The 115,343-nt window shown below is 31.8% G+C and carries 102 protein-coding genes, 16 tRNA genes, 3 rRNA genes, 1 pseudogene and 3 riboswitches (1 of these 125 only partly in view); of the genes and pseudogenes, 110 read left to right on the top strand and 12 right to left on the bottom strand.

What is annotated here, in order from left to right; genetic code table 11:
• The 48 genes and pseudogenes from O0R46_RS09260 to O0R46_RS09030 form a co-directional block, all read left to right on the top strand.
• Positions 1 to 58, top strand: partial view of a hypothetical protein gene (locus O0R46_RS09260; RefSeq protein ID WP_269311457.1) — the 3' portion only. Its footprint begins 407 nt before the window's first position; 58 of the gene's 465 nt are visible here — the last part of the coding sequence; its start codon lies beyond the left edge, outside the window; the stop codon is at positions 56 to 58.
• 189 nt (positions 59 to 247) lie between these two features.
• On the top strand, positions 248 to 805 hold the full coding sequence (locus tag O0R46_RS09255) for a site-specific integrase (RefSeq protein ID WP_269311456.1): 558 nt from the start codon (positions 248 to 250) through the stop codon (positions 803 to 805).
• A gap of 155 nt (positions 806 to 960) precedes the next feature.
• Positions 961 to 1,179: a hypothetical protein gene (locus O0R46_RS09250; RefSeq protein ID WP_269311455.1), complete on the top strand. Its 219-nt coding sequence runs from the start codon at positions 961 to 963 to the stop codon at positions 1,177 to 1,179.
• Positions 1,169 to 1,387 carry a hypothetical protein gene (locus tag O0R46_RS09245; RefSeq protein ID WP_269311454.1) on the top strand — a complete coding sequence of 73 codons (219 nt, stop codon included), beginning with the start codon at positions 1,169 to 1,171 and terminating at the stop codon, positions 1,385 to 1,387. Before O0R46_RS09250 ends, O0R46_RS09245 begins: the two co-directional genes overlap by 11 nt.
• A complete protein-coding gene (locus O0R46_RS09240; RefSeq protein ID WP_269311453.1) occupies positions 1,377 to 1,691 on the top strand; it encodes a hypothetical protein in 315 nt (104 codons plus the stop codon). Before O0R46_RS09245 ends, O0R46_RS09240 begins: the two co-directional genes overlap by 11 nt.
• Before the next feature lie 98 nt (positions 1,692 to 1,789).
• Positions 1,790 to 2,212, top strand: a complete 423-nt coding sequence (locus tag O0R46_RS09235; RefSeq protein ID WP_269311452.1) for an HNH endonuclease — start codon at positions 1,790 to 1,792, stop codon at positions 2,210 to 2,212.
• 132 nt (positions 2,213 to 2,344) lie between these two features.
• Positions 2,345 to 2,830 (top strand): phage terminase small subunit P27 family, encoded by a 486-nt coding sequence (locus O0R46_RS09230; RefSeq protein ID WP_269311451.1) that lies wholly within the window; start codon positions 2,345 to 2,347, stop codon positions 2,828 to 2,830.
• Positions 2,830 to 4,572, top strand: coding sequence for a terminase large subunit (locus O0R46_RS09225; protein WP_269311450.1), 1,743 nt, complete (start codon positions 2,830 to 2,832; stop codon positions 4,570 to 4,572). The genes O0R46_RS09230 and O0R46_RS09225 overlap by 1 nt, the downstream gene beginning before the upstream one ends.
• 3 nt (positions 4,573 to 4,575) lie before the next feature.
• Positions 4,576 to 5,169, top strand: coding sequence for a phage major capsid protein (locus O0R46_RS09220; RefSeq protein WP_269311449.1), 594 nt, complete (start codon positions 4,576 to 4,578; stop codon positions 5,167 to 5,169).
• 22 nt (positions 5,170 to 5,191) lie between these two features.
• On the top strand, positions 5,192 to 5,503 hold the full coding sequence (locus O0R46_RS09215; protein ID WP_269311448.1) for a head-tail connector protein: 312 nt from the start codon (positions 5,192 to 5,194) through the stop codon (positions 5,501 to 5,503).
• Positions 5,493 to 5,852 carry a phage head closure protein gene (locus O0R46_RS09210; protein ID WP_269311447.1) on the top strand — a complete coding sequence of 120 codons (360 nt, stop codon included), beginning with the start codon at positions 5,493 to 5,495 and terminating at the stop codon, positions 5,850 to 5,852. Before O0R46_RS09215 ends, O0R46_RS09210 begins: the two co-directional genes overlap by 11 nt.
• An 11-nt stretch (positions 5,853 to 5,863) precedes the next feature.
• On the top strand, positions 5,864 to 6,310 hold the full coding sequence (locus O0R46_RS09205) for an HK97 gp10 family phage protein (RefSeq protein ID WP_269311446.1): 447 nt from the start codon (positions 5,864 to 5,866) through the stop codon (positions 6,308 to 6,310).
• Positions 6,311 to 6,319: 9 nt separating this feature from the next.
• Positions 6,320 to 6,751, top strand: a complete 432-nt coding sequence (locus O0R46_RS09200; protein ID WP_269311445.1) for a phage tail terminator family protein — start codon at positions 6,320 to 6,322, stop codon at positions 6,749 to 6,751.
• A 3-nt stretch (positions 6,752 to 6,754) separates the two neighbouring features.
• The gene (locus O0R46_RS09195; RefSeq protein WP_269311444.1) at positions 6,755 to 7,855 is read left to right on the top strand and encodes a phage tail sheath subtilisin-like domain-containing protein; all 1,101 of its coding nucleotides are present in this window, start codon (positions 6,755 to 6,757) and stop codon (positions 7,853 to 7,855) included.
• 14 nt (positions 7,856 to 7,869) lie between these two features.
• The gene (locus O0R46_RS09190; protein WP_269311443.1) at positions 7,870 to 10,191 is read left to right on the top strand and encodes a phage tail tape measure protein; all 2,322 of its coding nucleotides are present in this window, start codon (positions 7,870 to 7,872) and stop codon (positions 10,189 to 10,191) included.
• A 15-nt stretch (positions 10,192 to 10,206) separates the two neighbouring features.
• Positions 10,207 to 10,887: a LysM peptidoglycan-binding domain-containing protein gene (locus tag O0R46_RS09185; protein WP_269311442.1), complete on the top strand. Its 681-nt coding sequence runs from the start codon at positions 10,207 to 10,209 to the stop codon at positions 10,885 to 10,887.
• The gene (locus tag O0R46_RS09180; RefSeq protein WP_269311441.1) at positions 10,887 to 12,839 is read left to right on the top strand and encodes an XkdQ/YqbQ family protein; all 1,953 of its coding nucleotides are present in this window, start codon (positions 10,887 to 10,889) and stop codon (positions 12,837 to 12,839) included. The genes O0R46_RS09185 and O0R46_RS09180 overlap by 1 nt, the downstream gene beginning before the upstream one ends.
• Positions 12,839 to 13,111 carry a hypothetical protein gene (locus O0R46_RS09175; protein ID WP_269311440.1) on the top strand — a complete coding sequence of 91 codons (273 nt, stop codon included), beginning with the start codon at positions 12,839 to 12,841 and terminating at the stop codon, positions 13,109 to 13,111. Before O0R46_RS09180 ends, O0R46_RS09175 begins: the two co-directional genes overlap by 1 nt.
• Positions 13,108 to 13,548 (top strand): DUF2634 domain-containing protein, encoded by a 441-nt coding sequence (locus tag O0R46_RS09170; protein ID WP_269311439.1) that lies wholly within the window; start codon positions 13,108 to 13,110, stop codon positions 13,546 to 13,548. The genes O0R46_RS09175 and O0R46_RS09170 overlap by 4 nt, the downstream gene beginning before the upstream one ends.
• Positions 13,548 to 14,573, top strand: coding sequence for a baseplate J/gp47 family protein (locus O0R46_RS09165; RefSeq protein WP_269311438.1), 1,026 nt, complete (start codon positions 13,548 to 13,550; stop codon positions 14,571 to 14,573). The genes O0R46_RS09170 and O0R46_RS09165 overlap by 1 nt, the downstream gene beginning before the upstream one ends.
• Entirely contained in the window at positions 14,573 to 15,133 is a 561-nt protein-coding gene (locus O0R46_RS09160; protein WP_269311437.1) for a putative phage tail protein, read from the top strand. The genes O0R46_RS09165 and O0R46_RS09160 overlap by 1 nt, the downstream gene beginning before the upstream one ends.
• Position 15,134: 1 nt before the next feature.
• Complete coding sequence (locus O0R46_RS09155) at positions 15,135 to 16,571, top strand: hypothetical protein (protein ID WP_269311436.1); 1,437 nt, start codon at positions 15,135 to 15,137, stop codon at positions 16,569 to 16,571.
• Entirely contained in the window at positions 16,571 to 17,605 is a 1,035-nt protein-coding gene (locus O0R46_RS09150) for a hypothetical protein (RefSeq protein WP_269311435.1), read from the top strand. The genes O0R46_RS09155 and O0R46_RS09150 overlap by 1 nt, the downstream gene beginning before the upstream one ends.
• Positions 17,606 to 17,614: 9 nt before the next feature.
• On the top strand, positions 17,615 to 17,971 hold the full coding sequence (locus tag O0R46_RS09145; protein ID WP_269311434.1) for a hypothetical protein: 357 nt from the start codon (positions 17,615 to 17,617) through the stop codon (positions 17,969 to 17,971).
• 1 nt (position 17,972) lies between these two features.
• Positions 17,973 to 18,221 carry a hypothetical protein gene (locus tag O0R46_RS09140; protein ID WP_269311433.1) on the top strand — a complete coding sequence of 83 codons (249 nt, stop codon included), beginning with the start codon at positions 17,973 to 17,975 and terminating at the stop codon, positions 18,219 to 18,221.
• A 79-nt stretch (positions 18,222 to 18,300) separates the two neighbouring features.
• A complete protein-coding gene (locus O0R46_RS09135) occupies positions 18,301 to 18,693 on the top strand; it encodes a phage holin family protein (RefSeq protein WP_269311432.1) in 393 nt (130 codons plus the stop codon).
• 2 nt (positions 18,694 to 18,695) lie between these two features.
• Positions 18,696 to 19,511, top strand: a complete 816-nt coding sequence (locus O0R46_RS09130) for a peptidoglycan recognition protein family protein (protein WP_269311431.1) — start codon at positions 18,696 to 18,698, stop codon at positions 19,509 to 19,511.
• A 209-nt stretch (positions 19,512 to 19,720) separates the two neighbouring features.
• Positions 19,721 to 20,479 (top strand): DNA-methyltransferase, encoded by a 759-nt coding sequence (locus O0R46_RS09125; protein WP_269311430.1) that lies wholly within the window; start codon positions 19,721 to 19,723, stop codon positions 20,477 to 20,479.
• A gap of 371 nt (positions 20,480 to 20,850) precedes the next feature.
• Positions 20,851 to 21,243, top strand: a complete 393-nt coding sequence (locus O0R46_RS09120) for a CPBP family intramembrane glutamic endopeptidase (RefSeq protein WP_269311429.1) — start codon at positions 20,851 to 20,853, stop codon at positions 21,241 to 21,243.
• Between the two features lie 323 nt (positions 21,244 to 21,566).
• Positions 21,567 to 22,733, top strand: a complete 1,167-nt coding sequence (locus O0R46_RS09115; RefSeq protein ID WP_269311428.1) for a cell wall-binding repeat-containing protein — start codon at positions 21,567 to 21,569, stop codon at positions 22,731 to 22,733.
• Between the two features lie 772 nt (positions 22,734 to 23,505).
• Positions 23,506 to 23,673 (top strand): hypothetical protein, encoded by a 168-nt coding sequence (locus O0R46_RS09110; protein WP_269311427.1) that lies wholly within the window; start codon positions 23,506 to 23,508, stop codon positions 23,671 to 23,673.
• A gap of 62 nt (positions 23,674 to 23,735) precedes the next feature.
• The gene (locus O0R46_RS09105; protein WP_269311426.1) at positions 23,736 to 24,113 is read left to right on the top strand and encodes a hypothetical protein; all 378 of its coding nucleotides are present in this window, start codon (positions 23,736 to 23,738) and stop codon (positions 24,111 to 24,113) included.
• 92 nt (positions 24,114 to 24,205) lie between these two features.
• Entirely contained in the window at positions 24,206 to 24,406 is a 201-nt protein-coding gene (locus O0R46_RS09100) for a CsbD family protein (RefSeq protein WP_269311425.1), read from the top strand.
• 156 nt (positions 24,407 to 24,562) lie between these two features.
• On the top strand, positions 24,563 to 25,642 hold the full coding sequence (locus O0R46_RS09095; protein WP_269311424.1) for an Imm26 family immunity protein: 1,080 nt from the start codon (positions 24,563 to 24,565) through the stop codon (positions 25,640 to 25,642).
• 109 nt (positions 25,643 to 25,751) lie between these two features.
• The gene (locus O0R46_RS09090; protein WP_269311423.1) at positions 25,752 to 25,916 is read left to right on the top strand and encodes a hypothetical protein; all 165 of its coding nucleotides are present in this window, start codon (positions 25,752 to 25,754) and stop codon (positions 25,914 to 25,916) included.
• An 11-nt stretch (positions 25,917 to 25,927) separates the two neighbouring features.
• Complete coding sequence (locus tag O0R46_RS09085) at positions 25,928 to 26,521, top strand: hypothetical protein (RefSeq protein ID WP_269311422.1); 594 nt, start codon at positions 25,928 to 25,930, stop codon at positions 26,519 to 26,521.
• A gap of 246 nt (positions 26,522 to 26,767) precedes the next feature.
• Positions 26,768 to 26,866 (top strand): annotated as a pseudogene (locus tag O0R46_RS10260) (hypothetical protein); the annotation flags it as partial.
• A 51-nt stretch (positions 26,867 to 26,917) separates the two neighbouring features.
• Positions 26,918 to 27,301, top strand: coding sequence for a hypothetical protein (locus O0R46_RS09080; protein WP_269311421.1), 384 nt, complete (start codon positions 26,918 to 26,920; stop codon positions 27,299 to 27,301).
• 339 nt (positions 27,302 to 27,640) lie between these two features.
• The gene (locus tag O0R46_RS09075; protein ID WP_269311420.1) at positions 27,641 to 27,808 is read left to right on the top strand and encodes a hypothetical protein; all 168 of its coding nucleotides are present in this window, start codon (positions 27,641 to 27,643) and stop codon (positions 27,806 to 27,808) included.
• 639 nt (positions 27,809 to 28,447) lie between these two features.
• Entirely contained in the window at positions 28,448 to 29,809 is a 1,362-nt protein-coding gene (locus O0R46_RS09070; protein WP_269311419.1) for an FAD-dependent oxidoreductase, read from the top strand.
• Positions 29,810 to 29,985: 176 nt separating this feature from the next.
• A complete protein-coding gene (locus O0R46_RS09065) occupies positions 29,986 to 31,215 on the top strand; it encodes a serine hydroxymethyltransferase (RefSeq protein WP_269311418.1) in 1,230 nt (409 codons plus the stop codon).
• 298 nt (positions 31,216 to 31,513) lie between these two features.
• Positions 31,514 to 31,696: a DUF1858 domain-containing protein gene (locus tag O0R46_RS09060; RefSeq protein WP_269311417.1), complete on the top strand. Its 183-nt coding sequence runs from the start codon at positions 31,514 to 31,516 to the stop codon at positions 31,694 to 31,696.
• A gap of 24 nt (positions 31,697 to 31,720) precedes the next feature.
• A complete protein-coding gene (locus O0R46_RS09055; RefSeq protein ID WP_269311416.1) occupies positions 31,721 to 32,326 on the top strand; it encodes a hypothetical protein in 606 nt (201 codons plus the stop codon).
• Entirely contained in the window at positions 32,326 to 32,871 is a 546-nt protein-coding gene (locus tag O0R46_RS09050) for a hemerythrin domain-containing protein (protein WP_269311415.1), read from the top strand. Before O0R46_RS09055 ends, O0R46_RS09050 begins: the two co-directional genes overlap by 1 nt.
• Positions 32,872 to 33,636: 765 nt before the next feature.
• Complete coding sequence (locus O0R46_RS09045) at positions 33,637 to 35,181, top strand: acyl CoA:acetate/3-ketoacid CoA transferase (protein ID WP_269311414.1); 1,545 nt, start codon at positions 33,637 to 33,639, stop codon at positions 35,179 to 35,181.
• A 25-nt stretch (positions 35,182 to 35,206) separates the two neighbouring features.
• A complete protein-coding gene (locus O0R46_RS09040) occupies positions 35,207 to 36,181 on the top strand; it encodes an MBL fold metallo-hydrolase (RefSeq protein ID WP_269311413.1) in 975 nt (324 codons plus the stop codon).
• Between the two features lie 171 nt (positions 36,182 to 36,352).
• Positions 36,353 to 38,290, top strand: a complete 1,938-nt coding sequence (locus tag O0R46_RS09035) for an OPT family oligopeptide transporter (protein WP_269311412.1) — start codon at positions 36,353 to 36,355, stop codon at positions 38,288 to 38,290.
• A gap of 160 nt (positions 38,291 to 38,450) precedes the next feature.
• Positions 38,451 to 39,134: a DUF554 domain-containing protein gene (locus tag O0R46_RS09030; RefSeq protein WP_269311411.1), complete on the top strand. Its 684-nt coding sequence runs from the start codon at positions 38,451 to 38,453 to the stop codon at positions 39,132 to 39,134.
• 116 nt (positions 39,135 to 39,250) lie between these two features.
• On the opposite strand, the gene thrB is transcribed toward O0R46_RS09030, so the two are convergent.
• The 3 genes from thrB to O0R46_RS09015 are packed head-to-tail and all read right to left on the bottom strand — an operon-like array spanning position 39,251 to position 42,459.
• The gene (gene thrB / locus O0R46_RS09025) at positions 39,251 to 40,153 is read right to left on the bottom strand and encodes a homoserine kinase (protein ID WP_269311410.1); all 903 of its coding nucleotides are present in this window, start codon (positions 40,151 to 40,153) and stop codon (positions 39,251 to 39,253) included.
• 10 nt (positions 40,154 to 40,163) lie between these two features.
• Positions 40,164 to 41,213: a threonine synthase gene (thrC, locus tag O0R46_RS09020; RefSeq protein ID WP_269311409.1), complete on the bottom strand. Its 1,050-nt coding sequence runs from the start codon at positions 41,211 to 41,213 to the stop codon at positions 40,164 to 40,166.
• Between the two features lies 1 nt (position 41,214).
• Positions 41,215 to 42,459, bottom strand: a complete 1,245-nt coding sequence (locus O0R46_RS09015) for a homoserine dehydrogenase (protein ID WP_269312557.1) — start codon at positions 42,457 to 42,459, stop codon at positions 41,215 to 41,217.
• Positions 42,460 to 42,799: 340 nt separating this feature from the next.
• Here O0R46_RS09015 and O0R46_RS09010 point away from each other — a divergent pair, with 340 nt between their 5' ends.
• The 5 genes from O0R46_RS09010 (at position 42,800) to O0R46_RS08990 (ending at position 47,238) form a co-directional block, all read left to right on the top strand.
• Entirely contained in the window at positions 42,800 to 44,338 is a 1,539-nt protein-coding gene (locus tag O0R46_RS09010; RefSeq protein WP_269311408.1) for an ABC transporter permease/substrate-binding protein, read from the top strand.
• Positions 44,339 to 45,070: an ATP-binding cassette domain-containing protein gene (locus tag O0R46_RS09005; protein WP_269311407.1), complete on the top strand. Its 732-nt coding sequence runs from the start codon at positions 44,339 to 44,341 to the stop codon at positions 45,068 to 45,070. It begins immediately after the preceding gene.
• Between the two features lie 100 nt (positions 45,071 to 45,170).
• Complete coding sequence (gene ygiD, locus O0R46_RS09000; RefSeq protein ID WP_269311406.1) at positions 45,171 to 45,959, top strand: 4,5-DOPA-extradiol-dioxygenase; 789 nt, start codon at positions 45,171 to 45,173, stop codon at positions 45,957 to 45,959.
• A 3-nt stretch (positions 45,960 to 45,962) separates the two neighbouring features.
• On the top strand, positions 45,963 to 46,643 hold the full coding sequence (locus O0R46_RS08995) for a DNA alkylation repair protein (RefSeq protein ID WP_269311405.1): 681 nt from the start codon (positions 45,963 to 45,965) through the stop codon (positions 46,641 to 46,643).
• Positions 46,644 to 46,677: 34 nt separating this feature from the next.
• Positions 46,678 to 47,238 (top strand): SLOG cluster 4 domain-containing protein, encoded by a 561-nt coding sequence (locus O0R46_RS08990; protein ID WP_269311404.1) that lies wholly within the window; start codon positions 46,678 to 46,680, stop codon positions 47,236 to 47,238.
• A 125-nt stretch (positions 47,239 to 47,363) separates the two neighbouring features.
• Here the strand turns inward: O0R46_RS08990 and lysA are convergent, their stop codons facing one another.
• The 8 genes from lysA to O0R46_RS08950 all read right to left on the bottom strand — a co-directional run bounded on the left by lysA (position 47,364) and on the right by O0R46_RS08950 (position 55,938).
• Complete coding sequence (lysA, locus tag O0R46_RS08985) at positions 47,364 to 48,659, bottom strand: diaminopimelate decarboxylase (protein WP_269311403.1); 1,296 nt, start codon at positions 48,657 to 48,659, stop codon at positions 47,364 to 47,366.
• A 124-nt stretch (positions 48,660 to 48,783) separates the two neighbouring features.
• Positions 48,784 to 49,863, bottom strand: coding sequence for an alanine racemase (locus O0R46_RS08980; protein WP_269311402.1), 1,080 nt, complete (start codon positions 49,861 to 49,863; stop codon positions 48,784 to 48,786).
• A gap of 75 nt (positions 49,864 to 49,938) precedes the next feature.
• On the bottom strand, positions 49,939 to 51,090 hold the full coding sequence (locus tag O0R46_RS08975; protein WP_269311401.1) for a M20 metallopeptidase family protein: 1,152 nt from the start codon (positions 51,088 to 51,090) through the stop codon (positions 49,939 to 49,941).
• Positions 51,091 to 51,148: 58 nt separating this feature from the next.
• Positions 51,149 to 51,865, bottom strand: a complete 717-nt coding sequence (dapD, locus tag O0R46_RS08970; protein WP_269311400.1) for a 2,3,4,5-tetrahydropyridine-2,6-dicarboxylate N-acetyltransferase — start codon at positions 51,863 to 51,865, stop codon at positions 51,149 to 51,151.
• A 171-nt stretch (positions 51,866 to 52,036) separates the two neighbouring features.
• On the bottom strand, positions 52,037 to 52,768 hold the full coding sequence (gene dapB, locus O0R46_RS08965; protein ID WP_269311399.1) for a 4-hydroxy-tetrahydrodipicolinate reductase: 732 nt from the start codon (positions 52,766 to 52,768) through the stop codon (positions 52,037 to 52,039).
• 1 nt (position 52,769) lies between these two features.
• The gene (gene dapA / locus O0R46_RS08960) at positions 52,770 to 53,669 is read right to left on the bottom strand and encodes a 4-hydroxy-tetrahydrodipicolinate synthase (protein WP_269311398.1); all 900 of its coding nucleotides are present in this window, start codon (positions 53,667 to 53,669) and stop codon (positions 52,770 to 52,772) included.
• A 60-nt stretch (positions 53,670 to 53,729) separates the two neighbouring features.
• Positions 53,730 to 54,710: an aspartate-semialdehyde dehydrogenase gene (locus O0R46_RS08955; RefSeq protein ID WP_269311397.1), complete on the bottom strand. Its 981-nt coding sequence runs from the start codon at positions 54,708 to 54,710 to the stop codon at positions 53,730 to 53,732.
• Between the two features lie 22 nt (positions 54,711 to 54,732).
• Positions 54,733 to 55,938, bottom strand: a complete 1,206-nt coding sequence (locus O0R46_RS08950) for an aspartate kinase (RefSeq protein WP_269311396.1) — start codon at positions 55,936 to 55,938, stop codon at positions 54,733 to 54,735.
• Positions 55,939 to 56,159: 221 nt separating this feature from the next.
• Positions 56,160 to 56,336, bottom strand: a riboswitch (Lysine riboswitch).
• Between the two features lie 192 nt (positions 56,337 to 56,528).
• Between O0R46_RS08950 and O0R46_RS08945 the strand changes: the two genes are divergently transcribed.
• The 34 genes from O0R46_RS08945 to metK all read left to right on the top strand — a co-directional run bounded on the left by O0R46_RS08945 (position 56,529) and on the right by metK (position 80,123).
• Positions 56,529 to 57,431 (top strand): alpha/beta hydrolase, encoded by a 903-nt coding sequence (locus O0R46_RS08945; RefSeq protein WP_269311395.1) that lies wholly within the window; start codon positions 56,529 to 56,531, stop codon positions 57,429 to 57,431.
• A gap of 159 nt (positions 57,432 to 57,590) precedes the next feature.
• Positions 57,591 to 59,582 (top strand): transketolase, encoded by a 1,992-nt coding sequence (tkt, locus tag O0R46_RS08940; protein ID WP_269311394.1) that lies wholly within the window; start codon positions 57,591 to 57,593, stop codon positions 59,580 to 59,582.
• Between the two features lie 322 nt (positions 59,583 to 59,904).
• Positions 59,905 to 60,021: ribosomal RNA gene (gene rrf / locus O0R46_RS08935) — 5S ribosomal RNA — on the top strand.
• Between the two features lie 3 nt (positions 60,022 to 60,024).
• Positions 60,025 to 60,096 (top strand) — tRNA-Asn (locus O0R46_RS08930).
• Positions 60,097 to 60,107: 11 nt separating this feature from the next.
• A tRNA-Glu gene (locus O0R46_RS08925) sits at positions 60,108 to 60,179 on the top strand.
• 3 nt (positions 60,180 to 60,182) lie between these two features.
• Positions 60,183 to 60,258, top strand: a tRNA-Val gene (locus O0R46_RS08920).
• Positions 60,259 to 60,264: 6 nt separating this feature from the next.
• Positions 60,265 to 60,339 (top strand) — tRNA-Thr (locus O0R46_RS08915).
• 21 nt (positions 60,340 to 60,360) lie between these two features.
• A tRNA-Lys gene (locus O0R46_RS08910) sits at positions 60,361 to 60,433 on the top strand.
• A gap of 7 nt (positions 60,434 to 60,440) precedes the next feature.
• Positions 60,441 to 60,529 (top strand) — tRNA-Ser (locus O0R46_RS08905).
• 11 nt (positions 60,530 to 60,540) lie between these two features.
• A tRNA-Ser gene (locus O0R46_RS08900) sits at positions 60,541 to 60,633 on the top strand.
• A 6-nt stretch (positions 60,634 to 60,639) separates the two neighbouring features.
• Positions 60,640 to 60,716, top strand: a tRNA-Pro gene (locus tag O0R46_RS08895).
• A 16-nt stretch (positions 60,717 to 60,732) separates the two neighbouring features.
• Positions 60,733 to 60,809 (top strand) — tRNA-Ile (locus O0R46_RS08890).
• Between the two features lie 183 nt (positions 60,810 to 60,992).
• Positions 60,993 to 62,507, top strand: a 16S ribosomal RNA gene (locus O0R46_RS08885).
• A 355-nt stretch (positions 62,508 to 62,862) separates the two neighbouring features.
• A 23S ribosomal RNA gene (locus tag O0R46_RS08880) occupies positions 62,863 to 65,761 on the top strand.
• Together the 16S, 23S and 5S rRNA genes with 16 tRNA genes alongside form the textbook arrangement of a ribosomal RNA operon.
• A 51-nt stretch (positions 65,762 to 65,812) precedes the next feature.
• Positions 65,813 to 65,888: transfer RNA gene (locus O0R46_RS08875), tRNA-Met, on the top strand.
• A 10-nt stretch (positions 65,889 to 65,898) separates the two neighbouring features.
• Positions 65,899 to 65,970: transfer RNA gene (locus O0R46_RS08870), tRNA-Glu, on the top strand.
• Between the two features lie 20 nt (positions 65,971 to 65,990).
• Positions 65,991 to 66,064, top strand: a tRNA-Gly gene (locus O0R46_RS08865).
• A 12-nt stretch (positions 66,065 to 66,076) separates the two neighbouring features.
• Positions 66,077 to 66,152: transfer RNA gene (locus O0R46_RS08860), tRNA-Val, on the top strand.
• Between the two features lie 18 nt (positions 66,153 to 66,170).
• Positions 66,171 to 66,247 (top strand) — tRNA-Asp (locus O0R46_RS08855).
• Between the two features lie 9 nt (positions 66,248 to 66,256).
• Positions 66,257 to 66,331: transfer RNA gene (locus tag O0R46_RS08850), tRNA-Gly, on the top strand.
• 16 nt (positions 66,332 to 66,347) lie between these two features.
• Positions 66,348 to 66,421: transfer RNA gene (locus O0R46_RS08845), tRNA-Arg, on the top strand.
• A gap of 210 nt (positions 66,422 to 66,631) precedes the next feature.
• Complete coding sequence (gene cdaA / locus O0R46_RS08840; RefSeq protein ID WP_269311393.1) at positions 66,632 to 67,480, top strand: diadenylate cyclase CdaA; 849 nt, start codon at positions 66,632 to 66,634, stop codon at positions 67,478 to 67,480.
• Between the two features lie 36 nt (positions 67,481 to 67,516).
• Positions 67,517 to 68,425 carry a CdaR family protein gene (locus tag O0R46_RS08835; RefSeq protein WP_269311392.1) on the top strand — a complete coding sequence of 303 codons (909 nt, stop codon included), beginning with the start codon at positions 67,517 to 67,519 and terminating at the stop codon, positions 68,423 to 68,425.
• Positions 68,426 to 68,817: 392 nt separating this feature from the next.
• Positions 68,818 to 69,900, top strand: coding sequence for a butyrate kinase (buk, locus tag O0R46_RS08830; protein ID WP_269311391.1), 1,083 nt, complete (start codon positions 68,818 to 68,820; stop codon positions 69,898 to 69,900).
• 82 nt (positions 69,901 to 69,982) lie between these two features.
• The gene (locus O0R46_RS08825) at positions 69,983 to 70,660 is read left to right on the top strand and encodes an ATP-binding protein (protein ID WP_269311390.1); all 678 of its coding nucleotides are present in this window, start codon (positions 69,983 to 69,985) and stop codon (positions 70,658 to 70,660) included.
• A 58-nt stretch (positions 70,661 to 70,718) separates the two neighbouring features.
• A complete protein-coding gene (locus tag O0R46_RS08820; RefSeq protein WP_269311389.1) occupies positions 70,719 to 70,934 on the top strand; it encodes a 4Fe-4S dicluster domain-containing protein in 216 nt (71 codons plus the stop codon).
• 18 nt (positions 70,935 to 70,952) lie between these two features.
• The gene (locus tag O0R46_RS08815; protein WP_269311388.1) at positions 70,953 to 72,014 is read left to right on the top strand and encodes a 3-methyl-2-oxobutanoate dehydrogenase subunit VorB; all 1,062 of its coding nucleotides are present in this window, start codon (positions 70,953 to 70,955) and stop codon (positions 72,012 to 72,014) included.
• A complete protein-coding gene (locus O0R46_RS08810; RefSeq protein ID WP_269311387.1) occupies positions 72,014 to 72,775 on the top strand; it encodes a thiamine pyrophosphate-dependent enzyme in 762 nt (253 codons plus the stop codon). The genes O0R46_RS08815 and O0R46_RS08810 overlap by 1 nt, the downstream gene beginning before the upstream one ends.
• Before the next feature lie 2 nt (positions 72,776 to 72,777).
• A complete protein-coding gene (locus O0R46_RS08805) occupies positions 72,778 to 73,335 on the top strand; it encodes a 2-oxoacid:acceptor oxidoreductase family protein (protein ID WP_269311386.1) in 558 nt (185 codons plus the stop codon).
• A gap of 174 nt (positions 73,336 to 73,509) precedes the next feature.
• Positions 73,510 to 74,859, top strand: coding sequence for a phosphoglucosamine mutase (glmM, locus tag O0R46_RS08800; RefSeq protein WP_269311385.1), 1,350 nt, complete (start codon positions 73,510 to 73,512; stop codon positions 74,857 to 74,859).
• A 328-nt stretch (positions 74,860 to 75,187) separates the two neighbouring features.
• Positions 75,188 to 76,441 (top strand): UDP-N-acetylglucosamine 1-carboxyvinyltransferase, encoded by a 1,254-nt coding sequence (murA, locus tag O0R46_RS08795; protein ID WP_269311384.1) that lies wholly within the window; start codon positions 75,188 to 75,190, stop codon positions 76,439 to 76,441.
• A gap of 21 nt (positions 76,442 to 76,462) precedes the next feature.
• Positions 76,463 to 77,473, top strand: a complete 1,011-nt coding sequence (gene mreB / locus O0R46_RS08790; protein WP_269311383.1) for a rod shape-determining protein — start codon at positions 76,463 to 76,465, stop codon at positions 77,471 to 77,473.
• A 73-nt stretch (positions 77,474 to 77,546) separates the two neighbouring features.
• The gene (locus O0R46_RS08785) at positions 77,547 to 78,647 is read left to right on the top strand and encodes a glycosyltransferase family 4 protein (RefSeq protein WP_269311382.1); all 1,101 of its coding nucleotides are present in this window, start codon (positions 77,547 to 77,549) and stop codon (positions 78,645 to 78,647) included.
• 75 nt (positions 78,648 to 78,722) lie between these two features.
• Positions 78,723 to 78,821, top strand: a riboswitch (SAM riboswitch).
• Between the two features lie 108 nt (positions 78,822 to 78,929).
• Positions 78,930 to 80,123 carry a methionine adenosyltransferase gene (gene metK / locus O0R46_RS08780; protein WP_269311381.1) on the top strand — a complete coding sequence of 398 codons (1,194 nt, stop codon included), beginning with the start codon at positions 78,930 to 78,932 and terminating at the stop codon, positions 80,121 to 80,123.
• A gap of 101 nt (positions 80,124 to 80,224) precedes the next feature.
• Here the strand turns inward: metK and O0R46_RS08775 are convergent, their stop codons facing one another.
• Positions 80,225 to 81,418, bottom strand: a complete 1,194-nt coding sequence (locus tag O0R46_RS08775) for a hypothetical protein (protein ID WP_269311380.1) — start codon at positions 81,416 to 81,418, stop codon at positions 80,225 to 80,227.
• A gap of 336 nt (positions 81,419 to 81,754) precedes the next feature.
• Here O0R46_RS08775 and recD2 point away from each other — a divergent pair, with 336 nt between their 5' ends.
• From recD2 to O0R46_RS08660, 23 genes are all read left to right on the top strand, one after another.
• On the top strand, positions 81,755 to 83,974 hold the full coding sequence (gene recD2, locus O0R46_RS08770) for an SF1B family DNA helicase RecD2 (protein ID WP_269311379.1): 2,220 nt from the start codon (positions 81,755 to 81,757) through the stop codon (positions 83,972 to 83,974).
• Between the two features lie 22 nt (positions 83,975 to 83,996).
• Positions 83,997 to 84,791: a ComF family protein gene (locus tag O0R46_RS08765; protein WP_269311378.1), complete on the top strand. Its 795-nt coding sequence runs from the start codon at positions 83,997 to 83,999 to the stop codon at positions 84,789 to 84,791.
• Positions 84,792 to 85,284: 493 nt separating this feature from the next.
• Positions 85,285 to 87,966 carry a preprotein translocase subunit SecA gene (gene secA / locus O0R46_RS08760; RefSeq protein WP_269311377.1) on the top strand — a complete coding sequence of 894 codons (2,682 nt, stop codon included), beginning with the start codon at positions 85,285 to 85,287 and terminating at the stop codon, positions 87,964 to 87,966.
• A gap of 271 nt (positions 87,967 to 88,237) precedes the next feature.
• Positions 88,238 to 89,932: a sigma-54 interaction domain-containing protein gene (locus O0R46_RS08755; protein WP_269311376.1), complete on the top strand. Its 1,695-nt coding sequence runs from the start codon at positions 88,238 to 88,240 to the stop codon at positions 89,930 to 89,932.
• A 236-nt stretch (positions 89,933 to 90,168) separates the two neighbouring features.
• Positions 90,169 to 91,356, top strand: coding sequence for a YkvI family membrane protein (locus tag O0R46_RS08750; protein WP_269311375.1), 1,188 nt, complete (start codon positions 90,169 to 90,171; stop codon positions 91,354 to 91,356).
• Positions 91,357 to 91,852: 496 nt separating this feature from the next.
• Entirely contained in the window at positions 91,853 to 93,082 is a 1,230-nt protein-coding gene (locus tag O0R46_RS08745) for a CaiB/BaiF CoA transferase family protein (protein ID WP_269311374.1), read from the top strand.
• A gap of 42 nt (positions 93,083 to 93,124) precedes the next feature.
• The gene (gene hadB / locus O0R46_RS08740) at positions 93,125 to 94,348 is read left to right on the top strand and encodes a (R)-2-hydroxyisocaproyl-CoA dehydratase subunit alpha (protein WP_269311373.1); all 1,224 of its coding nucleotides are present in this window, start codon (positions 93,125 to 93,127) and stop codon (positions 94,346 to 94,348) included.
• On the top strand, positions 94,348 to 95,469 hold the full coding sequence (locus tag O0R46_RS08735) for a 2-hydroxyacyl-CoA dehydratase subunit D (protein ID WP_269311372.1): 1,122 nt from the start codon (positions 94,348 to 94,350) through the stop codon (positions 95,467 to 95,469). Before hadB ends, O0R46_RS08735 begins: the two co-directional genes overlap by 1 nt.
• A 21-nt stretch (positions 95,470 to 95,490) precedes the next feature.
• Entirely contained in the window at positions 95,491 to 96,633 is a 1,143-nt protein-coding gene (gene acdB / locus O0R46_RS08730) for a putative isocaproyl-CoA dehydrogenase AcdB (RefSeq protein WP_269311371.1), read from the top strand.
• A 15-nt stretch (positions 96,634 to 96,648) separates the two neighbouring features.
• Positions 96,649 to 97,434, top strand: coding sequence for an electron transfer flavoprotein subunit beta (etfB, locus tag O0R46_RS08725; RefSeq protein WP_269311370.1), 786 nt, complete (start codon positions 96,649 to 96,651; stop codon positions 97,432 to 97,434).
• Positions 97,435 to 97,457: 23 nt separating this feature from the next.
• Positions 97,458 to 98,471, top strand: coding sequence for an electron transfer flavoprotein subunit alpha/FixB family protein (locus O0R46_RS08720; RefSeq protein ID WP_269311369.1), 1,014 nt, complete (start codon positions 97,458 to 97,460; stop codon positions 98,469 to 98,471).
• 196 nt (positions 98,472 to 98,667) lie between these two features.
• Positions 98,668 to 99,669, top strand: coding sequence for a D-2-hydroxyacid dehydrogenase (locus O0R46_RS08715; RefSeq protein WP_269311368.1), 1,002 nt, complete (start codon positions 98,668 to 98,670; stop codon positions 99,667 to 99,669).
• Between the two features lie 202 nt (positions 99,670 to 99,871).
• Positions 99,872 to 101,012 (top strand): peptide chain release factor 2 gene (gene prfB, locus O0R46_RS08710; RefSeq protein ID WP_269311367.1). Its coding sequence is split into 2 segments (ribosomal slippage): positions 99,872 to 99,940 and positions 99,942 to 101,012, totalling 1,140 coding nucleotides; the frame shifts between segments, so codons are not numbered across the junction.
• Between the two features lie 19 nt (positions 101,013 to 101,031).
• Complete coding sequence (locus O0R46_RS08705) at positions 101,032 to 103,185, top strand: Tex family protein (RefSeq protein WP_269311366.1); 2,154 nt, start codon at positions 101,032 to 101,034, stop codon at positions 103,183 to 103,185.
• 129 nt (positions 103,186 to 103,314) lie between these two features.
• A riboswitch (FMN riboswitch) is annotated at positions 103,315 to 103,427 on the top strand.
• A 79-nt stretch (positions 103,428 to 103,506) separates the two neighbouring features.
• Complete coding sequence (locus O0R46_RS08700) at positions 103,507 to 104,145, top strand: ECF transporter S component (protein ID WP_331275590.1); 639 nt, start codon at positions 103,507 to 103,509, stop codon at positions 104,143 to 104,145.
• A gap of 224 nt (positions 104,146 to 104,369) precedes the next feature.
• Entirely contained in the window at positions 104,370 to 105,290 is a 921-nt protein-coding gene (locus O0R46_RS08695) for a bifunctional enoyl-CoA hydratase/phosphate acetyltransferase (protein ID WP_269311365.1), read from the top strand.
• A 118-nt stretch (positions 105,291 to 105,408) separates the two neighbouring features.
• The gene (locus O0R46_RS08690; protein WP_269311364.1) at positions 105,409 to 109,614 is read left to right on the top strand and encodes a leucine-rich repeat protein; all 4,206 of its coding nucleotides are present in this window, start codon (positions 105,409 to 105,411) and stop codon (positions 109,612 to 109,614) included.
• 213 nt (positions 109,615 to 109,827) lie between these two features.
• Complete coding sequence (gene tsaE / locus O0R46_RS08685; RefSeq protein ID WP_269311363.1) at positions 109,828 to 110,304, top strand: tRNA (adenosine(37)-N6)-threonylcarbamoyltransferase complex ATPase subunit type 1 TsaE; 477 nt, start codon at positions 109,828 to 109,830, stop codon at positions 110,302 to 110,304.
• Entirely contained in the window at positions 110,282 to 110,989 is a 708-nt protein-coding gene (tsaB, locus tag O0R46_RS08680; protein WP_269311362.1) for a tRNA (adenosine(37)-N6)-threonylcarbamoyltransferase complex dimerization subunit type 1 TsaB, read from the top strand. Before tsaE ends, tsaB begins: the two co-directional genes overlap by 23 nt.
• Positions 110,979 to 111,428, top strand: coding sequence for a ribosomal protein S18-alanine N-acetyltransferase (gene rimI / locus O0R46_RS08675; RefSeq protein WP_269311361.1), 450 nt, complete (start codon positions 110,979 to 110,981; stop codon positions 111,426 to 111,428). Before tsaB ends, rimI begins: the two co-directional genes overlap by 11 nt.
• Positions 111,429 to 111,515: 87 nt before the next feature.
• Positions 111,516 to 112,541 carry a tRNA (adenosine(37)-N6)-threonylcarbamoyltransferase complex transferase subunit TsaD gene (gene tsaD / locus O0R46_RS08670; protein ID WP_269312555.1) on the top strand — a complete coding sequence of 342 codons (1,026 nt, stop codon included), beginning with the start codon at positions 111,516 to 111,518 and terminating at the stop codon, positions 112,539 to 112,541.
• Between the two features lie 48 nt (positions 112,542 to 112,589).
• Entirely contained in the window at positions 112,590 to 114,521 is a 1,932-nt protein-coding gene (gene abc-f / locus O0R46_RS08665; protein ID WP_269311360.1) for a ribosomal protection-like ABC-F family protein, read from the top strand.
• Positions 114,522 to 114,673: 152 nt separating this feature from the next.
• Positions 114,674 to 115,309 (top strand): redox-sensing transcriptional repressor Rex, encoded by a 636-nt coding sequence (locus tag O0R46_RS08660; RefSeq protein ID WP_269311359.1) that lies wholly within the window; start codon positions 114,674 to 114,676, stop codon positions 115,307 to 115,309.
• Positions 115,310 to 115,343: the final 34 nt, after the last annotated feature.

The following is a 115,343-nucleotide window of genomic DNA, read 5'->3' as shown; positions in this document are numbered from 1 at the left end:
AAATAAAATAGCAATATGTATACATGGATATAAAGCTATGGAATCAAAGAAAGTGTAGTATTTATACACCGATTGCGAAAAAAAGTGTAAAAAAAATGCAAAAAAAATGTAAAAAAAGTGTAAAAAAATACTAGTAAAAATAATTTATAATATAAACTGTAAAGATAATGTACAGGAGCTCTCAGATAAATGCTGAGGGCTTTAGTTATATATAGAATAAAAAAATAATAAAGGTAGGTGTTAGGATATGAATTTTGTTGAGCCAATACGTGACAAGAATAAATTGGAAGATATACTTAACTATCTGGAAAAAGATAGACCTAAGAAGTATTACATACTGTTTGTACTAGGGCTATATAGCGGACTAAGAATATCCGACATACTCCCTTTGCAAGTGAAGCATGTAAAAAGTCGAGACCATATTTCAATTAGAGAAAAGAAAACTGGTAAGGCTAAGAAGGTAACACTTAATAAATTCTTGAAAAAGAAATTAGATAGTTATGTCGAGGACATGGAGGACTGGGAATATTTAATACCTAATTCAAAAGTTGGAAATCATCCTATAAGTAGACAGCAAGCCTATAAGGTGATTAAAGAAACGTGTGAGCGATTTGACGTTGAGCATATAGGAACTCATTCCTTGCGTAAGACATTTGGCTATCACTATTACCAGAAAACAAAAGATGTGGCCATATTACAGAATATATTTAATCACTCTGATCCATCTGTAACTCTTCGCTATATAGGTATTAACCAAGATACAATTTCTGAAGCTTATGCTTCTATGAATTTTTTTAAAGGTTAAAATATTACATAATGAGCCAACGTAATATTTTAATTTGATTTAGTGATTTAAAAAGTATATGAAACTTTTGAGACTACAAATCTTGAGGGTTATAAAAAATAAAGAAATAAAAGTTTACACAATATTAGATATGTCATATTTTGGAGGTGAGTTTAATGAATAAGAAAATACAGGTAAAAGTAGAGCTTACAAAAGAATCAAAAGAGAGTTTGAATAAGTTGTCTGAAATGACAGAGGATACTATTAATAAGATAGAAACTTTGTTGGGTGATTTAGAACTAAGTATTGACAATGTTATTTCTAACATTAAAATTGTAGCAGTAAAGAATTCTCAATTAAATAACAAGGATGATGGTGAAAATAATGAGGCATAAAATTATAATAGAACTTAAAGAAATTGATTTAACAGGAGACTATAACTGTCCAGAAAATATAGTTAATGTATATGTTGATGGACAAAGAATCAATGATGTCCTTGGTGTTGAGGTTAATCCTAGGTTTCCGGAGAAGATAAAGATAATATTAGAGGCAAGTGGCTTTGAAATAAGGACCGTTGGTGAAGGAGAATCCAGTGAAGATTAAAAATAATATTAAATTTGGTCAAATATATACTCACTATAAAACTGGTGACCTATGCTTAGTTTTAACAGTAGCTGAAAATATAAACAATAAGTTAACATATGTTGCTTACCATAATATAAATGAAGATAAAGGATATATACTACCATTAGCTCAGTTCATATCTAAGGTACCATTCAATGTAAAACTTTTCTATAATCAAGAAAATTGTTATGAAAAGACGTTTGAAACAATTGACGAACTTACTGAGGATCTAAAAGTTAAAGGCTTATTAACTGAGGAGATTAAAAAAGAATGGAAGCAATAGTATGTATTGTATTATCTTGTTTCGTTTTATGCCGATACATGCTTCCTTTTTAATAGAGGGGGGAGTAGTGTTATTGATAGGGGGGAGTTGAGATATAGATGTTGACTAAGTTATGTAGGTGTGGGCGTAAGATTAAGGTTGATGATACATGCAGTGTGTGTGGTGATAGGCATAGGCGATATGATAAACAAGCAAGAGATCCCAAGACTGCAGCCTTTTATAAGTCTACGCATTGGACTAAGTTGTCTAAGATAATTAGAGATAGATACTATGGCATAGATGTATATCATCTATTCAAGTATGGAAAGATAATACCATCCGAGATGGTACATCATATCATTCCTATTAAGGATGATTGGGATAGAAGATTAGACCCTGATGTTCTTCTACCAGTAAGCCATGAATCTCACGCAGAAATTGAAAGTATATATAGGGCCAGTGATGAACATAAAAGCATACTTATTTCAGAATTGTTTGGATATATAAAACAATTTAGGGAGGGGGATATAAAAAAAGTTTGAAAAACAAAAATACAGGACCGCGGGGGAGTTTTCTTATAAAAAAATGCCAGAAAGTCAGCAAAAAAGTGAAAAAAATACAGTATAAAATAATAATTATTATTTTATACATTCTGCAGAAAGGGGGGATGTATTTTGACAAGAACTGGTAGACCACCTAAATTATCAGTTGTTTCAACTGGTAAAGTTGGAAAAGAACAGAAGCTTAAAAGAGAAATAGCGGAGTCTAAATTGAAAGTGAAAAGAAGTCTAAAAGCTCCTACTTGGCTAGCAAAAGAAGCAAAAAAAGAATTTAATAGAGTAATAAAAGAGTCAGAACCATTAGAAATTATCGATAATTTAGATCTAAGTATTCTAGCAATCTATTGCAATGCTTATGCGAGCTATGTAGATATAAGCACTCAAATAAATAATATTGGTTTGACGTATAAAGATGAGAAATACGAAAATCAATTATTTGTTAGTAATAGTATGAATAGAATGGTTAGAATGCAAAAAGGATTTATAGAAACAATTATGGCGTGTAGTTCAAAGCTTGGTCTTGCTACATCCGACAGGCTAAGGCTTGTAGTACCCAAAGCGGAAGAGAAAAAAGAAAATCCATTTATTAAATATCTATGATGGATAGAACTACAGAATTTGCTTTATTGGTGACTAATGGTGATGTTTTAAAAGGCGAACTTGAAATATTAGCTTGTAAGAGGCATTTAGATGACTTAGAAAAGTCTAAATTGGCTATGTGGAACTATTATTTTGATGTTGATGAAGCAGAAAAACATATTAATATAGCCAATGAATTAAATATAGCTGAAGGCATAGGTTCTAAAAAGTTTAAGACAAGAGGATTTCAAAACTTTATTATAGGTTCACTACATGGATGGAAAAAAAAGAGCGATGGAAATAATCGTTACAGAGAGGCATATATACAAATTGCAAGACAAAATGGTAAGTCAATATTAGCTGGTTCTGAAGCAAATAGTTGGGCGACATTCTCAGGTTATGAGCTAGGTAGAATTTTCTGTACAGCAACAAAACAAGACCAAGCCAATATAGTTTGGGATGAGATTAAAAAGTTTATAGAGTCTGATAAAGAGCTCTTAGAATTATATAAAATTACAGAATATAACAGAACTATAAAATCACATATAACTGGTACAGTAATTAAAGCAATAGGAAAAGATACAAGCACAATAGATGGGTTTAGAACAACACTATCTATTGTTGATGAATACCACGCACATAAAAATAATCAGATGTATAAACTTGTTCAAGATGGCCAAATAGATGTAGATACTGCTTTAGTTCTAGCGATAACAACAGCAGGCTTTAACATTAATGGTCCTTGTCATAAGCATTATGAATTTTGCTGCGATGTTGTAAAGGGGATTATAACTAAGGATTCACAGTTCGTTTTTATTTGTCAACCAGATAAGGATGATGATATTTGGGACCCTAAGACATGGGCAAAAGCTAATCCATTATTGTTGTGGAATGAAGATAATACATATAATGAAAAAAAAATAGCTGTTATGATGGAAAGTGCCATAACAGCAAGAGAAAAGGGTGGAGAAGAGCTTGTAAATTTCCAAACTAAAGTTTTAAATATGTGGGTTAAAAATGGTGGCTCAAGACTTCTTAATTATGATAAGTTAAAAAAGTGTGCGACGGATAAAACTCTCGAAGATATGAGAGGAAGAGCTGCTTATTTGGGAATAGACTTGTCAAGTGGGGGGGATTTAACATCAATAGTTCTATTATTTCCACAAGATAATGGAAAAGTTTATATCTACCATCATTCATTTATGCCAGAACAAAGGCTACAAGAGCATATAAAAACGGATGATGTTCCATATCAAGTGTGGGTAGATAAAGGATTAATAACCCTTACTACTGGTGGGTCAGGAATTAAAACAGACTATAAATTTATAACCTCACACTTGCAAGAAATTATATCAACTTATGATTTAGAAATTATTGATTGTGGATATGACCCACATAATGCAGGTGCATATATATCTGATCTAGAATTTCTTGGATGTGATTTAACTGAAATAGTACAGTCTGCTAGGTCCTTAAATGATGCAACATTAGATTTTCAGTTATCAGTTGAAGCAGAGGAAATAGAATACGACAAGAATGATGAACTTCTATTATGGTCATTAGTAAATGCTGTTATAACAAAAAATTCATTTGGCGAAATAAAGATTGATAAACAATCTACATATGCAAGAATAGACCCAGCAGACGGTGTTGTGGATGCATGGAAGTTGTTCTTTACTAATAAAGATACACTTAATTATAATGCAAATGACGATTATGACGATTGGGAAATGATGATGGCAGCCTTTAAGAAAGGAAGGTAAGAAATGAAACAAAATAATAATAGTAAAGGGCTTGCAAAGCAATTTCTACAGGACACTGATGTAAATATAATTGATGTAATTGGTAAAGAATTTACTAAAGCTGCAGTTAGGACTGAGAATAAATCAATAATAACAAAATTAAAAGAATTAGAATCCACTACTATAACTGATATTGATGGATTAGTAGATGCACTAAATGTAGGATTAGATCCAGCTATTGCCGAAACAGCTAAGCTTGTTACTAACCAGACTTCTTTTAATTATTTAGATAAGCTGAAAGATAAAGATGGACATAACTTATTACAACCTTGTCTAACAGATTCTACAAAAAAAATGTTTAAAGGCAAAATCATTGAAGTTTTTTCAGATGAAGAATTATCTCCTAAGGTTTCAGGTAATCTTACTTTCTATATAGGAGACCCTGAAGAGTATATAGATTTTTATGAACTTAAGGGAATAGAAATAGCTAAGAGTGATGAAGCAGGTTTCAAAGAATACACAACTTGGTTAAGAGCTGTTGAGAGATATGATGTCCAAATTTCAGATTCTAAAGCTATGAAACTTTGTGAAATGAAGAATCCAGCAACAGTCTTATAAGAGTATTTAAGGAGCGATTTTGATGGATATAGAAACTGTAAAAAATTACTTAAAGATTGACACAGACGATGAAAAAGAAACTGATTTAATACAGAGTTTTATTGATTCATCTAGATCATATCTATCAGGGGCAATAGATAATTTTGATATAAAAATGCAAAATAAAAATTTTGAGAACATGGCCAACTTAGTAATGTTGGCCATGATTTCAGAATGGTATGACAACCGTGTTTATGTCAAAAATGATAGATATGACAAAGTAAGTAATATTGTAAGGTCTATGATTAACCAATTACAGTATGGAACATATGAGGTGGCAATTAGTGAAAATTGATATAGGAAATATGGATACTAAGGTATACATTCATAAAAAGGATGTTGTAGGTGGAAAAGTAGATTTTAATACAGAGTTAAAGTTAAACGAACTTGGAGAAGTAATTCAAACTGATAGTGAATACAAAAGCTTATGGGCGGAAGTAAAAGAAATGCGAGGAGCTGAAAAGCTTGATGCAGGAATAACACAATCAACTAAAGTCATTAAAATTGTTATTAGATATAGAAATGATATCACTGAAAATAATATTATCAAATATAATGACATTGAATATGAGATTGAGTCAATAGTAGAACTTGGACGAAAACAGTACTTGGAAATTATGGCAAGATATACTAAAAATGGTTAGGAGTGTTTCTAATGAGTATAGATATACAAGTTATTGGGGCAAAAGAGTATGAAGAGGCATTAAAGGAATTAGAAGGAGATTTCAAAGAAGAAACAATAAACTTTTTAGATAATAAGGCCACAGAACTTGAGAAATTTATTGCCGAAGATATAGAAAAACAAGGATTAGAAAAATCTGGAAAACTTAAAAAATCATATAAACATAATAAACCATATAGAAAAGGGTCATCTTATGAAGTCAAAATGGATTCTAAGTCTAAGCATTCTCATTTAATTGAAGAGGGACATAGATTAATAAAATATGTTCCTAAGAAAAAAGATGGTGGTAAGGCACATAATTTAGGAAGAGTTAAAGGTTTTTATCCAGTTCAAAATGGTATTGATAGGATGAATGAAACATATAATGATGATATAGAAAAGTGGATGCATAATATGATTAATAAAAAATTGAATACATAGGAGACTATAATGATAACAGTACTAGATATTAAAAAGGCTGTTAATAAAGCCTTGATTGAGAAAACAGGTATTGTAGTGGCAAGTAAGGACGTTGATGAAGATATTAAGCGTCCTATTTTTTTTACAGAATTAATTACAATTGGTTCAAGTGCAGAGAAAAAGTATGTACAGAAAAATAGCATACGAGTTAGGATTCAATATTATCCTAAATTAGAAAATTCAGTTGTAGATATGTATAGAATTGAATCGGAGCTAAAATCGATATTTAGGCTTTCACTTATTGTTGAGAATAGAGTTTTAAATATTGATGAAATTGAATCTGATATTGATGAAGAAAAAGGATTTTTGTATTTTACATTTAAAAGTGTATTTAGAACAAAATATCAGAAAGAAAAGATTGAATTAATGAGTGAAATGAAAATAAATGAAAGTGAGGTATAAATCATGGGACTACAAAGGACACAGATAGATTTTGTTGCAAAAGCAGAAGAAACAGAGCGACTAATTCAAAGGGGAAGCGTTGCAATGCTTTTAAAGGCAGATTCTGATAAAGTATATAGCTTTAAAAGTTATAGTGAAGCGGTTGAAAAAATTAAGGCAGATTCAATATCTTTATCTGATGAAGGAACAAAAGCTCTAGAGCTAGTATTTAGAGGAGCTATTAATAAGCCATATAGGGTGTATATTGCTTTTATAAATGATCCTTCTCTAATAGCTAATGGATTACAGTTATTTGAACGTGTCAAATTTGATTGGTTTTGTGCACCAGAATTTGAGGCAAAAGGTACCGATATTGCAAAATGGATTAATGACTTAAATAATCTTCGTAATATGGAAGTAAAGGCAGTACTATCTAATACTAAGGCAGATTCAGAATACTGTGTTAACTTTACTACTAAAAACATAATTATAGAATCATTAGGAGCAGAAAAAGATGTAGAAGTCACTCCTGCAATATTTACAGCTAGGGTAGCGAGTGCACTTGCAGGTAATACATTAGAGAGAGCAATTACTAATTTACATTTAAGTGATGTGGTTAGCGTAGAAAGATTAACTAATTCTGTATATGATGGCAAAGTCGATGCAGGTGAGCTAGTTTTATATAATGATTGGGATAAGGTACGATTCGGTAGAGGTGTTACATCTCTTACAACATTAGGAGAAAAATCTCAAGAACGTAAAAAAATACTAATTATATGCAAAATGCATATGTGGAAGAGAGAAGTTAAAGAACTTGCAAATGAAAAATTTTTAGGAGCTATGCAAAATGGAATAAACGAGAAAATGCTTCTTGTAACTAGCATTAAGCAATATAATGCAGAGTTAGTTAAAAAGGGTGTTATTTTGGCTTCAGATAATGAAAATGATGTTGATATAGATGTGGAAGCTCAGGAGAAATATCTAAAAGTAGAGAAGAATGTAGACACATCTAATATGACAGAAAAGGAAATAAGAGATGCTAAGACAGACAGTCATGTTTTTATTAAAGCAAGGTTATTATTTACTGATGCTATGGAAGACATTCACATAACAGCAATTTGTTAGAAGGGAGATAAGATATGAAAAATTATGATACAGATCAAACTATGTGTGGAACTCATGGAGAATTGTGGGTTGATGATTTAGAATATGAGGAAGTAACAGCATTTAAAGCTGAACTAGGTCTAGAGTTTGGAGACGTACATAAAGCAAAATCAATGGCAAAACATAAAAAATTAGGGCAAAATATATTAGGTTTGAATGCACCATTGCTTGCTATGGGTGGATTTGCAATAAAAACTGGCATGGCATTTGATAAATCTATGAGCCAAGTTAAAGCAGTTAGTGGATCAACAAGTAAAGAATTCATTTCTTTGCGAAATGAAGCTAGAAGAGTAGGAGCAGAAACTGCAAAATCTGCAACAGATGCTGCGAATGGTATGGTTTTTCTTGGTCAAGCAGGATTCAGGGTTAATGAAGTATTAAAGCTTACTAGACCATTAACAGAATTAGCAATAGCAGGTAATATGGAAATGGCACAAGCTTCGAGTTTATTAGCAGACTCTTTGAACTCTGCAAATATACCAATGAAGGATTCTAAAAAATTTCTAGATCAAATTGCAAAATCATCAGTTATGGCTAATACAGATGTGGCTCAGTTAATGGAAGCTTGGATAGGAGCAGGTGGATCATTGAGAACTGCAAATATTACTATGGCAGAAACGAATGTATTACTTAGTATACTTTCTAATGCTGGTATAAAAAGTGCTGAGGCAGGAACTTCATTATCACGAATTTTTATGAATATAAATGCAACGAGTGGTGATGCTGGTAAAGCAATGAAAACTCTTGGAATTAATATTGCAGATTCATCAGGTAAAATGAGATCTAAAGTGGATGTTTTAAAAGAATTAAAATCTAAAACAGATAAGCTCACCGAGGCTGAACGAAATAACTATATTCAGATGATAGGTGGTAAGCAATATGCTAATGATTTAAAAATTCTGCTTGATGGAATGGGTGGTAGCTTTGATAAAATGACTAAAGAGATTGATAAGTCATCAGGAGCACTTGGTAAACTGGCTAAAACTATGTCAGATAATCTTGCGGGCGACATAGATAATTTATCATCCGCATGGGAAGATGCTGCTATTAATATCTCTGACGCTCTTCAACCAATGGCAAGAGGAAATATAAAAACTCTAACAAAATTAGTAGAAGGACTACAAAAATTACCAGCACCATTAATAAGAGTAGTATCTGCAGTTGTAATATTTAGCACTGCAATTGGATTAACATTAGTTGGACTAGGATTGTTTCAAAAAATGATGGGTAGTTCGATTATTTCTTGTGCTAGACTTATAAGATTTTTTATGGGACTATCATCGACCGTGTGGATAGTTATGGCGGTTATACTGGCTCTAGTTGTAGCTGGAGTATTGCTATACAAAAATTGGGATAAAATTAAAGAAGTTGCAGGAAAGGTTAGAGATAGCTTTTTAAAGTTTGTAGACTCTACTATTGGCATTAAGAATATAAAAAACGCTATAGAAGACTTGAAAAATAAATTTAAGGATTTCGTGAAACAAATTCAACCTATTATACAAGTAATTGGAATTATCCTTAAAGTATTATTTGACACGATTAAGGCTATTTTAATTCCTATAGGAAGTTTTTTAATATCTGTGTTGGGAGGAGCATTTAAATACCTTTTAGCTATCATTGTTCAAAATGTGATGGCTGCAATTAATATAATTACCGGTATAATTCAAATTATAACCGGTGTAGCTCAATTTATTGTAGGAATATTCCAAGGGGATTATAAAAAGGCATTTGACGGACTAAAGAAAATAGTACAAGGAGCAGTAAATATAATTAAAGGTTTGTGGAAATCTCTAAAAGCATTTTTAGCAGCACCAATAAAGCCAGTAATTAAGTTATTATCAGGACCTTTTCATTCAGCTGTCAACCTTGCAAAGAGAGCATGGAGTGCTCTAAAATCATATTTACTTCAAAGGGCTACTGCTAGAATATCAGCAACTGCATCAGCTTTTCATAATGTAATTGAGGGCGTTAAAAAAGCATGGAATAATCTCAAAACTTTTTTAAGAAATCCAATAAAAGGAACTATAAACCTTATCAAACATGGTAGTGTAGATGGTGAGCACAGAACAGGTAGAGGTAAAATACCGTTTGATGGATACAGAGCTTTGCTACATAAAGATGAGATGGTTTTGAATAAACATGATGCAGATGAATATAGAAAAGGAAATATTTCAAGTAATTCAAAAACTACTATAGTTAAAATTGCTAAATTAGCAGATACACTGCTCATAAAAGAAAAAACTGATTCAGAAAAATTAGCTAAAGAACTTGCTAAAGAGATTTTATTATTAGCATAAAGAGGGGGTGGCGAATTGGAAGCATGGCTAAAAACTAGTAATAAATCATTTAGATTTCCTATTGTACCTCAAGAGATAGAAGTAAGTGGTGATTATAAAGTTGATACAGAATATCTGGCCAATGGAGATGAAATAGCGGTTTACTGTGGTCAATCATTAAAAAGAACTTCTCTTAGTTCACACTTTCCATCAGATAAAGATAGATCATATTTAGATTTTTATACATTTCCGAGTCCTTTAGAATGTGTGAAAATAGTTGATGAAATAGCCAGATCTCAAGAAGAAATAAGATATATTGTCACAGAAACGGAAATTAATTGGCCAATTAAAATAACTAATTTTAAAAGAGGACACAAGGATCCTACAGGAGATATAGAATTCTCTTTAGATATATTAGAATATACACCACCTAAAGCTGTTAGCTGGGCACCAGCACCTCAAAAGAATGATAAGCCTACAAGCAGTAATAATAATAGCAATAAAGTTAATCTTATTACTAGACCAACACCACCACCTCAAAAGGTAAGATACCATATAGTCAAAAAAGGTGATTACTTGTGGGATATATCTTTCAAGTATTATAGAAAAGGTTCATTATTCCACAAAATTAAAAACAATTCAGAAAATCAAAAAAGATATCCTAGCTTAAAAAAATCTTCAATGATATATTCTGGATGGAAGTTGGTGATTCCATAATGAATAATATTAAGTTAATTGTACATATAAGGAATGGTCCATTTTGGGATATAACAAGCATGATACCATATGTTAAAATAAGTGGTTCAAAAAGCTCAGTTTCAAGAACATTAGAGACTGAGCTTTATCAAAGTATAAATGACAAACAAATACAACAACTTGGAATTATTGAAGGCTCAAGTGTTTGTTTTTATGTTGATAATGATGAAAAATATAGAGGTAATATTATTGATGTAGGAAAGTCATCTAATTCTATTACAACCAAAATAATATGTAAGGATGTTGGCCATACATTGGCAAAATCTAAGCATAGTAGGAATTTTGTATCAAAGACTGCTGAACAAGTAAGTATTGAATTAATAAAATTATCTAAATTAAATTTAGGTAAGGTTGAAAATACAAATATTAAATTAACTAGATATTTTAGAGACACAAGTATTTATGAAATAATAATGACTATGTACACTCTTGCTAGTAAGACAACTAAAAAACAATATATGATTGATGTTAACCTTGATACAGTGAATATTGTAGAAAGAGGTAAAGCATTGAGTATAGCTTTTGATGAGGATAGTAATATAATATCAGCAGAGCATAATAGGAGTATTGAAGAATTAGTAAATCAAGTAACTGTTGTAGATAAAAATGGAAATAAAATATCTGAACATATCAATAAAGATTTAATTAAAATATGGGGCAGAATGCATAATGCTATACTTGAAGTCGAAAATAAATCACAAGTTAATACAGCTATGATAAATGAACAGTATCATGGTGTAGATTTCACATCAAAGCTTGAAGGTTATGGAAATTACGATTGTAAGAGTGGTATGAAAGTACACATTAGCGATAAGCATACGGGCTTGATAGGTGAATTTTATATTGACTCAGATACACATGAATGGTCTGGGGGAAATTACAAATGTAGTCTAGATTTAAATTTTAACAACATAATGGATACAAAAGAAGCTGGAAGTGATAGGCTGGAGGAAAATTCAAATGCTGGAGAAACAACTACAGTTGGTACTAGTGACTGGGGGCATGACGTAACAGTAGAAATGCTTAATAAAATTCTAAGAGGTAAGTTAGCAGGTAAGGGAGATATATTTTATAAGTATGGAAATATGTATAGGGTAAATCCAATGGTACTAGCATTAATAGCAAGGATAGAATGTGGAGCAAAAATGGATTCTAATCTAGCTATGAATAGTAATAACTTTTTTGGAATAAGAGATCCCAGGTCGAACATAAGGAAAACGAGTAAGGGATTTGGAATATATTCAACTATAGATGAAGGTGTAAGAGCAGGATTTCATTTTATAGGTATTTCTCATGTATATAATAAGAAAAGAAATCTGTCTCAGCTCATAACTGTTTGGGCTCCACCATTTGAAAATAATACTTCAGGATATATAGCAAATGTCAAAAATCTATACAAACAATATACTGGAACTGACTGGTCAGATACTAAAATGGGTACTGGTGTAGCTTCTGATGCAGATGCAGATAAAAATATTAGTTATGTTGCAAGTGATAGTGGTTCAATAGTAGGCAGCAATGGAGTTAAGTATGTTAATCAAAAACAAAAGATAATTGTAGAGGAAGCATTAAAAATGGTTGGTAAAGGACGGTATACATACGGTGGTAGTAGATCCAATATATATGCGACTGATTGCAGTGGATTTATACATATTTTACACAAAAAGGCTGGAATAAGAATTGGGGGCGACACTTCATCACAAAAGAACAATGGTAGAGCAGTAAGCTTATCACAAGCTTTACCAGGTGATTATATAGTTATGGGAAGTAGGTACTCTCCTTCAGGAAGGCATGTTGTTTTATGTGTTGGAAATGGCATGATTGTGCATAATGGCGGGCCTCAAGGTAAGCCTATTACAAAACAAAAGTTATATACATATGGAAGTTACTATGTAAGGAGGTGCTGGGATTAATGAATGGATATGAAGCATTGAAAGGTGTTATAAATGATATAGCGAAGGAGAGAGAATCGAAATTAAAAAATATATATTTTGCTAAAGTCATTTCTATGAGTCCTTTTTTAATTAGTTCAAATTTCTTAGATACAATTGGAGAGTCACAGCTATCAATTCTAAATAGTATTGATAAACATAGTTTTAAAGTTGGAGATGAGTTGTTAGTAGTTTTGTATGAACAAGAGTTAATCCAAAAATTTATAATAATAGACAAGGTGGTGAATATATGAGTGTAAATGAATTTCCATTTGCAGGCATTGAACAAGACTATATAACTAATGTAGATACCACCTTGCCAGTTCCATATGAAATAGGAATTAATTTTGAGGATGGGACTATATTAAAAGACTCAGACGGAAATGTGGTTATTCAACATGGTTTAGAAGCAATTAAAATTTGGTGTTATTTATCAATGATGACCCAACGATTTAAACACCAAATTTTTAGCGAAAATTATGGAAGTGAACATAATGAATTAATTGGTGTCACATACACTAAAGAGCTAACTGAAGCAGAATCTTATAGATATATAAGAGAATGTTGGATGGTAAATCCTTATATACATGATGTTAAAGATAGAGGAGTAGAAAAAGTTGGAGATAAATTACATATTACCGCAGAAATAATTACAGATTACGGAACAGCAACGTTGGAAGGAGTGATTTAATGCAAGTAAGAAATAAAGAAGAAATACTAGAATCAATGATATCAAACTTTGCTTTGGACATTCCTGTTTATGAAGGGACAATAACACATGCAATATTTAGTGCAGTAGCACTAGCAATTGAAAGAGAATATTCAATAAAAGATGAAGAAGAAAAACAAATTTTTTTAGTTGATGGAAGATATGAATTCTTAGATAAAAGAGTTAGTGAATTCGGATACTTAAGAAAAGAAGGTGAACAAGCACATGGAGAAGTAATATTTTCTGGAGAGATAGGATATTTGATTAAAGATGGTCTTGTCATTAGTTGTAATGGATTAGATTTTGTAGTGTCTGAAGGTGGAGTAATTGAAGAAAATGGAGAAGGTAAAGCAATAGTTAAAGCTATAGAGGTAGGTGCTGCAGGTAATATAAAAGCAGGAAGTGACTTTACATGTGAGAGCCATAACTTTGAGAGAATATTCAATGAGAATGATTTCATAAACGGAATTGATATTGAGTCTGATGAAGATTACTATGCAAGATTTTTATTCACTCAACGACATAAAGGTATATCAGGAAATGTAGATCATTATGATGAGTGGGCAAGGTCTGTTGATGGAGTTAAGAACTCTAAAACTACAGACTTGAAATATGGACCAGGCACAGTAGAGGTTATTGTAGCAGGTAAGGATAATGTAGTTAGTGAAGAAACAGTAGGAAGAGTTAAAGAATATATAGAAAGTGTGAGGCCTATTGGTGCAAGTGTAACCGTTAAATCTATGAGTAACTTTGATATAGATATTGTTGCAAGAATTAAATCAAGCACAGATTCTGAAACAATAAAATCAATGTATAGATCTATAGGAGATAATTATCTAATAACGTGCAATAAAAGTATAATATTTAGTAAATTATATTCATTATTAGCAACTATTCCTGAGGTTACAGACGTGATAAGCTTTACTGCAAATGGAGATATTAATAATATTTTAATAACATCAGAGCAAAAACCAAAGATTAGAAATATAAAAATCGAGGTGGTGTAATGTATTCAATAGATAATTTATTAGAGTATTTGCCATATTGTTATAGAAATGAATTAATAGAAGAAATATTAAGATGCAGCCAAATAGAAATAGAAAGATTATTCCAGGATATAATCGAATCAGAAAATGAATATATGGTATCTACTGCAACATACTCTCTTGAATGGTGGGCAAAGTTTGCAGGGATAGATTATGATAGGACAGTAGATATATCTACAACTAGATCTAATATTTTAGCTAGGTTTAAAACAAATGAGACTGTGACGCCTTTATTAATTAAAAGTATAGCTGAAGGATATTCAAATGGTACTTGTGAAGTAATAGAATTATTTTCTGAGTATAGGTTTAAAATTAAATTTATTAGTACAGTTGGAATTCCACTAAGAATAGATGAGATTAAAAAGATAATTAATGACATTAGACCAGCACACTTAGCATTTGATTTTGATTATAGGTTTAGGACGTGGGGAGATATAAAACGTTTGGGACTTACTTGGGGGCAATGGAAAGCTCTTAATAGGACATATAAAGAACTAAAGGAAAGGAGCGATTTACTATAATATGGAAGAATACCCAAAGACACAAAATGGTTTAAATAAAGTTACAAATACAAATATAACAGATATAGATCCACTGGCAGAGAACTTTGAGATAATTGATAATATAATCGGTCCAATATCAGATGTTAATTTAGATGGATATATAGTAGATAAAGATGGACAGAAAAATTTGTCGAATTTAATTAAATATGTTTTCAAGAGTGCTAAGGAAACTACAATTAAGTTATCTAATTGGTCCAATCAATCTCTGAAAGATGTATTAGATTGGCTAAAAGGTAGGGTTACTGATACAGTAAAACCTAATCTAAGTGTGAATACTTCACCTATTTGGTTAGCTTTTCCTATAGATAATCCAACTGGAAAAGAGATATTGCTTGATTTACCTTTTACAATCTATAATGAATGGTTAACCTTGGGTGAAAAGCACACTATCGTATTCGATACAATGTGGAAAGATGTTACTAGATTTGATTTATCTCAAGGATATAACTACTTTTTCTATGGTATTGGTGATAAAACTGGTGCAACAGCTACTATGGCAAACACATTTTATTATGCTAATGGGTTTGACCTAACTAGAAGTACAGGCTCACAATTTAATAATAAACATACTTTTACTGTAACAGAAACAGTTAAAAATAGTAATGCATATATATCCCCGAAAATTTATCTTAAAAACTTCAAATCTGGCACATTGTATGTAAAAAGTTGGAGAGTGGTTAGAGGTGAAGAAATAACTCCTTTTACACAAGCGACTGTTGATTTTGATACAGTAAAGAAAGATTTAGCTACAGCAAAAACCGATATATCAAACTTAAAAATTGCTGATAATGGATTGAGTAACGATATAGCAGGGTTACAAACTAGTAGGTACAACCTAATTAATAACGGAAATGTACCAATTGTTAATTCACAAAATTATCCAGCTGCAATCTACACTTTAGATGATAACACCTTAAAAGACAATGAAAAAATAACTATTTTTATTTATGGTAGTATATTGTCAGACCAACGGTTCTATATGTGCAACACCGTCGGCGATACACTAATAGCAAGTATCCCGTCAGGGGGAACATCTGAAAAGAAATTATATATTGCAAAAAGTACATGGAAAGTTAAAGACACTAACAATAAGTTGCTTGTCTATCCTTATCTAAATAAAACAACAGCAAATAATACAAACATAGATTGGATAGTTCTTGTACGAGGACATATAGATGGATTGACAGAGTGGATTCCGTCAAAGTCTGATGTAATTAATATGCAACTTAACACAGACGTGGCTAACCTTAAATCAGCAGAAATACTTGACAGACAAGATATAGTAAAGCTTAATGAAGCTATAACAGGTGAAGATGCCTTAATTGACGCTAACAATGTTAAGTTTGCTCAACTTCTTGGAGTTGATATATCAACGATTAAAGGGGGTATAGTGTAATGGCGATACGATTTAATCGAAAAGTATATGATAAGATACTTGCTGAACTTGACACTATATCTAAGAGCCTTATTGGTAACCTGCAAAGTGTTGTATCTCCAACATCAGCTATAACTAACTTAAAAACGTTAGCTGATAGGGTGGCACTAGCAGAACACCTAGATATGGTTAAAGCTGATACATATAAACCATTAGTACCTATATCTAACATTAATGAAAATATGTTCATAATTGCTGGGTGCAAAGGAAAAGTATATATTTTATATAACCCATACTCAACATCGGATAATATAACAGAAGTTTTTGTGTACGACCCATATTTGAACATAATTGGAGGATTAAAAGCAAGGTCATTAACTCCTCCATACAGTCAACTCCCAACAATGGGAGCAACAGATAGCTTTGTATTCGATTATGGAGATAATATTTACTACAAGGGTGCCGATTCAACAACATCAACTACTAATATATATAAATTCGATACAGGATATGAAACATCAGAATTATTCACAACTTTAAACATTTCTATATCTAATGTGAGAACATTCAACAATGGCACAGACGTGTATATACACTATTCGCTAGATACAGCAACTAGACGTATATATAAGCTGAATATGACAACTAAAAGCTTTACCCTTGTGAAGGATATAGGCTTAGTTAATGCCTACAATATGACTATAGGACACTACTACAATGGCAATATCTATATGGTAGAAAGCACTACAGATAATAAGTATTATGCATTGCATAAATATAACTTATCTACTAACACATTAACCAAAGAAAAAACCATATTAAAAACTGCTGTGTCAACAACTATGGAAGGTATAGGAGTAGGAAAATACATTTATATATTTAATGAAACCATGGGAAAAATGACAATCTTAAATCTTGACACATTCACTACAGAAGAGCATGGGTTTGAGTATCCTATAGGTGGAAACTTCACTCCTAAGGTGTGTATGACAAGAGATAGAATATATATATATGACAATCCTTGGCTAGGGATTGTATACCCTAAGTTAAAGTAGGAGGTTAATATGAGCAAAATAGAAATATGGGATAAAGAAAGCGAACTTAAAGGACTTTCAAAGGAAATGTGGCTAGAGAACTATCCTGAAACTGAAAGCAAAACATTAGTATTGGTTGATGATTCACTTGTGCTGTGGCTTGAAGATTTAAAGCAAGAGGGTTATACAGGTGTAAATGATAAATCTGTTGTTGAAGCTTATTTAACTAAGCAAGCAGAAATAATTGCTGAATACGAAAAGAAAGAACAAGCTAGAAAACAGTTAGAAAAAGAAGAATTAGAAAAAAAGATAGTAGCACAAGCTACAAGAATTGATACATTATCATCTGCATTGGAAGAGTTAACTATAACAGTAGCAGGTGGCTAAAATGATTAAAATATGTCGCGATATTTTTAATAAATTAAAATTTATATTGAAGGGAGAGAATGAAATGGGAGAATTTTTAGCAGCAAGAATAACAATGGCGTACGTAGATGAAGGAGAAACAGGAGCAAGAGATAAGTATAAATTATATTTTTCAAAAGCTGGGATGCTTAAATGGAAACCAGCAACAGATGATATGATAAAGACAAAATACACTGATGTATTATTCGTAATTCAAGATACAGTAGCATAAGAATACAATTATTGGCCTATAGAATTGATTTCAGTTCTATTAGGTCATTTTTATGTATAAAGAAAGGAAAAATAATCACATGGAAAAACATAATATGATATTTCAATATTTAAGCTTACTTACAGCAAATGAGGAGGATAAGGTACTTTTTGTATTACTTCTTATTGCTATAGCAATGATAGTAGACTTTGTGACAGGTACCATAGCTGCTATCGTAAGGGAGGATAGAGAGTTTAGATCCAAGAAAGGGATTAATGGAATACTTAGGAAAATAGCCAGTATGCTACTACTAATATTTTTCTTACCTTGTTCAATGTTAATACCTGAAGGCATGGGAATAGCTTTAGTTTATACAATGTATATAGGTTATTTGATAATGGAAATAAAGAGTATAGTAGAAAATGTAGGCAAGAATGGAACAGATGTTACTTTATTTCAAGAGTTTATCAAGAGATTAAGTGGGGGTAAATAAATATGACTAATTTTTATTATAAACCAATAACTAACAAAAATAATTTTGGTGGAAGAAGAGATAAATCTAATATAAAGTTTATTGCACTTCATTGGACTTCAAACACCTCTGATACAGCTACAGCAATGAACCATTACAAATATTTTCAAAATAATAATGTAGGAGCGTCAGCACACTATTTCGTTGATGATAACGACATAGTTCAAATAGTTGGAGATTCTACTATAGCTTATGCGGTAGGTGGAAACCAAGGCTATGGAGTAGGTCTTGGAGGGATAACAAATTATAACTCAATCTCAATAGAAATGTGTGTAAATCATGGTTATTCTGATAAGATGTTGTTTAACACAATAGAATTGGTGAAAGAACTTCTAATGCAATATCCTAATGCCAAAGTGGTTAGACATTGGGATGCAACAAGAAAAAATTGCCCACAAGGGTTCACTGGGACTAATAACGGAAGGTGGAACAAGTTTTTATCTGATATAAAACAGCCTAGGCGATTAATATTAGATTTATCTAAAGATAGTGTTGCTGTAGAAGTTAATTCTCAAAAAACATCAGTATCAACTAAAAAAGGATGGGTACAAGAAAATGGTAAGTGGTACTACTACATAGACAATAAAAAGAAGATAGGTTGGTTAAAGTCGGGTAAAGCATGGTTTTATATGCAACCAGGTACTGGAGAAATGAAAACAGGATGGCTAAAATACAACAGCCATTGGTTCTACTTTAACTCTAATGGGTACATGGTTACTGGAGAACAGGAGATTCAAGGGAAAAAATATAAGTTCAATAGCAATGGATATTTATTATAATTAGAAGGGGGTAGCATTTAGCTACCCTTATTTTTTTATGAAAAAAGTACGTAATAGTCTTCACACTATATAAATAGAAGAGAAAAATTTATAATATGGTATTTAAATATTATAATATCAATGTTTTTTAGCTTTTTTAACTAAGCTATTTTTTAGATTTATGATATAATATAATAAAAAGAACATATGTTCTAAGAAGGGGGCTTATAATGGAAAAGATAAAAAGATATGAATTGTTCGAAGGAGATTGCTTAGATTTAATGAATAACATAGATGATAAATCTATAGATCTTATTATATGTGACTTGCCGTACGGAACTACAGCATGTAGATGGGACACTATTATTGATTTAGAGAAGTTGTGGATTCAATATAATAGAATAATAAAGGATAGAGGAATGATAGTATTATTTTCAGCACAACCATTTACAACTAAATTAATAAATTCTAATATTAAAAATTATAAATATTCTTGGTATTGGATAAAAAATAATGTTACAGGTTTTAATTTTGCTAAATATCAGCCTATGAGGAAAGTTGAAGATATAAATATATTTTATAAGAGTAAACCTTTGTACATCCCACAAGGAATCAAGAAAATCGAAAACTCAAGAATCAGGGTTAGAAAGCCTGGAAAAAGAGAATCTATATATGATGAGAAAAATACTCTGTGTAACAAAGAATATATACAGAAGTATACAAACTATCCTAATAATGTATTATATTTCAATAAAGATTCAAAGTGTCAGCATCCAACCCAGAAGCCTGTTGATTTACTAAAGTATTTAATTAATACCTATACTAGAGAAGAAATGATAGTATTAGATAATTGTATGGGAAGTGGATCTACTGGTGTTGCATGTGCAGAATTAAATAGAAGATTTATTGGAATGGAATCGGATAATGAGTATTTTAAAATAGCAAAATTAAATATACAAAAATCTTATAAGGAAAATAGGAATGAATAAGTTAATTTTTTTTAAAATATATAAAATTATATTATTCAAAAAAGTATGTACAAAAATTATAATTTATAATTAAATTGAATTAACGCTAAATTAAAAATCCTCATAAGCATGCATTGATTAGTTAATATAATACTCACATAATACACATTTTAAACTGAATATATTGATATAACTTGTTTTAAAGTTCTCTAAGAGATAGTATTTCAATAAAATTACAACAATTATTAAACTCGCTTATATTAAATATAAGCGAGTTTTTGCAAATAAGAGATTAATAATTAGGGAACATTTTAACAGATAATATAGCGACTGAAATAACTAGTTATTTACATCCAGAGTATACCTATGGTAGCAACGAATTTTACAAGTTTTTGGGAACAAATACATGGGAATTTACTTTAGTTATAATTTCATGGTTATTGATATTATTTTTAATAATGTATATAGTAGGACTTAGATTTTTTGGTTCATACAAAAATACAGATAAAAAGAAGATATTGAGAGCTTTTAGTGAAGAGCTTATTATGAGAGGCGTTGTACAAAGATATATATTTACAAAATATCCTTATGTTGGAATATTTATGTCAGCTTTTCTATTCCAAGGTATGCATTACACCACTAGAGTTTCAGATGCTATGCTATATTTCACTTCAGGACTTGTGAATGCAATTATCTTTTATAAAACTGGACGATTAGAATTAGTGATGATTATACATGCTATCAATAATTTAGTAGCCTTAATTCTTTTGTCAATAACTTTATAATAATGAGGAAAAATTAACTTTAAATATACTTGTATTAGGATAGTTCTCTATATTTCTATTTGAATTATAAGTGAAAAAAATATGAAAAAATATTGATTTATATTAATATTTAAAATATAATAGATAAGAATCAAATTTTAATTCTATAATTAAAGCATATTTAAAGGAGAAAAAATGAAAACAAAAACGAGCGTAATTATGGCAACGATCCTAGCATTTGGTTGTTTGGGAAAGCAAATTGATACAATTTTTGCATCTGATGGGGCAGATCAAAAAAAATAAGTATAGAGAGAATATACGGAAATGATAGATATGAGACTTCAGTGGAAATAAGTAAAAAATCATATTCAAAATCTAATAAAGTAATATTGGTTTCAGGGGAAAAATACCCTGATGCACTAGCAGCTAGCCCTCTTTCAGTAAAATATAGTGCACCACTTATTTTATTGAAAAAAAATGATATTCCATATTCTGTGGCGAATGAATTGAAAAGGCTTGAGGCAAAAGAAGTAATTATTGTTGGTGGTGAAGAAGCAATATCAAATAAAGTAGCAAATAAATTAAAAGAAAATTATGCTGTGGATAGAATAGCTGGCGACAATAAATATGAAACGTCTATACAGGTGTCCAAGAGAGTAAACGAAAATAAAAAATTAAAAGCTATACTAGTCAATGGTAATAAATTTCCTGATGCATTATCTGCTAGTGCATTGGCAGCAAAGATTTCTAATACAATTATTTTAACTAACGGTAAAACTTTACTACCATCTCATCTAGATGTACTTGATACAAAATTAAATAATATAGTAGTAGGTGGGGAATCTGTAATGTCTATAAAGGATTTGAATGCTACACAAATAGGTGGTAAAGATAGATATTCTACATCTATTTCATTAGCTGAAAAATATTTTAAAGACTCTAAGTCTGTTATATTAGCAACAGGTAATGATTATGCTGATGCACTTTCTGCTATATCTTTACAAGAAGAATCACGCATGCCTATACTATTAACAGAGTCTAAATCATTAAATAGTGATGTAGAAAAATATTTAAGAGATACAAATGTGTCAAAAGTGTATGTAGTAGGAGGAGAAAAATCTGTATCTTCTTCTGTAATCAATTCGCTGAAAAATATTTCTATACAAGATGAAAATAAAGACCAAGAAAATACATCTAAAAATATACCAAAAAGTATTACTTTAACTTTTAAGTATGATAATGATACTATAAAAGAAAGTAAAATAGATTATAAAGAAAATAAAAATGTTTATGATATTGATATGACAAAATATACAGATGAAGAAAAAAATAAATTTAAACAAGCTAAATTGGATTCTGTTATTTATGAAACTTATGATGGTTTTAAAGTCGATGTTACTGAACTATTTATCAGAGATGATAGTGACAAAAAAATTCAATACTCAATTAATCATGGAGAGAATGATCAATGGGATATTTCCAACGTATATATAAACTTTAATTTATTTTAGTGAAATATATATTGATGATTAATTAAAAAATTATGCGGCGGAATCCGACACATGTCTTGTGTTGGATCCGCTGTTTTTTTATATGTGTTTCTTAATGAAAGCTTATTCCTCATATTTTTAAAGTTCTTAAATTTAATATGAAAAACTCATAATAGCATTGAGTTTACTACGAATGAGTGTACTATGAATTTAATATGAAAAATATTACTATTTGTTTACAAAACAAAGAAATTATATAATGATATGATATAATATTGAGAAAATTATAAATACAAATAGTTTGTATTTGTAGAGAAATAGTAAAGCAAGATGGTAAAACCTTAAAACAAGATTATAAATATGATAGTCTAGGTCAATTAGAAGTAGCTCAAATAAAAGATGAAAAAGATGTAGAACTTTCAAGTTACCTATATGCATATGATAATGCTGGTAATAAGACATCAATGCTTGAGACTACAAATGGTAAAAAAACAGAAACTACATATACATATAATGATTGTGATAGGTTAATTAGTCAAAAAACTGGAGACAAAGAAATAAAATATACAAAATGAATTATCAGAAATACTAATTCCAACAATGAATGCAGACATAGTTGAAGGTAAAATAATTGACGTTGAAGATTCAGAAAAACCATTTATGAATATAAAGAATTTAGCATCTGAAATATAAGAAAAAATGGTAGATAAATAAAATTTACTATGACAATATTATATTACAAACAGAAAAGAGACTATATCAGCATAGAACAAATGGAAAAAAATTTGAGGATTTGAAACCTGTACATACTGATTTAACAAAAAATCAAGCAAGATCTATAGAGCAATATTATATTGAAAATGGTCCAAATAAACAAAATAAGATTAATAGTATTAGCGTGAAAAATAAAAAATATAATCAATCTCAAGAATGGGCAAGAAAATTTTTAGGCGTAAATTGAGAAAATTATAGAAAATAATATATATACGAGATTATATTTATTTAATATAGGGGGTGAGTAATATGGATTTTAAAAATAGTGTAGCTCAGGCATGGATAGAAAAATACAAATATTTAAATAAAGAAACCATAGATAAATTAGAAAATTTAGATAATCTACCTTATAGGGACTATCAACTTAATGTTATTAAAAAAACAAAAAGGAAACCTAAAGATGGCGATATTTTTTTATTATTTCCAGAAAGAGGAATATATTTTTATGGAAAAGTTTTAAAAGCATATATTCAAACTGGTTCCAAGAATGATTGGATGAATGATAGTATTAATATAAAGAAAAAAAGAAATGCCATAGACTTTATAATGGCTATGGAAAAATCTAAGAGCAAGGAACTTAGAAGTAATAGAGAATCGACTAAAGCTACAAATTTAATAAAATCTTAAGATATAGCAAGTTTTTTTAATAAAAACTTAAGAATTTAAAACAGATTTGTGGGTATACTATTAATAATATAATATTTTGGAGGTGTTTTTAAATGAAAGATACAGGAGTATTTGATAAGGTTAAGGGAAGTGCAAAAAATATTGCTGGAGAAGCTACTGGCGACAATAAGTTAAAAGCTGAAGGTGCTGTAGATAAAGCTACTGGAAAAGCGAAAGAATTGTTAAATGAAGCTGGGAAAAAAGCTGAAGAAGTAGCTGACAATGCTAAGTCAGAAATTAATAAGCATAAGTAAATATGTTAATAAAAAATAGAAGGCTTGGATTACACCAGACCTTCTATTTTTTATAAATAGGATTAAAAAAAGTCGTAATAATGGATAAGCCACTATACCAATATATTAATACTATTACTAGTATATAGTCAATAACAATATTGTTTTGGCGCAATATTGGCGCATTTTTGCATTACCTACGCAAAATTAACTACTTTTTATAATGGAATATTTAAAATAGAATCGAGTAATTGCAACAATTATAAAATTATATTAAATTTAGTTCATAGTACCAGTATAGTAATATTTGAATGTAGTACAAGTAATATTGATATAAAAAATTATGAACCAGATTATAGCAATTTGATGACGAATCCAATATTGCTAACTGATTTGTATTGGAAAAAAGGTTATTTTTATACCATAGCAAACCAAGCATTAACTTATGAAGAAAAGAATTTGGATATAGGATTTTCTTATAGCCGTTTAAAATCAGAAGGTTGGGTTGAATATTTTTGTAAGGAAAATGGTCAGCGTTTGGATCATAAACCAGAAATATTGGGTTTATATGCCATAACTACTGAAATAGGTGTTGCTACTGAGGTTAGGCAAGCTCTGATTATAGAACCCGAACTTTTAAAACTAAAGGATGAGTATATTAATAATAATTATCAAAATATAAATGAAGTGACATATAATGAAAATGATTTAATAAAACTAGATGAAAATGATATTAACAATAACATTGAATTATACTTAAATCTAAAAGCAATGCCTATGGGACGTGAATATTTAGAAGATATTCTAGAAGAAAAGATGGATGAAACAGATTTAGGTTCAATAGATGGTGGAGGAACAGCTATTTCTGAAAATGGCGAGATCGACTACTGTGATATAAGTATAGAAATGAGTGATATGGGTGAAGAGTCTATTAAAAATTTAAAGAAAATACTAGATGGAATTGATTTGCCCAAAGGGTCATTTATATGTGTGCAAGATAGAAAAATACCTTTTGGAAATCTTGAAGGCCTATCTTTGGAAATTGATATAAAATCTATAGATAAAACAATGCACCTTGAAGAAAAGCTCTCAAAGGTTATGAAGAGAAGTGGGAAATTGTATGGTTGCTATCAGACAGAAGATATTATTAGATTTTATTATTATGGTAAGGATTACGATAAAATGTTATCTAAACTAGAAGAAAAATTAGTTGAAATTGGAATAACTAAGAATTATATTATTAAAAAAATTGCATGAATAATTATAAAAAAGAATAATAGTATTAATATTTTTGGCGCTATTTTTACAAATCATATTATTGTAAGAAAGGAATTGATTTATGTATAAAAAAATGGAGTTACTCAATATGAAAAATTTGACCAAAAACCAAGCTATTTGTATAGAACAATTTTTAATAGAAAATTCTATAGATACAAGCAAAAATAAACTAAATCAAGTTGAGTTTAATCATGAATTCTATAAACCAGCGATGGAGTGGGCAGAAGATTATATAGATAAAAATAGTAAATAGAGGAGATAGTTATGGGATTAGGAAGTATTTTTAAAAAGTTAAAAACGGAAAAAACAAACGAAGAATATCCAGCTACTCTACATCTAAATGCTAGGATAATGCCAATGTTTAGGAGTGATTTGGAGGATAGTATAGATAATTTACTTCAAAAAAACAGTCTTGGTTTTGTACTGCCAGGCGGTAGCAAACTTTCTGAGGATGGAGAAATAAATGGATGCGACATTAATTTAATTATTTATTCAATTGATGTTGAAAACATAAAAAATATTATCGACTTGATATATCCTTTTGGAGTGCCAAAGGGATCAAAGTTTTCTGTTGGCGGACAAGATATATCAATAGGGTATTTAGAGGGAATGGCGATTTATATAAATGGAAGCGATTTAAGTGATGAAGTATATAAAAACAATGACATTAATGAAGTGATTGAAAAGTTTAATGCTTTATTAGAAGATAAAGGTGGATTATTCGGTCATCAGAGATTGGAAAAATATACTGGCTTGTATTACTATGGAAACTCATATGAAGAAATGAAAGCTTGTATAGAAAATGTTATAGAAAAATATTCAATCTGTGAGAAATGTAAAATTGAAAGAATATCCTAAAATTACTTTTAATATAAGATATGCATAAAACAATGAAAGTCCCTGATTTATATTTCAGGGACTTTCGAATCTTTTTTGAATAACGTTTATAAAGACTCTCTAAAATTTTTATATAAAAGAGTAAGACATATGGCTTTATCTGGTCCAAATGGAACCTTACATAGCAGGAAATAAGACTTCTATGGTGAAACTGTAAATGGTAAAAAGACAGAGACTACTTTTACTTATGATGACTGTGATAGGTTAATTAGCCAGAAAACTTTAGATAAAGAAACAAAGTATACTTACGATAAAAATGGAAATAGGATATCTAAAGCTGAGGGTGATGAAGTAACTTCATATGTATATGATACAGAAAATAGGCTACTTGCTGTAAAGGATAAAAAGGGACTACTTATGTCTGCCCTATATGATGGAGATGATAATAGGGTATTTACAGCATCTAGGTCAAATAAAAAGACAGCCTATGCTGTATTTAAGGATAAGACAGGAGATAAGGAAAATCCAATAATTGCAACAATAACATCAATTGGAAAAAATATTGGAGGATTTTTCAGCTCTCTTACTGACGGAGTAGATTCTCAGGGACAAGAAGATAAGCCAAAGTCTTTAAAGGATGAAGAATCTAAGGAAGAATCATATAAGGATAAGGCAGCAAAGGTAATAATACCTTATACAAGTAAGGATGATTTAAGCCAAAACTTTATAGCCAGTATCCTAAGAGTTTACAGAGTAATAAAAGTAAAATATATAAATAAAGTAATGAGGAAAATAAAATGAAACGTTTTATCAAGCAACAGAATGATAATCAAAATAAAAAAAACTTCGAATATTGTGGTCATATGTCTATGTTATCCATAATAACAATTTTTTTTAGTAAAATTCATCCGCAATATCAAAATATAACTATGTTTTTATTAGCATTAGTTTCCATATACTTGGTTATCTGTATTAATAAAAGTAAAAATGGATCTAAATTAACTTATTCAATTATTATATTGTTAATGCTTATGTTTGTAATTATAATGAGCAAAAACAATTTCTACATGTTGTTTGAGTATAGGAAAAATATTATATATAAATATAAATTTTTTTAAATTTAGCATGGAGGAATAAAAAATGAAGCACAAATTTAAAAGTGGAGATTTATTTTTTGTATATATGGTTTTAATAATATATATGGCGATTGAAACAGTTAACAAAACTTGGTTTACTTGTGTGGCTATAAGTCCTATAATTTTAATTACTATTGATAGGATACTTTATTACAGAAATACTAAAAAATAACCTTTTTAGCACTTAGAATAGCAGTGCTATTACTTATTACGTCTATAAGTATTTTTAAAATTTGGCTTCTATTTTGTACTATTGAATAGTACGAGTTTACGTAATTGTAGTGAGGATAACAGTCTGTAATATAGGTTAAAGTTGAGTGAATTACTTTATATTCTATATTTTTAATGGTTTTTTATGAAATTACACCAGTTAATTTCAAATTTTTGCCCTTAATTCCTATAGGATAATTTTTGTTATGAAGAAGAAGAAAAATATTGCGGATAAACTTATAAAACTTATGATATGAAATTGATAAAAATATTTAAGAAATACTGAAAATATTTAGTATAGAATACATATAATCATATTGCTTTAATATAGAAAGCATAGATAAAATTCCAACTATCACTTTCATTTTTTTTTGTATATAGGAACTTTTATAGTTGATAGACTAATTAGTTATATTGAAAATAATAAAGAAGTAATAAAAAAATAAGATACATTAGCAGAAAATGAAAAAAATATAAAAATTGAAATATAAAATATAATCATGAAAATTATAGGTAAAGAATATATGTAAAATCACAAAAGTTTATTTGATAAATTATAGGGTATTTACGCACTATAAAAAGGAATAAGGAGTGAGACAGTATGAGAGAGTACAAAAATGTAATTATTGGTTTTGGTAAGGCTGGAAAGACTTTAGCTTCATATTTAAGTAAAAAGGGAGAAAAGACAGCTTTAATAGAAAAAAGTAGCAATATGTATGGAGGTACTTGCATAAATGTGGCATGTATCCCTTCAAAGTATTTGGAATATAATGCACGTTTATCAAACAAAATAGAAGATGATTTTGCTCAAAAGTCTAAAAGATATGAAGAAGTCATAAATAATAAGAATGAATTTATATCTGCTCTTAGAAATAAAAACTACAACAAAGTAAAGGATAGTGGAGTAGATATAATAGATGGAAAAGCTTCATTTAAGGATAAAAATACATTAAGAATAGAGTCTAAGGATGGGAATATTGAAGAAATATTCGCTGAAAGGATATTTATAAATACTGGTGCAAAGACTGTAATTCCAAATATAGAAGGGGTTGGAGAAAATAAATTTGTATACACAAGTGATACAATGATGCAGTTGAAAGAGTTACCAAAAGAATTTGTAATAATTGGTGGTGGATATATTGGACTTGAATTTGCATCATATTATAATAATTTCGGTTCAAATGTAACTGTTATCCAAGTAGAAGATGAATTTATACATAGAGAAGATAGAGAAATAGCTCAATCAGTGGAAGATACTTTCAATGAAAAGGGAATAAGAATTATAAAAAGTGCTAAGACTAAAAGCATTAAAGAAAATGCAAATGATGCTACAATAGTATATGAAGTAGATGGCAAAATTGAAGAAATAAATGCCGATGCAGTATTGTTGGCAACTGGTAGAGTACCGAACATTGATAGCCTAGAAATTGAAAATGCAGGAATTAAAAAAACTGACAGAGGTGGAATACAAGTTGATACTCATCTAAATACCAATATTGATAATATTTGGGCTATGGGTGATGTAAGAGGTGGAATGCAATTTACTTATATATCTTTAGATGATTTTAGAATTATCAAATCTACATTAGAAGGTGGAGATAGGACAAGTGAAAATAGAGGGAATATACCTTATACAGTATTTATAGATCCTCCATTATCAAGAGTAGGAATGAGTGAAGAACAAGCAAAGAGTAAGGGCTATAATATAAAAGTATTCAAATTGAATGCAAAGGAAATACCAAAGGCTCACATTCTTGACCAAGCAATAGGTATGCAAAAGATAATTGTGGACAAAGATACGAATAATATCTTGGGTGCGCATTTATTTAGTACTCAATCTGAAGAGCTTATAAATCTTGTAAAACTAGCTATGGATTTGAAAACTGATTATAGGGTATTAGCTAATTCTATATACACACATCCTACAATGAGTGAATCTTTGAATGATTTGTTAGCAGAATAATAAAAAAATTATAAAAATACTCCTATTTAAATTTAGTTAAGTAGGAGTATTTTTATGAATTAATAGATTACGAAAATTATATAAAAAAAATAAAAAAATATACGTATTTTTTTATTTTCTGGGTATATTATTAAAAATCTGTAATTAATATAAAATGAATTTTAAAGGAGGTTCTTATGCAGTTTGAACATTTAAAGAAAACAGATAGTGAAACTTACAACGCTCTAATGAAAGAGTACGACAGACAGCAAAGAAATATTGAGCTAATTGCTTCAGAAAATATTATTTCTCCTGCAGTTATGGAAACTATGGGCTCATATTTTTCCAATAAATATGCAGAAGGATATCCTGGGCATAGATATTATGGCGGTTGTGTGCATGTGGATGAGATGGAGAATCTTGCAATAGACAGGATAAAGAAGATTTTCGGTGCTGACCACGCAAATGTACAGCCTCATTCAGGTTCACAGGCAAATCAAGCAGTGTACCTAGCTGTATTGAATTATGGGGACAAAGTACTAGGTATGGATTTATCTCAGGGTGGACACTTAACACACGGTTCACCAGTTAATATTTCAGGTATAAATTATAATTTTATATCTTATGGTCTAGATAAAGATACTGAAAGAATTGACTATGATAGACTAAGAGAATTAGCAATTGAGGAAAAGCCAAAGCTAATAGTAGCAGGTGCTAGTGCATATGCTAGAAAAATAGATTTTAAGAGAATTTCTGAAATAGCAAAGGAAGTGGATGCATACTTCATGGTAGATATGGCTCATATAGCAGGTCTAGTGGCAGCTGGTCTACATGAAAATCCAGTACCATATGCAGATTTCGTAACTTCTACTACTCACAAAACACTTAGAGGTCCTAGAGGAGGTTTGATTTTATGTAAGAAAGAGTTTGCCAAGAAAATAGATAAGGCAATATTCCCAGGTTTACAGGGGGGACCTCTTGAACATATTATTGCTGCAAAGGCAGTATGTTTCAAGGAAGCTATGGAACCAGAATTTAAATCATACCAAGAACAAGTAGTAAAAAATGCCAAGATTTTAGCAGAAGAATTAGTAAGTAGAGGCTTTGATTTGGTATCTGGAGGAACAGATAATCACTTAATTCTAGTAAATCTAGTATCTAAAGGAGTAAGCGGTAGAGAAGCAGAAACAATACTAGATGAAGCATATATCACTGTAAACAAAAATTCAATACCATTTGACAAAGCAAGCTTTATAGAAACTAGTGGTATAAGACTAGGAACACCGGCAATCACAACAAGAGGAATGAAAGAAGAAGAAATGAAGAAAATAGCTCAAGCTATAGACCTTGTAATAACACACAAAGAGATAGAAAAAGCCAAAGAAATCATCGTAGAACTAACAGACAAATTCCCGTTAAACTATTAAAAACAAGTTAAAATATAGAATTATAAACAAAATAATAAAATTGAATATAAAAAAATAAAAAAGTAAGTTGAAAAATAGTAACTAATACATTTCAACTTACTTTTTATTTGTAGTAAAAAAGCTATGTCAAAACCAAGAAATTCTTCAAATAAGAGAATTTATATTAAATTAATATTTTTAAAATATAAAATCCGTTGTAAATGCAACCGAAAAATATTATTAGATGAAGTACAATGTATTTACAGGTTAAGTAATTCAAACTACAAATAATATATAGAGTAAATTAGGAGGAAAAATTATGATAACAAAAGATATGATAGTAGGAAATATATTGAAGGAAAATGAAAAGGCTTATGAAATACTAACAGGATTTGGAATGCACTGTTTGGGCTGCCCGTCATCACAAATGGAATCATTGGAAGATGCTTGTATGGTCCATGGTTTAAAAGTAAATGATGTACTAGAAGAATTAAATAAATAATTGATATAGCAGGAGGTAAGTTAAATGAGTTTATTTTTAGGACCAATTCACCATATAATGTTTGGAAAGATTAAATTTCAAGAAGGTCTATGTGATTATATTATAGATGAAGCAAATAAAAAAACGTACAAAGATTTTAAGGCTTTGATAGACGAAAAAGTAGAGAGTTTACCTCAGGGACAGTTAGAAGATATAGTAGATCAGGCAAATATTCATGGGTCACTTCAATCAATGATAGCTATAGTAGAGAAAAGACTAGCTTGTATAGTCGATATTGCAGAAAAAGAAAATATATTTACATTAGAAGAAATAAAGGACTTAGCAAGACAATATGGTAGAAACAATAGTCTCGACAAGGAGATATCATTGGAAGATTCTTATGCAGCCATATTTGGTAAAATGCTCAATGGTATGCCGTGTGACAGGGTTGAGGAAAAATACGAAAATGATGAAAATCATATAAAGTGGAGAGATAGAATAGATATTCACTCTGATTTTTGGAATGCTATGGGCAGAAGTAGTCAAGATTTTTATCAGATTAGATCAGCTGTAATTGAAGGTTTATTTGAGAATACTGGGATTTCATATTCTGTGTATGAAAATAATGAATTTGAATTGAGGAGAAAATAATGTACGGAATAGATATATTAGTAAAAGAGCATGATAATATTCTGAAGTTTATAGACTTATCTAGGAAATCTTGTAGAGAAATACTTGATGGCAAAGAAGTAGATATAGAATTATTTAGAAAGTATATAGATTTTGTAAGAAATTATGGAGATAAACATCATCATGGCAAAGAGGAAGAAATTTTATTTAAATTGATGGTAGATAATCTTTCTCCAGTAGCAGAAAAATTAATCAATCATGGTATGTTAATAGAGCATGATTTGGGTAGATTGTTTATGAAAAACTTAGAGGCTGCACTTGATAGATATGAAGAAAATAAGGACAATGATTGTAAGCTAGATATTATTACAAATATAATAGGCTATGGAGACCTTTTGACTAGACATATTGAAAAAGAGAATAAAGTAGTATATACTTTTGCAGAGAGAGAATTAAGTGATGAACTTAAACAGCAAGTAGATAGATCTACTGAGCAGTTTGAAAAAGATTATATATCTAATAAAAATAGGTATGAAAAGTGGTTAGAAGAGTTAAGTTTGAATTAGAAAGCTAAAAATCTCATTTTGATATGCATGTTATCGAAATGAGATTTTTATTATCATATTGAGAAAAATAACTTTAAAAAATGAAAGAGTTTAGATAAAATAAAAATAAATTAAAATTAATTAAGTCTCTAAAAAAATGATTTTGTATCTTATTATGAAAAAAAGGCGAGAAAATTTAAAATAATAGGAAAACATTATTCTAACTTTAAAAATTGTTTTATATATTAATAATACTTTATTTAATTTTGAACTTGTAAAAAATGAAAAAATAGCTTGAAATTTGGCATATAACTTGCTATTATAATAGTGCATTAATATTGAAGGGGGGATGTGGCCAAATTAGTCTAGGGAGGATTAATTGGTTAAATAACTACTAAAAAACGAGAAAATTCTACTATGATGAGTTTTATTACGTATTTCTCAAAAAAAATAGCAAAAAATTATTTATATTTAAGATGTGATTAAATTAAGATAACGAAATAATAAAATAAACAACAACAAAAAATTATAAAAAATTAGAGGAATAATAGAACAACATGCAAACATCATAATAGAATGGATACGTAATATGTAAAATTGTAAATGAGCGGAAGACAATTTTACAGAGTAATTAATATTTATAAAAACTTTTAATAACGTTTAACATCCACAAACAAAAAAGGACTAGGACCGATACTGGTCCTTTTTTGTTATATTTTTATACTTTTATAAATATTGTTATGTTAAAATATATATTAAAGGAAAACGATTTGTTGGAGGGTGAATATGTCAAAAGTTAAAAATATAAATCAAGCACTTGATTTAATAAAAGATGGAGATACAGTAGCTTTATCAGGTTTTATGCTTGCAACATCTGCTAGGGAGCTGATAGTTGCTTTAGGAAATAGATTTAAAAATGAAGGTAGGCCTAAAAACATTACTCTTTATCAAGGGGCAGGTATAGGTAATAACAATAATCAGGGTGTATGTGAGATGAGTATGCCAGGTCTTATAAAAAGATATGTTACAGCTCATTTTGCTAATAATAGACCTATGATTGAAATGACTTTAAAAAATGAAGTAGAAGCCTATAATTTCCCACAGGGGGTAATTGCACATTTACATAGAAGTGCTGCGGGTGGCAAGAAATTTGAAATTTCTAGAATTGGTTTAAATACGTACTGTGATCCTAGATATAAAGGAGGAAAAGTCAATGCTGCTGCTAAGGAAGACTTGGTGGAGCTGATTCATATTGATGGAAAAGAATATTTAAAATACAAAGTACCGGATTATGATATAGGAATCATTAGGGGGACTAGTTCTGATGAATTTGGTAATATCACCATGGAAGAAGAGTCATCTATTATCGATTCTCTAGATGTAGCTATGGCTGTCAAGGCTAGTGGTGGAAAAGTAATAGTACAGGTTAAGAATATTATTTCATCAAAATCAATAGATAGACAAAATGTGATTATTCCAGGTGTATTTGTGGATGCAGTAGTGGTATCTGAAAATCCTGAGGAATTTCATAGACAGACACCAGGTACATTTTATGATCCTGTAATTTCTGGAAAATACAAATCAGATGCCTATGGATTTCCAAGGTTGGAATTAGATGAGAGAAAAATTATTGCGAGAAGAGCAGCCTTGGAGTTAGTTGATAATTGTGTTGTTAATCTAGGGATTGGTATACCTGAGGGTGTTGCATCAATAGCTGCTGAAGAGGGTTTAGAAAATTTGGTACTGACTGTAGAAAGTGGTCTAATAGGTGGTATTCCATTGGGAAGATCAAACTTTGGGTCTGCTGTGAATGCATGGGCTCAGTTGGCTATGGCTTCACAGTTTGATTTTTACAATAGCGGAGGATTAGACAGAACATTTTTGGGATTTGCGGAGATTGATTCAAAAGGTAATATTAATGTCAGTAGATTTGGAGACAGGATAGGTGGATGTGGTGGTTTTATAGATATTACGCAATCAACAAAGGATATAGTATTCTGCGGAACTATGACAGCTGGAGGACTTAAAACTAAAGTTCAAGATGGTAAATTAGTAATTATAAATGAAGGACAAAAAAAGAAATTCATAAAAATTATTGAGGAAATAACTTTTAGTGCAGAACAGAGTTTTGAGCTTGATCAAAATGTAATATTTGTTACTGAAAGATGCGTGTTTAAGTTGGATAAAGAGGGACTCATATTAACTGAAGTGGCACCTGGTATTGATATACAAAAAGATATATTAGCAAATATGGAATTTATGCCAATTATTTCGGATAATATAAAAGAAATGGATATTAGAATATTTAAAGAAGAAAAAATGGGTCTTTAGAAAATAGTTTTATAATGGAGGTCGTATGGAAAAAATTTGTGATAATATTTATAGTTTTCAAGCAGTGCTGCCTAATAGTCCTTTAAAGTCTATAAACATATATGTGATAAAGGGAAAAGAAAGGTCTTTGGTACTTGATACAGGATTTAACATGCCTGAGACAAAAATAGCTATGTTAAAAGGATTAGAAGAATTAAATATAAAAATAGAAGATACAGATTTATTTGTCACGCATTTACATTCTGACCATAGTGGGCTTGCTTCTATGTTTTATGATGCTGGATCAACTGTATATGCTAGTAGGATTGATGGAAAGCTGATAAATGAAGCTGCAAATGGAAAATATTGGTCAAGAATGGCAGATTGGCTAGCAAAGTATGGTATAAAAAAAGAAGAAGTTAGACTAACAGATAATCCAGGTTATTTATATAGATTAGATCATGAGATAGAGTTTGTATATTTAGAACACGGACAAAGCTTTAAAATAGCAGAATATGATTTTGAAGTGTTGCTTATGCCTGGGCATACACCAGGTCATATTGGATTGTATGAAAAAGAACATAAGATATTATTTTGTGCAGATACAATTCTAGATATTATCACACCAAATATAACTTTTTGGGGATTCGATTTTGGAGATATGTTGGGTGAATATTTCGATACATTAAAGAAATTAAGAGAATTAAAAGTAGATTATTGTTTATCTACTCATAGGCAAAGAGTTCAAAATCATAAAGAGAGAATAGACGAAATATTAGAACATCATCAAGAAAGACTAAGTGAAATTTTGGAATCTCTAGAAAAAAATAGAGAATATACTATTAGAGAAATAGCATCTAAGATTACATGGAGAATTAGAGCAAATTCATGGGAAGAGTTTCCTCCTGCTCAAAAATTTTTCTCATCTGGAGAAACTATGGCTCATGTATTACACTTAGTGGAAAATAATAAACTTATCATGCTTGACAAAGAAAGTACATTATATTTCATAAAAAAATAAATTTACTAAACTTAATTAATATTAATTTAAATTATAAAATTAGACTATATATAAAACCTAAAACTAAAAAATATCTAATAATTTAAAGTAAAAATTTGTGATTTGTAGAATAATAATATTTTACATGTTATAATAAATTTAGGAGAATATATTATTTAGGAGGTAAAAATAATGAGTGCTAAAAAATTATCAAAAGATGCTTATGGTGGCGTACAAGGTAGTGATTACGTGCCATATATCACAGACGATAGTAAAAGAAGAGGCTCAAATACAGCTGTTATGATAATTGGTATTGTATTAGCTATAGTCTTTGCAGCATCTACAGCTTATTCAGGAATGAAGGCTGGTTTAACAGTTGCAGCAGGTATACCAGGATCAATAATTGGTTCTGCTTTCGTAGCTGCATTTGCTAACAAAAAAGGTTTACTTGGAAAGAATTTAGTCCAAGGTATGGCAAGTGGTGGTGAATCAGTAGCCAGTGGTATGATATTCGTTTTACCATCTGTAATTCTGATAGGAAGTAAAATTTCTTTTGTTGAAGGTATTATAATTGGTATAGGAGGAGTCCTATTTGGTATAGGTGTTGCATCATTAGTATTAAACTATCTTATTATTGATGAACATGGTAAGCTTCCTTATCCAGAATCAATGGCGATATCTGAAACTTTGGTTGCTTCAGAAGGAGCTGGTGAATCAGTTAAGTACATGGGAATAGGATTTGGAATAAGTGGTATTATAACAGTTTTAACAGGTTCATTTTTAAATATATGTAATAGTGTGTATAGTTTAATGGGAGAATCTTTTTATAAGTTCAAATTCCAAATAGAAGTGAATCCACTATTATTAGGTATAGGATTTATAGTTGGTCTTGATGTATCACTTGCGATGTTTGCAGGTTCGTTGTTATCTAACTTTGGTATATTACCACTAATTGGGTATTTTGCAGATATGGCTGGTCAAGGACACATGGTATGGAACGATCCATCTATGGCTATTTCTGCTATGGATGCAAATGCAATTTCTGGTGCATATGTTAAGTATATTGGTGCAGGTATGATGCTTTGCGGTGGTATTATAGGAGCCATTAAACTAATTCCAGTAATAATTTCATCAATAAAGCAGACTATGGGAGCTAGAAAATCTGGTGAAAGTCAAGAAGGATCAAAACTTCAGATGATAATATTATTAGGAGGAATAATAATTGGTCTTGTGGGTGCAATTATAGTTTCTGGTAGCGTATTAATGGCTATAGTAGGTATATTGGTAGCATTTATATTATCTGCACTTTTTGTAATAGTTGCAGGTAGATTAACTGGAACAATAGGTACTTCAAATCTTCCAGTTTCAGGTATGACTATAGCATCTTTAGTTATTGCTACAATAATATTCGTGGCTTTAGGATGGACTGATTTAGCAGGGAATAAATCACTATTGATGTTTGCTACATTTATAGTAGTTGCTATAGCTATGGCAGGTGGTTATGCTCAATCACAGAAAGTTACATTTGTGCTTGGTGGAAATAAACCTGAAATGCAAAAACATTTTGCTATAGCTGGTATAATTGGTGTTGTAGTCGTAGTAGGTGTAATGATACTATTAGCTGACCAGTTGGCGATAAAGGGAGCTAATCCTCCATTTGCTTTACCACAGGCAAACTTGATGGCAACTCTTACTTCTGGGATTACATCAGGTGAGTTACCATGGGTAATGATAATAGTAGGTGTTATAATGGCGCTTGTTATGTTCTTCTTAGATTTGCCAATAATGACAGTTGCCATAGGTTTTTATTTGCCAATATCAACAACAACAATTATCTTAATAGGTGCGTTAATCAGCGTATTGGTTAAGAAGATGGCTAAGACTGATGAAGAAAGAGATGCTAGAGTATCAAATGGTATTAGTTTATCATCAGGTCTTGTTGCAGGTGGATCAATAATAGGATTGATAGGAATAATCTTACAGGTAACTGGTGTACTTCATGGAGAAGGTCCTAAGGGATTTGCAGCAGGTAATGGTATGGCTATTATACTATTGCTTGTTTTAGTGATCGCGACAATCGCGGCAATTATGGGACCGAAGATAAAGCACGAAAATATATTGAATAAGTAATAAATTTATAGTTTAAAAAGTTATAAATATAATAAATAAAAAAGTATCTCAATTTAATTGAGATACTTTTTTATTAAAATAATTTTAAATCAATAATATATGTACAAAATCATATTTCCGATGATATAATTAGCATATCAAAATATAGGTAGGTGAATATATGCAATTTGTATTATTAAATGGACTTGCAATAATGATTGGTTCAATAATTGGAGTTTTGTTAAAAAAAGGAATACCAGAAGAAATAAATAAAGCACTTATGAAAGCAATGGGTCTAGTCTGTATTTATATAGGCATTGGATTGATGTTGAAAGGTAAAAATTCTATATTGATTATAGTAGCAATAGGTGTTGGAACATTATTAGGCGAAATTTTAAATATAGATGGTAGAATAAATAGATTGGGAGCCAGAATACAGTCACGATTCACAAAAAATAGCAATTCTAAATTAACTGAAGGTTTCGTTACAGCTAGCGTACTTTTTTGTGCAGGAGGAATGGGTGTAGTAGGAGCTTTAAATGTTGGCCTAAGCGGAAATGGAGATATACTTATGGCTAAATCCGTTCTAGATTTCATTGTGAGTATTGTTTTTTCTGCTACTTTGGGAATTGGTGTAGGATTTTCATCTATTACCCTTATTTTATATCAAGGGATATTTGTATTGCTTGCTAGTATATTGAGTCCTTTTATGAAAGAAGCAGCTATCGGTAATATAAGTGGTGTTGGGGGAATTATAATAATAGCAATTGGATTTAATTTAGCTTTGGAAAGTAAAATTAGAGCTACAAATATTGCAATGGCTATCTTTATTCCAATAATATTGGCCTTATTTGGAATAGTTTAAAGGTATATATTTAAGATCGGTTGAATAATAATATAAAAAAATATATTGATATAAAAAAAGCTTCAATAATTGCAATTTATGTATATTGCAGTTATTGAAGCTTTAATTTATAATAGCTATTGAACTTCTTGGCAACTTGCTCCATTGATGCATGGATCAAGTATTATAGATTGACCTTGTACATTATAGTTTTTCGCAACTCTATCAAGAGATTGTCTAACTTTTTCTGCGTTTTTTTCATTTGCAAAAGCTATTACTGTAGACCCTGCTCCACTTAGACAGAATGAAAATGCTCCCGAATCTAAAGCGGCTTTTTTGAAATTATCAAATTCTCTTATTAACTGTTTTCTATAAGGTTCGTGTATTTTATCATCCATTGTTTTTCCTATTAATTCTTCATCACCATACATAAATCCCATTACCATAAGAGCTAGATGTGAAGAATTATGTACGGCATCTGACATGGACATTTCTTTTGGAAGAACTCCTCTAGAATCTGCTGTAGATACTTCATACTCTGGTATAAATAGAACACATTTTAATTTATCAAAAGGTTTTATAAGTTTATAAAAAATTTCTTTATTTTCTTTTTGCATGGATACAGCTAATTGACCAAAAAGAGCAGGAGCTACATTATCTGGATGACCCTCTATTTCTGTTGCCAATTTTAGTATTGCATTTCTATCAAGGGGATTGCCCATTAAGGCATTGGCACATAAGAGTCCTCCAATTATTGCTGCTGCACTAGATCCCATACCCCTTGCAAGAGGTATGTGGTTTATAGTTTTTAGTTTATAACCCTTTGGATATTTTCCTATATAATCAAATAATCTATTCATAGAATTTATTACTAAATTATTTTCTATAGATAATTTTTCGGCTTCTAGGCCTTCTATTAAGATTTCAACTTGGTCGGCTTCCTCAATTTCAAATATTGAATACTGAGATAGTGCCATACCCAAAGAATCAAAGCCAGGTCCGAGATTAGCTGTAGTTGCTGGTACATGAATTCTATACATAAAATTACCTCTACTTTCTTATCAAAGATAATACGCTATTTAAATCTGCAGGTATTGATTGAGGTTTTTGTGCGGATTTTAAACAAGTATCTGGATCTTTAAGACCATTACCAGTTAGTACGCATACAACTCTTGATCTTTTTTCTATTTCCCCATTTTTTACAGATTTAATTATTCCTGCTAATGACGCTGCTGATGCTGGTTCAGCAAATATTCCTTCTTGGCTTGATAATAACTTGTAAGACTGTAATATCTCATCATCGCTTACAGCCTGTATTGATCCGCCTGATTCATCTCTAGCAATTTCTGCTTTTTTCCATGATGCTGGATTACCTATTCTTATTGCTGTAGCAATCGTTTCTGGATTCTCAAAAGGATGACCATTGACTATTGGCGAAGCACCTAGTGCTTGATAGCCTTTCATTTTAGGAAGTTTATATGATATATTATTTTCTTTATATTCTTTGAAACCTTTCCAATAAGCTGTGATATTACCTGCATTTCCAACTGGAATACCCAAGTAATCAGGAGCATCCCCCAAAGCGTCAACTATTTCAAAGGCAGAAGTTTTCTGACCTTCTATCCTAAATGGATTTAATGAATTTACTAGAGTGATTGGATTTTTTTCAGTGATATCTCTTACTAAATTTAAGGCTTTATCAAAATTTCCATTTATTGCGACTACTTTAGCACCATATTGTAGGGCTTGAGCTAGTTTGCCCATTGCAATATATCCATCTGGTATTAAAACTATTGTATCTAATCCAAACCTAGCACCATATGCCGCTGCTGATGCTGATGTATTTCCTGTGCTGGCACACATTATTGTAGAGGACTTATCTTCTAAAGCTTTTGCTACTGCCATAACCATGCCCCTATCTTTGAATGAGCCTGTAGGATTTAGCCCCTCATATTTAAAGTACAGGTCTATTCCTAAATCTTTGCTGAGATTTAGACTTCTTATTAGTGGAGTGTTACCTTCGTATAGTGATACGAATGGAGTGTTTTCATTTATGGGTAAATAATCTTTATATTTATTTATTAATCCTTGCCATGCCATATTATAAATTCCTTTCAATTCTTATTATATTTTCTATTTTTTCTACAAAATTTAATTTTTTTATATCTTTCAATGCTAAATCAAAGTCTTTTTCTTTACATTCTTCTGTTGTTATCACATATTTTTTGATTACTTGTCCATTTTTTTTATTTTCATACTTGTCTATAGAATTTAAAATTATATTATTATTACTTAAAACATCAATGATATGACTTGTGCTGGCCTTTTCATGATTTGCTTGTAGTTTTAAATAATAAGGAAATGATAAATCTTTTATATCCATTACTTTTTTATTTTCACAGATATCGTAGGCATATTCGTATTTACCATTGTTTATTATATTTTTAGCTATTTGTATTATATCGTTTACAACTGCTGATCCTGTAGGCAATGAACCAGCTCCACTTCCATAGAACATTGTAGAACCCAATTTGTCTCCATTCACGTAGACGGCATTATATTCATAGTTCACGTGTGATAGTGGATGTGTGATTGGGAGTAGTGCGGGATGTACTCTTGCAACCACTGAGTCTTTGTTGTTTTCTGCAATAGCTAATAATTTAATTTTATATCCTAATTTTCTTGCATATTCTATGTCTTCTAGTGTGATATTTGAAATTCCTGATGAGTATACTTGATTATAAGTGACAAGATTATGAAAACCGATGCTAGCAAGTATTGCACATTTTCTTGCTGCGTCTAGACCATCTAAGTCTGCACTTGGATCTGATTCAAGATATCCAAGTTTTGTGGCATCTTCTATTATTTGTTCCAGTGATAATTTTTCGACTTCCATTCTAGTGAGAATGTAATTTGTAGAACCATTGACTATACCTCCGATTTTTTTTATATGGTTAGCCATTAGTGAGAATTGTAAAGAATGTAATATAGGTATTGCGCCTGCGACTGCGGCTTCGAATAAGAATTGACAATTATTTTTTTTAGCGAGTTGTGTGAGTTCTTTGCCATAGAGGGCAACGAGATCTTTATTTGCTGTCACTACATGTTTACCTCGTATAAATGCTGATTCTATAATCGATTTGGATATGTCAATACCACCAATTAGTTCTACAATGATGTCTATTTCTGGATCATCAAGTATATCATTTATATTTGAGGTCATTATCGTTGTTCCGGTGTCAATGGATCGGGTTTTTCCGGTATCCTTAACACAAACCTTTTTGATGGTCAACGACTGACCTATTTGCTTTTCAATCAATTTGGTGTTCGTATTTAGAATATCCATGGTTCCTGTACCAACAGTTCCAAGACCAAATATTCCTATTTTTAATGATTTCACTATTTGTTCCTCCTCCTTCTATAGAAGCAGCACTAGGCTCAACTATGTTTAAAAAGTATTTTAACACTATTCTGTATACAATACAAGATATTTTTTATAAAAATTCAATAATTTCAAAAAAATAAGTTTAAATCTGAAAATAAAAAATATATAAAATAATAAATATTGGGCTTTAACACATTTATTTACTTATTATTATTAGAATTGGGTAAAAAACAAAAGAGACTATAATTATAATAAATATAGCGAATAGATATATTCGTTTTTTAATAACAGGAGGTGTTTTATGTTAGGAGTTATCGATTTGATAACTAGTCAATGGGATTTTTTTGCTGGTTTGCTTTTAAACCACTTTAAAATTTCCGCAATATCGGTACTTATGGCATCAATATTGGGTATAGCTATAGGTATCTTGATATCTGAACATGATAGATTTGCAAGTTTTGTATTAGGCATAGTGAATATTGTTTATACTATACCTGCTATCGCATTACTTGGTGTATTGATTTCTTTTACAGGAATAGGTGATACTACAGCTATCATAGCATTGACGGTTTATGGATTATTGCCGATGGTTAGAAATACCTATACCGGAATTAAAAATATCGATCCAGGAATAGTAGAAGCAGCTGAAGCTATGGGAAGTACAAAAAGTCAGATTTTGTACAAAATAAAATTACCTTTGGCTATACCAGTTCTTATGTCAGGACTTAGAAATATGGTTACTATGACAATAGCACTTGCAGGTATAGCTTCATTTGTTGGAGCGGGAGGATTAGGTGTTGCAATATATAGAGGTATATCCACTAATAGTGCAACTATGATTTTAGCAGGGAGTATATTAGTTGCTCTTTTAGCTTTAATATGTGATTTTTTATTAGGCCTAGTAGAGAAATATTTAATAAAGCATAGAAGATTTAGTAAAAGAATAAAGATAGTTTTTGTTTCTATAGTATGTATTTTGTTAGCTGTTTTTGGTATTTTTGCATATGCTAAAAAAACTAATACTGTTCATATAGCATCTAAACCTGTTACAGAAGGTTATATAATGGGTGAAATATTATCATTATTGGTTCAAGAGAACACGGATTTAGATGTTGAGCTTACACAAGGTGTAGGTGGAGGAACTGGAAATATTCATCCAGGTATGGAAAAAGGTGATTTTGATATGTATACAGAATATACTGGAACAGCTTGGCAGATAGTATTGAAAAATGAAAATCCTTATGATGAATCAATGTTCAATAAATTGCAAAGTCAATATAATAAAAAATATGATATGAGTTGGGTAGGAATGTATGGATTTAATAATTCTTATTCCATTGCTATTAGAAAAGATTTGGCTGAAAAATATAAAATAAAAACTTATTCAGATCTTGCAAAACATTCTTCAGAATTTATATTTGGTGCAGAATATGACTTTTTTGAAAGAGAAGATGGATTTAAAGCTATTAGTAAGGCCTATGATTTTAAGTTTAAGTCTGAAAAAGATATGGATAATGGTTTAAAATATGAGGCAATTAAGAAAAAAGAGATAGATGCAATGACTGTATTTACAACTGACGGGCAGCTTACAGATCCTAATATAGTAGTACTAAAAGATGATAAAAAATTCTATCCCTCATATAAAGCAGGAACCCTTATAAGAAATGAAACTTTGAGAAAGCACCCTGAATTAAAGAGAGTGTTGAAAAAGCTGGAAGGAAAAATTTCAGAGGAAAAGATGGCACAAATGAATAATGATGTAGAGACTAATAAGAAAAAACCTCGTGATGTGGCAAGAAAATTCCTAAAAGAAGCCGGTTTATTGGAGGTGAAAAAATAAATGCCAGAAGTGATTAAATATGAAAATGTAAGCAAAATATATAAAGATAAAAAAGCTGTAGATAATATTAACTTATCAATTAGAAAAGGAGAATTCTTGACAATAATTGGTGGTTCAGGTAGTGGAAAAACTACTTTAATGAAAATGATAAATGGGCTAGTAACCCCAGATGAAGGAAGGGTTTTGGTTCATGGACAAGATATTAAAGATACTGATGTCATAGAGCTAAGAAAGAAAATAGGATATGCAATTCAAGGTAATGTATTATTTCCTCATATGACTGTAGAAGAAAATATTTCATATGTTCCAAAACTCCTGAAAATGTCAAAAGAAGAAATTAATGATATTGTCAATAAAAATTTAGAGATGGTAGATTTGCCATTAGATATTAGAAAAAGGTACCCTTCTGAATTATCGGGAGGTCAGGTACAGAGAGTAGGGATAGCTAGATCTTATGCATCTTCACCTGATATATTACTTATGGATGAGCCATTTGGAGCAGTAGATGCAATTACTAGGTACCAGTTACAAAGAGAAATGAAAAAAATACATAAACAAACTGGTATCACCATAGTTTTGATAACTCATGATATTTTGGAAGCCTTAAAACTTGGTACTAAGGTCTTGGTTATGGATAACGGAATAGCTCAACAATTTGGTACTCCAGAAGATATAAAAGAAAGGCCAGCAACACCATTCGTAAAAGACTTGGTAGAGATGGGGCTATTGTAGAAATAAAATTTAAATCACTATTGAAATTAAAATAAAGGATAAGGCGATTGACTTATCTTTTATTTTATAAAATATCTTATAAAATGAAAGTGAGGCTTTTATGAAAAATGATATGATGCCAACAATTTTTTTAGGTCATGGTAGTCCTATGATGGCTTTGGAAGATAGCAATGTAACAAGAAAATTTAAGGAATTAGGTGATAAAATAGTAAGCCAGTTTGGAAAACCAAAGGCAATTATAGCAATATCTGCTCATTGGTTTACAAAGGGTTCATATGTGAATTCTGAAAAAAATCCCAAGCAGATATATGATATGTATGGATTTCCTGATGAATTATATCAAGTTAAATATCCTGTAGAAGGCTTACCTGAATTGGCAAAAAGATTGGCAGATAATGAGAAGTTGAATTTGAATATTAATAATGAGTGGGGTATAGATCATGGAATTTGGACTGTAATGGTTCATATGTTCCCTAAGGCAGATATACCAATCGTGGAATTGAGTGTTGATGATAATATTAGCACAGAGGAAATGTATAAATTTGGCCAAGAAATTAGTAAATTACGTAGAGAAGGTTATCTAATTGTAGGAAGTGGAAATATAGTACATAACCTTAGGCAAGTTCAATGGAATAATGGGAAAGGGACTAAGGAATCAGAGGAATTTGATAAATATATAAAAGATAGTATAATAAATAATAAATATGAGAATGTGATTAATTACAAAGAAAACCCAAGTTCTATGTATGCTGTACCGACACCGGATCACTACTTGCCATTAATATATGTTCTTGGTGCAAGTGTGGGACAGAAACCAAGAGTTTTTAACGAAGAAATTTCACTAGGATCAATATCTATGACTTCATACGCTTTTGGTATAGAGGTATAATATATGATTGCTGTAAAAGAAGAACTTTTTAAATTGCAAGATTTAAGTTATAGGGATTTTGCTGCAAAATTGATTCCGAATATAGATAAGGAAAAAATTATAGGAGTGAGAGTACCTGTACTTAGGAAATTTGCCAATGAATTTATAAAAAGTAGTCAATCAGAAGAATTTATAAATGAATTGCCACACCAATATTTTGAGGAATATTTCTTACATTGCCAGATAGTTGCATCAATTAAAGACTTTGATAAACTAATTATTGAAGTTGAAAAAATATTACCATATATAGATAATTGGTCAACTTGTGACTCATTTTCTCCAAAGCTTTTCAAAAAATATCCTGTTCAAGTATTAGATAAAATAATGGAGTGGATAAAAAGTAATCATCCCTATACTGTCAGATTTGCAATAGTTACTCTTATGAATAATTATCTAGATGATAATTTTAGAGAAGATATGCTGTATGAACTTGCAAAAATAAAGTCAGATCATTATTATATAAATATGGCTATTGCTTGGTATTACAGTTATGCAATTATAAAGCAATATGATATGGCAATTAAGCTAATTGAAGATGGAAAATTAGATAAATTTGTGCATAATAAATCCATTCAAAAAGCCATAGAGAGTAGAAGAGTGCCAGACCATATAAAGAATTATTTGAGAACACTCAGAAAAAAATAGATAGTAAAAGGTCATTGAATAAAGGAGTGGTATTATGAGATGTGCTGTAATAGGAGGATCTTCATTGGGTAATCAGTTCACAGAAGATCAAAGGCAAGATATAGAAAATATAGGGCAGTGGCTTGCAGAAAATAAAATTGAACTTTCAACAGGAGCTTGTGACGGATTTCCATATTTATTAGGAAAAGCATGTGTTGAGAGTGGAGGCAGGGTAATAGGATATTCTCCAGCTGCAAATTATGAAGAGCACACTAATGAATATAAACATCCAATAGATGGATGTAGTAGCTTTATTTATCTAGACAAGAATGACAAATCTCATAATAGTAGATTTTTATTAAGATCGCTACCATTGATTGAGGAAGCAAATATTGTACTCAGTTTGGAAGGTAATTGGGGAACTTTATTTGAATTGGTGACAGCTATAATAACTGGCAAAAAAATAATAATATTAAAGGGTTTTGGTGGGATTAGTGATAATTTTAGACAAATATATGAGTCTTTAAAAGTCCAATCACATTATGACTACAAGGAATCCTTGGTTTTTGTGGATTCTATTGAAGAATTAAAAAATGTGTTATATACCTTAAAATAATTTTTGTGATAATTAATATAAGATTTATATAATAAAAAAGTAAGTTCAGAAAACTTTGTAATGTGTTTTTAGAACTTACTTTTTATTATACAAATTATATATTTTTATGTTATGAGTATATCATCTTATACTTGGTTTTTTATCATATCTTCATAAGATTCCCTTTTAATAGCAACTTTAGACTGACCATCTTTTACGAATATGACTGATGGTTTTGGCATATGGTTGTAATTTGATGCCATAGAGTAGTGATAAGCGCCTGTACAAGACATTGCTAAAATATCACCTACTTCTGCTTTAGGAATCTTTACATCTCTTGCTAAAATGTCACCAGATTCACAACATTTACCTGCAATAGTAACCAATTCAGTAGCCTTGTCATTCATTTTATTAGCTATGGCTACTTCATATTTTGCACCATATAGAGATGTTCTGATATTATCTGTCATTCCTCCATCAACTGATACATATGTTCTTATACCTGGTATTTCTTTTATAGTGCCAATTGTATAAAGTGTAGTACCTGCTTCGCCTACAATTGATCTACCTGGTTCTAACCAAAGCTGTGGCATATCTATGCTATAAAATACTGAAGATTCTTTTAAGTGCAAAATTATATCATTTAGGGCATCCTCTATAGGATAAGAAATGTCTTCGGCAGTATATCTAATACCAAATCCGCCACCAATATTTAGAACTTCAGTTTTAAATGGGTAGTTTGTTTCTATTGAACTCATCCAATCGAATACTTTATTAATAGCAGCTTTTGTGCCATCAGTACCAAAAATTTGTGAACCAATATGAAAATGAAAACCTTTTAAATTAAGATATTCAGATTCTATTAATATTTTAAAAGCCTTTAAAGCTTCTCCATTATCTATATTCATTCCAAATTTTGAATCTTCATTGCCAGTAGTGATGAATTCATGTGTATGTGCTTCTACGCCAGGTGTTAACCTTAAAAGACAATTTACACTTTTCTCAGCACGAGCACATGCTTTTTCCACTTTGTAAATTTCATCGATGCTATCTATTACAAAACAGCCTATATTATTTTTTATTGCATAATCAATTTCGCTTGGAGTTTTATTGTTGCCGTGAAAATGTATTGATTTAGAATCAAATTCTACTGATAGAGCATTAAACATTTCACCTTGGGATACAACATCTAGTCCCATGTTTTCTTCTTGCATAATCCTTACAATTTCTTTGCATAAAAAAGCCTTACTAGCATATGATATATGATAATCCAAACCGGATTCTGACAAGACTTTATGAAATCTTCTACACTGTTGGCGTATTAAATTTTCATCATAAACGAAAATGGGAGTAGAATATACAGTAGTTAAATCTACACAGTCCATTCCACCTATTTCTAAGTGCGAAGATTCGTTTATTATCGAATTTCCATGTAATTTCATTATATTTCCCTTTCCTGAAAAAATTCAGTTTTTCTTTTAATTCATAATTATATTATAGCATATTATGTAAAGCTTAAATAATTTTATATGATTATTGTCATTAATAGTATTTTACTAAAATATATTAATAATTGCAAGGTATATACTTTACATCTAAAGAGTCGTAGTTAAGAGGAGATATTTGTTCAGAATTTGTTCCGACTCCTTTTTGAGTAAATTCATAGACTGGTATAGATTTACTGTAAAAATATACCGTATCTCCTACATTTACTTTATCATCTACTATTGCTACTGTGTGGCTCATCATCATTGAGACTAGAGGATATCTTGTAGAATTTATCTCTACATCAAAACCATTTACTCTTTTTCTAATTAAACCATCACCATATCCTAAATTTATTATGGCTACCTTAGTATCTTCATTTGCTATGAAAGAAGATGAGTAACCGATGGATTCATTTTTTTTCAAGTGATTTATAGCTACAACTTTTGCTGATAAAGTCAATCCATAGTGGTTATTTGATAAATCGCACTTAGAATATGGTGGACAACCATATAGGCTAATTCCAATCCTCACATGTGTATGATTTTTAAATTTAGAATCTCTTGCATATGATGCACTATTTTGAGCGTGTATGTAATTAAATTTATGAATTTTTATGGCTTGTTCAAGTATATCAAACCATAGTTCTTTTTCTTTTTCATATGTATTATTTTGATCAAATTCATCTGCATAAGAAAAATGCATCCAAATCCCATCTAGCTTTATATTATTTTCTTTAGCTAGTTTTATAATTTCTATTAGCTCATTTTGGCTAGTACAACCTGAGCGTCTCATTAAACCTGCCCACTCGAGGTGCCAAGAAATATCTTTCATGTTTTCTAAATTATTTTTCAAAAAACTTAGTGTTGGAAGAACACATGAAATTTTATGTTCTTTGAGAGTCTCAAATTCTATACAAGGGTTTAGGGATAAAATCATGACATCTTTATACAAATTTCTAATAAATATAGCGTCTCTAATGGATGTTGTTGCAAAATTACGTACACCAGCTTTGTAAAATGTTTCAACAGACTCTTTTAAACCAAAATTGTAAGCGTTATTCTTTACAGTAGCTATTAAGCCACCATTGGTATTGTCGTTTATATATTTAGCATTTTTATATAGAGCATTTAAGTCTATTGTGAGATTTGCATTTTCCATATTATCACCTTCAAATTCTATATTTTAGATTAATAAGACACTATAGAAATCTATAGTGTCTTATATGTTTATTGCTTATTGATATTCTGCATTGGCTATATTAACGAAATAATCTACACCGTATGGAAGTACCTCATCTCTCATCATTATTGTAGGAGTATGTAACCCTGAAGTGTATTTTAATTCCTCATTTCTAATGCCTATAAATGAAAAGTTTATAGGAGCTATATCAGAATAAAAAGAGAAATCTTCACCTAGTAGGTAAGGATATTCTTTTAATATAAATTTAGCACCTACGCTCATAGTCGCTTTTTCAGCATATGGTATTAATTTTTGGACATTCATGACAGGTGGATGAGCTGGATTAAAACGAGGCTCAATTCTACATTTTGTAGATTTTTCTATACCATCACAGATTTCTTTAATCCTCTTTTTTATTAACTCTCTATCCTTAATATCGTAAGTTCTAATTGTTCCTTGAATATGTCCAAAAGATGGTACGGCATTCATCACTTCGCCTACGTCCATTTTACCCACGTGTATAATATTTGTATGTTTGCTATCCAAGTAATATGTTGGTATAGTTGATAATTCCTGATAAACCATTACAGCGGCATGTAAAGCATTAATTCCTTTTTCTCTTAGGCCCACATGTGCAGATTTTCCGTGAAAATCAATGTGGTATTCATTACAGCTTGCCATTATTGCACCAGAACGGCTGATAATTGTCCCTTCTTCGTAATCTGGATTTACGTGTAGAGCGAATGCAGCAGTTATATTATATGATCTAAAGTCGAAATTTTTTATCAAATGGTATGCTCCTGAGTTTGCTTCTTCAGAAGGTTGAAATACTATTAGTACATTGTTTGCCAATTCGCCAGATTTATACAATTCGTTTAATTCTTTTGTAGCACCTAGTAGCATAGTAGCATGCGCATCATGTCCACATGCATGCATTACTCCAGGATTTAAAGATTTATATTCTATATTATTTTCTTCCATTATGGGAAGGGCATCTATATCGGCTCTTAGCATTATTGTTTTGTCTGATTTTCCTTCTAAATATACTATAGTAGCTGTTTGCATAGGAGTCATATACTTGATGTCCATCTTTTCCAATTCCGTTCTAATGTACTTAGCCGTTTCAAATTCTTGCATAGAAAGCTCGGGTCTACTGTGTATATGATGCCTCCATCTTTTTATATCATCTAATGTCGTTATATTCATATAATCTTCCTTTCTCTATAAAATATATAAACTAGGTAGACTTGAGCCTATAACTCAATTAATCTAAATTTCTTAACGCATCTATTATGCTTATTTTTTCTCCATTTACATCGCTTGATTTCTTGATTATTTTTGCTGGTACACCTGCGACTACAGCACCTGCTGGAACATCTTCAGTGACTATAGCACCCGCTGCGACTACAGCACCTTTCCCTATATGTACACCTTCTAGTATTACAGCATTTGCACCTATTAGTACATTATCTTCTACTATTACAGGATCAGCATTTGCTGGTTCGATTACACCAGCTAGTACAGCACCTGCTCCAACATGAACATTTTTTCCTGTTGTAGCTCTTCCGCCTAGTACAGCTCCCATATCTATCATAGTTCCTTCTCCAACTACAGCTCCAATATTTATGATTGCTCCCATCATTACTACAGCATTATCTTTTATTATGGCGTGTTCTCTAATAAATGCTCCTGGTTCAATTCTTGCCTTTATGTTTGACATATCTATTAGGGGAATAGCACTATTTTTTCTATCACTTTCCACGATGTAATCTTCAATGGAGTCCTTATTTTCTTCCAGTAGTTTTTCCCAAATATCTTGGTGTGTAAAAAGTACCTTAGAAATATTGCTTCCAAAATTTCTTATATCTGCAAAGTCTATCTGATCCAAATTTCCCTTTATATATACCTTTACAGGACTTTGCTTTTTAGATGTAGCGATATAATTTATTATTTCCTCTGAAGTTAAAAAATTCTTTTCCATTTTTCCTCCTAGTTTATTATATATAGTTATTCCTACCCAAGTATTTGATTTTTATTGAATATACTTGGACAGGATAAGATTATTATATTTATTTTTATATCAGTTTATTATTTACATTGATAAATGTTTTATAGGCATAATTTTAATATAGTCTTGTAATTTACAAAAATTTTATAAATTACTGAATGTATAAAAGCCTGCAGAAAAATCTTTTATTTTTTGAGCAGCTTTTATTGAACCATCTGCGAATATTCGTTTCGATTGAGCTCTATGGGTAATTTCAATTACTTCATCTGTTCCAGCAAATAAGACCTCATGTTCGCCTACTATTGTGCCACCTCTAATGGAACTCATACCAATTTCTTTTTTATCTCTTTTATGTTCAGTTTGACTTCTATCGTAAATAGGTATAAATGAAGAATCTATTTCTTGTATTGCTTCTAATAGTTTTATAGCAGTACCACTTGGGGCATCTATTTTTTTGTTGTGATGCCTTTCTATTATTTCTATATCAAAACTCTCTGATAATAGGGGAGTCAGGTATTTTAATGCCTGAGTAAAAACATGAACACCGTAACTCATATTGGCACTGAAAAATATAGGACAGTATTGTGAAGCTTGATTCATAAGATTCTGCAATTGGTCTCTAGCTCCTGTGGTTGCAACTATAATTGGCAATTTATGTATCTTTGCTCCTTCTAATAATCTTTTTGTGTTGTTTGGATGAGAGAAGTCTATAATTGCATCTGCATTAGCTAAACGTTCAGCATCACTGATTATTTGGTATGGGCAATTTTCTATATTAATAGTAGAAAATACACCTACTATTTGGTGACCTTTTTCTATAGCAAGCTCCTCGACTACTTTTCCCATAGTACCATATCCACTTAAAATTAATTTCATATTATACCTCCAAGTCTAGTACTTTTCTATAATGTTCTAGTACGTTTTTTCTCACTGTGTCATTCGTAGGTATTAAAGGTAATCTAAAAATATCTTTGCAATATCCCATATCATTTAATACAACTTTTACTGGAGTCGGGCTGACATCAGAGAAGAGTGATTTTATATATGGATTTAATCTGTTTTGTATTTTTCTGGCGGATTGAATATCCCCATTTGTAAATGCCTTATATACTCCAATAAATGATTTTGGGGAAGTATTTGATATTACGCTAATTACGCCATCTCCACCATGTACTAAAAAATCAAAGAATGTACCATCATCCCCGCTATATAAAGAAAAGTCTGCATTTTCATCAACTATAGCTTTAATACTTTCTAAGTAATTCATATCTCCAGTTGCATCTTTTAAGGCTATTATATTTTTGTGCTTAGATAGTTCTGCTACTGTTTCAGGGCTAATTGTCATGCCAGTACGTCCAGGTACGTTGTAAAGTATTATCGGTATATTTACAGCATCTGCTATTGCAAAGTAGTGAGCAATCAATCCTTTTTGACTAGTTTTATTGTAATAAGGTGTAACTATTAGGGCAGCATCAGCTCCATTTTCCTTTGCAATTCTAGTATTTATTATAGTTTGTGTTGTATTGTTTGATCCAGTACCTAAAATAACTGGGACATCTAAATTTTTTCTTTCTTCTAAAGCTATTTTTAGTAATTCCAATTTTTCATCCATTGTTAAAGTTGAGCCTTCTCCTGTAGTGCCAGATATGACCAGACCATTTATACCAGAATCCAATTGAAATCTTACAAATCTTCTGTATGAGTCATAGTCTACGGTCATATCTTGGTTCATTGGGGTTACTAGTGCTGTTGTTACTCCTCTAAATAGTGATGTCATTTTTAATACCTCCAGTATTGTATAAATACGAAATTATTTGTTTTTAGATTAGTGTTTCTATTACTTATTTTCTAACATTTCTGCGATTTGTACTGCGTTACTTGCGGCTCCTTTTCTGATATTGTCAGCAACACACCAAATATGAAAACTATTTTCTTGTGATATATCTTTTCTAATTCTTCCAACTAGAACTTTATCTTGACCTGTAGCATTTAATGGCATAGGGTATTGATTATTTTGTGGCTTATCTATTAATACTACACCTGGGGCATTTTCTAGAATTTGTCTGATTCCATCTACACTAGCAGGTTTTTCAAGGCTGATATCTATTTCAACAGAGTGTGAATTAAAAACTGGAACTCGAACACATGTTGCTGTTATTTGTACATTATCATCAAGAGATAAGATTTTCTTTGTTTCGTTTATCATTTTCATTTCTTCTTTTGTGTATCCATTTTCTAAAAAATCGTCTATATGCGGTAAGACGTTATTGTAAATTGGGTGAGGATATTTTTGTGGTTCTATACCTTCTTGTCCATTTTTTAAATCGTTAATTCCTCCGATTCCTGATCCAGATACAGCCTGATAAGTTGTATAGGTAATTCTTTTTAATCCAAAAGTTTCATGTATAGGCTTTAGAGGTACTACGGATTGAATAGTAGAACAGTTGGGATTAGCTATTATCTTTCTATTTAGCATAGGTTTGTTACACTCTGGTACTACTAAATCAATTTGTGGATCCATTCTCCAAGCACTTGAATTGTCTATTACTATTACTCCATGTTTTTCCGCTATAGGTGCAAATTTTTTTGATGTAGAACCACCAGCAGAGAAGAGGGCATAATCTATATCTTTATCAAATGAATGTTCATTTAGCTCTTCAACTATAACTTGCTTACCTCTAAATTTTAAGATTTTACCAGCAGATTTTGATGATGCCATCAAATATATATTATCAACCTGTAGATTTGATTCTTCTAGTCGCTCTATCATTTTTGTTCCGACTACACCTGTAGCTCCAACTATTGCAAAATTTGCCATTCAATTACCTCCAAAATTATAGTTATATATTGAATTCTTCGCATAGAATTCTTACTGCATCCAATGATTTTTGTGCATCTATTGCATATGAGATAGATATTTCTGAAGTTGTTACTTGATAAAAATCTATTCCATTTGAACCTAATATTCTAAAAGCTCTTGCAGCTACACCACTGACATCTCTCATTCCTGAACCTACAATAGATACTTTGGCACAATCTGTTCTAATTGAATGATTTAAGCTTGGATAAGATGTCTTTAGAGTATCTAGTGCATCTTTTAAAAAGTTTTTGTCAGTATTCTTACAAGTGAATGAGATACTGATTTCATCATTTACTAGAATTTGGCTAATCATATCTATATTTATGCTAAGTCTATCCAATTGGTCAAATAAAGCTTGAACAAAATCTGGATTGCATTTTTTACAAGTTAAAGTAACATGTAATATATCTTGATCTAATGCAACTCCTGTTACTACTTTCTTTTCTATCAAATCTGTATTACTCATAATCCAAGTTCCTTTCGTATTAGCTAAAGTTTTTCCTAAATATAGTGGTACATTGTAGTTTTTTGCTATTTCCACACATCTTGTTTCCAATACTCCAGCACCTAAAGCTGAAAGCTCTAACATTTCTTCGTAAGATATTTGTTCTATTGCCTTAGCATCTGGATATATTCTAGGATCAGTCCCATATACAGCATCAACATCTGTATATATTTCACAAGGGCAGGCAATAGAAGCGGCTAGCCCTACCGCACTAGTATCAGATCCCCCTCTTCCTAGAGTAGTGATTTCTAGATTTTCATTGAATCCTTGAAATCCTGCAATAACTAGAATGTCATATTCTTCAAGCTGTTTTAGCAAATAATCTGAATTTATATCTGCAATTTTACTTTTTGTATGCTGTCCAAATGTTTTTATACCTGCTTGAATACCAGTTAGAGATCTAGATTTTACACCTATATCATTTAAGGTGATTGCCATTAAGGAAATTGTATTTTGCTCACCTATGGCAAGTAGAGAATCAAGCTCTCTAACATCTGGATTTTCTGTTATTTCTTCGACTTGTTTTAAAAGGCTATCAGTCGTTTTACCCATCGCTGAGACAACCACTACTAACTTTTCATTATTTTCTATCCTATTTTTTAAGTAAGATGAAATGTTTTTAATTTTTCCAATAGTACTTACGGAACTTCCTCCAAATTTTAAAACTGATATACTTTTCATAATTCCTCCAATTTTAATATTAAACTCAATATAAATTTTTGGTGGATAGATTTGCCTATAAAAAAAGACAAATATAGGAGGCCTACATTTGTCTAAAAGTTTTTGACATTGTGGTTAGCACTCCATTATTTTTTGGTATATGGAGTGTAGCCACGGTTTTATAAATAAAAAAACAAATGTAGAGTATACATTTGTCCCGCAACAATTCAATAGTTTGATTTATACCGGTTAGCACTCCATTATTACCTAAATAATGACAAAACAACAGCTCTTAACCATCATTCCAAAAGTATATGCCAAGCAAAACATATACAATTTCGGCGACGTCCCCTTTCCTTACAAACTGTTTGCCTACATTGTTTGAAAGTACTGATGTCGATCGCACCTCTATCCTTTATTAAGTTGAGATTAATTATATAGCAAAAAAACTATAAAGTAAATACTTATTTGAAAATAAAATAAAAAATATTTTTAAATTTTCGAAAATTATTGAAAAAATAAGTTTTAATCTCTTACATATTTTTTATGTATACATTAAAATATAAGTTATAGTAAGTACAAACGAAAATAATAATAGAAAGTAGGCCCTTATGTTTTTAAAATATTTATTGATTATAGTATTTACAGCAGTTATGATTAGTATTTTTATTATTTTTTATATTAGTCATCAAGTAAGTTATAAATTAAATAATCCGAAGAGACTAGCTCTTATGTCAAACCCTAAGGACATGTTAGGACTAGATTACGAAAATATACAATTTATGTCCCAAGGAAACCAAATATATGGTTGGTATATACCAGCACATAATCCAACATTCACACTAGTTTATTCGCATGGTTACATGGAAAATAGAGAAAGTCCTACTTTTTCAGCATATGATTTTTTTGTTTGGATGAACTCTATAGGGGCTAATATATTGACTTTTGATTATTCTGGTCAAGGCAGATCCCAAGGTGGAAATACGACTAGTGGAAAAAGAGAGAAAGAGGATTTATTGGAGGCTATAGCTTTTGCTAAGAAAAAATCTAACTGTCCTATAATAGTTCATGGTATTTCTATGGGAGCCTCAACTGCAATATTAGCAGCATCAAATAATAAAGATATAATTGGCTTAGTTTGTGATAGCCCATTTTCTAATTTAAAAAATTATTTAGAAAACAATTTAAATGTTTGGACAAAGCTTCCCAAAATACCATTTAATTATCTAGTATTAAAATTTATGGAAAAGAAAAGTAGAATTGATCCTAAAGATATAAGTCCTTTAGATGAAATATGTAAGGTAGTTTGTCCGATTTTGCTTATTCATGGAAAAAGTGATAGGGTGATTCCTTATGGTGAGAGCGTCAAGCTGCGGGACAAAAGCGTAGCAACTACTGAATTAATCATTTTTGATAATAAAGGTCACTGTAAATCTTATAAAAATTTCAAAAAAGAATATATCGTAAAATACAGAGATTTTTTAAGATTGATAGATAAAAATTTAATAAAATAGATAAAAAAGAAAGAAATAAATAAAAGAAAGCGATTTCCATAAAAACTAAACTTATTATAGGAAATTTGTAATTTTCAAATATTTTATAAAGATATATTTAAGTATTTGTATAAATGTACTATAATATATCTTAACTATTAATTTGAGAGGAGTTTATATATGAATATAAATCAAAAAGCAGTAAACGCATTAAGAGTTTTATCAGCTGATCAGGTTCAAAAAGCGAACTCAGGACATCCTGGTTTACCTTTAGGAGCAGCGCCAGCAGCCTATGAATTGTGGGCCAACCATATGAACCACAATCCAAAAAATCCTAACTGGGAAAATAGAGATAGATTTATTTTATCTGCAGGTCATGGCTCAGCTTTAATATATTCTCTACTTCATATGTTTGGATATGAAGGTGTAACTATCGAAGAATTAAAGAAATTTAGACAGTTTGGATCTTTGACTCCAGGGCATCCAGAGTATCGTCACACTAAAGGGATAGAAGCAACTACAGGTCCTCTAGGTGCTGGTGTATCTACAGCAGTTGGTATGGCTATAGCAGAAGCTCACCTTGCAGAAGTATTTAATAAGGAAAACTATCCAGTAGTTGACCATTATACATTTGCAATGACAGGAGATGGTTGCCTGATGGAAGGTGTATCTTATGAAGCATTATCTTTAGCAGGTACTTTAAAGCTAGACAAATTTATAATACTTTATGATTCAAATAATATTACAATAGAAGGAGATACTGATTTTGCATTTACTGAAGATGTAGAAGCAAGATTCAAGGCCTTTGGATATCAGGTAATAGTAGTAAAAGATGGAAATGATTTAGAGGCAATTTCTAAGGCTATTGAAGAAGCTAAGGCCGAAAAAAATAAACCATCTATAATAATAAATAAAACACAAATAGGATTTGGTTGTCCAGCTAAGGTAGGTAAGGCGAGTGCTCATGGTGAACCTCTAGGCGCTGAAAATGTACAAGCTTTTAGAGAATGCTTAGGATGGGAAAGTCAAAATGAATTTGAAATTTCTGATGATATATATAATCACTATAGTGAATTGGCTGAAAATGGCATTCAAAAAGAAAATGAGTGGAATGAAATGTTTGCAGCATATACAAAAGAATATCCTGAAATGAAAAAATTATGGGATGAATATTTTGCTGATGTAGATATGTCTAAAATAATGGATTCTAAAGAATATTGGGAATTTGAAAATAAGTCTATGGCTACAAGAGCGACATCAGGAACGATTATAAATAAATTAAAAGATTTGTATCCAAACTTAGTGGGAGGATCTGCAGACCTTGCACCTTCAAATAAATCAGAAATGAAAGATGCAGGATTCTTCTCTCCACAGAATAGAGGAGGAAGAAACATACACTTCGGAGTAAGAGAAATGGGTATGACAGCAATAACAAGTGGTATATATCTACATGGTGGATTAAAGCCATTCTGTGCTACATTCTTTGTATTCAGTGATTTTATGAAACCGATGATAAGATTAGCTGCATTAATGGGATTACCAGTGACATATGTATTAACTCATGACAGTATAGGTGTAGGCGAAGACGGGCCAACTCATGAACCAGTAGAACAATTAGCTATGTTAAGATCAATACCTAATATAAATGTATTTAGGCCAGCAGATTATACAGAAACTGCTGTAGCTTGGGCTACTGCTATGCAGTCAAAGGATAGACCAACAGCATTAGTACTTACTAGACAAAATTTACCACAGTTAAAGGGATCTTCTCAAGATGCCTTTAAGGGAGCGTACATACTAGAAGAAGCTTCTAATAAAGAAAATATTGATTTAATAATAATGGCTTCTGGATCAGAAGTTGAACTTGCTGTAGGTGCAAAGGAAGAACTAGAAAAAGCCGGTAAATCAGTAAGAGTAGTATCAGTTCCTTGTATAGATTTATTTGAAGATCAGGATTGTGCATACAAAGAAGAAATATTACCATCAAGTGTGAGAACTAGACTGGCAGTTGAAGCTGGGGAACCAATGCCTTGGTATAAGTATGTTGGATTCGAAGGCGATGTAGTAGGAATGACTACATTTGGAGCATCAGCACCTGCTGAAGAACTATTTAAGCACTTTGGATTTACAGTAGAGAACGTAGTTAACAAAGCTAAGGCTTTATTAAAGTAATTACTATTATTTTACAAATAACAAAAAATATATTAAATTATTACGTTATTTTTATAAATAGTGTAATAATGATTAGAGAAAAATAAAAAATATTTTATAAAAAATTATGGGTCATTTATTATTAATTATAAACTTGACCCATTTTTTTGTATTTTTTTTCAATAAGGTTAAAATAAAAAAACCTTAAATTTCAATATATACAAGTGAAGTTGGAAAAATAATGAAAAAAAAATAAAAAAACTTTTCAAAAAGTGTTGACGGCTATATATGATTATGATAATATAATACTTGTCCTTGTGAGGGACGGAAAAATGAAAGAAAATGTGGTTATTATAGCAAAGAGGATACACCTGTTCCCATACCGAACACAGAAGTTAAGCTCTTTAGCGCTGAAGGTACTTGGTGGGAAGCTGCCTGGGAGAATAGGACGTAGCCACGTTATTCCAAGGTAGCTCAATGGTGGAGCAACCGGCTGTTAACCGGTAGGCTGTGGGTTCGAGCCCCACCCTTGGAGCTTTCACACTTGGCTCCTTGGTCAAGCGGTTAAGACACCGCCCTTTCACGGCGGTAACAGGGGTTCGATTCCCCTAGGAGTCATATGGGAGTATAGCTCAGCTGGGAGAGTATCTGCCTTACAAGCAGGGGGTCACAGGTTCGAGCCCTGTTACTCCCACCATATTAAGCTGGTGTGGCTCAACGGTAGAGCAGCTGACTTGTAATCAGCAGGTTGTAGGTTCGATTCCTATCACCAGCTCCACTAAAAGAATATTTTTATCATGGTCTATTAGCTCAGTCGGTAGAGCACTTGACTTTTAATCAAGGTGTCCCGCGTTCGAATCGCGGATAGATCATTTCTACGGAGAGGTGTCCGAGTGGTTTAAGGAGCTGGTCTTGAAAACCAGTGATGTCGTAAGGCACCGTGGGTTCGAATCCCACCCTCTCCGCCATTTTTAATTTTGGAGAAGTACTCAAGAGGCTCAAGAGGATCCCCTGCTAAGGGATTAGGCTGGATTAAACCGGTGCGAGGGTTCGAATCCCTCCTTCTCCGCCATTAGGACGAGGTGTAGCGCAGTTTGGTAGCGCACGTGGTTTGGGACCATGGGGCCGGGGGTTCGAGTCCCTTCACCTCGACCATTTTTTTGCCTAACGAGGACCATTAGCTCAGTTGGTTAGAGCGCCCGGCTCATAACCGGTAGGTCTGGGGTTCGAGTCCCTGATGGTCCACCATTTGAACTTTTAATAAATGGAATGAACTTTGAAAATTGAACAGCAGGTTAATTCAATAAGCTTTAAATAGCAAATTGATTAATCGTTTAAACTTGATAAGACAATAGTTTTTCAAGATTTAAACCACAAACAAACCAAGCCAGATATTTTAGAGATAACAATAGTCTGAGCGCAGAACAAATTTTTTATGAGAGTTTGATCCTGGCTCAGGATGAACGCTGGCGGCGTGCCTAACACATGCAAGTCGAGCGCGACTTATTGATGCTTGCATCTTTAAGTTGAGCGGCGGACGGGTGAGTAACGCGTGGGTAACCTGCCCTATACACATGGATAACATACTGAAAAGTTTACTAATACATGATAATGTACATTTATGGCATCGTAGATGTATCAAAGTGTTAGCGGTATAGGATGGACCCGCGTCTGATTAGCTAGTTGGTGAGATAACAGCCCACCAAGGCAACGATCAGTAGCCGACCTGAGAGGGTGATCGGCCACATTGGAACTGAGACACGGTCCAAACTCCTACGGGAGGCAGCAGTGGGGAATATTGCACAATGGGCGAAAGCCTGATGCAGCAACGCCGCGTGAACGATGAAGGTCTTCGGATCGTAAAGTTCTGTTGCAGGGGAAGATAATGACGGTACCCTGTGAGGAAGCCCCGGCTAACTACGTGCCAGCAGCCGCGGTAATACGTAGGGGGCTAGCGTTATCCGGATTTACTGGGCGTAAAGGGTGCGTAGGTGGTCTTTCAAGTCAGTGGTTAAAGCCTACGGCTCAACCGTAGTCAGCCTCTGAAACTGGAAGACTTGAGTGCAGGAGAGGAAAGTGGAATTCCCAGTGTAGCGGTGAAATGCGTAGATATTGGGAGGAACACCAGTAGCGAAGGCGGCTTTCTGGACTGCAACTGACACTGAGGCACGAAAGCGTGGGTAGCAAACAGGATTAGATACCCTGGTAGTCCACGCCGTAAACGATGAGTACTAGGTGTCGGGGGTTACCCCCCTCGGTGCCGCAGCTAACGCATTAAGTACTCCGCCTGGGGAGTACGCACGCAAGTGTGAAACTCAAAGGAATTGACGGGGACCCGCACAAGTAGCGGAGCATGTGGTTTAATTCGAAGCAACGCGAAGAACCTTACCTAAGCTTGACATCCTTTAGACCGGTGTTTAATCACACCTTCCCTTCGGGGCTAAAGTGACAGGTGGTGCATGGTTGTCGTCAGCTCGTGTCGTGAGATGTTGGGTTAAGTCCCGCAACGAGCGCAACCCTTGTCTTTAGTTGCCAGCATTTAGTTGGGCACTCTAGAGAGACTGCCAGGGATAACCTGGAGGAAGGTGGGGATGACGTCAAATCATCATGCCCCTTATGCTTAGGGCTACACACGTGCTACAATGGGTGGTACAGAGGGTTGCCAAACCGTGAGGTGGAGCTAATCCCTTAAAGCCATTCTCAGTTCGGATTGTAGGCTGAAACTCGCCTACATGAAGCTGGAGTTACTAGTAATCGCAGATCAGAATGCTGCGGTGAATGCGTTCCCGGGTCTTGTACACACCGCCCGTCACACCATGGGAGTCGGAAACACCCGAAGCCGATTATCCAACCGTAAGGAGGAAATCGTCGAAGGTGGAGTCGATAACTGGGGTGAAGTCGTAACAAGGTAGCCGTATCGGAAGGTGCGGCTGGATCACCTCCTTTCTAAGGAGAATTACCTGCTGTTCAATTTTGAAGGTTCATTTAACATGAAAATTTCAAATAAAAATACTTTCAATAAGTATCATAAAGCTCGTGAAATATTTTTGACATAATTTAAGAGACGCACTTAAAAAATAGGATGGAACATACAATTAGTATGTGACTGAGTATTTTATAAGGAGTATCTTAAAGAATACAAAAAGATAAACGAGTATTGTACCTTGAAAACTGAATATATTGTGATATACAATGACATCTAATAAAATGATAGTAATCTATCCAAGAGAAAACTTGTAAAAACACCAATTATTCTTAACAAGACGTAAGTCTTAAATTTAGAAAAATCTCAATAATAACTGGTCAAGTTATTAAGGGTGTAGGGCGGATGCCTTGGCACTAGGAGCCGATGAAAGACGTGATAAGCTGCGATAAGCTTTGGGGAGTGGCACATACACTTTGATCCAAAGATTTCTGAATGAGGAAACTCACTTGAAGTAATGTTCAAGTATCCCTAGATGAATACATAGTCTATGGAGGGGAACTCAGGGAACTGAAACATCTAAGTACCTGAAGGAAGAGAAAGAAATTCGATTCCGTAAGTAGCGGCGAGCGAACGCGGAAGAGCCCAAACCAAGTTAGTTTACTAATTTGGGGTTGCGGACATGTCACAAAGGAGAGGTATTGTGAGTAGAACAGTTCTGGAAAGTTCGACCACAGAGGGTAATAGTCCCGTAAACAAAGCAAGAAGACTCCGACATGATCCAGAGTACCACGAGACACGTGAAACCTTGTGGGAAGCAGGTGGGACCATCCACCAAGGCTAAATACTACCTAGTGACCGATAGTGAATAGTACCGTGAGGGAAAGGTGAAAAGAACCCCGGGAGGGGAGTGAAATAGAACCTGAAACCCTACACTTACAATCTGTGGGAGCGCATTATTCGCGTGACCGCGTACTTTTTGTAGAACGGGCCAACGAGTTACGTTATGTGGCAAGGTTAAGCACTTCAGGTGTGTAGCCGTAGCGAAAGCGAGTCTTAACTGGGCGAATTAGTTACATGACGTAGACCCGAAACCGGGCGACCTACCCATGAGCAGGATGAAACGAAAGTAAAATTTCGCGGAGGTCCGAACCCACGTACGTTGAAAAGTGCGGGGATGACTTGTGGGTAGCGGTGAAATTCCAATCGAGCTCGGAGATAGCTGGTTCTCCTCGAAATAGCTTTAGGGCTAGCCTTGAATGTAGAGATGTGGAGGTAGAGCACTGAATGTCCTAGGGGGTATTGCACTTACCGAAGACTATCAAACTCCGAATGCCATAATCTTTTATTCAGGAGTCAGACTGTGGGTGATAAGGTTCATAGTCGAAAGGGAAAGAGCCCAGACCGTCAGCTAAGGTCCCAAAATGTATGTTAAGTGGTAAAGGATGTGGGATTGCATAGACAACCAGGATGTTGGCTTAGAAGCAGCCATTCATTTAAAGAGTGCGTAATAGCTCACTGGTCGAGTGATCCTGCGCCGAAGATTTCCGGGGCTAAAACATACTACCGAAGCTACGGCATCAAATATGATGGGTAGAGGAGCTTCCCATGCAGGATGAAGCAGTACCGTAAGGAGCTGTGGACAGTATGGGAGAGAGAATGTTGGCATGAGTAGCGAGATGAGGGTGAGAATCCCTCAGGCTGTAAACCCAAGGTTTCCAGGGGAAGGTTCGTCCTCCCTGGGTTAGTCGGGACCTAAGCTCAGGCCGAAAGGCGTAGGCGATGGATAACAGGTTGATATTCCTGTACTACCGATAATCGTTTGAGAGATGGGATGACACAGTAGGATAAGCTGAGCACACTGTTGGTTATGTGTGTCTAAGTATTGAGGCAGATCAAATAGGCAAATCCGTTTGATTAATGCTAGGATACGAATGGGAGCGAAACTAAGTAGCGAAGCAGCTGATTTCACACTGTCGAGAAAAGTCTCTATCGAGATTAAAGGTACCCGTACCGCAAACCGACACAGGTGGGTGAGGAGAGTATCCTAAGGCCAGCGAGAGAACTGTTGTTAAGGAACTCGGCAAAATGACCCCGTAACTTAGGGATAAGGGGTGCCCCAGAAATGGGGCCGCAGAGAATTGGCCCAAGCGACTGTTTACCAAAAACATAGGTTTCTGCTAAGTCGCAAGACGATGTATAGGAGCTGACGCCTGCCCGGTGCTGGAAGGTTAAGGGGATCTGTTAGAGCAATCGAAGCAGTGATCTTAAGCCCCAGTAAACGGCGGCCGTAACTATAACGGTCCTAAGGTAGCGAAATTCCTTGTCGGGTAAGTTCCGACCCGCACGAAAGGCGTAACGATTTGGGCACTGTCTCAACAACAGACTCGGTGAAATTGTAATCCCGGTGAAGATGCCGGGTACCTGCGACAGGACGGAAAGACCCCATGGAGCTTTACTGTAGCTTGACATTGGGTTTCGATACTACATGTACAGGATAGGTGGGAGACTATGAAATCAGGGCGTCAGTTTTGATGGAGTCACCCTTGGGATACCACCCTTGTAGTATTGGGACTCTAACCATAGGCCATGAATCTGGTCTTGGGACACTGTCTGGTGGGCAGTTTGACTGGGGCGGTCGCCTCCCAAAAGGTAACGGAGGCGCTCAAAGGTTCCCTCAGTACGGTCGGAAATCGTACGAAGAGTGTAAAGGCAAAAGGGAGCTTGATTGCAAGACATACAGGTCGAGCAAGGTAGAAATACGGACTTAGTGATCCGGTGGTTCTGAATGGAAGGGCCATCGCTCAACGGATAAAAGCTACCCTGGGGATAACAGGCTTATCTCCCCCAAGAGTCCACATCGACGGGGAGGTTTGGCACCTCGATGTCGGCTCATCACATCCTGGGGCTGTAGTTGGTCCCAAGGGTTGGGCTGTTCGCCCATTAAAGTGGTACGCGAGCTGGGTTCAGAACGTCGTGAGACAGTTCGGTCCCTATCCGTCGCAGGCGTAGGAAATTTGAGAAGATCTGTCCTTAGTACGAGAGGACCGGGATGGACATACCTCTGGTGTACCAGTTGTTCTGCCAAGGGCATAGCTGGGTAGCTATGTATGGAAAGGATAAGCGCTGAAAGCATCTAAGCGCGAAGCCAACTTCAAGATAAGATTTCCCACCGCAAGGTTAAGATCCCAGGAAGACTACCTGGTTGATAGGTCAGAGGTGTAAGTGCAGCAATGTATGTAGCTTACTGATACTAATAGATCGAGGACTTGACCAAAAAAGATGACATAATACATAATATATTCAGTTTTGAAGGTACAAACAATATCGCGGAGTGGAGCAGTTGGCAGCTCGTCGGGCTCATAACCCGAAGGTCGGAGGTTCGAGTCCTTCCTCCGCAACCAGATTTATTCTGGCTCCTTGGTCAAGCGGTTAAGACACCGCCCTTTCACGGCGGTAACAGGGGTTCGATTCCCCTAGGAGTCATTTTTTTTTATATTTTATATGCGGGTGTAGCTCAATGGTAGAGTTCTGGCCTTCCAAGCCAGCTGTGAGGGTTCGATCCCCTTCACCCGCTCCATTTTCTGTATGTGGGAGTATAGCTCAGCTGGGAGAGCATCTGCCTTACAAGCAGGGGGTCACAGGTTCGAGCCCTGTTACTCCCACCATAAGAAAGAAATTAATGCGGCCTGGTAGTTCAGTTGGTTAGAATGCCAGCCTGTCACGCTGGAGGTCGAGGGTTCGAGCCCCTTCCAGGTCGCCATTTTTATATGCGGGAATAGTTCAGTGGTAGAGCGCGACCTTGCCAAGGTCGAAGTCGCGAGTTCGAATCTCGTTTCCCGCTCCAAAATATTTATTATCATGGGTGCATAGCTCAGCTGGATAGAGCAACGCCCTTCTAAGGCGTGTGTCCGGGGTTCGAATCCCTGTGCGCTCATTAAGACTACTTATAAAGGTAGTCTTTTTTTTGTATTTTTCTTTATTAATTTTTTAAAATTTTTTAAGATTTATAAATTGATATAGACTATTACCCATCTCTTATATGTGGTAAAATAAAATGTAGAATTATTTTTTGGGAAATTCATTAATTAAAACGAAAAAATTTTATTTCGAAAAAGTAATCTTAGTAAAATCTAGGAGGTCTTCAATGTTAGCAATTAACTTGATTATAAACAATATAACTCAAATCCTGACAAAAATAAGTATAAATGATGTAGTTGATATATTGATAATATCCTATATTTTTTATCAAATGTTAAAATTTATTAAAGATACAAGAGCAGAACAATTATTAAAAGGTGTAATATTTTTGCTCATAGCTACTCAATTAAGTGGATTGTTTAAATTACATACTTTGTACTGGGTGTTAGTAAAAATACTAGAAGTTGGATTTATATTGCCGTTTATAATATTCCAACCAGAGCTTAGAGCAGGTTTAGAACATATAGGTAGAAATACAAGTATAGTTAGAATTGGCAAAAATTCTGATGTTGAAAATGATAAAATAATAGAAGATTTAGTAGAAGAAATTTTAGAGAGCACTTATGACCTTGCCTCAAAGAAGATAGGAGCTCTACTGGTATTAGAAGGAAAGACAAAGATAAAAGAAATAGTAGAGACTGGTATAAAAATAGATGGTCAAGTAACTAAACAGTTATTAGGAAATATTTTTATTCCTAATACCCCATTACATGATGGAGCTGTAATAATAAGAGATACAAAAATAAAGTCTGCAGCTTGTTTTTTGCCATTGACTCAAAGAAAAGATTTAAGCAGTGAATTGGGAACAAGACATAGGGCAGGAATAGGTATAAGTGAAATATCAGATTGTCTTACATTGATTGTATCTGAGGAAACTGGTGGAGTATCTATAGCTAGATCAGGAAAAATATATAGAGATGTCACAAGAGAAAGACTATACAATATACTTAAAAATTTTTACAAGACAAAATCAGAGAGTAACTGGAAGTTTATTGGAGATAAGATAAAAAAATAATGTAAAAATGTAATAGGTAGAGTAGAGGTGTAATGAATGGAAAAAAAGATTAGAGATAAAGCTAATATAAAATATAAGGTTATTTCTGTTGTTGCTTCTATAGCTCTTTGGCTATATGTAATTGCTGTTGTGGATCCAGATGACAAAAAGGTCATAGAAAATGTTCCAATTACAATTACAAATGTAAGTGAAATAGAAAAAGAAAGATATGTGATTTATCCAAATAAAAATGTGACTACAAATGTCACTGTTTCTGGTAAGTTATCCGAACTGCAGAAATTAAATGCAAATAATGTACGAGTTTATGGAGAAGTGGTAAGACCAGTAGAAGGTAAGAATATTGTAAACTTGACTACCAACATTTCAAACCGGGTTTCTAGGGAATTAAAGGATAATACTTATGTAATAAATCTTGAGAAAAAACTTACAAAGAGAGTTCCAGTTAAGATAAAGCAAAATAGTATGCCTAAAGAGAATATTTATTCTATAGAACAATCATTTGATGAGGTGACAGTTAGTGGACCTAGAAGTCTTATAAATCTCGTTGATTATGTAGGAGGTAGTCTAAAACTAGGGGATAAAACGAATTCGAAAGTCAATCAAAAAGTTAAGCTATTGGCTTTTGATAAAGATGGACATCAGGTAAATGTAGATATATCAGAAAAAGAAGTAGAGGCAGAAGTAACTTTTTACATTGAAAAAAATGTACCTATAAAAATAGATTATGATGGAAGTCAATATGATGCTAAGAATCTTACCATATCACCAAGTGAAGTTACAATTAAGGGAACAAAAGATTCTATAGATCATATAAGTGAAATAAAAACACAAAATATTGATGATAGTAATATTAAGGATTTTATTGGGAAAAAAATAAAATTGCTTATACCTAATTCAATTGAGATAAAGGATTCTATAAGTGAAGTAGATCTTAATAAAAAATAATTTATTAAAAAATATTAAATTTTATAGAATTTTGTATAAAAATAAAACAAATTGAAAATATAATACTTGTTAAAAATCACTTGTGAAAAATAATATATATATAAGTAAAATTAAAATACTATTTGTATATGCTTAAAAAAATAAAATTAAATATAATATAAAATTTGCTTGCATTAAAAAAATAAGGTTATCGGTTTATTGTTAATTTTATATTTTTCTTGCAAGTTTTTTACTTTAGTAATAAAATAGTATATGAAAGAAAGATTTTTATACATTTTGTGTAATATGAAAACGTTACAACAAGAGATAGGATGTATAAATATTTTTTTTGCAAAGATAAAATAAATAATCTATTATCAAATAATAATGGGAAAAATGTTTGGAGGTATAAAATGAAGGAAGTATATAGAATACTAGCTATAAATCCAGGATCAACTTCAACTAAGATAGCTGTATATGACAATGATAAGGAAGTTTTTGAGACTACTTTACGTCATTCATCAGAGGAAATTGCTCAGTTTAAACAAATATCAGATCAATTTAACTTTAGAAAAGAAGTTATAGAAAATGAAATAAAATCTGCCAATATCGAACTATCAAGTTTAGATTGTGTAGTAGGTAGAGGTGGTTTATTGAAGCCTATAAAGGGCGGAACTTATAGTGTAACTGAAAATATGTTAGAAGACTTAAGGGTAGGTGTATCTGGACAGCATGCATCGAATTTAGGCGGTATAATAGCTAACGAATTTTCAAAGGAACTTAATATACCTGCTTATATAGTAGATCCTGTTGTTGTTGATGAAATGGAAGAAATAGCAAGAATATCAGGTATGGCTAATATAGAAAGAAAGAGTATTTTTCATGCACTTAACCAAAAGGCTATAGCAAGAAGATACGCTGAAGAAATTGGTAAAAAATATACTGATCTTAACTTAATAGTTGCACATATGGGTGGAGGAGTTTCTGTAGGAGCTCACAAGGCTGGATGTGTAGTGGATGTAGCTAACGCTCTTGATGGAGAAGGACCATTCTCACCTGAAAGAAGTGGTGGAGTGCCAATAGGTCAGTTGGTAGAAATGTGCTATAGTGGAAAATATACAATTTATGATATTAAGAAGCTTATAACAGGTGCTGGTGGACTTGTATCGTATTTAAATACAAATGATGCTAGAGATGTTGAAGCTATGATAGAAAAAGGAGATAAGAAGGCTGAATTAGTATATTCAGCAATGGCTTATCAAATAGCTAAAGAAATAGGAGCTTGTGCTTCGGTATTATCAGGAAAGGTTGATGCAGTATTATTAACAGGTGGTATAGCTTATTCTAAATCATTTACAAAGATGATAGAAGAAAGAGTATCATTTATAGGAAATGTAAAGGTATATCCTGGTGAAGATGAAATGATAGCGCTTACTCTTGGTGCACTAAGAGTATTAAAGGGAGAAGAAGAAGCTCAAAGTTACGATGCACAGTAATTTAACTAAATTTCTATATGGTATGTGTTTTGCATACCATATAGATTTAAATAGTACTGAGTAACTAGGAATGGAGAAAGAAATGGAAAAGACTAAGAGAATAAGAATAATAACTGGTCACTATGGTAGTGGTAAGAGCGAATTTACTGCGAATTATGCATTAAAGCTTAGAAAAGAAATAGAAGGTAAATTTGCTGTAACTGACCTAGATGTGGTAAACGTTTATTTCAGATCAAGAGGTTTAAAAGATATGTTTGAAGAAAATGGTATACACATGATTTCTAGTTCAGTTGATGCTCCTACACTTGATATTCCAGCATTATCTGCTGAAATTCACACTCCATTACTAAATGATGACTACAACAATATAATAGATTTAGGTGGTGACAAAGTAGGAGCCACAGTTATAGCTCGTTATAGAGATATGATAAAAGATGATGACTACGATATGTTTTTCGTGGTTAATGCAAACAGAGAAAAGACACAGACTGCTGAAGAAGTTATGAAATATATTGACGAAATTGAGGAAGCTTCAAAATTGAAGATAACTGGATTAATCAATAATACTCATATGCTAAAAGCAACAACTATTGAAGACTTAGAAAGAGGCCAAGAAGTATGCCGTCAGGTATCTAAAGAGAGAAATTTGCCTATTAGGTACGTTTCTTGTTTGGAATCTTTAGTTAAGGACATCCCAGCTGATTTTGAAGGTGAAATTATACCTATCAAATTGATGCTAAGAGAAGGATGGATGATGTAGCTGTGTTTTTTATATATTAAACTATTTAGACTAATTTTTATTTTAAGGAGGCAACACAATGGCTAAAGGTAGAGTATCTTTTGATCAAAAGTACTGTAAGGGTTGTGGACTTTGCGTTTCTGTATGTCCAAAAGGAATAATTGAGCTTGACCTATCAAAGGTTAACTCAAAGGGATATAACCCAGCACATGTTGAAAAAATGGAAGAATGTATCGGATGCGCAAGCTGCGCTATGATGTGTCCTGATGCAGTAATTACTGTAGAAAGAGATTAATTTTAGGGGGGATTATTAATGGCTAAGATACTAATGAAAGGTAACGAAGCATTCGGTAAGGCTGCTATAACAGCAGGATGTAGACATTTCTTCGGTTACCCAATAACTCCACAAAGTGAGTTACCAGAATATTTATCAAGAGAATTACCAGCAATAGGAGGAACTTTTGTTCAGGCTGAATCTGAAGTAGCTGCTATAAACATGGTTTATGGTGCAGGTGGATGTGGTGCTAGAGTACTAACTTCTTCATCTTCTCCAGGACTAGCATTAAAGCAAGAAGGTATAACTTATTGTGCAGGTGCTGAAGTACCATGTGTTATATTAAACGTAGTGAGAGGTGGCCCTGGTCTAGGATCAATACAACCTTCTCAATCTGACTACTTTATGTGTACAAGAGGTGGTGGTGATGGAGACTACAGAACTCCAGTTTACGCTCCATCAAGTGTACAAGAAGCATGTGATATGATTCAGGATGCTTTTGATGTTGCTGAAGTATATAGAACTCCTGTCCTAGTATTACTAGATGGTATGATAGGACAGATGATGGAACCAGTTGATTTTGATAGACCAAGAAAGCAGAGAGAAATTCCTGCTAAGGATTGGGCTACAACTGGAACAAAGGGAGAAAGAAAACCAAACATAATAAACTCTCTATACTTATCTCCTGAAATTCTTGAAGAACATAACTATCATTTAGGTAGAAAATATGATCTTATAGAAAAAGAAGAAGTTCAGGTTGAAATGGATAGAACTGAAGACGCAGAATTAGTATTCGTTGCTTATGGAACAATGGCAAGGGTTGTTAAGAACTGTGTTGAAGATCTACGTGAAGAAGGATACAAGGTTGGTCTAATAAGACCTAAGACTGTATGGCCTTATCCATACCACGCATTTGATGAAATCCCAGCTTGCAAGGATTTATTCGTAATCGAAATGTCAATGGGGCAGATGGTGGAAGATGTTAAGTTAGGCTCAAACGGAAGACATAACGTACACTTCTATGGTAGACCAGGTGGAATGGTTCCAGAACCAAAGGAAATAGTAAGAAGAGCAAAAGAAATTATGGGAGGTGTTAAGTAATGGCTGTAATTTTCGAAAGAACTAAAGGTTTAACTGATGCACAGACACATTACTGTCCAGGATGTACTCATGGTATTATCCATAGACTAGTTGCAGAAGTTTTAGAAGAAATGGATCAGTGCGGAAATGCAGTAGGAGTTGCTCCTGTTGGATGTTCAGTACTTGCATATAATTATTTTAATTGCGACATGCATGAAGCTGCTCATGGTAGAGCACCAGCATGTGCTACAGGTATAAAGAGAGTTTTACCAGATCATACTGTATTTACATATCAGGGAGATGGTGACTTAGCTTCAATTGGTACTGCTGAAATAGTTCATGCAGCTAATAGAGGTGAAAAAATAACAGTTATATTCGTTAACAACACTACTTACGGTATGACAGGTGGACAGATGGCTCCTACTACACTAATAGGTGAAAAAGGAACTACATGTCAGGGTGGTAGAGATCCTGAGCTTCATGGTTACCCAATCAGAATAGCTGAAATGATATCTACTTTAACTGGTGCTGTATATGTAGAAAGAGTAAGAGTAGATACTCCTGCAGAAGTTAGAAAGGCTAAAAAATGTATTAGAAAAGCTTTCGAAGTTCAGAAAGCAGGTCTTGGATTCTCAATGGTAGAAGTGCTTTCTACTTGTCCAACAAACTGGGGTAAAACTGCACCAGACGCTTTACAGTGGTTAAGAGACAATATGGTTCCTTATTTCCCAGTTCAGAATTTTAGAGACGTTGATATTGAAGCTGCTAAGGAGGAAAAATAATAATGAGTACATCTAGAGTTATTTGTGCCGGATTCGGTGGTCAGGGTGTTATGTCTATGGGTCAGTTAATGACTTATGCTGGAATGATTGAAAATAAGGAAGTTTCTTGGTTACCTTCTTATGGTCCAGAAATGCGTGGCGGTACAGCTAACTGTGCTGTTACAATTTCAGACAAGCCAGTAGGTTCTCCAATTATAACTGATGATGCAACAGCTGCTATCATCATGAACTCTCCATCTTTAACTAAGTTTGAAGGAGACGTTATACCAGGAGGAAACTTATTAATAAACAGTTCTCTAGTTCACGAAAAGAGTGAAAGAGATGATATATCAGTATACTATGTAGATGCCAATGATCTATCTAACGAATTAGGTGGGCCTAAATTTGCGAATATGGTAATGCTTGGAGCTTTCTTAGCTGTTGATAACAGTGTTGATATAGACTCTGTTCTTGAAGCATTCAAGAAAGTTTTCGGAAAGAGAAAAGAAAAATTCATACCTGTAAATAGACAAGCTTTAGAAGCTGGATATAATGCAGTTATGGCTCAGAAGAAAAATTAATATTATAAAATATGACTGTCACATTTTGTGGCAGTCTTTTTTTATAATAAGTAACAAAAATGGACTTTTTTATGGTAAAATAAAATACATAGTGGGTTTTTGTGTAAAAATCTATTATGTATTTTATTTTATAAATGTAAATAAATTATTAAGTAAATTAAGAGGTGTATATAGATGAGAAAATATTTTGGAACTGATGGTGTAAGAGGAATTGCCAATACAGAATTGAATTGCGAACTTGCTTACAAATTAGGACGTGCTGGAGGCTATGTATTAGCTGATGGTAAAGAAAAAGTAAAAGTGGTCGTTGGAAGAGACACTAGAATATCAGGAGATATGCTGGAATCTGCTCTTATAGCAGGTTTGATGTCAGTTGGTTGTGATGTTATAACAGTTGGTATAATACCTACTCCTGCAGTAGCTTATTTGACTAGATATTATAAAGCCGATTGTGGGGTGGTAATATCTGCATCACATAATCCTGTGGAATATAACGGTATAAAATTCTTTAACAGCAAAGGTTTTAAATTAGATGATTCAGTAGAATTAGAAATTGAAAAATATATAGATAATCCTGAAAAAATACTAAAAACTCCAGTAGCATTAGATTTAGGAAAAAAAGTATTTGATCATGAAGCAAGTAGAATATATGTTGATTATTTAAAATCTAAAATAAATGAAGATTTTACAGGAATGAAGGTGGTTTTAGATTGTGCAAATGGTGCAGCATATAAGGTGGCACCGATGGCATTTAAAGAGTTAGGTGCACAAGTAATTGAAATAAACGCAAATCCTGATGGAAGCAATATAAATAATAATTGTGGATCTACACATCCAGAAATGTTGCAGAAAAAGGTAGTGGAAGAAAAAGCCCAGATGGGACTTGCCTATGATGGTGATGCAGATAGACTAATAGCAGTGGATGAAAAAGGGCAAATAGTTGATGGCGATAAGATAATGATTCTTAGCGCTATACATATGAAAAATAATAATGAATTAAAAAATAATACATTGGTCGTAACAGTAATGTCTAATCTAGGTCTGATTGTTGCCGCTAAAGAAAATGATATTAATATTGCTACAACTGGTGTAGGAGATAGATATGTGTTAGAAGAGATGTTGAAGAATGGATATTGTTTAGGCGGAGAGCAATCTGGCCACCTAGTATTTTTGGATTATAATACTACAGGTGATGGGACAATGTCATCATTAGTTTTAGCTTCTATTGTCAAAGAGAATGATAAGTCTTTATCTGAAATATCCTCTGTAATGGATCAGTATCCACAGGTATTAGTCAATGTTAAAGTTAAAAACGAGTATAAAAGTAAGTATATGGAAATTGACGATATAGCACAGGAAATAGAAAGAATAGAAAAACTGATGGATGGTCATGGAAGAGTCTTAATTAGACCATCAGGTACAGAACCTCTTGTTAGAGTTATGCTTGAAGGTAAAGACATAAATCAAATAGGTGACCTTGCTAATGGACTTGCTAAAATAATAGAAGAAAAAATTGGATTATAGTGATTAATAAGTATAAATAATAGAATAATGTCAGTAAAAATATGATAATTTGTTGATTTATAGACTGTTTGTTTGATATAATATAGATGTATTTTGTTTAGATTGAAGGAGATACCTATTATCTCCTTTTTTATCTACAAATAATTATATCTAAAATAGAAACGCTTGAAATTATGCTTTGTATTTATATGAAAATAGTTGACATATTTAATAAAAAATTTATATACTATTAATATATGTTTATTATCATTTATAAGATTTGGAAAGTTGATTTTTAAGTTTTATAAATGCAGATAAATATACAGTTTTAGAAATTAGGGAGAAAAATATGCCAAGAATTAGAGTTAGAAAGAGTGCACCGTTAAATGGTACGGTGAAGATAGATGGAGCAAAAAATGCAGTATTACCAATAATAGCTGCGACTTTATTAGTTGATGGGAAATGTGTTTTAAATAGTGTACCAAATCTAAGAGATGTACACGTAATAAGTGATTTAATTAGACACTTAGGTGCAGAAGTAGAATATAAAGATGGTACATTAATAGTTGACTCATCAAATATTAAGACTTGTGAAGCTCCATATGAATTAGTTAAGAAAATGAGAGCATCCTTTCTAGTAATGGGACCATTGCTAGCGAGATTTAACCACACTAAAATTTCCATGCCAGGTGGATGTGCTATAGGAACTAGACCTATAGACCTACATTTAAAAGGTTTTAAGGCTCTTGGAGCAGAAATTAATATGGATCATGGTTTTGTAGAAGCAAAGGCAGAGAATTTAATAGGTAATAAATTATACTTAGATTTTCCTTCTGTAGGTGCAACTCAAAATATTATGATGACAGCTGTACTAGCTGATGGAATAACTATAATTGAAAATGCAGCCGAAGAACCAGAGATTGTTGATTTAGCTAATTTTCTAAATGAAATGGGAGCATCAATTAGAGGTGCTGGAACTAATACTATAAAAATAAAGGGCGTAAAAAAGCTGCATGGTGCTGAACATACAATAATACCAGATAGAATAGAAGCAGCTACATATATGGTAGCAGCTGCTATGACTAAGGGAGATATTACTTTAGAAAATGTAATATTAGATCACTTAAAACCAGTAATAGCAAAGCTTAGAGAAGCTGGTGCAAAAGTAGAAGAAGATGAAAATTCAGTAAGAGTTGTAGGTCCAGAAATAATAAAGCCAATAGATGTAAAGACTTTACCACACCCAGGCTTTCCAACAGATGTACAGGCACAATTTATGGCTATGTTAACGGTAGCTGAAGGTACTGGTGTTGTTATAGAAACAGTATTTGAAAATAGATTTATGCATGTAACTGAATTTAATCGTATGGGTGCAAATATCAAAATAGATGGAAGAAGCGCTGTAGTAAACGGTGTGGATCAACTTGTAGGTGCAGATGTAAGAGCAACTGACCTAAGAGCAGGTGCAGCCTTAATTCTCTGTGGTTTGATTGCAGAGGGTGTAACTAATATCGGAGAAATATATCATATTCAAAGAGGATATGTTGATATTGATAAGAAATTTAGATCGCTTGGTGGCGATGTAGAAATAGTTGAAGACTAATATATAATTTCGGAGGTTTTTATGGCTGGTATAGATATAGGGATCGATTTAGGTACTGCAAATGTACAAATGGTTGTAGATGATAAAGGTATAGTGTTAAATGAACCTTCAGTTGTTGCAGTAGACAATAGAATAGATGAAGTAATTGCAGTTGGAAATGATGCATATAGAATGATAGGTAGAACACCAAAGGAAATTGAGGCTATAAGACCTATGATGAATGGTGTAATATCTGATTATGATAATGCAGAAAAAATGCTAAGAGGCTTTATCTCAATAATTGGAGAAAAGAAGGGTATGGGAAAAATAGTTATGCCTAGAATAATGGTATCTGTACCTTCTAAAATTAACGATATTGAAAAGAAAGCTGTAGAAGATGCTACTAGACAGGCTGGAGCAAGAGAAGTTCTTTTAATAGAAGAACCTATAGCCGCAGCCATAGGAGCAGGAATAGATATTACAAAGCCAGGTGGACACTTAGTAGTAGATATAGGTGGAGGAACCACTGATGTTGCTGTTATTTCTCTTGGTGGAACAGTACTTAGTAAGTCAATAAAAATAGCTGGTAACAAATTTGATGAAGATATCAGAAGATATATAAAAAGAAATTATAATGTAATGATCGGTGAGAGAACAGCTGAAAGAATTAAAAAAGATATAGGTTGTGCTTATAGTAGACAAGAAGAAAGATTTGTAAAGATAACTGGTAGAGATTTAGCTAGCGGTTTACCAAAAGCTATTACAGTAAGTTCTATAGAAATAATGGATGCAATGTCTATAAGTGTAGGTCAAATATGTAATCTAGTAATAAGCGCCCTACAAGATACACCACCAGAACTAGCATCTGACATAGCAGATACAGGAATAGTTCTTACAGGTGGGGGTGCCCTATTATATGGAATGGATAAAAAAATATCTGAAATAACTGGTTTAGTTGTTAGATTAGCGGATGATCCAATATCATGTGTTGTCAGAGGAACAGCTATAGCCTTGTCATCGGTTGAAATATTAGAAATGGCAGGAACTGTATAATAATTAATATGTGCTTCTTATAGTATATTCTATGAGAAGCATATTTATTATTTGAATATAAAGGAGGTATCTCTTGAAAAAAATATGTTACTTAGGAGATGCAAATAACTCACATGTTATTAAGTGGTGCAACTTCTTCAAAAATAAGGATTACGAGATTCATGTTATTTCATTAAATGGTGGAGATATTGATGGTGTAAATGTTCATAATTTCCAAACTAATGTAAATGAAGTTAAAAATGAAAAAATATATAAAAAATTATCATATTTAGGTCATATTAAAAATATTAGATCTCTAGTAAAGAAAATTAATCCAGATATACTGCATGCCCACTATGCTAGTAGCTATGGTTTTATAGGTACGCTTTTGGGGCATAGACCTTATATTATATCTGTCTGGGGGACAGATATATATGACTTTCCAAGAAACGGATTTATACAAAAGAATATAATAAAACATAATTTCAAATATGCAGATTATATTTTTACAAATAGTATTGATATGGCTAGAGAAGTAAATCTATATACAAAAAAAGAAGCGAAAATAACTTATTTTGGGGTGGATGTAGATAAATTTAGACCACTAAATGGTTATAGAGATGAAAAATATTTTACCTTTGGTATAGTAAAAAGTCTAGAAAAGAAATATGGTATTAAATATTTAATTGATGCTTTTGAAATGCTTTATAATAGGTATTCAGGAGAATTGTTCGGGAAAAAATTGAGACTTAAAATAGGCGGCGAAGGTAATGAAAAAGAAAATTTAATCCAACAGATTTCAACACTTAATTCTAGGGATAACATAAGTTTATTGGGTAGAGTTCCAAGTCATGAACTTGAATATGTATATAATTCTTGTGATGTATGTGTATTTCCATCACTTAGCGAAGGTTTTGGAGTATCTGTAATAGAAGCAGAGGCATGCGCTATACCAGTAATTATTACTAGGGTTGGAGGACATCCAGAAACAGTAATAGAAAATGAGACTGGTCTAATTGTAGAATCAAATTCAGCACAAGAACTACTAAATGCTATGAATCGCTTACTAAGGGATGAGTCATTAAGAAATAAACTTGCTAATAATGCAAGAGAGTTTGTAGTGGAAAATTATTCTTTTGAAAAGAACTTTGAAGATATAGGCTCTATATATGATGAAATATTAAGTATAAAATAAAACAGAAAATGTGGTATTGACAAAATTATCTATGGATGATAAAATAATCCAGTACAATTAAAAAAATCTTGATTTACCTTATCAAGAGTGGCAGAGGGACAGGCCCTATGAAGCCCGGCAACCGAAGTTTTACGGTGCTAAATCCTACAAGAATATTTTCTTGAAAGATGAGGTTAGCTAATAAAGTAATTTATTGCCTCTTCTTTTTGTGAAGAGGTTTTTTTATTAGAAAATATGGGGTAAATTAGATAAAATTTATTTTATTAAATGGAGGAAAAAATAATGGCAAGACATTTATTTACATCAGAATCTGTTACTGAAGGACATCCTGATAAACTTTGTGACCAAGTATCTGACGCTATACTTGATGCACTAATTGAAAAAGACCCATATTCAAGAGTTGCTTGTGAAACAACAGCTACAACGGGACTAATATTAGTTGCAGGTGAAATAACTACCAATGCTTACGTAGACATTCCAAAACTTGTAAGAGATACAGTAGAAGAAATAGGATATGTAAGAGGGAAATTTGGATTTGATGCAGAAAACTGTGCTGTAATAACAGCCATTGATGAACAGTCAAATGATATAGCAATGGGAGTTAATGAAGGTCTAGAGTCTAAGACTGAAGAAAAAGTTGAAGATGATTTAGAAAAAGTAGGAGCAGGAGACCAGGGGATTATGTTTGGGTTTGCTTGTAATGAAACTCCAGAGTTAATGCCACTTCCAATTTCTTTGGCTCATAAGCTATCAAGAAAGCTTACAGAAATTAGAAAGTCTGGTGAATTATCATATCTTAGACCTGATGGAAAAACTCAGGTAACAGTTGAATATGAAGATGAAAAACCTGTTAGAGTACATACAGTTCTGATTTCTTCGCAGCATGATCCACATGTTGAAAATGATCAAATTAGAAATGATATTATAGAAAAGGTAATAAAAGCTACAATTCCAGCAGAATTATTGGATGATGAAACTTTATATTATGTAAATCCTACAGGAAGATTTGTTGTCGGAGGACCACATGGAGATACTGGACTGACTGGAAGAAAAATAATTATAGACACTTACGGTGGATATTCAAGACATGGCGGTGGAGCTTTTTCAGGAAAGGATCCTACAAAAGTAGATAGATCAGCTTGTTATGCAGCTAGATATGTTGCAAAAAATATCGTAGCAGCAGGATTAGCCGACAAATGTGAGATAGAAGTTGCCTATGCAATAGGTGTGGCAAAACCTCTTTCTATATTTGTAGATACTTTTGGTACTGGAAAACTTTCAAATGAAAGATTGGTTGAAATTGTAAGAGAAAACTTTGATTTAAGACCAGGTGCAATAATTAAAAATTTGGATCTTCTAAGACCTATATACAAGCAAACTGCAGCTTATGGTCATTTTGGAAGAACTGATGTAGATCTTCCATGGGAAAGATTAGATAAGGTAGATGATTTAAAAAAATACCTTTCAGAAAAATAATTTAATTAAGTATATAAATCATAAAAAAATGATTCTAGCAAAAAAACAACCTCTAATTTTAGAGGTTGTTTTTATATATATAATATTTTAAGAAAGTCAACTTATTTAACTTCTAATCTTTCTCTATCTCTTCTTTTTATATTTTTAAATCCGAAGAACCATAAAGGTAATATCATGAAAATCCAATTATATATACCTAAATATCTGTAAGCGTTTTGTACTATCCACATTAAACCTAATTTAGATACTGCATAACATATTGCTAAGCTAAGTATGCATATAATAGCTTTTTTTAGAGTTTGATTTTCCATGTTCTTAAATGCATAAGGTTCAATTCTTGATACCATACCGAATATAAATCCTACTGCAGTAGTTATTAGAGCAAGGAACAATAATATTGGATATAATACTGATAATGCAGGGACATTCAATTGTTTTACAACAAATATAGTAGGTAACTGTCTTGCAGCCTCATTAGTATAGATGTTAGGCATTTGAGAGAAAATTAATAAACAAATTCCAACAAGCATCAATATATTTATAAATGCTCCTATAATCATAGCACCCTTAGCTTCTTCTCTAAACTGTCCACCCTTGAACGAAGAAGTGATACCACCAATTGCACTTATTTGGAAACCAGTATAAGTCAATGCCCAAAGTAGAGCATTTCCGATATTACCTGGTACCTGTCCACCTTTACCAGTTATTGACCATTGAGCTGAATGAGGATTTACATAACCCTCGGCAAACAATCTTTGAATATCTGGAGCAAATTTCATTAAACCTGCAACTATTACTATTGTAACTATAATAAGTATACCTGCAGTCATGAACATAGCATTTTTTCTAACTAGACTTTCACCAAATATACATAATAAAGTTACTATTACAACCATTGCTATGGAACCAAGTGCAACTGGAAGTCCTAGGTACTGTTGACCAAGTAAGCCACCAGTAGCTATCGTAGCTGCAGAAGCTGCTATAGTAGTTATCACGATACTTATATCCATTAGAATTGCTAGAACTTTTGCAAGAGTTCCGCCGCCAAAAGCCTCTTTTGACCAAGCATCATAAGACCATTTATCTGTCTGTCTAGCTGTTTCTAGACCTACGTAATATGTGATACCAATTAAAATAAATGTAATTATTGGCATCAACACTCCAAACCATCCATGATTAGCAAAATACTGAAGCTCTTGTGTACCAGATGCAAAACCGGCGCCACAGTGTGTAGAAAACCATACAGTAGCAACACCGATACTAATAGAAGTTAAAAATTTACTTTTTTTCTCCATTATAATACCTCCTAAATAATAGTAAAAATATAATTTCTGATGTATATAAAGATATAACTTAATATACAAGTTAATTATAACATAGAATTATTTTTTTGATATAGTTTTAACGAAAGTTCGTTTTTTATTTATTGTAATTTTAAAAATATTATATTTAATTAATCTAAAATACATATGAACTATAATTTTTTTAATATAATAAAGATTTATTAATTATTTTCTTTCGCACATATAGATGAATTGGACAAGTTTATTTTTATAATATATAATTTATTAATGGGTATATTTTAGGTTTAATAATAATATAAAATGGCTATAAGTGATAGGAGGCAATAAATGACTAAATTTGAAGGCACGATAAGTGACATTGTGTATGCAAATGAAAAAAATGGCTATACAATAGCTAGAATAAAAACTGAAGATTTTATTGAAACTATCACAGGGTATATGCCTGGAATTAGCGTTGGCGAGAATATAGAAGTAAATGGTGAATGGACTATTCGCGAATCATATGGTAGACAATTAAAAGTTGATTCCTATTCCATAGTTATTCCATCTACAGCAGGAGGTATTTTAGCTTTTTTATCTTCTGGTGTAATCAGAGGTGTTGGAGAAAAAACAGCGAAGAGAATAGTAGACAAGTTTGGTATTAGGTCTCTAGAAATAATACAAAATAGTCCGGAAGAGTTACTATCAATAGAAGGTATTGGAAAGAAGAAACTTCAACCAATAATCGACAGCTTTAATGAAAATATGGGAGTAAAAAATGTAATAATAGCACTTTCACCCTATGGAATCAGTCCAAAAATGAGTATGAAAATATTTAGAAAGTATGGAGAATCTTCTTTAGATGTAGTAAGTAAGAATCCATACAAATTGATAGATGATGTAGTAGGTGTCGGTTTTAAAGTTGCAGATGAAATAGCGAAAAAATCTGGAATGGGCAATGACTCTGAATATAGAATAGAGCATGGTATACTCCATATATTGAAAAATTCTATAAATTCGGGACATACTTTTTTACCTGAGTATATTGTAAAAGCTGAGTCATATAATCTTTTAATGGTAGAAATGGAAAAAATAGAATCTAGTCTATTTGAACTTTGCTTAGATAGAAAAATAATTATTGAAAAGATGGGTGAAATAAATATTATATATTTAAGTCAGTATTATAAAGCTGAAGTAGATGTTTGTAGTAGACTTTTAAATTTACATGGCTCTGAACACAGGGATGTTTTAATAGATATAGATCAAGAAATTGAAGATTTTCAAGAAAATAATGATATTTTTTTAGCCATTGCTCAAAAGCAAGCAGTAAGAGCAGCATTCGAAAATGGAGTTATGGTGTTGACAGGTGGGCCAGGTACAGGTAAAACTACGACTATAAATTCTATAATAAATCTATTTAGAATTAACAATAAAAAAGTGGTATTGGCGGCACCAACAGGTAGAGCGGCCAAAAGAATGACTGAAACTACTGGTTATGAAGCAAAAACTATACATAGATTGTTGGAGATGGCTTTTGATACAGATGATAGGCTTATTTTTTCTAAAAATGAAGACGAACCAGTTGAAGCAGATGTAATAATAGTGGATGAAGCTTCAATGATGGATATATTTCTAATGGATAGTCTTTTGAAGGCTATGAGTACAAAGACAAGACTTATTTTAGTGGGAGATGTAGATCAATTACCATCTGTAGGCGCAGGCAATGTATTAATGGATATTATCAATTCTGGCATAGTAACTACTATAAAGCTTACAGAAATATTTAGGCAGGCTCAAGAAAGTGATATTATTGTAAATGCTCATAGGATTAATGAAGGTAGAGATATAGTATCAAATAGAAAAAATGGTGATTTTTATTTTATAAATAGGGAAAATGATAAGGAAATTATAGAAGAAATAAAATCATTGGTTAGTGGTAGATTGGCAAAATTTTATAATGTAGATTCAAAAAAAGATATACAAATCCTTTCTCCTATGAGAAAAGGAGAAGCAGGAGTAAACAGCATAAATCAAGAAGTTCAAAATATATTGAATCCATCTAGAGGTGATAGAACGGAATTAGTACTTCAAAAAAGGATATTCAGAGTTGGAGACAAAGTTATGCAGATTAAAAATAACTATTCAAAACCTTGGGAAGATGAAAAAAGTACAGATTCTGGAGAAGGTATTTACAATGGAGATATAGGATATATTTTTCATATAGATAAAGAAAATAAGAATTTGTATATTCAATTTGACGAATATAAAATTTTCAAATACAAGTATGACGAACTAGATGAAATAGAGCACTGTTTTTGTACTACAGTCCATAAGAGCCAGGGAAGTGAATTTCCAGTGGTTATTTTACCTATGACATGGGGACCGCCTATGTTGTTATCCAGAAACTTGTTGTATACAGCTGTTACAAGAGCAAAGAAATTAGTTGTAATAGTAGGTATGAAAAAATACTTAAATCATATGATAGAAAATAATAAAAATAGCGAAAGATTTTCTAATTTATCATATAGGTTAAGCAACTCAAAATTAACTGATTTATATGAAGACTAAGCCTCCAGAATAGGGGGCTTTTATGCTTTTTGATATAAAGTATACACTGATAAAAATTTATAATCTAACAATAGAGATACTATTTCCTGAAAATCTAAATTGTATATATTGCAAAATGCCAATTCATAAAAATAATAAATATTCTATGTGTTTTAAATGCTATAATGAAATGATTATTTTAAATGATGTATGTCCAAAATGTGGCAAGCCATTTATAAACTTGAATTTGGATAAAGAAGTATTAATAGAAAACTGTGATTTTTGCAAGCATAAAAATTTTTTATTTGACAGGAACATATCTATAGTAGAGTATAATGAAATGTCGAAAAAGATGATATTTGGATTGAAATATAGCAAAAAAACATTTTATGCAAAGTTGATATCTCAGATTATTATAGACAAAATAAATAGCTACTATAGTAATATAATCAAAGAATTCGATTATATTAGCTTTGTTCCTCTTAGTAAAAAAAGAGAAAAAGAAAGAGGATTCAATCAAGCTAAATTAATAACTTCCTATATTAGTCAATATTTTGATATTACTATAGTAGATTGCGTAGAAAGAAATAAAAATACTAAAAAACTCCATAAACTATCAGAAAAAGATAGAAGTAGAGAGTTAAAAAATGCTTTTAAAATATGCGAAGGAAAAAAAGAATTAATATATAATAAAAATTTAATAATAGTAGATGATGTGTTTACCACGGGCTCTACTATGAATGAAATAGCAAAGGTTTTAAAATTATCTGGAGTAGGAAAAATATTATCATTAAGTTTTGCTACAGGAAAGTATTTAAAAGATGTGACGGATGAGTAAAACGACATAATTACTTATGTAAAAAACAAAATAAATATAAAATAGTTGACTTTTGTCCGACAAAATTATAAAATAATTAGGTATATAGGTCTGTGGTTGTAAGTCCAAGCCAGTCGCGGGCAAAAGGATCCACGTAAGCTACTTTAAAAATAGAAGAGTGAGCATGGCGCGGCTTAGAAGTAAGTCCTGCCGAGAAAATCGAGAGGATTAGTAGTGAGGCAACCCCGTAGCGAAAGTTCCAGCAGGCGAGTGTGGGGTCAAAGACCAGGTCAGCTATTTACTTAAAAGTTTCCGTTATAGTAGGAAGCTTTTTTTATTTTAAAAATCTATAGAAGTGAAAAAAACAATCATTTATAATGTAATATTTTAGTAAAAATCGACTATAAGTATTGAATTTATGATAAAATATTATACATGTATAATTTTGTGAAAAATTATGTTTTTACATATTTCATATATATTGAGTTTAAAAATAGACTAAGGAGAGGTGCTAATGAGTTTTTTAGACGGAGTATTTAATAGAGCCGATAAAAAAGATTTGAAAAAATTTAATAAAATTGTAGATCAAATCGAAAAAGTAGGATCTAAATATTTAGAAATGACTGACGAGGAGTTACAAGCGATGACTCCTGAATTTAAAGAGAGACTAAGAAATGGTGAAACACTTGATGATATATTAGTGGATGCTTTTGCAGTTGTAAGAGAAGCTTCTACTAGAATATTAGGAATGAGACATTATAGAGTGCAGCTAATAGGTGGTATGGTCTTACATCAAGGTCGTATAGCTGAAATGAAAACTGGTGAAGGTAAGACATTAGTTGCTACTTGTCCAGTGTATTTGAATGCGCTTGAGGGTAAAGGAGCACATGTTGTAACAGTAAATGATTACTTGGCAAAGCGTGACCGTGATCAGATGGCTAAGGTTTATGAATTCTTAGGAATGAGCGTAGGTGTTATTGTGCACGGTCAGAATCCTAAGGAAAGAAAAGCCCAGTATGATTGCGATATCACATATGGTACAAATAACGAATATGGTTTTGACTACCTAAAAGATAATATGGTAATTCATGAAGAGCAGATGGTTCAAAGAGGTCTTAACTATGCCATAGTCGATGAGGTAGATTCAATACTTGTTGATGAAGCAAGAACCCCACTTATCATATCAGGACCTGGAGATAAGTCAACTCACCTATATTCTGATGCAAATGTGTTTGTTACAACATTAGATGAAAATGACTATGAAAAAGAAGAAAAAGACAAGGCTGTTGCACTTACAGAAACTGGTATTCAAAAAGCAGAAGTATACTTCAATGTAGATAATATTACTACAATTGAGCATACAGAGCTTTATCACCATATAAACCAAGCTTTAAAGGCTCATACAATAATGAAAAAAGATGTCGATTATGTAGTTAAAAATGATGAAATTATAATAGTTGATGAATTTACAGGTAGACTTATGTTTGGTAGAAGATATTCTGATGGACTTCATCAAGCAATTGAAGCTAAGGAAGAAATAACTATACAAAGAGAATCAAAGACAATGGCAACTGTTACATTCCAGAATTACTTTAGAATGTACAATAAGCTTTCTGGTATGACGGGTACAGCAAAGACAGAAGAAGAGGAATTTAAGTCAATCTATAAAATGGATGTATTCCAAGTGCCTACCAACAAGCCAACAATAAGAGAAGATTTATCCGATTCAGTATATGCAAACCAATTAGCAAAGTTTAAGGCTGTTGCAAAAGAAATAGAACAAAGGCATGCGAAAAATCAGCCAGTACTTGTAGGTACTGTATCAATAGAAAAATCAGAATTACTTTCTGAAATTCTTACAGAAGTTGGAATAACGCACGAAGTACTGAATGCAAAATTCCATGAAAAGGAAGCTGAAATTATTGCGCAGGCTGGTAGATTGGGCGCTGTAACTATAGCTACTAATATGGCAGGTAGAGGAACAGATATACTTTTAGGCGGTAGCCCTTCTTTTATGGCTCTTAGAGAGATGAAAAGACTAAACTTCACTGATGAAATGATAAATAGAGTAAATTCTGCAAATGAAATAGCAGGTGTAGAAGATAGAGAAGAATATGATGCAGCTAGATCTACATACAAGAAACTATATGAAGAATTCAAGCAAATTACAGATAAAGAACAGATAGCTGTTAGAGAAGCAGGTGGGCTTTGTATATTAGGTACAGAGAGACATGAATCTCGTAGAATAGACAACCAGTTAAGAGGTCGTGCTGGTAGACAGGGTGACCCTGGTACATCTAAATTTTATTTAGCATTAGATGATGATTTAATGAGATTATTTGGTAGCGAAAGAGTACAGGGAATACTAGGTAAGTTGGGACTAGATGATGAACCAATAGAACATAGAATATTGACTAAGTCTATAGAAAATGCACAGAAGAAGGTTGAAGGAAAGAATTTTGGAATAAGAAAGCATGTCTTAGAATACGACGATGTAATGAATAAGCAAAGAGAGATTATTTATGCTGAGAGAAGAAGAGTTCTGTCTGGAGAAAATTTACAAGATCAGATTCTAATTATGATAAGAGATGTAATAGTTGATGGTGTAGAATTAAACACAAACGAAAAGAATATATTAGATGTAGCTGAATTCAAAGCATATCTATATCATAAATTTGTACCAGGTGGGCTAATAGATAATGTAGAATACAATCAAAATGATCCAGCTGGAGCAATAGAGCTTACATATGAAAAGCTACTTGATGCATATGCAGAAAGAGAAGAGTTTATTGGTTCTGAAAGAATGAGAGAGGTTGAGAGAATCGTATTACTTCAATCTGTAGATAATCATTGGATAGATCATATAGATGCTATGGATCAGTTAAGACAAGGTATTGGTCTAAGGGCTATTGGCCAAATTGATCCAGTAATAGCTTACAAGATGGAAGGATTTGAAATGTTTGACGATATGAATAAGCTTATTAGAGAAGACACTGTGTCTTATCTATACAATTTACAGGTAGAAGTACCAGTAGAAAGAACAGCTGTAGTTGATGTTGAAAATCTTGAATCACCAGAAGTAGAAGAAAGCAGACCTATAATTGCCGAGGCAAATACAACCCCTAAAGTTGGAAGAAACGAACCTTGTCCATGTGGAAGTGGAAAGAAATATAAAAACTGTTGCGGCAGAAATTAATAAATATATAAATATAGCATAGCTTAGTATAGCGAACTTCAAAAGTTAGAATTAAAAATCTAACAATTAGAGGTAGGTACATAGCTATGCTATTTTTTTATATAAATTTATGTTATACTAGGAATAGGTTATCTTGATAAATTTTGAACGTACTTGAATAAAATTTAATATTTAGTAAAAAAATACCTAAAGTATATCTGAAAAATTACAATAAATATTATTTCGCTTCAATATGTTAAATAATTATTAATCAGAATAAATGGAGGAAGATATGAATTATTTCTTATTAACTAGCATTGTTATGAATATAAATACTCCGTGCTTTTTAAGGAAAAAAAGGGCGTCAATAGTATGTAGAAATTATCATATGTCTTTTATAGATAAATTCTTAGAAAATCATGAACTTCCAAAATTAGAAGATATCGATTTTAAGAGAGTATCTACAGAATATGAAAATATTATGTACTTTCAAATTGAAAAAACTTCTTTAAAAGGCATGATGTATGCAGTAAATATTGAAGAGCAAGATTATGAATTGTATATATTTGAGAAAAATTTTGCATCTGACAGACTAATTACAAATGTAATAGAGCATATTGACGAAATCGTGGTAATATTTGATGAAAAGGGAGTACTTCAGAGAATGAATAGTATATGTGATCAAATATTACCATTCAAAAGAAGTGAGGTTCTAGGAAAAAACATTAGACAATTGGTTAGTGATAAAAAAGTAGAAAATCCTATAATATCACAAATGATAGAAACTAAAAAAAATGTTTATAAGGAAATAACTTATCCAAATGGTAAGGTCATATCATATACTGCTATACCAATTTTTGGTTCCTCAGGAAGATTAAAGGGTGGAGTTTTGACTGGAAGAGATGTATCTAGAATAATTAATTTAGCTAAGACAAGCAGTTTGCTGAATGATGATAGAGTAGAGTATATATCAAATAGCAAAGAGATTGATAAAGTAAAAGGTATAATCGAGAGAGTTGCACCTTCAGATGCGCCTATATTTATAGTTGGTGAATCTGGTGTAGGTAAGGAAATAATAGCAAGAACTGTACTTAATCAAAGTCTTAGAAGGGATAAAGCATTTGTTGCTATAAATTGTGCAAGTATACCTGCTGAACTTATAGAGTCTGAATTATTTGGTTATGAAAAAGGAGCTTTTACAGGGGCTAGTAAAGAGGGAAAGGTAGGTTTAATAGAAGCTGCAAATGGTGGAACATTATTTTTGGATGAAATAGGTGAACTACCATTACAAATGCAGAAAAAGTTTTTAAGAGTTATTCAAGAGTCATCCTTAACCAGAATAGGAGGTATTAAACCTAGAAAGATAGATGTAAGATATATATGTGCTACCAATAAAACTGGAGAGGAGTTAAAAAATCCAAAAATATTCAGACAAGATTTATACTATAGATTAAATGTAATACCTTTGATAATACCGCCTCTTAGAGAGAGAAGGGAAGATATACTTCCAATAGCCAATTATTATATTGAGTATTTTAACAATAGATATAATAGAAAAATAAAATTATCAGCTGAAGCAGAGGATATTTTATGGAACAATGATTGGAAGGGCAATATAAGAGAACTAAGAAATGTAATGGAAAGATTAGTGATACTATCTGCCCAGGAAAATATTTATTCCGATCAAATTCAGAGAGTTTTAGCTTTGGGTCAAGTGAATAATATTCCAGCAGAAAGTGATTCACTTAAAGAAAAGAGGATGTGCCATACTTGTGAGTTTATGAATCCTAGTGAAGAAGTTGATATTGACAATAAAATCATCATAGACAATATTATGAATATAGATGAAGCTCATAGAATAGTAGAGCAGGAAATCCTTAAAAGGGCAGTGGCGAAATATGGAAATATTACAAAAGCAGCAGAAGCTGTTGGCATAAACCCATCAACAGTCTATAGAAAAATAAAAAGTGGATATATAGAAATATAAAATGTTGTATAAAAAATGAAAAATTCGAATAAATAAAAATAACTCTGTAGTAAGTGAGAACTGCAGGGTTATTTTTATTTATATAATTATTAAAAAAACATTTTTATAGATAAAAGGTAAATTTTAAAAAATTAACATATGGCATGAAAATTGCTTGATAATATATTGACATAATTATTTTTAGTGTCTATTTATCAATTATTTATTTTATTATAATTATTGGGAGGTAAAGTGTTATGAAAAAAGCAAAAAGAGTCGGATCACTTGGTGCAATATTTGGTGTTGCATCAGTTTTATTTGGTTCACATGCTGGTGGAGGGTTTGCAACGGGAAATCAAGAAACACAATTTTACGTTCAGTACGGTTGGACAGCACCTCTAACAGCAATTTTGGCTATGCTCTTATTGACTTTTACAATGAGAGAGATGATAGTTTTTTACAACAACAATGACTGTAAAAACTATAAGGAATTATTTACTAAATTATGGGATCCATATCCAAAATTAGAAATATTATGGGAGATATATTATTATTTAATGGTTATAATTGCAGTAAGTGCAGTAATTGCAGGAGCGGCTGCAGTATTTAAGACTATGGGTGTACCTTATCTTGTAGCTGTTTTATTAGTAGGTTTTGTACTGTTAATACTTACAATTTATGGAGCATTAGTTGTTTCAAGTGCAGCTGGGATTATGTCGATAATTATATTGGTATGTTGTTTACTTATTTTCTTAACTGGTATAAATCTTAGATCTCCTGAAATTTCTAAAATACTTACAAATAGAGAGTTTTGGGGTGCAAATAAGCTTACTCCATTTATACTAGTGTTTACTTATGCAGGTTTCCAATCAGTAGTAATACCTTCACTTGCTGCAGCTTCAAGAGAGCTAATATGCAATGAAAAAGAAGCTACTTGGTCTATGGTTTTATCATTTATAATGAATGCAATAGCACTGGGATTAGCAGTAACTATGTTGCTTGGGTGGTTTAGTGAATTTAAGGCTGCAGGACAGATGACATTACCTACTTTATTTGTAGCTAAGCATACGGGTAGTACAGCTATTGCAGTTGCTTATCAAGTTTCTTTACTACTATGTCTAATATCTACAGGTGTTACTTGCATATATGGACTAGTAAATAGATTTGAAGATTACAAAAAATTAATGTGGTTAAAAACAAGACAAAAAAGAAGAATATTCACAGCTTGTGCAATCATGATAGTAGCAATATTGTTATCTTTAACTGGATTAAGTAATATTGTAAAATATGGATATGGGTATTGTGGTTATTTAGGTATTTTCGCTATAATTGTTCCATTCTTAACAATAGGTATATATAAAAACAGGAAATTTAAAAAAGAAAATCCAGATTACAAGTGGCATGCACAAAGAGTTAGAGATGGAGAAGATCAAGCTGGTGAGTAAATTTAAACAAAATAAATGTTTAAAAGCTAAATAAATGTAAATATATTTAATATAAAGTTTATATTTAAACAAAAAATAATTCGCATAATGCAAAAATTTGCAGATTGCAAAAACTAATTATATTAAGTTCTAAAGTTTAAAATTAAACAAAGTTCTTTTATATTATTAGTTTTTGTGCTTAAAATACATTAATATTTTTTAAAAAAGATGAGTTTGCCTAATTTTTAACTCATCTTTTTTAGTGTTAAAAATTTGTATTTTGCAAAAAAATAATAAAGATAAACTAAAATAATGATCTATATTTATAATTTTATAAAATATTATTTATAAAAAATTATAGCTAAAACATAGTTAAATTAAAGATATAAATAAAAATATAACAAAAAATATATAAATTTAAAAGTTGGCATATTAGTTGCTATTATAAATAACAAATAAAGAAGTTATGAACTTCTATGTTTACTATTATGTTTATTTAATTATAGGAGGTAGAGAAATGTCAAAAGGTTTACCATTAGAAGGTGTAAGAGTTATCGAGTATGCAAATTTCGTTGCTGCTCCGGTATGCGGTAGATTACTAGCTGATTGGGGGGCTGAAGTAATCAAGATTGAACCAACATTCGGAGATTCAATGAGATTTGTTGGAATTCAGTGGTGTTTTCCAGCAACAGATGAAGAAAACCCAATGTTTGAAAATGAGAACTCTGGAAAGAAAGATATAGTTATAGACACTCAATCAAAAGAAGGTGTTGAAATTATATATAAATTATTGGATAAAGCTGACATATTCCTAACAAATACTAGACAAAAAGCACTTGATAGAAGTGGATTAAACTATGAATCGATAAAAGAAAGAGCTCCACATATTATATTTGCTCATTTACTTGGATATGGAGAAAATGGACCAGCAAAAGATAATCCAGCATTTGACTATACAGCATATTTTGCAAGAGGTGGTGTAGCAATGTCTCTTATGGAAAAGGGAACATCTCCATGTAACCCTGTAGCAGGGCTTGGTGATCACTATGCAGGTATGAGTTTAGCAGCTGGTATATTAGCAGCTCTAAGAAAGAAAGAACAGACAGGCAAGGGTGAGAGAGTTACAGTTTCACTATTCCATACAGCAGTATTTGGAATGGGTATAATGGTATCAGCAGCTGATTATGGTTATGAAATGCCAATAACTCGTCGTCAACCACCTAACCCATTAAATACTACTTTCAAGTGTGCAGATGATAAGTGGATACAGATAGCATTCTTCCAGTATGACAAGTGGTTCCCAGGTTTCTGTGAAAAAGTTATAGAAAGACCTGACTTAATAGGAAGTAAGTACAGCACATTAAAGAGCGCTGTAAACTATGTGGAAGAATTTGTTGATATGATGGAGAAAGAATTTATAAAGAGACCATGTGATGAATGGTGTGAGAGATTGCAAGAAGCTGGAATACCTTACGAAAAACTAGCTACTCCAGTAGATGTATTGCATGATGAACAATGTTGGGCAAATGATTACTTGATTAGACATACATATGAAAACGGACATGAGGGTGTAATATATAATACTCCAGTAATGTTTACTGAAAACAAGAGAGGAGAATATGTTAGAGCTCCTAAATTTGGTGAACATTCAAGAGAAATACTTAGTGAAATAGGTATAGATCAGTCAGAATTTGATAAATTAATGGAAAATGGTATAGTAAAAGACTGCCAAAAGATAAATAAATAATATAGAAGTTTCAACATAAATTTCAAGACGGGGGTGTATGAAATGGAACAAAAGAAAGACGCAAAAACTGCCATAGCTGATTTGTTACAAGCACAATATGACAACGCATTTAAAGATAAAGAAGCAGGTAAACCAATAGGTTGGGCTACTTCTGTTTTTCCACAGGAATTAGCAGAGATATTTGATCTTCAGTTGCTTTATCCAGAAAATCATGCAGCAGGTGTTGCAGCTAAGAAAGAGTCATTAGAGCTTTGCGAATTATCTGAGGGAATAGGATATTCTAATGACCTTTGTGCATATGCTAGAACAAACTTTGGTGTTCTATTAAAGGGACATTCAGATGCTCTTCCAATGCCAGAACCAGATTTTTTATGTTGTTGTAACAATATCTGTAATGAAGTTATAAAATGGTATGAAAATATATCAAGAGAATTGGATATACCATTAATTATGATAGATACTCCTTACAATTTCGAATATGAAATATCTGACAAGAGAGTTAAATACATGAGAGGTCAGTTTGAAGAAGCTATAAAGCAATTTGAAAAGATTTCTGGAAAGAAATTTGATCCAAAGAGATTAGAAGAAGTAATGAAAATTTCTTCAGAAAACGGTAAGTTATGGAAGTATTCAATGAGCCTTCCAGAAGGAAACTTCCCGTCTCCAATGAATGGTTTTGATTTATTCAATTATATGGCGGCAATAGTTGCGGCTAGAGGTAAGAAAGAAACAACAGAAGCATTTAAGTTATTAATAGAAGAATTAGAACAGAATGCTAAAGAAGGTAAATCTTCATTTAGAGGTAAAGAAAAGTATAGAATAATGATGGAAGGTATACCTTGCTGGCCATCAATAGGATTTAAAATGAAAACTCTTGCTAAGAAGGGTGTAAATATGACTGGATCTGTTTATCCTCATGCTTGGGCTTTAGTATATGAAGCAAATGACCTAGATGGAATGGCAAGAGCATACAGTTCAATGTTCAACAATGTAAATATAGAAAAAATGGTTGAATACAGAGTAAATGCACTAAAAGATGGTAACTGTGATGGTGCCTTCTACCATATGAATAGATCTTGCAAATTGATGAGTTTTGTCCAATACGAAATGCAAAGAAGAGTATTTGAAGAAACAGGTCTTCCTTATGCAGGATTTGACGGAGATCAAGCTGACCCAAGAAACTTTGCACAGGCACAGTTTGAAACTAGAGCAGATGGTCTAGTAGAAGTTATGGAAGAAAGAAAAAATAAAGGAGGCGCTCAATAATGACTTTAAATGATATAATTTCAAAATTAGAACATGTATCAAATAATCCAAAAGAAATGATGAAGGATTATCTAAATGCAGGAGAAAAAGTTGTAGGCTGCCTACCTGTGTATACTCCAGAAGAAATAATTCATGCAGCTGGAATGGTACCAATGGCAATTTGGGGTGGAAATACTGAAATCGAAAAAGCAAAACAATACTTTCCAGCTTTTGCATGTTCAATTATGCAATCAACTTTAGAATTCGGGCTAAAGGGAAGCTATGATGGATTATCAGCTGTAATAATACCAGGTATGTGTGATACTTTAATCACTATGTCACAGATATGGAAATCTGGAGTTAAAATACCTATGATTGGATTAACATATCCTCAAAGTAGAAAAATTCAAGCGGGTGTTGATTTTCTAGCAGATGAATATACAGATATAAAGAAAAAAATGGAAGATATTTGTGGTCATGAAATTACTGAAGAATCACTATTAAATAGTATAGATATATACAATGAACATAGAAAAGTTATGCAAGAATTTGTTGAGATAGTTCCAAATTATCTAAACACATTTACTCCTTACTATAGAAATGTAGTAATAAAGAGTGGACACTTTATGAAGAAAGAAGAACATACAAAATTAGTTAAAGAACTAATAGAAGCACTTAAAGAAATGCCAAAAGAAGATTTCAAGGGAAAGAAAGTGGTTACTTCTGGAATAATACTTGATGACAAAGAAGTATTAAAAGCTCTAGAAGAAAACAACATAGCTATAGTTTACGATAATATCGCCCAAGAAACTAGACAGTTTAGAACACTAGTACCAGAAGGATCTAATGCTATTGAAAGACTTGCTAAGCAGTGGTCTGAAATTGAAGGATGTTCACTAGCTTATGATCCTAAGAAATTAAGAGGAAAAATGGTACTAGAAGATGCGAAGAAACATGGTGCTGAGGGGGTAATTTACGCACTTATGAAATTCTGTGATCCAGAAGAATATGATTATCCTCTATTCAAGAAAGATATGGAAGATGCAGGTATGCCTCATCTGTATATAGAAATAGAACAAGGAACGACTAGTATAGAACAAATAAGAACAAGAATTCAAACATTCGCTGAAATCTTAGCGTAAAATCAATTTTGGAGGTTAAAAATGATACTAAATAAAGAGCATGAATTAGTAAAAAAATCAATTAGTGATTTTTGCCAGCGTGAATTATATGATACTGATTTAGCTGAAAAAATGGACAGAGAAGGCGTTGAAATGCCTAAGGAATTTGTAGATAAACTAGCTAAATATAAGTTCTCTTGCCCAATAGTTCCAAAAGAATATGGTGGAGCTGGTGCAGATTATGTATCATATGCTCTAATAATGGAAGAATTATCAAGAGCAGATGCATCTTGTGGTACTTACGTAACAGCAGGTGCTTCATTAGTTGCATTACCACTTATAAACTTTGGTACAGAAGAACAAAAAGAAAAGTATTTAAAACCTTTAGCTGAAGGTACAATGGTAGGTGCTTTTGGTCTTACTGAACCAGGTGCAGGATCAGATGCTGGTGCAACACAGACTACTGCAGAATTAGATGGAGATTATTATATCTTGAATGGTAGAAAGTGTTGGATAACAAATGCTCCATTCTGTGACTTTGCTATAGTTTCAGCGGTAACAGAAAAAGGCAAAGGTACAAAAGGTATCTCTACTTTCATAGTAGAAGCAAAATGGGAAGGATTCTCTCATGGAGCTCATGAAGATAAAATGGGTATCAGAGGTACAAGAACATCTGACCTTATATTTGAAAACGTCAAGGTTCCAAAGGAAAACTTACTTGGTAAGTTAGGCAAAGGATTTGGAGTAATGATGAATACATTAGAAGCAGGTAGAATAGGTGTTGCAGCTCAAGCTGTTGGTGTTGCACAATCAGCTTTAGATGAAGCTATAAAATACACTAAGGAAAGAGTTCAATTTGGTAGAACACTTTCAGCTTTCCAGAATACTCAGTTTACAATAGCTGATATGGCTACAAAAGTAGAAGCAGCTAGATTATTAGTATATCAGGGAGCACAGATGAAGGATGCAGGACAGAGTCCAGCTATAATGTCTTCAATGGCTAAATACTACGCAGCAGAAATAGCAAATGAAGTAGCATATAAGGCACTACAGTTACATGGTGGTTACGGATTTGTTAAGGACTACAGAATAGAAAGAATATATAGAGATGCTAGAATACTTTCAATATATGAAGGTACATCTCAGGTTCAGCAGATAGTAATAGCAGGAAAATTATTAAAGTAGAGGACGGTGTGAAATTTGAAGGTCATAGTATGCGCTAAACAAGTACCAGATACAACTGAAGTAAAAATAGACAAGAAGACGAATACACTAATTAGAGAAGGAGTTCCAAGTATATTAAATCCAGATGATGCTAATGCGCTAGAAGCAGCTTTAGCCTTAAAGGATAAAAATGAAGATGTTCATGTAACTGTAATATCAATGGGGCCTCCTCAAGCGGATGTAATGTTAAGAGAATGCCTAGCTATGGGTGCAGATGAAGCTATATTATTAAGTGATAGAGCTTTTGGTGGATCAGATACATGGGCAACTTCAAATGCAATTGCAGCTGGAATAAGGGCAATAGGAGATTATGACATAATATTTGCAGGTAGACAGGCTATAGATGGAGATACAGCTCAGGTTGGACCTCAGATATCTGAAAAACTTGATATACCTCAAGTGACTTATGTTGAAGACATAAAGGTTGATGGAAATAAACTTACTGTAAAAAGACAGTTAGAAGATGGATATGAAATGATAGAATTACAGATGCCAGCTCTTCTAACAGCGGTTAAGGAACTTAACGAACCAAGACATATGTACATAGATAAAATATTTGATGCCTATAAAAAAGATATAAAAGTACTTTCAATCAATGATGTGGATATTGAACCTACTCAGGTTGGATTAAAAGCATCACCTACAAGGGTGTTTAAATCATTTACGCCAGAAGTAAAGGGACAGGGAGTAATCTTAGAAGGAACTGAAAAAGAAGTAGCAGCTAGTATAGTAAAAGAACTAAAGGCTGTACATATTATTTAGTGGATTATAGGAGAGAGAATATTATGGAGAGAAATGAACTAAATCAGTACAAGAACATCTGGGTCTATGCTGAACAGAGACAAGGAAAACTTACTCCAGTAGTAATCGAACTGCTAGGAGAAGCAAGAAAATTAGCTCAAGTTAAGGGTATAAAGGTAAATGCAATCTTACTTGGACACAATGTAGATCATTTAGCTAAAGAACTTATAAGCTACGGAGCAGAAACAGTATATCAAGCTGATAATGAATTATTAAAAAATTATACAACTGATGGTTATGCAAATGTAATAGTTGATGCTATAAAGGAATTAAAGCCTGAAATAGTATTGGTTGGTGCTACTCATATAGGTAGAGATTTAGCTCCAAGAATAGCTTCTAGATTAAATACAGGACTTACAGCTGACTGTACTAAGTTAGAAATTGATCCAGAAGATGGAAAAATCATGCAGACTAGACCGGCATTTGGCGGTAATATCATGGCTACTATTATATGTCCTGATAATAGACCTCAGATGTCTACAGTTAGACCAGGAGTTATGGATAAGGCTGATAAGGACGAAAGTAGAACAGGTGAAATTGTAAAAATTGATGTTAAATTACAAGAATCTGATATAAGAACTAAGGTAATAGAAATAGTAAAATCTGCGAATGAAAAAGTTTCTCTAACAGATGCAAATATAATAGTATCTGGAGGTAAGGGACTAGGAACACCAGATGGATTTGAATTAATCAAGCAATTAGCTGATGCATTGGGTGGTGTAGTTGGTTCATCAAGAGCAGCTGTTGATGCTGGATGGATTGAAAGAGCGCATCAGGTAGGTCAGACAGGTGTTACTGTAAAACCTAATGTATATATAGCTTGTGGTATATCAGGAGCAATACAGCATCTAGCAGGTATGAAAGACTCAGATATGATAATAGCTATAAATAAAAATGCTGACGCACCTATATTTAATGTAGCTGACTTTGGTTTAGTAGGAGATTTGTATAAAATTATCCCAGAAATGATCAGTGAAATAGAAGCTATGAGAAAATAATCTTAGAAATAAGTATAATAGTAAAAATATATAATAATAAATATGGTGATGATAGCCCTATATAGGGCTATCCATTGCTATATTTATTAAAAATTACTATGTTAAAAAAATATTTATTTAAATAAAATTAAGATAAAAATTTTATTTTATTTAGTATGATAGTTTATTATGATTTATGTATAAATAGGAGGAAGTTATGAGAATATTAGCTTATCATGTACAGCCATATGAAGTACCAGCTTTTGAAAAATGGTCTAAGGAAAATAATATTGAAGTTGTAATGGATAAGGGTTTAATTACAGCTGAGTCAATAGAAAAAGCTAAGGGATTCGATGGTATTACAACTCAACAAGTAATACCTGTAAAGGATGAAGAAATATTCAAGAAGATGCAAGAATATGGAATTAAACAAATTTCATCTAGAACAGCAGGTGTTGATATGTTCGATGGTAAACTTGCTGCAAGTTACAATGTTGCAATCACAAATGTTCCAAGATACTCCCCAAATGCAATAGCAGAAATGGCAGTAACACAAGCGATGTCTTTGCTTAGAAATATGAACCATATAAAAACAGCTATGGACAGCGGAGATTGCTCTTGGGACAAAAGACATATAGCAAGAGAAGTCAGATCATGTACAGTTGGTATTATAGGTACAGGTAAGATAGGTTTAACAGCAGGAAAATTATTTAAAGGGTTAGGAGCAAAAATCATAGGTTATGATAAGTTCAAAAATCCAGAGGCAGAAGATGTATTAGAATATAGAGAAAATCTAGAGGATTTATTAAAAGAAGCTGATATTATATCACTTCATCTTCCTTTATTTGATGATACTTACCATCTAATTAACAAAGAAAACTTAAAATTAATGAAAGATGGATCTATACTAATAAATACAGGTAGAGGTGCTCTTATAAACATTGATGATGTTATAGAAGCACTAGAAAGTGGAAAGCTTGCAGGTGCAGGATTAGATGTATTAGAATGTGAAACAGTATATGTAAATCAAAAGGTTGCACCAGAAGATGTATATTGTAAGTGTGTAGTGGAAAAATTGAGATCTATGGATAATGTAATACATACAGGTCACTTTGCTTTCTTTACTGAAACAGCTGTTGACAATATAGTTAATACAGCTCTAGATAACATAAAGAAAACAGAAGAAACAGGAAAACTTCAAAATGGAACAAATATGTAATATAAATATTACATTTATAACAATGTCGAAAATCTAGTTTGACATATTGGGGGTCATACTAGAAAATTATAGGTTGCTTTTTACTTAATGCCGATGGTTCTTGCCATCGGCATTGTTTTGTCATATTGTTTATCAAGGCAAAGAAATAAATTTTTATATGTGGTATAATAGTTGAATAAAAAAGTTGATAGGGGTGAATTTGATGATAAATATTCAGGAATATAAAGCTGAATACGAAATTATCCAAATCAAAGTAGAGAAGCTAGGTGTTTCTCTTTGACTTGGATAGTCTAAAAATAAGAAAAAAAGAGATAGAAAAACAGCTAGAAGAACAAGATTTTTGGAACGATAGCGAAAAAGCAAATTCTATTTTGCAAGAAAATAAAAATATAAATAATAAAATTGAAGAGTTTGATATGATACAAACTATGGTATCTGATATGGAAATATTGATAGAAATGTCTGAAGAAGTAGAGGATACAGAAGAAGAATGTATGATAGAAGATCAATTAAAAGATACAATAGTAAAAACAAAGGAACAAATAGAAGAGATAACAATAAACATGCTATTTTCTGGACAATATGATTCTAATAATGCCATCGTATCTATAAATTCTGGAACTGGTGGATTAGATGCTCAAGACTGGGCTCAAATGCTTCTTAGAATGTATATTAGATGGTCAGAGGCTAGAGGATTGACAGTAAAACTCCTTGATTTAATATCAGATCCAGCTGCGGGTATAAAAACTGCTACTTTACTAATAAAAGGTGAAAATGCCTATGGATATTTAAAGTCTGAAAAAGGTGTTCATAGATTGGTGAGGATGTCTCCATTCGACTCTTCTGGAAAAAGGCATACATCTTTTGCGTCAATTGACGTAGTACCGGAATTGGATGATGATACAGAGATAGAAATAAATCAAAGCGATATAAAGATTGATACTTATAGAGCATCAGGAGCAGGTGGACAACATGTAAATACAACTGATTCAGCAGTTAGAATTACACATATACCAACTGGTGTAGTAGTTCAATGCCAAAATGAAAGAAGTCAGAGAATGAATAGAGAAGTTGCTATGAAAATGCTGATGGCAAAATTAGTTCACATTAAAGAAGAAGAAAATAAAGAAAAAATAGAAGATATTCAGGGAAAATACACACAAATTACTTGGGGTAGCCAGATAAGATCTTATGTCTTCCAACCATACAAACTGGTAAAAGATCATAGGACAAATGCTGAAAATACTAATTTAGATGCTGTCATGGATGGGAAATTAGATAATTTCATGTATGAATATTTGAAACAAAATATAAATAAAGAAAATGAAAATAATAAAAAATGATTTATAGTTAGGGGAAAGTATGGATATAAAGGGAATTTTGATAAAAGAAATGTCATTGAGACCAAAGCAGGTTGAAAATGCAATAAATCTAATAGATGAAGGCAATACTATACCATTTATTGCTAGATATAGAAAAGAGCTTACCGGTGAAATGACAGATGTTCAACTAAGAGAATTTAACGAAAGACTTATATATCTTAGGAATATGGAAGCTAGAAAAGAAGATGTTATTAGATTGATAGCTGAACAAGAGAAGCTTAGTGATGAAATTGAAAAAGCTGTTGAAAAGGCAATGACTTTGCAAGAAGTGGAAGATATTTATGCTCCTTTTAAGCAAAAAAAGAGAACTAGAGCTACAATAGCCAAAGAAAGAGGTTTAGAACCTTTGGCAAATATGATATTACTTAGTAAGAATTTAAATATAGAGAAAGAAGCTAAGCCATTTATAGATCCAGAAAAAAATATAGATAATGCTCAAATAGCAATAGCAGGAGCCAAAGATATACTGGCTGAAATAATGAGTGATGATGCTGATATACGTAAGATAATCAGAGAAGAAGCATTAAAAAGAGGGATAGTGGAGTCTAATGCAAAGACTGAAGAGGACTCAGTATATAAAATGTACTATGAGTTTTCAGAGAGAGTAAGAGAAATATTGCCTCATAGGGTATTAGCTATAAATAGAGGGGAAAAAGAAGATATACTTTCTGTAAAAATCAAAATTGATGATAGTGATATGATAGAAAAAATTTCTAAAAAATATATGAATCAACAAAATGTAGGCAACGAAGATATAATTAAAGAAATAGCTATGGATGCCTATAAGAGATTGATTTTTCCATCAATAGAAAGAGAAATCAGAAATCATCTTAGTGAAATAGCACAAGAAAGGGCAATAAAAGTATTTGGTCAAAATTTAAATGGTTTATTACTGCAGGCCCCTATAAAAGATGTCGTAGTGATGGGGTTTGATCCAGCGTATAGGACAGGGTGTAAAATTGCAGTAGTTGATAAAAATGGTAAGCTTTTAGATTTTACGACAGTATATCCAACCAAGCCACAAAAAAAAGTAAAGGAAGCAAAAGAAGAATTAAAAAAACTAATAGAAAAATATAAAGTAGATATAATTTCTATAGGTAATGGTACGGCTTCAAGAGAATCAGAACAATTTGTAGCTCAAATGATTTCAGAAATTGATAGAGAAATAAACTATGTAATAGTAAATGAAGCAGGTGCGTCAGTATATTCAGCCTCAAAGCTTGCAAATGAAGAACATCCAGATATAAACGTATCTATTAGGGGTGCGATTTCAATAGCTAGAAGATTGCAGGATCCTCTTGCAGAATTAGTAAAGATTGATCCTAAAAGCATTGGTGTGGGTCAATATCAACATGATGTAAATGAAAAAAGACTTACTGAAGTATTAGATGGTGTAGTAGAAGGAACTGTAAATAGTATAGGTGTAGATGTAAATACGGCGTCATATTCTCTATTGGAGCATGTAGCAGGTATTTCAAATAGTGTAGCTAAAAATATTGTGTTATACAGGGATGAAAATGGAGAATTTGAAAATATTAATCAGCTAAAAAAAGTAAAAAGACTTGGGCCTGCTGCATTTAAACAAGCTGCTGGTTTTATAAGAATAACAAATGCATCAAATCCTCTTGACAATACAGGAGTTCATCCAGAAAGCTATGAAGTCTGTGATAAATTGCTTAAAAAATTAGATTATACTTATGACGATTTGTATTTAGGAAAACTAACTGATATCGATAGAAGGGTTAAGTTAATTGGATTTGATAAATTGGCTGATGAATTGGAAGTTGGTATTGCAACTCTTAGAGACATAATTGATGAAATAAAAAAACCAGGAAGAGATATAAGAGATGGTGGTATAAAGCCAATTCTTAGAAAAGATGTAATGTCTATTGAAGACTTAGAGGAAGGTATGGAACTGTCTGGAACAGTAAGAAATGTAGTTGATTTTGGTGCATTTATAGACATAGGTATAAAGAATGATGGTCTAGTTCATATTTCCAAAATATCAAATAAAAGAGTGAAAAATCCATCAGATTTATTAACTGTAGGAGATATTGTAAAAGTCAAAGTTATAGGTATAGACCTCAATAAAGGTAAGGTTTCACTATCTATGAAAGATGTTAAAAATATTTAATATTTCAAAATTACTCAAATAGATTAGTTAGACTAAAAGTATAAAAAGTGCTAAGAATATTCACTAAATTTAAACGGTAAATATTTGACAAATCCATAAAAATTTAATATAATTAAATTACAAATTAAAATTAATCTTCGGGGGTGGGTGAAAGTCCCTACCGGCGGTAATAGCCCGCGAGCGTAAGCTGATTTGGTGAAATTCCAAAGCCGACAGTAAAGTCTGGATGTGAGAAGAATTATTTAGAATTAATAATTGTTACTACTGTCCTGAAGTCTTTAGCTTCAGGACTTTTTTCCCTCGAAAAAAAAGGAGACAATTATGGAAAATATTAGTGAAAAAAATGGAAGACAAACTTTTGTCGCAGGAAACCAAAAAAGAAATCTCAGTACTAATGTATTGGTAAAAGTAGCTTTATTATCAGCTATATCATTCGTATTAATGTTTATAGAAATGCCAATACCTATATTTCCAAGCTTTTTAAAGATAGATATATCAGATATACCTGCTTTAGTAGCTGGACTTGCCTTAGGACCTATAGCAGGTTTTATGGTAGAATTTATAAAAAACTTACTGCATTTGATTACATCTACACAAACTGGTGGTGTAGGAGAGCTTGCCAATGTAATAGTAGGAGGTTCATTTGTAGTTACTAGCTCTATGATTTATAGAAAAAACAGAGATGCTAAATCGTACATTAAAGCATTTTTAGCAGCAACAATAGTGATGACTTTGGTAGGATCAATAGTAAATTACTTCTTCTTGCTACCATTTTACGGTCAACTTATGGGTATGGATGCAATAATTGGTATGGGTAAGGCAGTAAATCCAAAAGTAAATGATTTGTTATCATTTGTACTTTGGTTTATAGCACCTTTTAATTTATTAAAAGGATTGATATTGTCGATATTATCAGTTCCGTTTTTTAAAAAATTGGATAATATATTGAAATCAAAATAAAAAATAAGTAAGAAAAAATTTTTATAAAATAAATAAAAAAGAAAAATAATTTTTAAATGATAAGTTAGGCATAGTATATTGCCTAACTTATTTTTTTATTATGCAAATAATTAAAATATTAATTAATAGGGAAAATGTTTTTTAATTCAAAAAAGTGTGTTAATATATTATATAGAGTTATGTAAATAAAAAATAAAACATATATTTTCTAAGGAGTGTAAAAGATGATCAATAAGGAATATTTTATTAATCTAGCAAAAGAAAAATCAGGAGATAAGTTACAGACAGTTGCAGTTGCAGCTCCACATGACGACTCTACTCTACAAGCATTGAGAAATGCAATCGATATGGGATTCGCTAAAGCTATATTAGTTGGTGATGAAAATCTTATAAAGAAAGCAGCTAAAGAAGGTAATGTGAACATAGACGATATGGAAATCGTACATGCCGAAGATCTTCCAGATGCAGCACAAAAGGCAGTAGAACAGGTTAATTCTGGTAAAGCAAGCTTAGTAATGAAGGGATTATTAGATACTTCAATAATATTAAAGGCTGTTGTAAAGAAAGAAAACAATCTTAGAACAGGTAAGACTCTAAGTTATGTTGGTATATTATTCAAAGAAGGATTTGATAAATACTTCTTAACTTCTGATGGAGCTATGCTTATAGCACCTACTGTGGAACAGAAGAAGGGTATAATAGAAAATGCAGTGGAAGTAGCACATGCTCTTGGGAATAAAGAACCAAAAGTAGCAATGATTTGTGCTAAAGAAAAATATTATGATAAAATGCCTGCTACAGTAGATGCTACTGAACTTCAGAAAATGAACCAGTCAGGAGAAATAAAAGGATGTATAGTAAGTGGACCACTTCAGATGGACAATGCTGTAGATGCACATGCAGTGGAAGTAAAAGGAATAGATGATCCAGTAGCAGGAAAAGCTGATATACTTATAGTACCAGCTATAGAAGCAGGTAATGTATTACTTAAAACAGCTAAGTACTTAGGTGGATGGACTTTCGGTGGAGTAATAGTTGGAGCCAAAGTCCCTGTAGTTGTTTGCTCAAGATCTGATGGTGAAGATGCTAAATTAGTTTCTATAGCAACAGCTTGTATGATGGCAGCTGAAGCAGAAAATAAATAATAAAAAATTGATACTTTTATAAACAAACCGCGCTTAAAATTAAGGGCGGTTTGTTGTAGTAGTAAATATTTATAATGGCTATCGATATCAATAAGATAAATTTAATTTGGGGGAAATTATGAATAAAAAGAAAATATTAGTACTACTAATAGCTTTTACAATGTCGTTTACACCTATAGTTCCAACTTATACATATATAAATGAACCTGCACTAGCCGAAAATTCAGAAGAAGATTTTGTATTTGATTCAAATACTGGTGCTATTATTGCTTACAAAGGAAAAGAAACAAATGTAATTATACCAGAAACAATAGGAGGGCATGCAGTAAAAAGAATTGGATCAAAGGCATTTTATACTACAGCCACTAATGGTGTAACAAAAATATCGTCACTACAACTAAATGAAGGACTAGAAGTAATTGAAAAACAAGCTTTTGGAATGCAGAACTCTTTAATTGATGTTAAATTTCCATCTACATTAAAAGAAATTCAAGAGGGTGCTTTTATTAAAACAGGTATCAAAGCTTTAAATTTAAATGAAGGTTTAGAAAAAATTTCAACCTTATCTTTTAGTAATTGTGCCAACCTAGAAAGTGTAAAAATGGCCAGTAGCATCAAAGAAATAGGAGGAAAAGCATTTTTAAACTGTCCTTTGTTAAATAGTCAAATAGATTTTGGGCAAAATTTTGGTGTCTTATCAGCTAATGTATTCGATAAAACGCAAGTAAGCAACTTTGCTATATCAAATCAAGGAGTTCCAATAAAATTTATTGAAAAATCAATACCTACGACATTAAATGAAATAAATATACCTTATGAACGTGAAACAAAAATGTATTTACTTGCTCCAGTTTCAAATGCTTTAAATATAAATTTAGGAGAAATAAATGTTCCTGCTTCTACTAGCAAACAAGAGCTTATAAAAATATTGAACAAAAAAGTTATGTTAAAGGGTGTATATAATGAACATGAGACAGGAATTACATGGAATGTAGATAATTTTAATGGTAAAACAGTAGAAATTTCAGGTAAATTTTCAGAATATAAAGATAATGTTTTAAGTGATCAAGATGCGGCTAATGGATTTATATCTAATTTAAATATAAAAATTAAGGCTGTAGTTGATGAAAAATCTGTTTCATGGAATCAAGATGATTTTACATATTCAACTTTACAGGAAAAGATGATTAAAGGGATGACATATTATGCGGTTACAGGATTTTCTCCTCAAGGATTAAGTAAATTTGAAAACTATAAGGATGTTGTGATACCAGATTTTAATGAAGTTGAAGAAAATGGAGTGAAAATAAAGAAGCCTATAACAGGAATAGGACCCAGTGCTTTTAGTGATAAGGGGATAAATTCGATAAAATTGCCAAGTATGAAAGAGGATTTTAAGGATTTTTATATAGGTGTTGCAGCATTTAAAAACAATAATATCAGTGAATTAAACATAAATAAAGGTGTAAAAATAATCGACTCGTATGCTTTTCAAAATAATAAAATAAGTAAGATTAATTTACCTTCTACAATTGTCAAAGTTGGAAATAGAGCATTTTCCAAAAACAGTATAGACGAATTAATGATTTCTGATGATGTGGTGCAACTACAGTTGGATAATTATAGTTTTGAAGACAATCATATCAAGAGCGTGAATATACCTTATAACATATTTAAAATTCAAGGCTATGTATTCGCACGTAATACAGGTATGGAAAAAATACCAGCAGGTCAGCTTCAGCCTGGAGATGAAAATAGCGGAACTGTATTTATGTATACTAGAAATCCTAATCATATAGAGTCTAGTGTATACACAGCCGAGAGTAAATATCAAAAATTTATTTTACCAACAAACATAGTAGATAGAAGCAAACTTTTTCAAACTATTAATACAGCAAATACTAAAATCGCTAGCAACTATGAAAAAAATTCTTTTGATGAATTTAATTCTAATTTAAGTAAGGCGAAAGCTGTATTCTCTAATTTTGATGCAAATCAAAATCAAATAGATGAGGCAGATAACATGCTAAGTGAATCGATGAAAAAACTTGTAAGTATAGGTGCTGATAAAAACGAGTTAAAAGAATTGTACAATAAAATATCATCAATAAACCCAAGTTTATTAAATGAGGATTCAACTAGTAAAATCAAAGCTGAAATTATTAGTACTCAATCAATTATAAACAATGATAAAGTAAGTCAAACAGAAGTAGATAATAAAGTGGCACAATTAAAAGATTTACTTTCTAATCTGGAGTATAGTGAATTAGCTAAATGGAACCCAAGTGATTTTGTATATGATGGAAATAAAATATTGGGATATTCAAACACAGGTAGGGAAAAATATTTAGTAAATAAAAATTTAGTTATTCCAGAAAAAACAGACAAAGGACAAATAATAGAGGAGATAGGAGAGAGTGCTTTTCAAACTGCAGAGGGAATTAAATATCCTTTAGACAATATAATTTCACCAAATGGATTAAAAAGCATAGCGATGCATAAGTCTATAAAAATAATAGGCGAAAATGCCTTTAAGGATAATTCTATAGAAAATATTGACCTCCATGAAGGCATTGAGGAAATAGGTAGCGGGGCTTTTCATGGTAATAAATTAAAAGAAGTTATATTGCCCGAAAGTATCAATAAACTAGGTATTGCTGTATTCGCACTTAATACAGAAAATATAAAAATAAAACTACCAAATAGATTAAAAGAAGTTCCAGACGGGTTATTTTCAATGAATACTAATGACTCGTTCAATAAAATAGAGTTGCCAAAAGGTTTAGAGAAGATAGGAAAATCTGCATTCTTAGGTATAAGAATTAATACTTTAGAGATACCTTCAACAATAAAAGAGATAGGACCAAGAGCTTTTCAGGCTAATAGATTAGAAAGTCTAGAAATACCAGCGAATATAAAAGTTATTTCTGAAAATACATTTGAGCAAAATCCAAAATGGAAGAGATTAAAGGAATTGAAGTTAAATGAAGGCGTTGAAGAAATAAGAGCCAATGCATTTTCAAATTCTCTTTTAAAAGAAACAAAAATACCACTATCATTGAAAAAATTAGATACGGATTCTTTTTATAAAAAGCAAGATGGAAAAACAGTAGGTGATGATCAACCTGTAAAATTAATAACTAATAATCCTAAGCATAAAGAATTATTTTCTAATAGTAAGTATCATTTTATAGAATTGCAAATGTTAGATGTATACATAGGTGGTACCATAGAAAAACCAGATGATTATGTGAGTGTAAACTTCAAAGTTCCCGAAAATGCAAGTACAAATGATCCTACTACATATTATGTAAAAAAAGGTACTCCAGTGAAATTAGAAATCCCACAGTTAAAGCTTGCAAAGGGATATAAGTTTGATAAGTGGTCAATAGATACTACTACCATTAGACAATATGATGAAGATACTGATATAAATGCCAATATAATAAAAAATAATGGTAAAAAAATAAAAAGAATTTCTGGAGATAATAGATATCTTACATCTATAGAAGTAAGTAAATATAATTATCCTAATGGAAGCAAAAAAGTTGTAATAGCTAGTGGGAAAACAGAAGTAGATGCTTTAGTTGCTAGCACATTAGCAAGTTATTTAGATGCACCAATTTTATTAGCTGATTCCAATATAAATAAGGATTTGTTAAATGAAATAAAAAGATTAAAGGCAGAAGATGTATACATTTGTGGTGGTTATAATGTGCTTAATGCTGGAATAGAAAACAAACTGAAGAAAGAATCTTACAAAGTAAATAGATTAGCAGGATCAGATAGGTATACAACAGCAGAAAAAATATATGAAAAATTAATAGAATTAGGACTAAAGTCTGATGAAATAATTTTGACAAGTGGAGAAGCATATGCGGATGCATTAGCGGCGGGAACTTTGTCAGCTAAGAATAAGACTCCAATACTTTTAGCAAAGAAGAATTATGTTACAGATAAAACTGAAAAAATAATCAATTCTAAAAAAGAGCTTACTATAATTGGTGGGTATAAAAGGATATCAAATGAATTCAAATTCAAAGTTAAAACTAATAGAATTGCTGGAAGTAATAGGTTTGAAACAGCGAAACTAGTAGGAGACAAAGCTTATCCTCAAAGTGATAGTATTGTGTTAGTATCTGGAAAAGAAGCATATTTTGTGGATGCACTTGTTGCTTCAGGTTTATCTTTAAAATTAAAAGGGCCTATTATTTTAACAGAAAAAGAGACTATACCTAAAGTAATAGAAGAAAAAATTAATAATATAGAAAAAGTTTTTATAGTAGGGGGAGAAAGTGCAATATCAAAAGATTTAATTAAATAAATATAAAATAAAAAACATCTAAATACTTAGATGTTTTTTATTTTTGGATTTTAAAAGCTAGGAATATTGAAAAATCAATGATATAATATATACTAGTGAATTAGGTCATTTTACATTAATTTGTAATTGATATAAATAATATAAGTATAAAATATAAATATAGTGGGTTAATTATAGTACTTATATTATAGATAAATAGAATCGGGAGGTAATATGAAAAAAATATTTCTGAAAAATGAAGATTCTACTATAAAACTCGGACAAAAAATAGCTAAGCTTTTATTTGAAGGTGCTATTTTATGCTTAAATGGTGACTTAGGTGCCGGAAAAACTTGCATGACAAGAAGTATTGCTCATAGTTTAGGTATAGAAGAGGACATCACAAGTCCAACTTTTACAATAATAAATGAATATGAAGAAGGAAGATTAAAGCTTTATCACTTTGATGTATATAGAATAGGTGAAAGTGTAGAAATGTATGATATAGGCTTTGAAGATTATATAAACTCTAATGGCGTATGTATAATCGAATGGTCAAATATTATAGAAGATATATTGCCAAAAGAGAGGTTAGAACTTTATATTTCTTATTGTGAAGAGGGAAGAGAAGTAGAGTTTAAGGCATATGGATTAAAATATGAAAAACTTGTAGAGGAGTTGTTAAAAAATGAAAATATTGAGCTTCGATAGTTCTACAAAAGCAGCTAGTATAGCTCTTCAGATTGATGATGTTCTAGTTGGTGAGATAATAATAAACGATAAAAGAACACATTCACAAAAATTAATGCCAATGTTAGATAGTTTGCTGGATTTGGCTGATACAAAAATAGATGAAATTGATTTAATTGGTGTATGTATAGGACCAGGATCATTTACAGGTATTAGAATTGCCCTTGCTACAGTAAAGGCTATAAGCCATGTAAAGGATATTCCTATCATTGCTGTTAATTCCTTAGAAACACTTGCACAGAATGTTGTAAATACAGATAAGATAATAGTTCCTATATTAGATGCACAGGCCGATAATGTGTATGCAGCTATCTACAAGGCTGAAAAAAATGAACTAGAGAAAGTAGTTGATATCGATGTGATATCAATAGATGATTTATTGGACTCTATAAGGCAAAATGATAGTAATTTTATTTTATTAGGAGAGGGCACAATAAAGCATAAAGAAAAATTAAAAACAGACAATATAGAAATTGTGGATACTGATAAAAATATTTCAAAGGCATCTAGTATATGTGTATTGGCAAAGAAAAAATATGAAAAAAATATAGATATAAAAAATGCTTATGATTTAGAAGCTTTATATATTAGAAAATCACAGGCAGAAATACAATATGAGGAAAAAATAAAAAGAAATGAAGTATAGAAATATGAAATCAGATGATATAAATGGAGTACATGAAGTTGAAGTATCTTGCTTTTCTGATCCATGGTCCTTATCTGCATTTAAAGATGAGTTGAAAAATAAATTGGCTAGATATATTGTAGCTGAAAATGAGGATGGTAAAATAGTAGCCTATATAGGAGCTTGGTATATTTTGGATGAAGCTCACATAACTAATGTAGCTGTTCATAAAGATTTTAGAGGTCAGAAAATAGGTGATGAAATGATGTGTAAGTTTATAGAAAAGTGCGAAAGAGATAGGCTTGCATCAATAACATTAGAGGTGAGAAAATCAAATATTGTTGCACAAAACTTATATAAAAAGTATGGTTTTTTAAATGGTGGCTTAAGGAAAGAGTATTATGGTGACAATAAAGAAGATGCCCTAATAATGTGGAAACAACTTAGAGAGGTGTTTTAATTGAATAATATAGATAATATTACTGAAGTCTTTAATAATAAAGACTTAGAAAAAATTGAAAAAAAATCTAATGATGAAAAAATCAAAATTAATGAAGATGACATTATTACTTTGGCAATAGAAAGTAGTTGTGATGAAACAGCTTGCGCTATTTTAAAAAATGGAAGAGAGGTTCTTTCTAATGTGATTTCTACTCAAATAGAAACACATAAAAAATTTGGTGGTGTGGTTCCTGAAGTAGCATCAAGAAAACATGTAGAAAATATTGATATAGTAGTGCAAGAAGCTTTAGATAGAGCAGGTATAGGATTTGAAGATATTAGTCACATAGCAGTTACATATGGACCAGGTTTGGTAGGAGCATTGCTAGTAGGCTTATCATATGCAAAAGCTCTTGCCTTTACCTTAAAGATACCTCTTGTTGGTGTAAATCACATAGAAGGTCATTTATCAGCAAATTATATTGAACATAAAAGTTTAAAGCCACCATTCATTACTTTAATAGTATCTGGTGGTCATACGCACTTAGTTGAAGTAAAGGACTATGGAGATTATGAGATAATAGGAAAGACCAAGGATGATGCATCAGGTGAAGCTTTTGACAAAATAGCAAGAGCCATGAATCTTGGCTATCCAGGTGGGCCTATTGTAGATAGAATGGCGAAAAATGGAAATCCTAATGCAATAGATTTTCCAAGAGCATGCTTAAATGATCCTGGCTATGATTTTTCATTTAGCGGGTTAAAATCTTCAGTATTGAATTACTTAAACTCAATGAAAATGAAAAATTTAGATATAGTAGAAGAGGATGTATGTGCATCTTTCCAAAATGCTGTAGTGGATGTCCTTAGTCAAAAAACTATAAGGGCAGCTCTTGATAAGAAATATAGCACTGTGGCTTTATCTGGTGGAGTAGCAGCAAATTCAGCTCTTAGATATAAGTTCGAACAAATATGTAAGGATAACAATTTGGAGCTTAGATATCCACCTTTAGTTTTATGTACAGATAATGCAGCTATGATAGGCTGTGCTGGTTATTATAGGTATATAAATGGAAGAAGAGATGGTATGGAATTAAATGCAATACCTAATTTAAAGATAAACCAATATTAGATATATATAAACAGAGAAAAATAAAGATAATTGATAGGAGGACAACTTATGATAATGTTATCATGTAACAAGCTCACAAAAAGCTTTGGAGTTGAAACCATACTTGAAGATATATCTTTTTCAATAAGAGAGTCGGATAAGGTCGGTATTGTCGGTATTAATGGTACTGGAAAAACGACCTTATTTAAAATTATAACAGGAATATACGGGTATGATAAGGGAGATATTTTTACTTCAAAGGACTGTAAAATAGGTTATTTGGAGCAAAATACTAACTTTGTATCTGATAAAACTGTTTATGAAGAAATATTATCGGTTTTTTCAGATTTAATTAGTGCCGAGGAAGAACTTAGAAATATTGAAAAAGAAATTGCAGATAAATCGTCTGATTCTAGTGTATCATCAAGTGATCTGGAAAAATTGATGGATTTGTATGGTAAAAAATATGAAGATTTTGAAGAAAATAACGGATATGGATATAAAAGTGAAGTAGTAGGTACTTTAAGAGGGCTAGGATTCTCAGATGAAGATTTTGAAAAGCAAATAAATGTCTTATCTGGGGGAGAGAAAACTAGGGTTTTGTTAGGAAAGTTGCTTCTTAGTAAGCCATCTTTATTAATGCTAGATGAACCGACTAACCATTTAGATGCAGATGCTGTAGAATGGCTAGAGGGATTTTTAAGAGCATATAATGGAACTATAATGATTATTTCACATGATAGATATTTTTTAGATCAATCTGTTAATAGAATATTTGAAATATCTAATAAAAGGCTAAAAGCATATGATGGGAATTATAGTGATTACCAAAGAAAAGCAAAAATAGAAAAAGAAATCGCTATGAAAAATTTTGAAAATCAACAAAGAGAAATTAAAAAGCAAGAAGAATCTATTGAAAGATTAAAATCATATGGCAGAGAAAAACATGTAAAAAGAGCAAGAAGTAAAGAAAAAATGCTGAATAAGGTTGAAAGACTTGAAAAGCCCGTTGAAATAAAATCTAAGGCAAAATTTTCTTTTAAATCAGTATCTCAAAGTGGTAAAGATGTACTACAAGTAGAAGATGTGAGCAAAGAAATAGAAGATAGAACCTTATTTAAAGGTGTTAATTTTAATATTTATAGGGGAGAAAAAGTAGCACTAATAGGTCCTAATGGCATAGGAAAGTCAACTCTATTTAAGATAATAATGGGAGAAAATAAGAAATCTTCAGGAGATGTAAAACTGGGAGCCAATGTAGAGATTGCGTATTTTCATCAGGAACAAACTAGTTTAAATTTAAATAATACTATTATAGATGAAATATGGAATGACCATACTACTATGACACAAACAGAAGTAAGAAACCTATTAGGAGCATTTTTGTTCCAAGATGAAGATGTATTTAAGGAGATAAAATCGCTAAGTGGTGGCGAAAGAGCTAGAATAGCTATCTTAAAATTAATCTTATCAGATTCAAATTTTCTACTTTTGGATGAGCCTACTAACCACTTGGATATAGACTCAAAAGAAGTTCTAGAAGAGGCTCTATTAGAGTATGATGGAACAATTTTTACCATATCTCATGATAGATATTTTCTTAACACAGTTGTCGATAAAATCTTATTGCTGACAAAGGATGGAATAATAGAATATTTAGGAAATTATGATTACTATCAAAGTAAGAAATTGCAAGCTTTTGAGATGGATCAGATGGCTACAGAACAAGGGCAAGAAGCAAAGACTAAAACTCAGATAAAAGAAGAAAAAAAACGTGAAAAAGAGTTGAAATTGCAACAAAATAAAGAGAAAAAGAAGATTAAAGACTTAGAAAATGACATTTCGCTTGTGGAAAAACAGATAAATGGACTTGAAATTATGCTTTGTCAAGAAGAGATATATAATGACTTAAATAAGCTAAAAGAGGTCAATCTAGAGAAATCTGACCTCGAAAAAAAACTAGAAAAACTTTACGAAAAATGGGAAAAAATAGCTGAATAAAAAAATGTTTTAAATTTATCGAAAATGAGGTATAATGAAATAAGTAACATAGTTTTTAATATTAATTATACTGAAATTTATTTTTATATAATGCAACTTTTGATAAGTATATATTTTTTACTATGTAATAAAATATACATGGAGGGATTCTAATGGGAAATAAGAATATTTCGATGGCTGTAATCAGAAGATTACCAAAATATTATAGATACTTAGCAGACTTGCTTGCAAAAGACATACAGAGAATTTCATCAAAAGAACTAAGTGAAATAATAGGATTCACAGCTTCACAAATTAGACAGGATTTGAATAACTTCGGTGGTTTTGGCCAACAAGGATATGGATACAATGTTGAAGCTCTACATAGAGAAATAGCTAAGATATTAGGACTTGATAAAAAATACAAAGCAATTTTAGTAGGCTCAGGTAATTTGGGTCAAGCACTTACTAATTACTCTGGTTTTAAAAATGCTGGTTTTGATATAATGGCAGTTTTTGATGCAAATCCAAGGATGATAGGTTTAAAGATTAGAGATTATGAAATAATGGATTCTGATTTAATTGAATCGTTTGTAAGCGAAAATAATGTAGAAATTGCTATACTTTGTATACCGAAAGAAGGAGCTCAACAGGTAGCAGATAGACTAGTTAAGAGCGGTATAAAAGGTATATGGAATTTTGCTCCAGTTGATTTAGATGTGCCATCAAGTGTAATCGTTGAGAGTGTAAATTTAACTGAAAGTTTATTTACCCTTTCATATCTAATGAAAGACGGAGAAGAGGCATAATAAATACATATATTGTATGTGAAAAGTATTATCA

It is taken from the genome of Peptostreptococcus equinus, from assembly GCF_027125355.1.
In the GTDB taxonomy this organism is placed as follows: Bacteria; Bacillota; Clostridia; order Peptostreptococcales; family Peptostreptococcaceae; genus Peptostreptococcus; species Peptostreptococcus equinus.
This window is presented reverse-complemented; position numbering and strand designations above follow the sequence as displayed.

What these genes read in the sequence shown, in the direction of transcription:
- O0R46_RS09255 (WP_269311456.1), top strand. Translation starts at nt 248, where the DNA reads ATGAATTTTGTTGAGCCAATACGTGACAAGAATAAATTGGAAGATATA.
- O0R46_RS09250 (WP_269311455.1), top strand. Translation starts at nt 961, where the DNA reads ATGAATAAGAAAATACAGGTAAAAGTAGAGCTTACAAAAGAATCAAAA.
- O0R46_RS09245 (WP_269311454.1), top strand. Translation starts at nt 1,169, where the DNA reads ATGAGGCATAAAATTATAATAGAACTTAAAGAAATTGATTTAACAGGA.
- O0R46_RS09235 (WP_269311452.1), top strand. Translation starts at nt 1,790, where the DNA reads ATGTTGACTAAGTTATGTAGGTGTGGGCGTAAGATTAAGGTTGATGAT.
- O0R46_RS09225 (WP_269311450.1), top strand. Translation starts at nt 2,830, where the DNA reads ATGGATAGAACTACAGAATTTGCTTTATTGGTGACTAATGGTGATGTT.
- O0R46_RS09220 (WP_269311449.1), top strand. Translation starts at nt 4,576, where the DNA reads ATGAAACAAAATAATAATAGTAAAGGGCTTGCAAAGCAATTTCTACAG.
- O0R46_RS09215 (WP_269311448.1), top strand. Translation starts at nt 5,192, where the DNA reads ATGGATATAGAAACTGTAAAAAATTACTTAAAGATTGACACAGACGAT.
- O0R46_RS09205 (WP_269311446.1), top strand. Translation starts at nt 5,864, where the DNA reads ATGAGTATAGATATACAAGTTATTGGGGCAAAAGAGTATGAAGAGGCA.
- O0R46_RS09200 (WP_269311445.1), top strand. Translation starts at nt 6,320, where the DNA reads ATGATAACAGTACTAGATATTAAAAAGGCTGTTAATAAAGCCTTGATT.
- O0R46_RS09195 (WP_269311444.1), top strand. Translation starts at nt 6,755, where the DNA reads ATGGGACTACAAAGGACACAGATAGATTTTGTTGCAAAAGCAGAAGAA.
- O0R46_RS09190 (WP_269311443.1), top strand. Translation starts at nt 7,870, where the DNA reads ATGAAAAATTATGATACAGATCAAACTATGTGTGGAACTCATGGAGAA.
- O0R46_RS09180 (WP_269311441.1), top strand. Translation starts at nt 10,887, where the DNA reads ATGAATAATATTAAGTTAATTGTACATATAAGGAATGGTCCATTTTGG.
- O0R46_RS09175 (WP_269311440.1), top strand. Translation starts at nt 12,839, where the DNA reads ATGAATGGATATGAAGCATTGAAAGGTGTTATAAATGATATAGCGAAG.
- O0R46_RS09170 (WP_269311439.1), top strand. Translation starts at nt 13,108, where the DNA reads ATGAGTGTAAATGAATTTCCATTTGCAGGCATTGAACAAGACTATATA.
- O0R46_RS09165 (WP_269311438.1), top strand. Translation starts at nt 13,548, where the DNA reads ATGCAAGTAAGAAATAAAGAAGAAATACTAGAATCAATGATATCAAAC.
- O0R46_RS09160 (WP_269311437.1), top strand. Translation starts at nt 14,573, where the DNA reads ATGTATTCAATAGATAATTTATTAGAGTATTTGCCATATTGTTATAGA.
- O0R46_RS09155 (WP_269311436.1), top strand. Translation starts at nt 15,135, where the DNA reads ATGGAAGAATACCCAAAGACACAAAATGGTTTAAATAAAGTTACAAAT.
- O0R46_RS09150 (WP_269311435.1), top strand. Translation starts at nt 16,571, where the DNA reads ATGGCGATACGATTTAATCGAAAAGTATATGATAAGATACTTGCTGAA.
- O0R46_RS09145 (WP_269311434.1), top strand. Translation starts at nt 17,615, where the DNA reads ATGAGCAAAATAGAAATATGGGATAAAGAAAGCGAACTTAAAGGACTT.
- O0R46_RS09140 (WP_269311433.1), top strand. Translation starts at nt 17,973, where the DNA reads ATGATTAAAATATGTCGCGATATTTTTAATAAATTAAAATTTATATTG.
- O0R46_RS09135 (WP_269311432.1), top strand. Translation starts at nt 18,301, where the DNA reads ATGGAAAAACATAATATGATATTTCAATATTTAAGCTTACTTACAGCA.
- O0R46_RS09130 (WP_269311431.1), top strand. Translation starts at nt 18,696, where the DNA reads ATGACTAATTTTTATTATAAACCAATAACTAACAAAAATAATTTTGGT.
- O0R46_RS09125 (WP_269311430.1), top strand. Translation starts at nt 19,721, where the DNA reads ATGGAAAAGATAAAAAGATATGAATTGTTCGAAGGAGATTGCTTAGAT.
- O0R46_RS09105 (WP_269311426.1), top strand. Translation starts at nt 23,736, where the DNA reads ATGGATTTTAAAAATAGTGTAGCTCAGGCATGGATAGAAAAATACAAA.
- O0R46_RS09100 (WP_269311425.1), top strand. Translation starts at nt 24,206, where the DNA reads ATGAAAGATACAGGAGTATTTGATAAGGTTAAGGGAAGTGCAAAAAAT.
- O0R46_RS09090 (WP_269311423.1), top strand. Translation starts at nt 25,752, where the DNA reads ATGAAAAATTTGACCAAAAACCAAGCTATTTGTATAGAACAATTTTTA.
- O0R46_RS09085 (WP_269311422.1), top strand. Translation starts at nt 25,928, where the DNA reads ATGGGATTAGGAAGTATTTTTAAAAAGTTAAAAACGGAAAAAACAAAC.
- O0R46_RS09080 (WP_269311421.1), top strand. Translation starts at nt 26,918, where the DNA reads ATGTCTGCCCTATATGATGGAGATGATAATAGGGTATTTACAGCATCT.
- O0R46_RS09075 (WP_269311420.1), top strand. Translation starts at nt 27,641, where the DNA reads ATGAAGCACAAATTTAAAAGTGGAGATTTATTTTTTGTATATATGGTT.
- O0R46_RS09070 (WP_269311419.1), top strand. Translation starts at nt 28,448, where the DNA reads ATGAGAGAGTACAAAAATGTAATTATTGGTTTTGGTAAGGCTGGAAAG.
- O0R46_RS09065 (WP_269311418.1), top strand. Translation starts at nt 29,986, where the DNA reads ATGCAGTTTGAACATTTAAAGAAAACAGATAGTGAAACTTACAACGCT.
- O0R46_RS09060 (WP_269311417.1), top strand. Translation starts at nt 31,514, where the DNA reads ATGATAACAAAAGATATGATAGTAGGAAATATATTGAAGGAAAATGAA.
- O0R46_RS09055 (WP_269311416.1), top strand. Translation starts at nt 31,721, where the DNA reads ATGAGTTTATTTTTAGGACCAATTCACCATATAATGTTTGGAAAGATT.
- O0R46_RS09050 (WP_269311415.1), top strand. Translation starts at nt 32,326, where the DNA reads ATGTACGGAATAGATATATTAGTAAAAGAGCATGATAATATTCTGAAG.
- O0R46_RS09045 (WP_269311414.1), top strand. Translation starts at nt 33,637, where the DNA reads ATGTCAAAAGTTAAAAATATAAATCAAGCACTTGATTTAATAAAAGAT.
- O0R46_RS09040 (WP_269311413.1), top strand. Translation starts at nt 35,207, where the DNA reads ATGGAAAAAATTTGTGATAATATTTATAGTTTTCAAGCAGTGCTGCCT.
- O0R46_RS09035 (WP_269311412.1), top strand. Translation starts at nt 36,353, where the DNA reads ATGAGTGCTAAAAAATTATCAAAAGATGCTTATGGTGGCGTACAAGGT.
- O0R46_RS09030 (WP_269311411.1), top strand. Translation starts at nt 38,451, where the DNA reads ATGCAATTTGTATTATTAAATGGACTTGCAATAATGATTGGTTCAATA.
- thrB (WP_269311410.1), bottom strand. Translation starts at nt 40,153, where the DNA reads ATGTATAGAATTCATGTACCAGCAACTACAGCTAATCTCGGACCTGGC.
- thrC (WP_269311409.1), bottom strand. Translation starts at nt 41,213, where the DNA reads ATGGCATGGCAAGGATTAATAAATAAATATAAAGATTATTTACCCATA.
- O0R46_RS09015 (WP_269312557.1), bottom strand. Translation starts at nt 42,459, where the DNA reads ATGGATATTCTAAATACGAACACCAAATTGATTGAAAAGCAAATAGGT.
- O0R46_RS09010 (WP_269311408.1), top strand. Translation starts at nt 42,800, where the DNA reads ATGTTAGGAGTTATCGATTTGATAACTAGTCAATGGGATTTTTTTGCT.
- O0R46_RS09005 (WP_269311407.1), top strand. Translation starts at nt 44,339, where the DNA reads ATGCCAGAAGTGATTAAATATGAAAATGTAAGCAAAATATATAAAGAT.
- ygiD (WP_269311406.1), top strand. Translation starts at nt 45,171, where the DNA reads ATGAAAAATGATATGATGCCAACAATTTTTTTAGGTCATGGTAGTCCT.
- O0R46_RS08995 (WP_269311405.1), top strand. Translation starts at nt 45,963, where the DNA reads ATGATTGCTGTAAAAGAAGAACTTTTTAAATTGCAAGATTTAAGTTAT.
- O0R46_RS08990 (WP_269311404.1), top strand. Translation starts at nt 46,678, where the DNA reads ATGAGATGTGCTGTAATAGGAGGATCTTCATTGGGTAATCAGTTCACA.
- lysA (WP_269311403.1), bottom strand. Translation starts at nt 48,659, where the DNA reads ATGAAATTACATGGAAATTCGATAATAAACGAATCTTCGCACTTAGAA.
- O0R46_RS08980 (WP_269311402.1), bottom strand. Translation starts at nt 49,863, where the DNA reads ATGGAAAATGCAAATCTCACAATAGACTTAAATGCTCTATATAAAAAT.
- O0R46_RS08975 (WP_269311401.1), bottom strand. Translation starts at nt 51,090, where the DNA reads ATGAATATAACGACATTAGATGATATAAAAAGATGGAGGCATCATATA.
- dapD (WP_269311400.1), bottom strand. Translation starts at nt 51,865, where the DNA reads ATGGAAAAGAATTTTTTAACTTCAGAGGAAATAATAAATTATATCGCT.
- dapB (WP_269311399.1), bottom strand. Translation starts at nt 52,768, where the DNA reads ATGAAATTAATTTTAAGTGGATATGGTACTATGGGAAAAGTAGTCGAG.
- dapA (WP_269311398.1), bottom strand. Translation starts at nt 53,669, where the DNA reads ATGACATCACTATTTAGAGGAGTAACAACAGCACTAGTAACCCCAATG.
- O0R46_RS08955 (WP_269311397.1), bottom strand. Translation starts at nt 54,710, where the DNA reads ATGGCAAATTTTGCAATAGTTGGAGCTACAGGTGTAGTCGGAACAAAA.
- O0R46_RS08950 (WP_269311396.1), bottom strand. Translation starts at nt 55,938, where the DNA reads ATGAAAAGTATATCAGTTTTAAAATTTGGAGGAAGTTCCGTAAGTACT.
- O0R46_RS08945 (WP_269311395.1), top strand. Translation starts at nt 56,529, where the DNA reads ATGTTTTTAAAATATTTATTGATTATAGTATTTACAGCAGTTATGATT.
- tkt (WP_269311394.1), top strand. Translation starts at nt 57,591, where the DNA reads ATGAATATAAATCAAAAAGCAGTAAACGCATTAAGAGTTTTATCAGCT.
- cdaA (WP_269311393.1), top strand. Translation starts at nt 66,632, where the DNA reads ATGTTAGCAATTAACTTGATTATAAACAATATAACTCAAATCCTGACA.
- O0R46_RS08835 (WP_269311392.1), top strand. Translation starts at nt 67,517, where the DNA reads ATGGAAAAAAAGATTAGAGATAAAGCTAATATAAAATATAAGGTTATT.
- buk (WP_269311391.1), top strand. Translation starts at nt 68,818, where the DNA reads ATGAAGGAAGTATATAGAATACTAGCTATAAATCCAGGATCAACTTCA.
- O0R46_RS08825 (WP_269311390.1), top strand. Translation starts at nt 69,983, where the DNA reads ATGGAAAAGACTAAGAGAATAAGAATAATAACTGGTCACTATGGTAGT.
- O0R46_RS08820 (WP_269311389.1), top strand. Translation starts at nt 70,719, where the DNA reads ATGGCTAAAGGTAGAGTATCTTTTGATCAAAAGTACTGTAAGGGTTGT.
- O0R46_RS08815 (WP_269311388.1), top strand. Translation starts at nt 70,953, where the DNA reads ATGGCTAAGATACTAATGAAAGGTAACGAAGCATTCGGTAAGGCTGCT.
- O0R46_RS08810 (WP_269311387.1), top strand. Translation starts at nt 72,014, where the DNA reads ATGGCTGTAATTTTCGAAAGAACTAAAGGTTTAACTGATGCACAGACA.
- O0R46_RS08805 (WP_269311386.1), top strand. Translation starts at nt 72,778, where the DNA reads ATGAGTACATCTAGAGTTATTTGTGCCGGATTCGGTGGTCAGGGTGTT.
- glmM (WP_269311385.1), top strand. Translation starts at nt 73,510, where the DNA reads ATGAGAAAATATTTTGGAACTGATGGTGTAAGAGGAATTGCCAATACA.
- murA (WP_269311384.1), top strand. Translation starts at nt 75,188, where the DNA reads ATGCCAAGAATTAGAGTTAGAAAGAGTGCACCGTTAAATGGTACGGTG.
- mreB (WP_269311383.1), top strand. Translation starts at nt 76,463, where the DNA reads ATGGCTGGTATAGATATAGGGATCGATTTAGGTACTGCAAATGTACAA.
- metK (WP_269311381.1), top strand. Translation starts at nt 78,930, where the DNA reads ATGGCAAGACATTTATTTACATCAGAATCTGTTACTGAAGGACATCCT.
- O0R46_RS08775 (WP_269311380.1), bottom strand. Translation starts at nt 81,418, where the DNA reads ATGGAGAAAAAAAGTAAATTTTTAACTTCTATTAGTATCGGTGTTGCT.
- recD2 (WP_269311379.1), top strand. Translation starts at nt 81,755, where the DNA reads ATGACTAAATTTGAAGGCACGATAAGTGACATTGTGTATGCAAATGAA.
- O0R46_RS08765 (WP_269311378.1), top strand. Translation starts at nt 83,997, where the DNA reads ATGCTTTTTGATATAAAGTATACACTGATAAAAATTTATAATCTAACA.
- secA (WP_269311377.1), top strand. Translation starts at nt 85,285, where the DNA reads ATGAGTTTTTTAGACGGAGTATTTAATAGAGCCGATAAAAAAGATTTG.
- O0R46_RS08755 (WP_269311376.1), top strand. Translation starts at nt 88,238, where the DNA reads ATGAATTATTTCTTATTAACTAGCATTGTTATGAATATAAATACTCCG.
- O0R46_RS08750 (WP_269311375.1), top strand. Translation starts at nt 90,169, where the DNA reads ATGAAAAAAGCAAAAAGAGTCGGATCACTTGGTGCAATATTTGGTGTT.
- O0R46_RS08745 (WP_269311374.1), top strand. Translation starts at nt 91,853, where the DNA reads ATGTCAAAAGGTTTACCATTAGAAGGTGTAAGAGTTATCGAGTATGCA.
- hadB (WP_269311373.1), top strand. Translation starts at nt 93,125, where the DNA reads ATGGAACAAAAGAAAGACGCAAAAACTGCCATAGCTGATTTGTTACAA.
- O0R46_RS08735 (WP_269311372.1), top strand. Translation starts at nt 94,348, where the DNA reads ATGACTTTAAATGATATAATTTCAAAATTAGAACATGTATCAAATAAT.
- acdB (WP_269311371.1), top strand. Translation starts at nt 95,491, where the DNA reads ATGATACTAAATAAAGAGCATGAATTAGTAAAAAAATCAATTAGTGAT.
- O0R46_RS08720 (WP_269311369.1), top strand. Translation starts at nt 97,458, where the DNA reads ATGGAGAGAAATGAACTAAATCAGTACAAGAACATCTGGGTCTATGCT.
- O0R46_RS08715 (WP_269311368.1), top strand. Translation starts at nt 98,668, where the DNA reads ATGAGAATATTAGCTTATCATGTACAGCCATATGAAGTACCAGCTTTT.
- O0R46_RS08705 (WP_269311366.1), top strand. Translation starts at nt 101,032, where the DNA reads ATGGATATAAAGGGAATTTTGATAAAAGAAATGTCATTGAGACCAAAG.
- O0R46_RS08700 (WP_331275590.1), top strand. Translation starts at nt 103,507, where the DNA reads ATGGAAAATATTAGTGAAAAAAATGGAAGACAAACTTTTGTCGCAGGA.
- O0R46_RS08695 (WP_269311365.1), top strand. Translation starts at nt 104,370, where the DNA reads ATGATCAATAAGGAATATTTTATTAATCTAGCAAAAGAAAAATCAGGA.
- O0R46_RS08690 (WP_269311364.1), top strand. Translation starts at nt 105,409, where the DNA reads ATGAATAAAAAGAAAATATTAGTACTACTAATAGCTTTTACAATGTCG.
- tsaE (WP_269311363.1), top strand. Translation starts at nt 109,828, where the DNA reads ATGAAAAAAATATTTCTGAAAAATGAAGATTCTACTATAAAACTCGGA.
- tsaB (WP_269311362.1), top strand. Translation starts at nt 110,282, where the DNA reads ATGAAAATATTGAGCTTCGATAGTTCTACAAAAGCAGCTAGTATAGCT.
- rimI (WP_269311361.1), top strand. Translation starts at nt 110,979, where the DNA reads ATGAAGTATAGAAATATGAAATCAGATGATATAAATGGAGTACATGAA.
- abc-f (WP_269311360.1), top strand. Translation starts at nt 112,590, where the DNA reads ATGATAATGTTATCATGTAACAAGCTCACAAAAAGCTTTGGAGTTGAA.
- O0R46_RS08660 (WP_269311359.1), top strand. Translation starts at nt 114,674, where the DNA reads ATGGGAAATAAGAATATTTCGATGGCTGTAATCAGAAGATTACCAAAA.